This is a genomic window from Belnapia sp. AC561 (genome assembly GCF_979252845.1).
Genome location: NZ_CEEDBP010000003.1, coordinates 1 through 109,228, shown reverse-complemented (window position 1 = coordinate 109,228; position 109,228 = coordinate 1). Strand labels below are relative to the sequence as shown.

110 protein-coding genes are annotated in these 109,228 nt (G+C 72.0%); 61 read left to right on the top strand and 49 right to left on the bottom strand.

Annotated elements, in window-relative coordinates:
• Nucleotides 1-138: 138 nt before the first annotated feature.
• Nucleotides 139-1,008 carry an alpha/beta hydrolase gene (locus AC0IW9_RS03625; RefSeq protein ID WP_471646838.1) on the bottom strand — a complete coding sequence of 290 codons (870 nt, stop codon included), beginning with the start codon at nt 1,006-1,008 and terminating at the stop codon, nt 139-141.
• Between the two features lie 158 nt (nt 1,009-1,166).
• Here AC0IW9_RS03625 and AC0IW9_RS03620 point away from each other — a divergent pair, with 158 nt between their 5' ends.
• From AC0IW9_RS03620 to AC0IW9_RS03610, 3 genes are read left to right on the top strand one after another with little or no spacing between them, the layout of a single operon-like run.
• Nucleotides 1,167-1,379 (top strand): hypothetical protein, encoded by a 213-nt coding sequence (locus tag AC0IW9_RS03620; protein WP_471646837.1) that lies wholly within the window; start codon nt 1,167-1,169, stop codon nt 1,377-1,379.
• Nucleotides 1,380-1,415: 36 nt separating this feature from the next.
• Nucleotides 1,416-2,285 carry an HTD2 family dehydratase gene (locus AC0IW9_RS03615; protein WP_471646836.1) on the top strand — a complete coding sequence of 290 codons (870 nt, stop codon included), beginning with the start codon at nt 1,416-1,418 and terminating at the stop codon, nt 2,283-2,285.
• Entirely contained in the window at nt 2,282-3,478 is a 1,197-nt protein-coding gene (locus AC0IW9_RS03610; RefSeq protein ID WP_471646835.1) for a CaiB/BaiF CoA transferase family protein, read from the top strand. The genes AC0IW9_RS03615 and AC0IW9_RS03610 overlap by 4 nt, the downstream gene beginning before the upstream one ends.
• Here the strand turns inward: AC0IW9_RS03610 and AC0IW9_RS03605 are convergent.
• A complete protein-coding gene (locus AC0IW9_RS03605) occupies nt 3,475-5,355 on the bottom strand; it encodes an AsmA family protein (protein ID WP_471646834.1) in 1,881 nt (626 codons plus the stop codon). The genes AC0IW9_RS03610 and AC0IW9_RS03605 overlap by 4 nt on opposite strands.
• A gap of 363 nt (nt 5,356-5,718) precedes the next feature.
• Between AC0IW9_RS03605 and tsaA the strand changes: the two genes are divergently transcribed.
• Together tsaA and AC0IW9_RS03595 are read left to right on the top strand one after the other, a co-directional pair.
• Nucleotides 5,719-6,165 (top strand): tRNA (N6-threonylcarbamoyladenosine(37)-N6)-methyltransferase TrmO, encoded by a 447-nt coding sequence (gene tsaA, locus AC0IW9_RS03600; RefSeq protein WP_471646833.1) that lies wholly within the window; start codon nt 5,719-5,721, stop codon nt 6,163-6,165.
• A 30-nt stretch (nt 6,166-6,195) separates the two neighbouring features.
• Nucleotides 6,196-6,420 carry a hypothetical protein gene (locus tag AC0IW9_RS03595; protein ID WP_471646832.1) on the top strand — a complete coding sequence of 75 codons (225 nt, stop codon included), beginning with the start codon at nt 6,196-6,198 and terminating at the stop codon, nt 6,418-6,420.
• On the opposite strand, the gene AC0IW9_RS03590 is transcribed toward AC0IW9_RS03595, so the two are convergent.
• The gene (locus tag AC0IW9_RS03590) at nt 6,417-7,091 is read right to left on the bottom strand and encodes an RraA family protein (RefSeq protein ID WP_471646831.1); all 675 of its coding nucleotides are present in this window, start codon (nt 7,089-7,091) and stop codon (nt 6,417-6,419) included. The two genes, AC0IW9_RS03595 and AC0IW9_RS03590, sit on opposite strands and share 4 nt — an antisense overlap.
• Nucleotides 7,092-7,225: 134 nt before the next feature.
• On the opposite strand from AC0IW9_RS03590, the gene AC0IW9_RS03585 reads away from it, so the two are divergent.
• Together AC0IW9_RS03585 and AC0IW9_RS03580 are read left to right on the top strand one after the other, a co-directional pair.
• Nucleotides 7,226-7,708: a GNAT family N-acetyltransferase gene (locus AC0IW9_RS03585; protein WP_471646830.1), complete on the top strand. Its 483-nt coding sequence runs from the start codon at nt 7,226-7,228 to the stop codon at nt 7,706-7,708.
• A 341-nt stretch (nt 7,709-8,049) separates the two neighbouring features.
• The gene (locus AC0IW9_RS03580; protein ID WP_471646829.1) at nt 8,050-8,769 is read left to right on the top strand and encodes a response regulator transcription factor; all 720 of its coding nucleotides are present in this window, start codon (nt 8,050-8,052) and stop codon (nt 8,767-8,769) included.
• 58 nt (nt 8,770-8,827) lie between these two features.
• Here AC0IW9_RS03580 and AC0IW9_RS03575 read toward each other — a convergent pair whose 3' ends face one another.
• On the bottom strand, nt 8,828-9,955 hold the full coding sequence (locus tag AC0IW9_RS03575; RefSeq protein WP_471646828.1) for an ATP-grasp domain-containing protein: 1,128 nt from the start codon (nt 9,953-9,955) through the stop codon (nt 8,828-8,830).
• Nucleotides 9,956-9,967: 12 nt separating this feature from the next.
• On the opposite strand from AC0IW9_RS03575, the gene AC0IW9_RS03570 reads away from it, so the two are divergent.
• Both AC0IW9_RS03570 and AC0IW9_RS03565 read left to right on the top strand, forming a co-directional pair.
• Nucleotides 9,968-10,828 carry a succinate--CoA ligase subunit alpha gene (locus AC0IW9_RS03570; RefSeq protein WP_471646827.1) on the top strand — a complete coding sequence of 287 codons (861 nt, stop codon included), beginning with the start codon at nt 9,968-9,970 and terminating at the stop codon, nt 10,826-10,828.
• Complete coding sequence (locus AC0IW9_RS03565) at nt 10,825-11,802, top strand: hydroxymethylglutaryl-CoA lyase (protein ID WP_471646826.1); 978 nt, start codon at nt 10,825-10,827, stop codon at nt 11,800-11,802. The genes AC0IW9_RS03570 and AC0IW9_RS03565 overlap by 4 nt, the downstream gene beginning before the upstream one ends.
• Here the strand turns inward: AC0IW9_RS03565 and AC0IW9_RS03560 are convergent.
• The 3 genes from AC0IW9_RS03560 to AC0IW9_RS03550 are packed head-to-tail and all read right to left on the bottom strand — an operon-like array spanning nt 11,789 to nt 14,689.
• Nucleotides 11,789-12,745, bottom strand: coding sequence for a Bug family tripartite tricarboxylate transporter substrate binding protein (locus AC0IW9_RS03560; protein ID WP_471646825.1), 957 nt, complete (start codon nt 12,743-12,745; stop codon nt 11,789-11,791). The genes AC0IW9_RS03565 and AC0IW9_RS03560 overlap by 14 nt on opposite strands.
• 13 nt (nt 12,746-12,758) lie before the next feature.
• The gene (locus AC0IW9_RS03555) at nt 12,759-13,709 is read right to left on the bottom strand and encodes a Bug family tripartite tricarboxylate transporter substrate binding protein (protein WP_471646824.1); all 951 of its coding nucleotides are present in this window, start codon (nt 13,707-13,709) and stop codon (nt 12,759-12,761) included.
• An 11-nt stretch (nt 13,710-13,720) separates the two neighbouring features.
• Nucleotides 13,721-14,689, bottom strand: a complete 969-nt coding sequence (locus AC0IW9_RS03550) for a Bug family tripartite tricarboxylate transporter substrate binding protein (RefSeq protein WP_471646823.1) — start codon at nt 14,687-14,689, stop codon at nt 13,721-13,723.
• A 72-nt stretch (nt 14,690-14,761) separates the two neighbouring features.
• Here AC0IW9_RS03550 and AC0IW9_RS03545 point away from each other — a divergent pair, with 72 nt between their 5' ends.
• Both AC0IW9_RS03545 and AC0IW9_RS03540 read left to right on the top strand, forming a co-directional pair.
• On the top strand, nt 14,762-15,418 hold the full coding sequence (locus AC0IW9_RS03545; RefSeq protein ID WP_471646822.1) for an enoyl-CoA hydratase/isomerase family protein: 657 nt from the start codon (nt 14,762-14,764) through the stop codon (nt 15,416-15,418).
• Nucleotides 15,415-16,152, top strand: coding sequence for an enoyl-CoA hydratase/isomerase family protein (locus AC0IW9_RS03540; RefSeq protein WP_471646821.1), 738 nt, complete (start codon nt 15,415-15,417; stop codon nt 16,150-16,152). Before AC0IW9_RS03545 ends, AC0IW9_RS03540 begins: the two co-directional genes overlap by 4 nt.
• Here the strand turns inward: AC0IW9_RS03540 and AC0IW9_RS03535 are convergent, their stop codons facing one another.
• On the bottom strand, nt 16,153-17,778 hold the full coding sequence (locus tag AC0IW9_RS03535; protein ID WP_471646820.1) for a GMC family oxidoreductase: 1,626 nt from the start codon (nt 17,776-17,778) through the stop codon (nt 16,153-16,155).
• Between the two features lie 102 nt (nt 17,779-17,880).
• On the opposite strand from AC0IW9_RS03535, the gene AC0IW9_RS03530 reads away from it, so the two are divergent.
• Nucleotides 17,881-19,293, top strand: a complete 1,413-nt coding sequence (locus tag AC0IW9_RS03530; RefSeq protein ID WP_471646819.1) for an FAD-binding oxidoreductase — start codon at nt 17,881-17,883, stop codon at nt 19,291-19,293.
• Here AC0IW9_RS03530 and AC0IW9_RS03525 read toward each other — a convergent pair.
• Genes AC0IW9_RS03525 through AC0IW9_RS03510 form a run of 4 tightly spaced genes read right to left on the bottom strand, consistent with a single transcriptional unit; the run spans nt 19,290 to nt 24,557 of the window.
• Nucleotides 19,290-20,681, bottom strand: coding sequence for a dipeptidase (locus AC0IW9_RS03525; protein ID WP_471646818.1), 1,392 nt, complete (start codon nt 20,679-20,681; stop codon nt 19,290-19,292). The two genes, AC0IW9_RS03530 and AC0IW9_RS03525, sit on opposite strands and share 4 nt — an antisense overlap.
• Nucleotides 20,678-22,693: a dipeptide ABC transporter ATP-binding protein gene (locus AC0IW9_RS03520; RefSeq protein ID WP_471646817.1), complete on the bottom strand. Its 2,016-nt coding sequence runs from the start codon at nt 22,691-22,693 to the stop codon at nt 20,678-20,680. The genes AC0IW9_RS03525 and AC0IW9_RS03520 overlap by 4 nt, the downstream gene beginning before the upstream one ends.
• On the bottom strand, nt 22,690-23,550 hold the full coding sequence (locus tag AC0IW9_RS03515; RefSeq protein ID WP_471646816.1) for an ABC transporter permease: 861 nt from the start codon (nt 23,548-23,550) through the stop codon (nt 22,690-22,692). Before AC0IW9_RS03515 ends, AC0IW9_RS03520 begins: the two co-directional genes overlap by 4 nt.
• Nucleotides 23,547-24,557 (bottom strand): ABC transporter permease, encoded by a 1,011-nt coding sequence (locus AC0IW9_RS03510; RefSeq protein WP_471646815.1) that lies wholly within the window; start codon nt 24,555-24,557, stop codon nt 23,547-23,549. Before AC0IW9_RS03510 ends, AC0IW9_RS03515 begins: the two co-directional genes overlap by 4 nt.
• Nucleotides 24,558-24,619: 62 nt before the next feature.
• Between AC0IW9_RS03510 and AC0IW9_RS03505 the strand changes: the two genes are divergently transcribed.
• Entirely contained in the window at nt 24,620-25,639 is a 1,020-nt protein-coding gene (locus tag AC0IW9_RS03505) for an NAD(P)-dependent oxidoreductase (RefSeq protein WP_471646814.1), read from the top strand.
• Between the two features lie 169 nt (nt 25,640-25,808).
• Nucleotides 25,809-26,207 (top strand): BLUF domain-containing protein, encoded by a 399-nt coding sequence (locus AC0IW9_RS03500; protein WP_471646813.1) that lies wholly within the window; start codon nt 25,809-25,811, stop codon nt 26,205-26,207.
• An 8-nt stretch (nt 26,208-26,215) separates the two neighbouring features.
• Here AC0IW9_RS03500 and AC0IW9_RS03495 read toward each other — a convergent pair whose 3' ends face one another.
• Nucleotides 26,216-27,190, bottom strand: coding sequence for a TAXI family TRAP transporter solute-binding subunit (locus AC0IW9_RS03495; RefSeq protein WP_471646812.1), 975 nt, complete (start codon nt 27,188-27,190; stop codon nt 26,216-26,218).
• 143 nt (nt 27,191-27,333) lie between these two features.
• Here AC0IW9_RS03495 and AC0IW9_RS03490 point away from each other — a divergent pair, with 143 nt between their 5' ends.
• Nucleotides 27,334-27,933: a CBS domain-containing protein gene (locus AC0IW9_RS03490; RefSeq protein WP_471646811.1), complete on the top strand. Its 600-nt coding sequence runs from the start codon at nt 27,334-27,336 to the stop codon at nt 27,931-27,933.
• Entirely contained in the window at nt 27,915-28,031 is a 117-nt protein-coding gene (locus AC0IW9_RS03485; protein WP_471646810.1) for a hypothetical protein, read from the top strand. The genes AC0IW9_RS03490 and AC0IW9_RS03485 overlap by 19 nt, the downstream gene beginning before the upstream one ends.
• Here AC0IW9_RS03485 and AC0IW9_RS03480 read toward each other — a convergent pair.
• From AC0IW9_RS03480 to AC0IW9_RS03470, 3 genes are read right to left on the bottom strand one after another with little or no spacing between them, the layout of a single operon-like run.
• The gene (locus AC0IW9_RS03480) at nt 28,028-29,281 is read right to left on the bottom strand and encodes an MFS transporter (RefSeq protein WP_471646809.1); all 1,254 of its coding nucleotides are present in this window, start codon (nt 29,279-29,281) and stop codon (nt 28,028-28,030) included. The genes AC0IW9_RS03485 and AC0IW9_RS03480 overlap by 4 nt on opposite strands.
• Nucleotides 29,282-29,291: 10 nt before the next feature.
• Nucleotides 29,292-29,825 carry a mismatch-specific DNA-glycosylase gene (locus AC0IW9_RS03475; protein ID WP_471646808.1) on the bottom strand — a complete coding sequence of 178 codons (534 nt, stop codon included), beginning with the start codon at nt 29,823-29,825 and terminating at the stop codon, nt 29,292-29,294.
• Nucleotides 29,822-34,471 carry an NAD-glutamate dehydrogenase domain-containing protein gene (locus AC0IW9_RS03470; RefSeq protein WP_471646807.1) on the bottom strand — a complete coding sequence of 1,550 codons (4,650 nt, stop codon included), beginning with the start codon at nt 34,469-34,471 and terminating at the stop codon, nt 29,822-29,824. The genes AC0IW9_RS03475 and AC0IW9_RS03470 overlap by 4 nt, the downstream gene beginning before the upstream one ends.
• 233 nt (nt 34,472-34,704) lie before the next feature.
• Here AC0IW9_RS03470 and AC0IW9_RS03465 point away from each other — a divergent pair, with 233 nt between their 5' ends.
• Genes AC0IW9_RS03465 through AC0IW9_RS03455 form a run of 3 tightly spaced genes read left to right on the top strand, consistent with a single transcriptional unit; the run spans nt 34,705 to nt 36,771 of the window.
• On the top strand, nt 34,705-35,070 hold the full coding sequence (locus AC0IW9_RS03465; protein ID WP_471646806.1) for a hypothetical protein: 366 nt from the start codon (nt 34,705-34,707) through the stop codon (nt 35,068-35,070).
• A 58-nt stretch (nt 35,071-35,128) separates the two neighbouring features.
• Nucleotides 35,129-36,349 carry a cupin domain-containing protein gene (locus tag AC0IW9_RS03460; RefSeq protein ID WP_471646805.1) on the top strand — a complete coding sequence of 407 codons (1,221 nt, stop codon included), beginning with the start codon at nt 35,129-35,131 and terminating at the stop codon, nt 36,347-36,349.
• Nucleotides 36,346-36,771, top strand: coding sequence for an OmpA family protein (locus tag AC0IW9_RS03455; protein WP_471646804.1), 426 nt, complete (start codon nt 36,346-36,348; stop codon nt 36,769-36,771). The genes AC0IW9_RS03460 and AC0IW9_RS03455 overlap by 4 nt, the downstream gene beginning before the upstream one ends.
• On the opposite strand, the gene queC is transcribed toward AC0IW9_RS03455, so the two are convergent.
• Nucleotides 36,768-37,469: a 7-cyano-7-deazaguanine synthase QueC gene (gene queC, locus AC0IW9_RS03450; RefSeq protein ID WP_471646803.1), complete on the bottom strand. Its 702-nt coding sequence runs from the start codon at nt 37,467-37,469 to the stop codon at nt 36,768-36,770. The genes AC0IW9_RS03455 and queC overlap by 4 nt on opposite strands.
• A complete protein-coding gene (queG, locus tag AC0IW9_RS03445) occupies nt 37,466-38,512 on the bottom strand; it encodes a tRNA epoxyqueuosine(34) reductase QueG (protein WP_471646802.1) in 1,047 nt (348 codons plus the stop codon). Before queG ends, queC begins: the two co-directional genes overlap by 4 nt.
• A gap of 47 nt (nt 38,513-38,559) precedes the next feature.
• Between queG and ddpX the strand changes: the two genes are divergently transcribed.
• Nucleotides 38,560-39,132 carry a D-alanyl-D-alanine dipeptidase gene (ddpX, locus tag AC0IW9_RS03440; RefSeq protein WP_471646801.1) on the top strand — a complete coding sequence of 191 codons (573 nt, stop codon included), beginning with the start codon at nt 38,560-38,562 and terminating at the stop codon, nt 39,130-39,132.
• Here the strand turns inward: ddpX and queF are convergent.
• Genes queF through queA form a run of 3 tightly spaced genes read right to left on the bottom strand, consistent with a single transcriptional unit; the run spans nt 39,114 to nt 41,859 of the window.
• Nucleotides 39,114-39,587: a preQ(1) synthase gene (gene queF, locus AC0IW9_RS03435; protein ID WP_471646800.1), complete on the bottom strand. Its 474-nt coding sequence runs from the start codon at nt 39,585-39,587 to the stop codon at nt 39,114-39,116. The genes ddpX and queF overlap by 19 nt on opposite strands.
• Nucleotides 39,584-40,702, bottom strand: coding sequence for a tRNA guanosine(34) transglycosylase Tgt (gene tgt, locus AC0IW9_RS03430; protein ID WP_471646799.1), 1,119 nt, complete (start codon nt 40,700-40,702; stop codon nt 39,584-39,586). Before tgt ends, queF begins: the two co-directional genes overlap by 4 nt.
• Entirely contained in the window at nt 40,699-41,859 is a 1,161-nt protein-coding gene (gene queA, locus AC0IW9_RS03425) for a tRNA preQ1(34) S-adenosylmethionine ribosyltransferase-isomerase QueA (RefSeq protein ID WP_471646798.1), read from the bottom strand. Before queA ends, tgt begins: the two co-directional genes overlap by 4 nt.
• On the opposite strand from queA, the gene AC0IW9_RS03420 reads away from it, so the two are divergent.
• The 3 genes from AC0IW9_RS03420 (at nt 41,858) to AC0IW9_RS03410 (ending at nt 44,219) form a co-directional block, all read left to right on the top strand.
• The gene (locus AC0IW9_RS03420) at nt 41,858-42,841 is read left to right on the top strand and encodes a hypothetical protein (RefSeq protein WP_471646797.1); all 984 of its coding nucleotides are present in this window, start codon (nt 41,858-41,860) and stop codon (nt 42,839-42,841) included. The genes queA and AC0IW9_RS03420 overlap by 2 nt on opposite strands.
• 62 nt (nt 42,842-42,903) lie before the next feature.
• Nucleotides 42,904-43,686 (top strand): class II aldolase/adducin family protein, encoded by a 783-nt coding sequence (locus AC0IW9_RS03415; RefSeq protein ID WP_471646796.1) that lies wholly within the window; start codon nt 42,904-42,906, stop codon nt 43,684-43,686.
• 134 nt (nt 43,687-43,820) lie between these two features.
• Nucleotides 43,821-44,219, top strand: a complete 399-nt coding sequence (locus AC0IW9_RS03410; RefSeq protein ID WP_471646795.1) for a hypothetical protein — start codon at nt 43,821-43,823, stop codon at nt 44,217-44,219.
• Between the two features lie 25 nt (nt 44,220-44,244).
• Here the strand turns inward: AC0IW9_RS03410 and AC0IW9_RS03405 are convergent, their stop codons facing one another.
• The 3 genes from AC0IW9_RS03405 to AC0IW9_RS03395 are packed head-to-tail and all read right to left on the bottom strand — an operon-like array spanning nt 44,245 to nt 48,382.
• Nucleotides 44,245-44,604: a DUF427 domain-containing protein gene (locus tag AC0IW9_RS03405; protein ID WP_471646794.1), complete on the bottom strand. Its 360-nt coding sequence runs from the start codon at nt 44,602-44,604 to the stop codon at nt 44,245-44,247.
• Nucleotides 44,601-46,886 (bottom strand): penicillin acylase family protein, encoded by a 2,286-nt coding sequence (locus AC0IW9_RS03400; RefSeq protein ID WP_471646793.1) that lies wholly within the window; start codon nt 46,884-46,886, stop codon nt 44,601-44,603. The genes AC0IW9_RS03405 and AC0IW9_RS03400 overlap by 4 nt, the downstream gene beginning before the upstream one ends.
• A 5-nt stretch (nt 46,887-46,891) precedes the next feature.
• Entirely contained in the window at nt 46,892-48,382 is a 1,491-nt protein-coding gene (locus tag AC0IW9_RS03395) for an ABC transporter substrate-binding protein (protein WP_471646792.1), read from the bottom strand.
• A gap of 122 nt (nt 48,383-48,504) precedes the next feature.
• Between AC0IW9_RS03395 and AC0IW9_RS03390 the strand changes: the two genes are divergently transcribed.
• From AC0IW9_RS03390 to AC0IW9_RS03365, 6 genes are all read left to right on the top strand, one after another.
• Nucleotides 48,505-49,758, top strand: coding sequence for an aminotransferase class III-fold pyridoxal phosphate-dependent enzyme (locus tag AC0IW9_RS03390; RefSeq protein WP_471646791.1), 1,254 nt, complete (start codon nt 48,505-48,507; stop codon nt 49,756-49,758).
• A 53-nt stretch (nt 49,759-49,811) separates the two neighbouring features.
• On the top strand, nt 49,812-51,368 hold the full coding sequence (locus AC0IW9_RS03385) for an ABC transporter substrate-binding protein (RefSeq protein ID WP_471646790.1): 1,557 nt from the start codon (nt 49,812-49,814) through the stop codon (nt 51,366-51,368).
• A 106-nt stretch (nt 51,369-51,474) separates the two neighbouring features.
• A complete protein-coding gene (locus AC0IW9_RS03380) occupies nt 51,475-51,861 on the top strand; it encodes a hypothetical protein (protein WP_471646789.1) in 387 nt (128 codons plus the stop codon).
• A gap of 32 nt (nt 51,862-51,893) precedes the next feature.
• Entirely contained in the window at nt 51,894-52,346 is a 453-nt protein-coding gene (locus AC0IW9_RS03375) for a hypothetical protein (RefSeq protein WP_471646788.1), read from the top strand.
• Nucleotides 52,347-52,358: 12 nt separating this feature from the next.
• A complete protein-coding gene (locus tag AC0IW9_RS03370; RefSeq protein WP_471646787.1) occupies nt 52,359-53,465 on the top strand; it encodes an OpgC family protein in 1,107 nt (368 codons plus the stop codon).
• A gap of 79 nt (nt 53,466-53,544) precedes the next feature.
• Nucleotides 53,545-54,777: a mandelate racemase/muconate lactonizing enzyme family protein gene (locus AC0IW9_RS03365; protein WP_471646786.1), complete on the top strand. Its 1,233-nt coding sequence runs from the start codon at nt 53,545-53,547 to the stop codon at nt 54,775-54,777.
• A gap of 88 nt (nt 54,778-54,865) precedes the next feature.
• Here the strand turns inward: AC0IW9_RS03365 and AC0IW9_RS03360 are convergent, their stop codons facing one another.
• Nucleotides 54,866-57,436 (bottom strand): Ig-like domain-containing protein, encoded by a 2,571-nt coding sequence (locus AC0IW9_RS03360; RefSeq protein ID WP_471646785.1) that lies wholly within the window; start codon nt 57,434-57,436, stop codon nt 54,866-54,868.
• Nucleotides 57,437-57,810: 374 nt separating this feature from the next.
• Here AC0IW9_RS03360 and AC0IW9_RS03355 point away from each other — a divergent pair, with 374 nt between their 5' ends.
• Genes AC0IW9_RS03355 through AC0IW9_RS03345 form a run of 3 tightly spaced genes read left to right on the top strand, consistent with a single transcriptional unit; the run spans nt 57,811 to nt 60,621 of the window.
• Nucleotides 57,811-58,776, top strand: coding sequence for a Bug family tripartite tricarboxylate transporter substrate binding protein (locus tag AC0IW9_RS03355; RefSeq protein WP_471646784.1), 966 nt, complete (start codon nt 57,811-57,813; stop codon nt 58,774-58,776).
• Nucleotides 58,773-59,747, top strand: a complete 975-nt coding sequence (locus AC0IW9_RS03350) for an NAD(P)-dependent oxidoreductase (RefSeq protein WP_471646783.1) — start codon at nt 58,773-58,775, stop codon at nt 59,745-59,747. The genes AC0IW9_RS03355 and AC0IW9_RS03350 overlap by 4 nt, the downstream gene beginning before the upstream one ends.
• A 22-nt stretch (nt 59,748-59,769) precedes the next feature.
• Nucleotides 59,770-60,621: an isocitrate lyase/PEP mutase family protein gene (locus tag AC0IW9_RS03345; protein ID WP_471646782.1), complete on the top strand. Its 852-nt coding sequence runs from the start codon at nt 59,770-59,772 to the stop codon at nt 60,619-60,621.
• 46 nt (nt 60,622-60,667) lie between these two features.
• Here AC0IW9_RS03345 and AC0IW9_RS03340 read toward each other — a convergent pair whose 3' ends face one another.
• From AC0IW9_RS03340 to AC0IW9_RS03300, 9 genes are all read right to left on the bottom strand, one after another.
• Nucleotides 60,668-61,630 (bottom strand): Bug family tripartite tricarboxylate transporter substrate binding protein, encoded by a 963-nt coding sequence (locus AC0IW9_RS03340; protein WP_471646781.1) that lies wholly within the window; start codon nt 61,628-61,630, stop codon nt 60,668-60,670.
• Entirely contained in the window at nt 61,630-62,973 is a 1,344-nt protein-coding gene (locus tag AC0IW9_RS03335; protein ID WP_471646780.1) for an LLM class flavin-dependent oxidoreductase, read from the bottom strand. The genes AC0IW9_RS03340 and AC0IW9_RS03335 overlap by 1 nt, the downstream gene beginning before the upstream one ends.
• 64 nt (nt 62,974-63,037) lie before the next feature.
• Nucleotides 63,038-64,192 (bottom strand): glycosyltransferase WbsX family protein, encoded by a 1,155-nt coding sequence (locus AC0IW9_RS03330; protein ID WP_471646779.1) that lies wholly within the window; start codon nt 64,190-64,192, stop codon nt 63,038-63,040.
• A gap of 105 nt (nt 64,193-64,297) precedes the next feature.
• The gene (locus AC0IW9_RS03325; protein ID WP_471646778.1) at nt 64,298-64,459 is read right to left on the bottom strand and encodes a hypothetical protein; all 162 of its coding nucleotides are present in this window, start codon (nt 64,457-64,459) and stop codon (nt 64,298-64,300) included.
• Between the two features lie 65 nt (nt 64,460-64,524).
• The gene (gene hmuQ, locus AC0IW9_RS03320) at nt 64,525-64,854 is read right to left on the bottom strand and encodes a heme-degrading protein HmuQ (protein ID WP_471646777.1); all 330 of its coding nucleotides are present in this window, start codon (nt 64,852-64,854) and stop codon (nt 64,525-64,527) included.
• A gap of 11 nt (nt 64,855-64,865) precedes the next feature.
• A complete protein-coding gene (locus AC0IW9_RS03315) occupies nt 64,866-65,624 on the bottom strand; it encodes an SDR family NAD(P)-dependent oxidoreductase (protein ID WP_471646776.1) in 759 nt (252 codons plus the stop codon).
• Nucleotides 65,625-65,743: 119 nt separating this feature from the next.
• Nucleotides 65,744-67,243 (bottom strand): tripartite tricarboxylate transporter permease, encoded by a 1,500-nt coding sequence (locus AC0IW9_RS03310; protein WP_471646775.1) that lies wholly within the window; start codon nt 67,241-67,243, stop codon nt 65,744-65,746.
• A gap of 31 nt (nt 67,244-67,274) precedes the next feature.
• Complete coding sequence (locus AC0IW9_RS03305; RefSeq protein ID WP_471646774.1) at nt 67,275-67,760, bottom strand: hypothetical protein; 486 nt, start codon at nt 67,758-67,760, stop codon at nt 67,275-67,277.
• 316 nt (nt 67,761-68,076) lie between these two features.
• Nucleotides 68,077-69,072 (bottom strand): Bug family tripartite tricarboxylate transporter substrate binding protein, encoded by a 996-nt coding sequence (locus AC0IW9_RS03300; RefSeq protein ID WP_471646773.1) that lies wholly within the window; start codon nt 69,070-69,072, stop codon nt 68,077-68,079.
• A gap of 187 nt (nt 69,073-69,259) precedes the next feature.
• Here AC0IW9_RS03300 and AC0IW9_RS03295 point away from each other — a divergent pair, with 187 nt between their 5' ends.
• Genes AC0IW9_RS03295 through AC0IW9_RS03275 form a run of 5 tightly spaced genes read left to right on the top strand, consistent with a single transcriptional unit; the run spans nt 69,260 to nt 74,048 of the window.
• Nucleotides 69,260-70,456, top strand: a complete 1,197-nt coding sequence (locus AC0IW9_RS03295) for a M20 metallopeptidase family protein (RefSeq protein WP_471646772.1) — start codon at nt 69,260-69,262, stop codon at nt 70,454-70,456.
• On the top strand, nt 70,453-71,232 hold the full coding sequence (locus tag AC0IW9_RS03290; RefSeq protein WP_471646771.1) for a creatininase family protein: 780 nt from the start codon (nt 70,453-70,455) through the stop codon (nt 71,230-71,232). The genes AC0IW9_RS03295 and AC0IW9_RS03290 overlap by 4 nt, the downstream gene beginning before the upstream one ends.
• Nucleotides 71,229-72,224: a ketopantoate reductase family protein gene (locus AC0IW9_RS03285; RefSeq protein ID WP_471646770.1), complete on the top strand. Its 996-nt coding sequence runs from the start codon at nt 71,229-71,231 to the stop codon at nt 72,222-72,224. Before AC0IW9_RS03290 ends, AC0IW9_RS03285 begins: the two co-directional genes overlap by 4 nt.
• Nucleotides 72,221-73,207: a ketopantoate reductase family protein gene (locus AC0IW9_RS03280; protein ID WP_471646769.1), complete on the top strand. Its 987-nt coding sequence runs from the start codon at nt 72,221-72,223 to the stop codon at nt 73,205-73,207. Before AC0IW9_RS03285 ends, AC0IW9_RS03280 begins: the two co-directional genes overlap by 4 nt.
• Nucleotide 73,208: 1 nt before the next feature.
• Nucleotides 73,209-74,048, top strand: a complete 840-nt coding sequence (locus AC0IW9_RS03275) for a VOC family protein (RefSeq protein WP_471646768.1) — start codon at nt 73,209-73,211, stop codon at nt 74,046-74,048.
• Here the strand turns inward: AC0IW9_RS03275 and AC0IW9_RS03270 are convergent.
• A complete protein-coding gene (locus tag AC0IW9_RS03270; protein ID WP_471646767.1) occupies nt 74,038-75,015 on the bottom strand; it encodes a hypothetical protein in 978 nt (325 codons plus the stop codon). The genes AC0IW9_RS03275 and AC0IW9_RS03270 overlap by 11 nt on opposite strands.
• A 52-nt stretch (nt 75,016-75,067) precedes the next feature.
• Between AC0IW9_RS03270 and AC0IW9_RS03265 the strand changes: the two genes are divergently transcribed.
• Entirely contained in the window at nt 75,068-75,595 is a 528-nt protein-coding gene (locus tag AC0IW9_RS03265) for a cytochrome b (protein ID WP_471646766.1), read from the top strand.
• 24 nt (nt 75,596-75,619) lie between these two features.
• Here the strand turns inward: AC0IW9_RS03265 and AC0IW9_RS03260 are convergent, their stop codons facing one another.
• The gene (locus AC0IW9_RS03260; RefSeq protein WP_471646765.1) at nt 75,620-75,832 is read right to left on the bottom strand and encodes a hypothetical protein; all 213 of its coding nucleotides are present in this window, start codon (nt 75,830-75,832) and stop codon (nt 75,620-75,622) included.
• A gap of 119 nt (nt 75,833-75,951) precedes the next feature.
• On the opposite strand from AC0IW9_RS03260, the gene AC0IW9_RS03255 reads away from it, so the two are divergent.
• Both AC0IW9_RS03255 and AC0IW9_RS03250 read left to right on the top strand, forming a co-directional pair.
• On the top strand, nt 75,952-76,284 hold the full coding sequence (locus AC0IW9_RS03255) for a DUF1491 family protein (protein WP_471646764.1): 333 nt from the start codon (nt 75,952-75,954) through the stop codon (nt 76,282-76,284).
• Between the two features lie 340 nt (nt 76,285-76,624).
• Nucleotides 76,625-77,341 carry a response regulator transcription factor gene (locus tag AC0IW9_RS03250; RefSeq protein WP_471646763.1) on the top strand — a complete coding sequence of 239 codons (717 nt, stop codon included), beginning with the start codon at nt 76,625-76,627 and terminating at the stop codon, nt 77,339-77,341.
• A gap of 98 nt (nt 77,342-77,439) precedes the next feature.
• Here AC0IW9_RS03250 and AC0IW9_RS03245 read toward each other — a convergent pair whose 3' ends face one another.
• The 6 genes from AC0IW9_RS03245 to AC0IW9_RS03220 all read right to left on the bottom strand — a co-directional run bounded on the left by AC0IW9_RS03245 (nt 77,440) and on the right by AC0IW9_RS03220 (nt 83,658).
• The gene (locus AC0IW9_RS03245) at nt 77,440-79,170 is read right to left on the bottom strand and encodes a peptidoglycan -binding protein (RefSeq protein ID WP_471646762.1); all 1,731 of its coding nucleotides are present in this window, start codon (nt 79,168-79,170) and stop codon (nt 77,440-77,442) included.
• A 17-nt stretch (nt 79,171-79,187) separates the two neighbouring features.
• Complete coding sequence (locus AC0IW9_RS03240) at nt 79,188-80,333, bottom strand: flagellar motor protein MotA (protein WP_471646761.1); 1,146 nt, start codon at nt 80,331-80,333, stop codon at nt 79,188-79,190.
• A 42-nt stretch (nt 80,334-80,375) separates the two neighbouring features.
• A complete protein-coding gene (locus tag AC0IW9_RS03235; protein WP_471646760.1) occupies nt 80,376-81,023 on the bottom strand; it encodes an OmpA family protein in 648 nt (215 codons plus the stop codon).
• Nucleotides 81,024-81,095: 72 nt separating this feature from the next.
• Nucleotides 81,096-81,950 (bottom strand): inositol monophosphatase family protein, encoded by an 855-nt coding sequence (locus AC0IW9_RS03230; protein WP_471646759.1) that lies wholly within the window; start codon nt 81,948-81,950, stop codon nt 81,096-81,098.
• Between the two features lie 27 nt (nt 81,951-81,977).
• Nucleotides 81,978-82,547 (bottom strand): elongation factor P, encoded by a 570-nt coding sequence (gene efp, locus AC0IW9_RS03225; RefSeq protein WP_471646758.1) that lies wholly within the window; start codon nt 82,545-82,547, stop codon nt 81,978-81,980.
• Nucleotides 82,548-82,656: 109 nt separating this feature from the next.
• Entirely contained in the window at nt 82,657-83,658 is a 1,002-nt protein-coding gene (locus AC0IW9_RS03220) for a lysine-2,3-aminomutase-like protein (protein ID WP_471646757.1), read from the bottom strand.
• Nucleotides 83,659-83,669: 11 nt separating this feature from the next.
• On the opposite strand from AC0IW9_RS03220, the gene epmA reads away from it, so the two are divergent.
• A complete protein-coding gene (gene epmA, locus AC0IW9_RS03215) occupies nt 83,670-84,707 on the top strand; it encodes an EF-P lysine aminoacylase EpmA (RefSeq protein ID WP_471646756.1) in 1,038 nt (345 codons plus the stop codon).
• On the opposite strand, the gene AC0IW9_RS03210 is transcribed toward epmA, so the two are convergent.
• Genes AC0IW9_RS03210 through AC0IW9_RS03190 form a run of 5 tightly spaced genes read right to left on the bottom strand, consistent with a single transcriptional unit; the run spans nt 84,676 to nt 90,348 of the window.
• The gene (locus AC0IW9_RS03210) at nt 84,676-85,407 is read right to left on the bottom strand and encodes an FkbM family methyltransferase (protein ID WP_471646755.1); all 732 of its coding nucleotides are present in this window, start codon (nt 85,405-85,407) and stop codon (nt 84,676-84,678) included. The two genes, epmA and AC0IW9_RS03210, sit on opposite strands and share 32 nt — an antisense overlap.
• A complete protein-coding gene (locus AC0IW9_RS03205; protein WP_471646754.1) occupies nt 85,407-86,204 on the bottom strand; it encodes a metallophosphoesterase in 798 nt (265 codons plus the stop codon). Before AC0IW9_RS03205 ends, AC0IW9_RS03210 begins: the two co-directional genes overlap by 1 nt.
• The gene (thiE, locus tag AC0IW9_RS03200; RefSeq protein ID WP_471646753.1) at nt 86,204-86,833 is read right to left on the bottom strand and encodes a thiamine phosphate synthase; all 630 of its coding nucleotides are present in this window, start codon (nt 86,831-86,833) and stop codon (nt 86,204-86,206) included. Before thiE ends, AC0IW9_RS03205 begins: the two co-directional genes overlap by 1 nt.
• Before the next feature lie 40 nt (nt 86,834-86,873).
• Nucleotides 86,874-88,010, bottom strand: a complete 1,137-nt coding sequence (locus AC0IW9_RS03195) for a PrpF domain-containing protein (RefSeq protein WP_471646752.1) — start codon at nt 88,008-88,010, stop codon at nt 86,874-86,876.
• Nucleotides 88,011-88,032: 22 nt separating this feature from the next.
• Complete coding sequence (locus AC0IW9_RS03190) at nt 88,033-90,348, bottom strand: xanthine dehydrogenase family protein molybdopterin-binding subunit (RefSeq protein WP_471646751.1); 2,316 nt, start codon at nt 90,346-90,348, stop codon at nt 88,033-88,035.
• A gap of 311 nt (nt 90,349-90,659) precedes the next feature.
• Here AC0IW9_RS03190 and AC0IW9_RS03185 point away from each other — a divergent pair, with 311 nt between their 5' ends.
• From AC0IW9_RS03185 to AC0IW9_RS03165, 5 genes are all read left to right on the top strand, one after another.
• Nucleotides 90,660-91,031 (top strand): hypothetical protein, encoded by a 372-nt coding sequence (locus AC0IW9_RS03185; protein WP_471646750.1) that lies wholly within the window; start codon nt 90,660-90,662, stop codon nt 91,029-91,031.
• Nucleotides 91,032-91,402: 371 nt separating this feature from the next.
• Nucleotides 91,403-92,542, top strand: a complete 1,140-nt coding sequence (locus AC0IW9_RS03180) for an acyl-CoA dehydrogenase family protein (RefSeq protein ID WP_471646749.1) — start codon at nt 91,403-91,405, stop codon at nt 92,540-92,542.
• Nucleotides 92,543-92,544: 2 nt separating this feature from the next.
• Nucleotides 92,545-93,552 (top strand): acyl-CoA dehydrogenase family protein, encoded by a 1,008-nt coding sequence (locus tag AC0IW9_RS03175; protein ID WP_471646748.1) that lies wholly within the window; start codon nt 92,545-92,547, stop codon nt 93,550-93,552.
• Entirely contained in the window at nt 93,549-94,349 is an 801-nt protein-coding gene (locus AC0IW9_RS03170; RefSeq protein WP_471646747.1) for a crotonase/enoyl-CoA hydratase family protein, read from the top strand. Before AC0IW9_RS03175 ends, AC0IW9_RS03170 begins: the two co-directional genes overlap by 4 nt.
• A gap of 2 nt (nt 94,350-94,351) precedes the next feature.
• Nucleotides 94,352-95,515 carry a pyridoxal phosphate-dependent aminotransferase gene (locus tag AC0IW9_RS03165; RefSeq protein WP_471646746.1) on the top strand — a complete coding sequence of 388 codons (1,164 nt, stop codon included), beginning with the start codon at nt 94,352-94,354 and terminating at the stop codon, nt 95,513-95,515.
• On the opposite strand, the gene AC0IW9_RS03160 is transcribed toward AC0IW9_RS03165, so the two are convergent.
• Nucleotides 95,512-95,877 (bottom strand): phasin family protein, encoded by a 366-nt coding sequence (locus AC0IW9_RS03160; RefSeq protein ID WP_471646745.1) that lies wholly within the window; start codon nt 95,875-95,877, stop codon nt 95,512-95,514. The two genes, AC0IW9_RS03165 and AC0IW9_RS03160, sit on opposite strands and share 4 nt — an antisense overlap.
• 161 nt (nt 95,878-96,038) lie before the next feature.
• On the opposite strand from AC0IW9_RS03160, the gene AC0IW9_RS03155 reads away from it, so the two are divergent.
• On the top strand, nt 96,039-96,440 hold the full coding sequence (locus AC0IW9_RS03155; RefSeq protein ID WP_471646744.1) for a four-helix bundle copper-binding protein: 402 nt from the start codon (nt 96,039-96,041) through the stop codon (nt 96,438-96,440).
• Between the two features lie 28 nt (nt 96,441-96,468).
• Here the strand turns inward: AC0IW9_RS03155 and AC0IW9_RS03150 are convergent, their stop codons facing one another.
• Entirely contained in the window at nt 96,469-97,506 is a 1,038-nt protein-coding gene (locus AC0IW9_RS03150) for an aspartate-semialdehyde dehydrogenase (protein WP_471646743.1), read from the bottom strand.
• Nucleotides 97,507-97,745: 239 nt separating this feature from the next.
• On the opposite strand from AC0IW9_RS03150, the gene pqqA reads away from it, so the two are divergent.
• From pqqA to AC0IW9_RS03080, 14 genes are all read left to right on the top strand, one after another.
• Nucleotides 97,746-97,826: a pyrroloquinoline quinone precursor peptide PqqA gene (gene pqqA / locus AC0IW9_RS03145; protein WP_471646965.1), complete on the top strand. Its 81-nt coding sequence runs from the start codon at nt 97,746-97,748 to the stop codon at nt 97,824-97,826.
• 186 nt (nt 97,827-98,012) lie between these two features.
• The gene (locus AC0IW9_RS03140; RefSeq protein ID WP_471646742.1) at nt 98,013-99,428 is read left to right on the top strand and encodes a PQQ-dependent sugar dehydrogenase; all 1,416 of its coding nucleotides are present in this window, start codon (nt 98,013-98,015) and stop codon (nt 99,426-99,428) included.
• Nucleotides 99,428-99,748 carry a c-type cytochrome gene (locus AC0IW9_RS03135; RefSeq protein WP_471646741.1) on the top strand — a complete coding sequence of 107 codons (321 nt, stop codon included), beginning with the start codon at nt 99,428-99,430 and terminating at the stop codon, nt 99,746-99,748. The genes AC0IW9_RS03140 and AC0IW9_RS03135 overlap by 1 nt, the downstream gene beginning before the upstream one ends.
• Nucleotides 99,749-99,834: 86 nt before the next feature.
• A complete protein-coding gene (gene pqqB, locus AC0IW9_RS03130; RefSeq protein ID WP_471646740.1) occupies nt 99,835-100,761 on the top strand; it encodes a pyrroloquinoline quinone biosynthesis protein PqqB in 927 nt (308 codons plus the stop codon).
• Nucleotides 100,758-101,489 carry a pyrroloquinoline-quinone synthase PqqC gene (pqqC, locus tag AC0IW9_RS03125; protein ID WP_471646739.1) on the top strand — a complete coding sequence of 244 codons (732 nt, stop codon included), beginning with the start codon at nt 100,758-100,760 and terminating at the stop codon, nt 101,487-101,489. The genes pqqB and pqqC overlap by 4 nt, the downstream gene beginning before the upstream one ends.
• The gene (pqqD, locus tag AC0IW9_RS03120; RefSeq protein ID WP_471646738.1) at nt 101,486-101,755 is read left to right on the top strand and encodes a pyrroloquinoline quinone biosynthesis peptide chaperone PqqD; all 270 of its coding nucleotides are present in this window, start codon (nt 101,486-101,488) and stop codon (nt 101,753-101,755) included. Before pqqC ends, pqqD begins: the two co-directional genes overlap by 4 nt.
• Nucleotides 101,752-102,852 (top strand): pyrroloquinoline quinone biosynthesis protein PqqE, encoded by a 1,101-nt coding sequence (gene pqqE, locus AC0IW9_RS03115; RefSeq protein ID WP_471646737.1) that lies wholly within the window; start codon nt 101,752-101,754, stop codon nt 102,850-102,852. Before pqqD ends, pqqE begins: the two co-directional genes overlap by 4 nt.
• A 51-nt stretch (nt 102,853-102,903) precedes the next feature.
• Nucleotides 102,904-103,131: a hypothetical protein gene (locus AC0IW9_RS03110; protein WP_471646736.1), complete on the top strand. Its 228-nt coding sequence runs from the start codon at nt 102,904-102,906 to the stop codon at nt 103,129-103,131.
• Nucleotides 103,132-103,294: 163 nt separating this feature from the next.
• Nucleotides 103,295-104,908 (top strand): DUF2491 family protein, encoded by a 1,614-nt coding sequence (locus tag AC0IW9_RS03105; RefSeq protein WP_471646735.1) that lies wholly within the window; start codon nt 103,295-103,297, stop codon nt 104,906-104,908.
• A gap of 11 nt (nt 104,909-104,919) precedes the next feature.
• Entirely contained in the window at nt 104,920-105,333 is a 414-nt protein-coding gene (locus AC0IW9_RS03100; RefSeq protein ID WP_471646734.1) for a DUF350 domain-containing protein, read from the top strand.
• A 32-nt stretch (nt 105,334-105,365) separates the two neighbouring features.
• Nucleotides 105,366-106,178 (top strand): hypothetical protein, encoded by an 813-nt coding sequence (locus AC0IW9_RS03095; RefSeq protein WP_471646733.1) that lies wholly within the window; start codon nt 105,366-105,368, stop codon nt 106,176-106,178.
• A 67-nt stretch (nt 106,179-106,245) separates the two neighbouring features.
• A complete protein-coding gene (locus AC0IW9_RS03090) occupies nt 106,246-107,466 on the top strand; it encodes a flavin-dependent oxidoreductase (protein WP_471646732.1) in 1,221 nt (406 codons plus the stop codon).
• Nucleotides 107,466-108,254 carry an enoyl-CoA hydratase gene (locus tag AC0IW9_RS03085; protein WP_471646731.1) on the top strand — a complete coding sequence of 263 codons (789 nt, stop codon included), beginning with the start codon at nt 107,466-107,468 and terminating at the stop codon, nt 108,252-108,254. Before AC0IW9_RS03090 ends, AC0IW9_RS03085 begins: the two co-directional genes overlap by 1 nt.
• Nucleotides 108,255-108,645: 391 nt before the next feature.
• Nucleotides 108,646-109,228: hypothetical protein (locus AC0IW9_RS03080; RefSeq protein ID WP_471646730.1), on the top strand; the 583-nt coding region annotated here is incomplete at its 3' end.

Genomic DNA, 109,228 nt, shown 5'->3' with positions numbered 1-109,228 from the left:
GCCGGCCTCGACGATGGCCTTGATGGCCTCCAGCATCGCCCGTATCTGCACCGCGGCACCGCCGGGCCGATCAGGAGCCGTCGGTCGCCAGCGGTGGGGCCGGACCAGACAGGTGGATCGGCGTCTTCGGCATCGGCTTCAGGCCTGGGTCCAGCGGCGCAGGGCCGCCAGCATGGCATCCTGCACGCCGATGCCGTCTTGGGTGGCGGCTTCCGCCTGGTACCAATGGTCGGCATCAGGGATGCGCAGCAGCCGCGCCTCCGCCCCGGCGGCCCGGAAGCGGGCGATGGTCGGCGGCGCCCAGTCGGCGACGTAGTCCAGGTCGCGCTCGGCGATGAAGAGCAGCAGCGGCGGGTGCGGCCGGCCGGGCACCAGGTAATGCGCCACGTCCTCCGCCTGCATCGCGCCCGAGAGGGCGATCACCCCGGCGCAGGCGACGCCCTCGGCATAGACGGCATAGAGCGCGCAGCGCGCCCCGGCCGACCAGCCGCCCAGCACCACCCGTGCCGGATCGACGCCGAATTCCGCGGCGCGTGCCCGCACCATGGCGACGGCGGCGACCATGTCGTCGATCCCGGCCTCCATCACCCGCGCCATCTCCAGCGCGGTCGCCGGCGGCAGCCCCATGATCGCCCGCACCGCGGCGATGCGGCCGAGCGGCACGCCTTCCGGCCGGGTCAGCACCGGGGTCGGGCTCGGCGCCGGATCGTCGCCGGCCAGGCGGTAGCGGATCGAGAAGCAGGCGAAGCCCAGCGCCGCGAAGCGCCGGCAGTATTCGGCGATGGCGGTATTGCCGCCGGTCGCATTGGCGGCGGGGAAGGCGTCGTCCTCCTTGCTGCCGCGATGGAAGGCGCCGCCGAAGGCCAGCACCAGGGCGGGGCGCGGCGGGCCAGGCTCGGCCGGCAGATAGGCGTCGAGCCGCAGCACCTCCTGCCGCGGCTGGCCGCTGCTCCAGCCGATGCCGGCCTCGGCGAAGGGCAGGTCGGGCAGGCAGCGGATCGCGCTCATGGAGGCAACTCCCGTTGTTCTTCCGCAGTCGCGGCGCCGGGCGCCAGCCCTCGGTCACCCCGGGGCCTCCGCGATGGCGCAAGGCAGCATTGCCCCGAAGCCCGGCGGCGGCAAGCGGCGGCGGACGAACCGGGTGCCCGGCCCCGCGTTGCCGGACCATGCGTCCCATCCTCATCGCTTCGGTCCTGCTGCTCGCCGCCTGCGGCACCACCACCACCGGCAACCCCACGGCCACCACCCCGCCCGCGCCCAATACCGGGCTGCTCCGGCCCTCGCTGGAACTCGACCCCGGCATCCGCGCCCCGCTGCCGGGGGATGCCCCCGCCACCATGCCGGTCATCCCGCCCAATCCGCGGATCGAGGCCCGGTGAACGCCCGCCGCGATTGACCCCGGCCGCCAGCGCCCGATGATGCCGCCGAAGCGGGAGGCGGCGATGGACGGGTTGCAGGACTGGATTGGCCGCGAGGAGATCGCGGAGGACGAGGCGAGCCTGGTGCTGCTGCGGCGCCTAGCCGCGCTGTTGGACCAGGATCCCGGCGATATCCGCCGCAACGGCTGGGTGCCGCAGGGCTGGCACGTCGCCTTCTTCGGCCCGCTGACGCGGCAATCCGGCCTCGGCCCGGACGGCCATGCCGCGCTCGGCGAATTCCTGCCGCCGGTGCCGCTGCCGCGTCGCATGTTCGCCGGCCGCCGCACTTGGTTCAACGCCCCCATCCGCATCGGCGCCGAATTGCGCCGGGTCTCCCGCATCGCCGCCATCACCCCGAAGCAGGGGCGCAGCGGCGCCATGGTTTTCGTCACCATCCGCCACGGCATCGAATCCGAGGGCGTCGAATGCGTGGTGGAGGAACAGGACCTGGTCTACCGGGCGGCCGCGACGCCCGGCGCCGCCCCCGCCGCGGAAGCGCCGCCGACGCTGCCCGAGGCGGCCGCCCGCCAAAGCTTCACCCCCGATCCGCCCCTGCTCTTCCGCTATTCCGCCATCGGCAACAACGGCCACCGCATCCACTACGACGCGCCCTATGCCACCGGGACGGAGGGCTATCCCGCATTGGTGGTGAATGGCGGCATCACCACGACGAAGCTGACCGAGCTGGCGAAATCCGTGCTGCCGGCGCCGATCCGCAAGGTCGTCACCCGCGCCGGCCGGCCCTTGTTCGTCAATCGCCCGGTCACCCTGGCGAGCCACCTCGAGGCGCCGGAGCGCGTCCGCCTCTGGGCGCTGGACGATGCCGGCCGGCTGGCCTTCGAATGCGTGGCGGAGTGCACGGCATGACGGCCGGTCCGCTCAGCGGGGTGAAGGTGCTCGACCTCACCGCCGTCGTCGTCGGCCCCTCCTGCACGCTGACGCTGGCGGAGCAGGGCGCCGAGGTGATCAAGCTCGAAGCGCCGGAAGGCGACCTGCTGCGCAAGCTCGGCGGCCCGGCGCCCTCGCCGGACATGTCGCCCAAGTTCATCCACTTCAACCGCGGCAAGCGCAGCATCGCGGTGGACCTGAAGTCCGAGGCGGGGAGGGCGGTCCTCGCCCGGCTGGCGGACCAGGCCGACGTGCTCGTCACCAACATGCGCGGCGCCGCCCTGGCCCGGCTGGGCATCACCTGGGAGGCCTTGCAGCCGCGCAACCCGCGCCTGGTCTTCTGCGTCATCGCCGGCTTCGGCAGCCGCGGCCGCTACCACGACAGCCCCGCCTACGACACCATCATCCAGGGCATGTCCGGCTTCGCCGCCGCGCTCGGCAAGGTCACCGGGGAGCCGCGCTACGCCCCCTTCGTCCTGTGCGACCACATCACCGGCATCATCGCCAGCCAGGCCATCACCGCCGCGCTCTATGCCCGGGAAAGGTCCGGCGCCGGCCAGGCGATCGAGGTGCCGATGTACGAGAGCATGGCCCACTTCGTCCTGACCGAGCACATGTTCAAGCGCACCTTCGACCCCGAGGGCCAGACCGGCGACCCGCGGGTGATGAATCCCGATGCCAAGCCCATCCCGACCGCCGATGGCTATATCGCCGTCTCCGCCAATACCGATGCCCAGGCCTTCGCCTTCTTCGACTGCATCGGCCGGCCGGAGCTGAAGACCGACCCGCGCTTCAACTCGGTGGTCGCCCGCTTCCGCAACGTCGATGCCTATTTCACCCTGCGCGCCGAGGCGCTGCGCACCCGGCCCACCGCCGAATGGGCCGCACTCTTCCGGCGCGCGGAAATCCCCGCCATGCCCTTCGCCACCATCGACGGGCTGCTGGACGACCCGCATCTCTGGGAGGTCGGGCTGCTGCGGCAGGAGGTGCATCCGACCGAGGGCGCCATGACCGGCCTCGGCCGGCCGGTCAGCTTCTCGGCGGCGGGGCCGGATACGCTGCCGCTGGCGCCCCGCCTCTCGGCCGATGCCCGCGGCGTGCTGGCCGATGCCGGCTATTCCGCGGCGGAGATCGAGGCGCTGCTCGGCAGGGGCGTGCTGGCCCCCCCTTAACGCCCCGCCTGGAAGCAGGGATTGCGCTCGGCGAAGGAGCGCAGCCGCGGCGGCAGCGGTGCCACGTCATCCCGCGCCGCCAGCGTCCGCCGCCCGGCCGCCGACCATTCGGCCGGGCGGATGCTCGGGCTGGCGAAGGCGCCGCTGACCCGCACCGGGATATCCAGGGCGAAGCTGCCGGTCGTCGCCGCTAGGCTGCCGATCACCAGGTCCACCTGCTTGCGGTTCAGGTCGAAGCGGCCCAGCCCGCCGATGGTCCCGCTTGCCGCCCGGATCCGCAGCGGGGCCAGGGTGCCGATGCCGCCATGCATGTCCAGCACGCCCAGCAGGCAGCTCACCGGCGTCCGGCCCTGCGGGTCCCGGAACAGCAGCCGCAGGTCAAGCGAGGCCATCTCCACCACCTCCTGCGCGATGCTGCCCTGGCGCATCGCCACCACCGCGGAGACCCGGGCGCCGCGGGCAGCGGCGTTCAGCGTCTCGCCCTCGGCCGCCACCGAGACCTCGCCGGTCAGCCGGCCCGAGAGCGGCAGCTCGCGCAGCCCGAGGTCGCGCCGCAGCATATCGAGGTCGGCATCCAGCATGGTCACCTCCGCTCCGATGCGGGCGCCATTGCCCAGCCCCAAAGCCATCCCCGCCGCGGTGACCTGCGCGCCGGACGTCGTCAGCGCCAACTCATCCAGCGCGATGCGCCCCGGCTGCAGGCCGACCGCCAGCCGGACGTCGCTTGCCCGCATCCGCGCATAGGCCAGGGTCCCGAAGGCCAGCTTCGCGGTGATGACCGGGTCGGGCGCCGGGTCCAGGGCCAGCGGGATATCCGCATCGCCGCCCCGGCCGGGGCGCTGCGCGCCGAGCACCTTGTTCAAGTCGGCCCGGTCCAGCGCCAGGTCGACGGCGATGGCGTCCGCCCGGGCCTGGCCGGCGGCGCGGCTGCCTTCCTGCAATTCCAGCAGGGAAACCTGCAGCGGGACCCCGTCCAGCGCCCCGCCGGCCTCGGTCAACCGCCAGAGGTCGCCGTGCCGCTCGAAATGCCCGGCGAGCGTCAGGGAGGCATCCCAATCCGCCGTCGTCCCGGCGATCGCCAGCAGCGCCGAGGGATCGGGTGCCGTCAGGTCCAGCCGCCCCACCGCGCCATCGACATCGAGCGGCTCGGTCATCGTACCGGTGAACGCGAGCCTGGTCGCGCCGGAGGCGATCCGCAGCACGGTCGGATAGGGCGTGGCGGCATCGCGCAGCGTCTCGATCGTGCCGAGCCGCGCCTCCAGGGTCAGCGGCGCCTCGTTGTAGGCGCCGGCCAGATGCAGGTTCACCGGTGAGGCGGCGTCCGGCGTGGTGAACTCGCCGGCCTCGATGCGGCTGCGCAGCCGCTTGCCGCCGGTGGTGCGGAAGACGACCTCGCTGCGGCGGAACTCGGCCCGCAGCAGGGTCGGGAACCAGCTCCGATCGGCCGCTGCCGGGGGTGCTGGCGCGGGGCTGGCCGGTGGGCGCGGCGCTTCGCCGAAGCGCCAATTCGGATGCCGGTCGCCATCCCGTTCCAGCAGCAGGCGGAGCCCATCGACCGCCACCCGCCGCACCACCACGGGGCCCTGCAGCAGGGAGCGCAGCGAGACCTCCGCCTCCAGCTGCTCCAGCCCCAGCATCTCGGCCTCGCTGCCGCCGGGGATATTGGCCAGCCGCAGCCCCTCCAGCCGCAACCCGAGCCAGAGCCCGGGGGTGACATGCAGCCCGGCGATCCGCACCTCCCGGCCGAGGGCGGCACTGGCCCTGGCAGCGGCCAGCCCGCCCAGGTCGAGGCGCGGCAGCAGCAGGAAGAGCGCGAGCCCGGCCGCCAGCAGCAGGGCGCCCAGCGCCGTCAGCAGCGTCCGAAGACGGATGAACATGCGGCGGCCCCCGATCCCGAAGCCCGCCATATGGCGGCTGCGGCCGCCGCTGGATAGCCACCCGCCCTGAGCCCCGGGGGCGCACCCCTTGGAACGTTACCCGGGGAGGATCCCGCCACCTGCTGCCATTGCGGCACCTCCAGCCGCGCCGCCGCCCCGCCCGCACAGGCTCCCGCAGCAGGGCGGCATCGCCGATCGAGGGATTCTCATCCCGTGCCGGCAGCGCATCCAGAGGATGCTGCGCCCGGCGACAGGGCAGGCGGCAGCGAGGATTCCTCCCGCCCTCCGGCCGATCTGGAGCATTGGCTTTCCTCCCGTTCGGGGCAAGGCTACAGGCCACGCCGGCGCAACAGAAGGCCTGCCATGCCCGCCCTCACCATGACGCCGATCGGCCGGATCGAAACCCCCTGGGCGACGCCGGCGGATTGCCCGCGCAATGGCCGCAAGCCGGATCCGCGGCCGCTGTGCCGCGTCGTTGTGGCGCCGGAATTCCGCGCCGGGCTGGATCAGCTCGAGAGCTTCTCCCACCTCATCCTGCTGTACTGGATGCATCTCGGCGGGCCGGCGCCGCTGGTCATCACCCCGCGCTTCGCCGCCGGGCCGCGCGGCGTCTTCGCAACGCGCGCGCCGGTCCGGCCCAATCCCATCGCGCTGTCGGTCGTCGCCTTCGAGGGCTTCGCCGAGTCTGGCGTGCTGCTGGTCCGCAACCTCGATTGCGCCAGCGGCACGCCGCTGCTGGACATCAAGCCCTATCTGCCGACGGTGGATGCGGAGCCCGGGGCGACCATGGGCTGGCTGGCGCCGCGCTGAACCAAGGGCCCGGCGCCGCGCTATGGCCGCATGCCGGAGATCGCCCGCTTCCTGGCCTGCCACGCCGCCATCGGCTTCGCCCTGGCGACGGGCTTCGTCGGGGTGCTGCTGCTGGCCGATCCCGGCGGGATCGGCAGCCTGCTGCGCCACCCGGCCAGCGGCACCCTGCCGCTGGCCTTGCTCTGGGGCTTCAGCGGACTGACCTTCGGCGCGGTGCAGCTCGGCTTCGCGCTCTGGCTGGACGCCGAGGACTAGACCCCGCCGCAGCCCTTCGCCCGCAGGGCCGCCACCACCCAGTCCCGCTCCCAGGTGCCGGCGTCGATCGCCACCTGCGCCTGAACCTCCTTCGCGTTATGCGCCTCGCCCGCCGCCACCGCCGTCGCGGCATCGGCGGCCGGCAGCACCACCACGCCATCCTCGTCGGCCATGATGAGGTCGCCCGGCATCACCACCTGCCCGCCGCAGGAGACGGGGTAGCCGATCTCGCCCGGCCCGTCCTTGTAGGGGCCGGAGGGCGTGACGCCGCAGGCCCAGACCCCGAGATGCATGGCGCCGAGCTGCGCCACGTCGCGCACCGCGCCATCGACGATGACGGCGGCGATGCCGCGCCGTGCCGCCCAGCCCATCATCAGCTCCCCGGTGATGGCGATGGCGAGGTCGCCGCCGGCATCGACCACGATGACGTCGCCCGGCTCGGCCATGTCGATCGCCCGGTGCAGCATCAGGTTGTCGCCCGAGCGCGCCCGCACGGTGAAGGCCGGCCCGGCCACCTGCCGCCGGCCGCCGAAGGCGCGGAAGCCGCCGCGCATGGTCTGGATGCGGTTGACGACGTCGCCGAGATTGGCCGCCGGCACCTTGGCCGCCCGGGCGCAGAGTGCGGCATCGACCCGCGTGGTGACCGGCCGGACGCGAAAGCCGAGTGTCATGGTGTCTTCCCCCTCAGTATGCCGGGCGCATCATGCCCCTGCCACACCGCCTGTCCACGGTGCCGCGCCTTGGGCTCCGGTACGGGCCCTGCCGAGGGAGGTCGCCATGCCGATCCGACGCCTGGTCCAGACGGATGCCGCCAGCTTCCGCGCACTGCGGCTGGAGGGCCCTGCTGCGCCATCCGGAGGCCTTCGGCGACAGCCATGCCGAGGCCATCGCCCGCGCGCCGGCCGATTTCGAGCGCCTGATCGCCCAGCCACCGCCCGCCGCCATCCTCGGCGCCTTCGATGCCCGCGAGTCGCTGCGGGGCACGGCGGGGCTTGCCGTCCCTGCTCAGGCGAAGCAATGCCACAAGGGCCTGGTCTGGGGCGTCTATGTCGTGCTGGCGGCACGGGGGCGGGGCCTCGCCCAGGCGCTGCTCGCCGCGGTGGTGCAGGCCGCGCGGGCCGCGGGACTCGAGCAGCTCCAGCTCAGCGTCACCGCCGGCAATGCCGCGGCGATGGCGGTCTATGCGGCCATCGGTTTCCGCGCCTATGGGCTGGAGCGGCGGGCGCTGCGGCTCGGCCCCGGGCAGTACCGGGATGAGGCCTTGATGGCGCTCGATCTGCTGGGCTGAGCGGTCTTCGGCCTGTCGTCGGCCGCCGCCGCCTGCTTGGCCAGGCGATACGTTTCGGTGCCGCGATCCGGGCCGATCAGCGACGTGTACTGTCTTTGTCTGCACAACCGGAAGTCGTAGTCAGACAAAACGTATACCGATGAAGAATACAACTGCGAGTGGCGGGAACGAATGCCTCAGAAAACCCGTTGTTCCTTAACGGCATCGTGTCCAGCCGGCTGCGAATGAGGGATTGTGCGGCGCCAGGGACAAAGTATTGCTTACCAATAGGTTGAACACTCGCTGACTGGAAACCCTGCGAGTGGGCATCCTCAACCCGATTTCCGCCATCCGGAGGCCCCATGTCCACGCCCCGCCCAATCCTTATCGTCGAAGACGACATCAACCTGCGCGAGACGCTGGTTGAGCAAATCGCCCTTGGCGGCGACTTCGTGGCCCATGGTGCCGCAAGCGCGGGCGAGGCCGAAGCCATGCTCTCCGCCCCGGATGCGCGCTTCGACGCGATCCTGCTCGATATCGGCCTGCCCGATATCAATGGCCGCGATTTCTGCATCAAGCTCCGCCGCGATGGCCGCCGCATGCCCATCATCATGCTGACGGGCCATGGCGAGGAAAAGGATGTGGTCAGCGGGCTGGACTCCGGCGCGAATGATTACATCGCCAAGCCCTTCCGCATGCCGGAAGTACTGGCGCGCGTCCGGGCGCAACTTCGGATCTTCGATAACTCCGAAGATGCCGTCTTCACCGTCGGCCCTTATATGTTCCGCCCGAGCGTCCGTCTCCTCCAGGAAGCCGCCCGCAACCGCAAGGTGCGGCTGACCGACAAGGAATGCTCCATCCTGAAGTTCCTCTACCGCGCCGGCGGCAAGCCGGTGCCGCGGCAGATCTTGCTGAACGAGGTCTGGGGCTACAACAGCGCCGTCACCACCCATACGCTCGAAACCCATGTCTATCGCCTGCGCCAGAAGATCGAGCCGGATCCGACCAATGCCCGGCTCCTGCTGACCGAGACCGGCGGCTACAAGCTCGCCGCCCAGGCGCTCGAACCGGCTCACGCCTGAAGCAGATCAGGCCTGAAGCAGATCGGGCCGGGGAGGATGGCCCCGGCCCGGTCCTGCCTCAGCGGGCGGCGGCTGCGGCCACGGCCCGCACCAGGGCATGCGGGTTGTCATGGAGTGCGGCGACGCCGACCTCGGCCAGCGTCGCCGCCGCCTCCGCCATCGAATAGCCACGCAGCGCCGCATGGCCGGCGGCGATGCCGGCGAAGAAGGGTTTCCGTGGCGGATTGGCGCGCAGCGCCGCCGCCAATGCCTCCACCCGCGACTTGAGCCCGCGCGAGGCGAGGGTGGTGAAGAACATCACCGCCTTCACCTCCGGCCGCGCCGCGACCTCGAAGGCCAGCGCCAGACGCTCCGGCATGGTCTCCGTCGGCCCGCCATTGGCATTGTCCATGAAGCAGGCGGCGGGGCAGCCGGCATCGGCCAGCAGGTCCAGCATCAGCATCCCGAGCCCGGCGCCGGCGGTGATCATCGCCACGGTGCCGCCCTCGAGCTCCACCAGCTGGAAGCCCTGGTCGCGTGCCCGCCGCTCCAGCGGGGTCAGCGCCGCGTCCTCCAACGCGGCGGAGAGCGCGGGCGCGGCATGGCGGAAGCCGGCGCTGTCGTCCCGCACCGCCTTCACGTCGCAGGCCAGCAGCCGTCCATTGGACAGCACCGCCAGGGGATTGATCTCGAGCAGGTCGAGATCCTCCGCCCGCATCACCCGCGCCAGCCGCACCGCCAGCCGGGCCAGCCTTGCCGCCAGCTCGGCCGGGAAGCCCGGCTGGAGGATGGCATAGGCATCCTCCAGCGCGCCGGGCGCCTCCGGCTCCAGCGGCCCGCGCAGCAGCACCGCGGCATCCTCGACCTCGACGCCGCCCGCGGGGGCGCAGAGCAGCTCGATCTCCTGCGCCGTGCCGTCGATGCGCAGCGCCAGATAGACCTCCCGCGTCATGCTCACCGCCTCCTCCAGCAGCAGCGGCGCCGCCGCATCGCCGAGGATGTCCCGCATGGCCGCCGCCGCCGCCGGCGCCTCCCCGGCGGCGACCTTGCGGACCAGCCCACGCTTGCCGCGGCCGCCGGCCAGCACCTGGGCCTTGAGGATTCCCGCCGCCGCCGCCTCGGGCGGGGCGGTGATCAACGCGCCCGCCGGGGTCGCCAGGCCGTGCCGGCGCAGCAGCGTCTTGCCATCATGCTCTGCCAGCCGCACCGTGCCCTCCTCATGATGATCCCGTTCCTCCACAGCTTCCCCCGTCGCGTCGTGGTGTTCAACCCGACCGGCCGTTATGCCGCCGCCCAGGTCGCCTCGATGCGGGAGGCCGGGACGCCGCTGCTCGGCGGCATCGCCCTCGGCCGCGGCGGGGAGGTGCTGGATGGCCTGCCGCTGTTCGACGACCTGCGGTCGCTGCCGGAAGCGCCCGATGCGGCCGTCATCTATACCCCGCCGGAGGGCGTGCTGGACGCGGTCCGCGCCGCCGCCGGCATCCCGAGCATCGTCGTCGCCGCCGAATACGTGCCGGTGCACGACACGCTGCTCGCCGCCCGCGCGGCGCGGGCGGCGGGGTCCTGGATGGTCGGGCCGAATACCCTTGGCCTCTTCGTGCCGGGGCAGGGGCTGCTGGGGTCCATCGCCCCTTCCTTCTGCACGCCCGGGCGCGTCGCCGTGCTCTGCCGCAGCGGCACGCTGACCCTGACCATGGCGCGGCTGCTGACCGCCGCCGGCATCGGCCAGCGGGCGGTGATGCATATCGGCGGCGACACCATCTGCGGCCGCAACCCGCATGAATATCTGGCAGCGCTTGCCGAGGATCCGGCGACCGATGCCATCCTCTATTGCGGCGAGATCGGCGGCGACAAGGAATACGCCCTGGCCGAGGCGATCCGCGGCCGCCCCAAGCCCGTCGTCACCATGCTGGTCGGCCGCCATGCCCCGGCCGAGAAACGCATGGGCCATGCCGGCGCCCTGGTCGGCGGCACCCGCGAATCGGCCGCCGCCAAGCTCGCGGCGCTGGCCGCCGCCGGCGCCCGCACCGCGCAGGACCCCGCCGCCGCCATCGCCCTGCTGAAGGACCTTGTCCCATGAGCGACCTGCCGACCGCCGCCGACATGGAGGAGATCACCGGCACCGGCGCCCCGCCGCCGCCCGAGGTGGTGCTCTGCGAATGCTTCGCCCGCGACGGGCTGCAGCATGAGACGGCGATCATCCCCGCCGAGGCCAAGATCGCGATGATCGAGCGGATCGCCGATTGCGGCTTCCGCCGGATCGAGATCAGCAGCTTCTCCCACCCCGAGCAGGTCCCGCAATTCGCCGATGCCGAGGTGGTGCTGCGCGGCGTCCGCCGCCGCCCCGGCGTGCTGTTCAAGGCGACCTGCCCGAATCCCCAGGCGGTGCGCCGCGCCCTGGTCGGCCTCGACGGCGGCTGGGGACCGGAGGAGATCTCCCTGCTGGTCTCCGCCTCCGAGGGCCATAGCCAGCGCAACCTGCGCCGCAGCCGGGCCGAGCAATGGGCCAACGTGGCGGAGATGGCCGCACTCGGGCGCGACAATTTCACCATGGTCGGCACCATCAGCGTCGCCTTCGACTGCCCCTTCGATGGCCCGACGACGCCGGAGCGGGTGCGGGAGGATGCCGAGCGCTTCGCCGAGCTCGGCGTCACCCGCATCGCCATCGGCGATACCATCGGCAGCGCCACGCCGCCGCGGGTGCGCGACCTGATCGGCTGGCTGAACGGGTCGTTGCCGACCGCCACCTTCATCGCGCATTTCCACGACAGCCGCGGCACCGGCCTGGCCAATACCCTGGCGGCGATCGAGGCCGGGTTGACCCATGCCGATACCGCGCTCGGCGGCACCGGCGGCCACCCCGCCCGCATCGCCTATGGCGAGGGCTTCACCGGCAATACCTGCACCGAGGATCTGGCAACGGCGCTCGAGGCCATGGGCTTCGCCACCGGCCTCGACCTCGCCGCCGTGCGGGACGCGGGCCTCGCGGCGGAGGCGCTGCTCGGCCGCCCGCTGCAGAGCCGGGTGCTGCGGAGCGCCGCTACTCCGGCTTGATTCCCGCCCGCGCCAGCACCTCCTGCCAGAGCGCCGCCTCGGCCTTGATCCGCTCGGCCAGCGGCGCGGGGCCGGTCACCAGCAGCGCCCCGCCGCCCTCGGCGATGCGCGTCGCCAGGATGGAGCCGGCGCGCAGCGGCGCGATCTCCGCCACCAGCCGCTCGGCCACCTCCGGCGGCGTGCCGCGCGGGCCGCCGAGCATGTACCAGATGGACATGTCATAGCCGGGGATCACCTCGGCGACCGTGGGCGCCTCCGGCACGAGCGGCACCCGCGTCTCGGGCGTCACCGCCAGCAGGCGGAACTTGCCGTCCCGCACATGCGGCAGCAGCAGGCCGAGGTCGCCCATGTAGACATCGATCTCGCCGGTATAGAGCCCGTTCACTGCCTGCCCGGCCCCGCGATAGGGCACGTGCAGGAATTCCAGCGCGCCGCGCATTTGCAGCAGCAGCCAGGCGAGATGGGTGGTGGAGCCGTTGCCGGAGGAGCCGTAGCTGATCCCGCCCGGCTTCGCCTTGGCCCGCGCCACCATATCCGCCGCATCGCGGATCGGGCTGTCCGCCCGCACCACGATCGCCATCGGCGTATCCGCGACCAGGGAGATCGGCACGATATCCCGGAACAGGTCGAAGCCGGGATTGACCTGCAGGGCCGGCAGCACCGCGATCCCGCCGGTCATGAACAGGAAGCTATGGCCATCGGTCGCATGCGCGACCTCGCGGCAGCCGATCGCCCCGGCCGCGCCCGGCTTCAGGTCCACCACCACCGGCTGGCCGAGCCTGGGGGTGAGCTGGTCGGCGATCAGCCGCGCCGGCACCTCCACCGGCCCGCCCGGGGCGAAGGGCACGACGAAGCGGACGGGCCGGCTGGGCCAGCGCGGCTGAGCGCGTGCCGGCGTGGCCAGCAGCGGGACGGCCAGCAGGCCGCGACGGGTCAGGCGCATCTCCGGTGTCCCCCTAATCCGGCTTGATGCCGGCCTGCTGCACCACCTGGCGCCACAGCGGCACCTCCTCCGCCAACCGCCTGGCCAGCGCCTCCGGTCCGGACAGCAGCAGGGTGGCGCCATTCTCCGCCATCCGTGCCGCGAGCACGCTGCCCTGGCGCAGCGGCGCCATGGCCTCGCCCAGCCGCGCCACCGCCTCGGGCGGGGTGCTGCGGTTGCCGAGCAGGGCGAACCAGATCGGCATCGCCGTCCCCGGCACCAGCTCCGCCAGGGTGGGTACCTCGGGCAGCACGGGGCTGCGGCCGGCGCCGGTCTGCCCCAGCACCACGGCCCGACCCTCCCGCACATGCGGCAGGATGGTGGAAAGCTCGGCCGACATCAGGTCGATGTCGCCGGCGAGGAAGGCGCCCACCATCTGCCCGGCGCCGCGATAGGGCACATGGGTGAGCGAGATACCCGCCTTCAGCCCGAACAGCGCGCTGACCATATGCGTCGTGGTGCCGGTGCCGGAGGAGCCGATGGTCAGCGCGCCGGGCGCCGCCCTGGCCGTGGCGATCAGCCCGGCCAGGCTGCCCAGCCGGTTGCCCGGCCGCGCGGCGAAGCCCATCGGCGATTCGGAGACCAGCGAGACCGGCACGAAGTCCCGCAGCGGGTCGTAGCCGATCTCCGGCTGCAGCGCCGGCTGGATGGCGATGGCCCCGGTGCTGAACAGGAAGGTATGGCCATCCTGGGCGGCGATGACCGCCTGCGCGCCCAGGGCCCCGCCGGCGCCGCCGCGCGTCTCGACGATGACCGGCTGGCCCAGGCTCTGCGTCAGCTGTTCCGCCAGGAAGCGCGCGGGGATCTCCACCGGCCCGCCCGGGGCGAAGGGCACCACGAAGCGCACCGGGCGGCTGGGCCAGCGCGGCTGGGCGGATGCGGCCGCCGGCAGGGCGAGGCTGGCGAGAAGCGCGCGTCGGAGCATCCGGGGATTCCTCATTCGGCGCGGATATTGGCAGCCGCGGCCACTCGTTTCCACTGCGGCACTTCCCGTGCCAGCCGCGCCGCCAGCGGCCCCGGCCCATCCAGCAGCAGCGCGATCCCCGAGGCGGCCATGCGCTCCGCCAGGGCGCTGCCGTCCCGCAGCGGCGCCACCGCCTCGGCGATCCGCGCCACCACCTCGGGCGGCGTCCCGCGCGGCCCGAGCATCGCGTACCAGATGGTGATGGCATAGCCCGGCACCCGCTCCGCCGCCGCCGGAACCTCGGCCAGCAGCGGCACCCGCGCGGCGGAGGTCACCGCCAGCGCCCGCAGCCTTCGGTCCCTGAGATGCGGCACCGCCTCGCCCAGGCCGGTCACCATCAGCTCGGTATCGCCGGCATAGAGCGCGTTCACCGCCTGCGCCGCGCCGCGATAGGGCACGTGCAGCAGTTCGATCCCCGCCATGCTGCACAACAAGGCGCCGCCGAGATGGGTGGTGGAGCCGGCGCCGGAGGAACCGTAGCTGATCCGCCCCGGCGCCGCCTTCGCCCGGGCCAGCAGGTCGTCGAGGTCGCGGATCGGCGTATCCGGCCGCGCCAGGATCACCATCGCCCCGTCGGTCACCAGGGTGATCGGCACCAGGTCCCGCAGCGGGTCGTAGCCCGCATCGCGCATCAGCGCCGGCAGCACGGCGACGGCGCTGGTGGTGACCAGCAGGGTATGCGGGTCGTTCGCCTGCACCACGGACTGGATGCCGAGCGCCCCGCCGGCCCCCGGCTTCGCCTCGACGATGACGGCCTGGCCCAGCTTCGGCGCCAGCTGCTCGGCGATGAAGCGGGCCGGGATCTCGACCGGCCCGCCCGGGGCGAAGGGCACGATGAAGCGGATGGTGCGGCTGGGCCAAGGGGCTTGAGCAGAGCCGGGCTGCGCCAGGGCAGGGGCGGCGAGCGGCGTGGCGAGCAGGGCCCTTCGTGTGGCCTTCATGGGCATTCCCCCGGTTGCGTTGACAGCATCCCCCCTGGGGCTAGCTTCGGGAAGACCGGAAGGAACCGCCACTTGCCCCTGCTCACCGAGACCCGCGGCCGGATCCGCATCCTCACGCTCAACCGGCCGGAGAAGCGCAATGCGCTGAACAATGCCCTGGTCGGCGCCATCGTCGCGGCGCTGCGCGCCGCCGATGCCGAGCCGGATGTCGCCGCCGTGGTCATCGCCGCCGCCGGCCCCGGCTTCTCCGCCGGCGCCGACCTCGGCGAACGCGCCATCCTGATCGCCGACCCGGAAGCGCGCGTCGCCCGTGGCCTGCTTTCGGATGCGATGCTCGCGGCGCCCGGGCTGATGGGCAAGCCGGTGGTCGCGGCCATCCATGGCGCGACGGTCGGGGCAGGGGCCTCGCTGGCGCTGTCCTGCGACCTCGTGCTCGGCGCCGAGGACCTGCGCTTCGCTTGGCCGGAGGCGAAGCACGACATCTACCCCACGCTCGTGCTGCCGATGCTGCTGCGCCACCTTGGGCCGAAGGACGCCTTCGAGCTGGTCGCCACCGGCCGCCCGGTGCTGGCGGCGGAAGCGCTGGCGCTGCGGCTGGTCAACCGCGTGGTGCCGCGCGCGGCGCTGCTGGAGGAGGCCTGCGCCCTGGCGGAATCCGCCGCGCAATACGGCACGGATTCGCTCCGCCGCATCAAGGCGGTGATCAATGCCTCCGGCGTCGCGCCATGAACGAGACCATCCTCTACGCCGCCACCGAAGGCGTCGTTACCCTGACCCTGAACCGGCCGCAGGCGCGCAACGCGCTGAACCTGGCACTGGCCGAGGCGATCTCCGCCGCCTGCCGCCGCGCCGTGGCCGAGGCGGCCCGGCTGGTGGTGATCCGCGCCAGCGGCCCGGTCTTCTGCGCCGGCGCCGACCTCAAGGAACGCCAGGGCATGACCGACGACCAGGTCCGCGCCCGCCGCGTGAAGGGCTTCGCCGCCTACAACGCGATCGAGACCCTGCCCATGCCCGCCATCGCCGTGGTGGAGGGCCCCGCCGTCGGCTCCGGCTGCGAGATCGCCGGCGCCTGCGACTTCATCCTCGCCACGCCCGCCGCCAGCTTCCGCACCCCGGAGGCGCTCTGGGGCACCGTCGGCGCCACCCAGCGGCTGCCCCGCGTGCTAGGCAAGCGGCTGGCCAAGGACATGATGTTCACCGGCCGGACGCTCGGCGCCGAGGAGGCGCTGGCGCATGGCTTCGTCACCCGGCTGCTGGCGCCGGAGGCGCTGGAGGCGACGCTTGCCGGGATCAGCGCCACCATCGCCAAGGCGCCCCCTGCGGCGCTGCGCATGGCCAAGCGCTGCATCGAGGAGGGCCTCGACCGCGACCCGCGCGGGGCGCTGGCGACGGAGCTGCTGGCGATCGAGGAAAGCCTCGCCGCCGCCGAGTGGAAGCAGGCGATGGCCGGCTTCGGCGGCTGATCAGGCCGCCAACTTCTGCTTCGCGCTGGCCTTGATCATGTCGGCGCATTTCTCCCCGATCATGATCGCCGGCGCATTGGTATTGCCGGAGACGACCGTCGGCATGATCGAGGCATCGGCGACCCGCAGCCCCTCGATCCCGCGCACCCGCAGCTCCGGGTCCACCACGCTGGCCGGGTCGCCGCCCATGCGGCAGGTGCCGCTCGGGTGGTAGATCGTGTTGCCGGTGCGGCGGATGAAGCCGAGAATCTCCTCGTCGCTTGCCGCGGCCTCGCCGGGGACGATCTCCTCCTCGACCCAGGCGCCCAGCGCCCGGGTCTGCGCCAGGCGGCGGCCGAGCTTGATCCCTTCCACCATGCAGCGCCGGTCGGTCTCGGTGCTGAGGTAATTGGCGTGGATCAGCGCCTTGGCATGCGGGTCGGCGCTGGCCAGGGTTATGCTGCCGCGGCTTTCCGGCCGGAGCTGGCAGGCGCTGATGGTTATGCCGGGGAAGGGGTGCAGCTTCTCCATGGTCTTGTCCGTGGAGAAGGGCAGGAAATGGTACTGCACGTCCGGCGTCTCGCTGGTCGGCAGCACCCGGGCGAACAGGCCCGAGGTCCCGGCGCTGACCGTCAGCGGCCCGGTGCGCCGCAGGGCGAATTCGGCGCCCATCAGGAATTGGCCGAACAAGCTGTTGGTGCGGGAATTCATGCTGACCGGCTTGTTCACCCGGAACTGCAGCCGCGCCTGGAAATGGTCCTGCAGGTTGCCGCCCACCGCCGGCAGGTCATGCGCCACCGGCACGCCCATGGCCTGCAGATGCTCGGCCGGGCCGATGCCCGAGAGCAGCAGCAGATGCGGCGAGGCGATGGCGCCGCCGCAGAGGATCACCTCCCGCGTCGCCCGTACCACCAGGTTGGCACCGTGTCGCTTGAACTTCACCCCGGCGGCGCGGCGGCCTTCCATCAGCAGCCCGGTCGAATGCGCATCCGCCACGACGATGAGGTTGGCCCGGCCCCGCGCCGGCTTCAGGTAGGCGGTCGCCGAGCTGCAGCGCCAACCCTTCCGCGAGGTGGTCTGGTAGAAGCCGGCGCCCTCCTGGCTCTCCCCGTTGAAATCGTCGTTGCGCGGGAAGCCCAGCTCGGCGGCGGCCTCGACGAAGGCGACGGCCAGCGGGTTGCGGTCGCGGATGTCGCTGACCGCCAGCGGCCCGCCGGCGCCATGCAGCGCGCTCGCCCCGCGTTCCTGGTCCTCGGAGCGGCGGAAATAGGGCAGCACATCCTCGAAGGACCAGCCGGTACACCCGAGCTGGCGCCAGTGGTCGTAGTCGGCATGCTGGCCGCGGACGTAGAGCAACCCGTTGATGGCGGAGGAGCCGCCCAAGGTCCGCCCGCGCGGCCAGGGCACCTGGCGGCCCTCCAGCTCGGGCTCCGGCTGGGTCATCAGGTTCCAGGACAGGGTCGGGTGGTACATGGTCTTGGCATAGCCGATCGGCACGTGCAGCCAGGGGTTCCGGTCCTTCGACCCCGCCTCCAGCAGCACCACCCGGACGGAGGGATCCTCCGAGAGCCGCGCCGCCACGGCGCAGCCCGCCGAGCCGGCGCCCACCACGACATAATCCGCGCTCACCGGCACCATATCGCTCATCGGCGTGAATTCCCCTGGGTTTCCCGGGCGCTATCAAGCCCGTGTTGCACCCGCGCGCCAAGGGGGTTGCTGCGCGGCAGGGGCGGCGGGAAACTGCGGCGCATGACCAGCCTCGACGCCCTGGCCGAAGCCATCGGCCCAAGAAACATCCTGACCACCCCGGAGGACATGGCGCCCTATGCCGTGGACTGGCGCGGCAGCTACCGCGGCACGCCGCAGGCGGTGCTGCGCCCCGGCACGGCGGAGGAGGTCGCCGCCGCCCTGCGGATCGCCACCCAGGCCGGGCTGGCCGTGGTCGCCGCCGGCGGCCGCACGGGTCTTGCCGGCGGCGCCGTGGTGCGGGATAGCGGCCCGCCCGCCGTGGTGCTCAGCCTCGAGCGGCTGAACCGCATCCGCGACGTCGATGCCCGGGACTTCTCGGTGGTGGCCGAAGCCGGCTGCATCGTCCAGCAGGTGCAGCAGGCCGCCGTCGCGGTGGACCGGCTGTTCCCCATCGCCTGGGGCGCCCAGGGCTCGGCGCAGATCGGCGGGATGCTCTCGACCAATGCCGGCGGCATCCGCACCATCCGCTGGGGCAATGCGCGGGACCTGGTGCTGGGGCTGGAGGTGGCGCTGCCCGATGGCCGCGTGCTGCACGACCTCCGCCGGGTCCGCAAGGACAACAGCGGCTATGCGCTGCGGCATTTGTTCATCGGCGCCGAGGGCACGCTCGGCATTATCACCGCAGCGGCGCTGCGGCTGGTCCCACCCCTGCGGGCGGTGGAGACCGCCTTCGTCGCGGTGCCCTCGCCGAATGCGGCACTCGCCCTGCTGTCGCGCATCTACGGTGCCGGGGCCGATGTCGTCGCCTTCGAGCTGATCAGCCGGTCCTGCATGGCGATCGTCGAGCGCCATGCGCCGCAGATCCGCCTGCCGCTGCCGGTGACCAGCCCCTGGTTCGTCATGCTGGAGCTCGCCGCCTCCCACCCCGCCGTCCCGGTGCGGGAGATGCTGGAGGCGGCGCTCTTCGCCGCCGACGAGGCCGGGGAGATCACCGATGGCGTGCTGGCCGAGAACGAGGCGCAGCGCCTGGCCTTCTGGCGCATCCGCGAGGACTACCCGGAATTCGCCCGCGCCGCCGGCCCGGCCATCGCCACCGATACCGCCGTGCCGGTCTCGGCGGTGCCGGAATTCCTCGCCCGCGCCGAAGCGGCCCTCGCCGAACGCTGGCCGGAAGGCCGCATGCTGGCACTCGGCCATGCCGGGGACGGTAATATCCACCTCAGCCTGAGGGCGCCCGAGGGCATGTCGCGCGAGGACTGGGTCGCCCGCGCCGGTGCCGCCGACATGGTGGTGAACGAGATCGCCGTGGCGCTCGGCGGCAGCTTCAGCGCGGAGCATGGCATCGGCAGCCTGAAGCTGCATGTCATGCAGGCGCTGAAGGACCCGCTGGCGCTGGAGCTGATGCGCGGGATCAAGGCGGTGCTCGACCCGCGCGGGCTGATGAATCCGGGGAAGGTTCTGCCCGGCAACTAGCCTTTGGCGAATTCCGCCAGCATCCTGGCATGGCTGCGGGCGCCCTGGTGCAGGCAGCGGAATTCGAATTTCTCGTTCGGGCTATGCACCTGGTCGTCGTTCAGCCCGAAGCCGACCAGCAGGCTGTCGAGGCCGAGCAGCCGCCGCATGCTCTCGACCACCGGGATGGAACCGCCGCTGCCGATCAGCACGGCGGGGCGGCCGTATTCCTCGGCCAGTGCGCGGCGGGCGGCGCCGACCCAGCGGCTGTCGGCCGGCACCTCGATGCCCGGCGTGGTGGTGAAGACCGTCACCTCCACCTTGGCATCGGCAGGCCGTCGTTCCTCGATGAAGGCGCGGATGCCCTCGGCCACCTTGGCCGGGTCCTGGCCCGGGACCAGCCGGCAGGAGAGCTTGGCATGGGCTTCCGCCGCGATGACGGTCTTGCTGCCGTCGCCGGTATAGCCGCCCCAGATGCCGTTGAGATCGGCGGTCGGCCGCGCCCACAAGCGTTCCAGTCCGCTGCGGCCGCGCTCGCCCGAGGGCGTGGTCAGGCCGATGTCGCCGAGGAAGCCGGCCTCGTCGAAGCCGAGGCTGTCCCATTCGACCCGCTGCGAATTGCTGATCTCGGCGACGCCCTCGTAGAAGCCCGGGATCTGCACCCGGCCGTTCTCGTCGTGCAGCGTGCCCAGGATGCGCGACAGCGCATTCACCGGGTTCAGCGCGGCACCGCCGTAGATGCCGGAATGCAGGTCGCGCGAGGCGGCCTTCAGGTCGATCTGCGCATAGACCATGCCGCGCAGCCGCGTCGTGATGGCCGGCGTGTCGATGTCCCACATGCCGGTATCGCTGATGACCGCGACATCGGCCGCGAGCTCCGCCTTGTTGGCGGCGAGGAAGGCATCGAGGCTCGGCGAGCCAACCTCCTCCTCGCCCTCGATCAGCACCGAGACACGGCAGGGCGGGCCGCCGGCGACCGCGTGCCAGGCGCGCAGCGCCTCCAGCCACATCGCGCACTGGCCCTTGTCGTCCACCGCGCCGCGGGCGACGACGCGCCTGCCATGCGGGCCATCCGCCACCACCGGGTCGAAGGGCGGCGAGGTCCAGAGGTCGAGCGGATCGGCCGGTTGCACGTCGTAATGGCCGTAGAACAGCAGGTGTGGCGCGTCCGTGCCCGGGCCGGGGTGGTGGGCCACGACCACGGGGTGGCCGGCGGTCGGCCGGATCTCGGCGGTGAAGCCGAGGCCGGCCAGCTCGTTCCGCACCCATTCGGCGGCACGCAGGCAATCCCCGGCATGGGCGGGCTGGGCACTGATGCTGGGGATGCGGAGCCAGTCGATCAGCCGCGCTTCGGCGGCCGCCGTCCCGGCATCGAGATGGGCGAGGATGGCATCGAGGGGAGGGGTCATGCCCCCATTTCACCATGCGCGAACTCGCCCGGGAAGTGGCAGGCCGCCCAACGCCCGGGGGCGTGTTCGGCCAGCGGCGGTGCCGTTTCGCAGACGGGACGGGCAATCGGGCAGCGGGCGTGGAAGACGCAGCCGGTGGGCAGGACCAGGGTGCTCGGCGGCTCCCCCTGCAGCACCACGCGGGTGCGGCCGGGCACGGGCACGGCGGAGATCAGCACGCCGGTATAGGGATGCAGCGGCCGGGCAAACAGCGCGCCCGCCGGCGCGCTCTCCATCACTTGGCCGAGGTAGAGCACCGCGACACGGTCGCAGAGATGGCGCACCACCGCCAGGTCATGCGCGATGAAGAGATAGGTCAGCCCCATCCGCTGCTGTAGGTCCAGCATCAGGTTGAGGATCTGCGCCTGGATATTCACGTCGAGCGCGCTGATCGGCTCATCCGCCACGATGAACTCCGGCTCCAGCGCCAGGGCCCGGGCGATGGAGATGCGCTGGCGCTGCCCGCCGCTGAACTCATGCGGATAGCGCGCTTCCCAGGCCGGGTTCAGCCCCACGGTCGAAAGCAAGTCCCGCACCCGGTCCCGCGCCGCGGCGCCGCGGCCGACCACGCCATGCGCGACCAAAGGCTCGGCGAGCGTGTCGCCGATGGTCATGCGCGGGTTGAGCGAGGCATAGGGATCCTGGAAGACCATCTGCATCCGCCGCCGCAGCGGCCGGATCGCGGCCGGGCTGGCGGTCGCGATCTCCTGCCCGGCGAAGCGGATGCTGCCGGCGGTCGGCGCGTGGATGCGGGTGACCAGCCGCGCCAGGGTCGACTTGCCGCAGCCGCTCTCGCCGACGATGCCCAGCGTCTCGCCGCGGGCCACGTCGAGGTCGATGCCGTTCACCGCATGCACCACGCGGCGCGCACCGAAGAGGCTCTCGCGCGGCAGCGGGAAATGCTTCACCAGGCCGCGCACCGCCAGCAGCGGCTCGGTCGCGGTGCTGGCGGCGCGGGTGCCGCCGAAGCCGGTGCCGCCGGCCCTGGGCAGGACCTGCCCGGCCTGGGTCACCCAGCAGCGCGCCAGCCGCCCCGGCGCCACTTCCGCCAACGGCGGATGCTCCGTCTCGCAGCGCGCCACCTTGAAGGGGCAGCGCGGCGCGAAGCGGCAGCCTGCCGGCAGTGCCAGCGCATCGGGCGGCGCACCCTCGATGCTGACCAGGCGGCGGTCCTCGCCGAGCGGCTGGTCGATCCGCGGCACCGCATTCACCAGCGCCCAGGCATAGGGATGGCGCGGGTCGGCCAGGACTTCGGCGGTCGCCGCCTCCTCCACCACCTCGCCGGCATACATCACCGCGACCCGCTGGCAGACCGCGCCGATGACGCCGAGGTCGTGGCTGATCAGCACGATCGCCGTGCCGAATTCCGCGTTGAGCTGCCGCAGCAGATCCAGGATCTGCGCCTGGATGGTGACGTCGAGCGCGGTCGTCGGCTCGTCCGCGATCAGCAGCGCCGGGTCGTTGGCGAAGCCCATCGCCAGCATCACCCGCTGGCGCATCCCGCCCGAGAATTCATGCGGGAAGCGGGAGACGGTCCGCTCCGGCGCAGTGATGCCCATGCGGCCGAGCAGGCCGACCGCGCGCTGCTTCGCCTCCGGCGCATCGAAGCGGCCATGCGCCACCATCGGCTCGGTCAACTGGCGGAGGATCCGGATGACGGGGTTGAGACCGGTCATCGGGTCCTGGAAGACCATGGCCATGCGGTCGCCGCGTAGCGCCCGTAGCTCCTCCGGCCGCATCGCCAGCAGGTCGCGACCCTGGAAATGCATCGAGCCGCCGACGATCCGCGCCGGCTCCTCCAGCAGCCGCATCAGCGACAGCGCCGTCACGCTCTTCCCACTGCCGCTCTCGCCGACGATGCCGAGCGTTTCGCCGGCGCCGACCGAGAAGGAGACGCCATCCACGGCGCGCACCGGTCCCGCATCGGTGAGGAAGACGGTGCGGAGGTCCTTGACCTCGAGCGTAGGCGTCACCGGCTGCGCGCCTTCGGATCCAGCCAATCCCTGACCCCGTCGCCTAAGAAGTTGAAGCCCAGCACGATGGTGAGGATGGCGAGGCCGGGGAAGGTCGCCACCCACCATTGCTCCACCAGCTCCCGCCCCTCGGCGACCATCGCGCCCCATTCGGCGGTCGGCGGCACCACGCCGAGGCCGAGGAAGGAGAGCCCGGCGAAGGTGATGATGGCATTGCCGATATCGAGCGTGACCAGCACCACCAGCGGCCCGATGGCATTCGGCACGATATGCCGGCCGAGGATGCGCGCCGGCTTCAGCCCCAGCACCACGGCCGCTTCCACGTATTCCTGGCTGCGCTGCACCAGCGCCAGGGCCCGCGCCAGCCGGGCGAATTTCGGCCACCAGACCACCAGCATGGCGATGATCGTATTGGTCGTGCCGATGCCGAGCGCCGCGGCGATGGCCAACGCCAGGATGATCGGCGGGAAGCACAGCACCAGATCGGTCAGCCGCATCAGCGCAGCATCGGCTAGGCCCCGCGCATAGGCCGCAACCATGCCGACCAAGGTGCCGAAGGCGGCGCCGATCGCCACCACCGAGATCCCCGCCAGCAGCGAGATCCGCGCCCCGTAGATCAGGCGGGAGAAGCAGTCCCGCCCCAGCGCATCCGTCCCCAGCCAATGCGCGGCGGAGGGTGGCCGAAGCCGGTTGGTGACATCGACGAAGTCGGGCGGATAGGGCGCGACCCAGGGCGCGAAAGCGGCGACCAGCACCCAGGTCAGCACGATACCCGCGCCGACGCCCGCAAGCCCGTAGCGCCGCCACAGCCGCCCGCGCCGCGACCGCACCGCCGGCAGCGCGACGGTCGCGCTCACCGCCGCACCCGCGGGTCCAGCAGCGCATAGGAGAGGTCGACCGCGAGGTTCACCAGCAGATAGGTGACCGAGACGACCAGCGTGATCCCCATGATCGCCGGGAAATCCAGCGCCGCCGCGCTGCGGAAGGTGTAGCGGCCGAGCCCCGGCCAGGAGAAGACCGTCTCCGTCATCACCGCCCCCGCCAGCAGGTTGGCATAGGCGAGGCCGCCCAGGGTCACCACCGGGATCAGCGCGTTCGGCAGCACGTGGCGCAGGATGGTGTAGCTCTCCCGCATGCCCTTGGCGCGCGAGACGCGGACATAGTCCTGGCCCATCGCCTCCAGCATCGCCGCCCGCGTGGTGCGGGTGATCAGGCCGATGGTCGCCGCCGCCAGCACGATGCTCGGCAGCACCAGATGCGCCGCGGCATCGTGGAAGGCCTCCCAATCCCCGGCGAGGAGGCTGTCGACCAGGAACAGCCCGGTCACCTCCTCCGGCGGGAAGGCGATCGGGTCCAGCCGCCCCGGGCCCGGGGCGATCTGCAGCCCGCCATAGAAGATCGCCAGCATGACGAAGGCCAGCCAGAAGGTGGGGGAGGAGACGCCGATCAGCGAGATCACCCGCGCCGCCGCATCCACCCAGCCGTCCCGCCAGACCGCGGCGGCGATGCCGAGCGGGATGCCGGTGCCGAGCGCCAGGACGAAGGCGATGCTCGCCAGCTCCACCGTCGCCGGGGCATATTGCGCGATATCCTCGAGTACCGGCCGCTGCGAGGCGATGGAGGTGCCGAGGTCGCCCTGCGCCAGCCCCTGCAGGAAGATCCAGTATCGTTCCCAGAGCGGCAGATCGAGCCCCCATTTCGCCCGCCATTCCAGCACCGTCGCCGGATTGCTGGCGGCGATGTCGCCGAGCTGCGCCAGTACCGGATCGCCCGGCACGGTGTTGGTGATGAGGAAGATCACCAGCGTCGCCAGCACCGCCATGATGGCGGCGCCTGCCAGTCGCGTCACCAGGGTCCGCAGCATCCGGACTGTGTCTCCCCCACCCCTTTTGCCCTAGCCTAGCCCGGATGCAGGGAGAGAATGCAATGCAAGCGCCGAGGAACCGGCTGCGGGTCTATCTGACCCATACCGAGGATACGCTGGCCAATTACTACGGCCCCCGCGCCCTGGCCGCCCTCCGCGCGGTGGCGGAGGTCCGGCTGAATGAGACCGGCCGCCACCTCGCCGGAGCCGAGCTCGCCGCGGCCGCCGCCGGCTGCCAGGCCATCATCTGCTACCGCCAGTCCCCCGGCGAGGCCGCGACCTTCGAGGCGGCGCCCGACCTCGTCGCCTTCCTCCGCTGCGCCGTCGATATCCGCAACATCGACGTCGCCGCGGCCAGCGCCCAGGGCGTGCTGGTGACCCAGGCGACCCCCGGCTTCATCCCCTCCGTCGCCGAACTGGTCATCGGCCAGATGATCGACCTCGCGCGGGGGATCGGCGCCGCGACCACGGCCTATCACGCCGGCATCATCCCCGCCGCCCGGATGGGCCGCCAGCTCAGCGGCAGCACGCTCGGGATCATCGGCTATGGCGCCATCGGCCGCTACCTGGCCCCGCTCGGCCTGGCGCTCGGCATGCGGGTCCTGGTCGCCGATCCCTTCGCCGCCATCGAGGATCCGCGCCTGCAGCACTGCCCGCTCGAGACGCTGCTGGCCGAGGCGGATTTCACCGTCTGCCTCGCCATTGCCAACGAGGCGACGGAGAACCTGCTGGATGCCGCCGCCTTCGCCCGCATGAAGCCCGGCACCTTCTTCCTCAACCCCTCCCGCGGCAACCTGGTGGACGAGGCGGCCCTGCAGGCCGCGCTGGACTCCGGCCATCTCGCCGGCGCCGCCCTCGACGTCGGCCGCGCGCCGGACCAGATGCCGAGCCCGTCGCTCGCCGCGCATCCCAGGGTCATCGCCACCCCGCATACCGGCGGCCTCACCCCGGCCGCCATCGAGCATCAGGCCTTCGATACGGTCCGCCAGCTTACCGCCCTGGCCGAGGGCCGGCTGCCCGACCATGCGGTGAATGCCGCCGCGGCGCACCGCCTGGCGCGCCTCGGCATCGGGAGCGCCTGAACGGCCAATGGGTCGGCAGGATCCGTGACGGTGTGGCTTCTGCCGCAATGATTTGCCGTATGGGCTTATTATGTAACGATTGAGTCACCTGTCGATGGTCATCTGATCGCGGACGTCAAAAGGAGGTCCTGATGCCGGTAATGCCGGTCGCAGCCCAAGAGATGAGCCGATGTCAGGAAGCCTGCGCCGCCTCTGCTACTTCAGCCGGAGCCTGATCCAGGGCTCCGCTGCCGCGAAGGCTGCGGAGGTCGACAGGCTTCTCTCGGTGGCGCGGATCGTCAACACGCGCTTCGGCATCACCGGCATGCTGCTGTCGAGCGAGGACTGCTTCGCCCAGATCCTGGAGGGCACGCCCGATGCGGTCGGCGAGATCTTCGGCCGCATCGAACGGGACTGGCGCCATACCGGCGTCACGCTGCTGCATGACAAGGCGGTTGCGAGCCGCGCCTTCGCCAATTGGGCAATGGTCGCCGTCAGCAACGTCGCATCACCGCATCCCGGCGGCAGCAGTCCCGGCCCGCTCTATGAAAGGCTGGCCGGGATCCTGTCGCAGGATGCGATGAACTGACGCGCAGATCAGGCCAGCGTCGCGCCCTGCGCCTTCCAGAATGCCTCCGCTGCCGGGTGCCAGGGTACGCCCGCCGCGGCGGTCTTCTGCCGGTCCAGGGTGAAGCCGCGACCTTCCGCATGCACCTGCGCCAGCTCGGCCCGCCCCGCCCAGGTGCTTTCCAGGATCTTCGTCACCAGCGCATCCGGCATGGTGTCCAGCACGGCCAGGATATTCGCCACCGACATCTGGTGGTTGTCCGTGGTCTGGCCGGGATAGGTGCCGGCCGCGATCACCTCGGGGAAATAGACCGGGCCGTATTTCTCGACGATCTTCGGCACGTATTCGGCATGGTCCACCAGCCGGGCGGTGATCCCCGGCGAGGCCGCGAGATCCGTCACCGCGCTGGTCGGCACGCCGGAGACGAAGAAGTAGGCGTCCAGCTTGCCGTCCTTGATCGCATTGGTGCTCTCGGCCGGCGACAGCCGCTCCCGCGCGCGGAAGTCCTTGTCGCGGTCCAGGCCGGCCGCCTCGATCAGCCGGAAGGCCATGACCTCGGTGGCGGAGCCGGGCGCGCCGGTCGAGATCCGCTTGCCCTTCATGTCCGTCAGGCTCTTGATGCCGGTCGCCGCCGTCGTGACCACCTGCATGCGGTTGGTATAGAGCACCGCGAGGGCACGCACCTTCACCGGCCGGCCGCGGAAGCGGTCCTCGCCGCGCACGGCATCCACGCTGGCATCGACCTGGGTGAAGACCAGCCCGACCCGGCCGGCACCCAGCAATTGGTTGTTGGCGACCGAGCCGCCGGTCACCTCCACCGTCGCGCTCATGCCCGGGATGGTCCGCGACAGGATATTCGCCAGACCGCCGCCCAGCGGATAATAGACGCCACCGGTGGTCCCGGTGGCGATGGCGAGCTGGCTGGCCTGGGCGCCGGCCAGCCGTGGCATCGCCAGCGTGGCGGCACCGGCGGCAAGCAGGCTGCGGCGGTTGAAGCCGTTCATTCGGTCGATCCTCCCGGGGATATTTGGCCCCGCAGACATAGCCAGGACCGGGCTGCGGCGAAAGCCCGGGGACTTGCGCCTGATCAAGGTGTGCGACCGCTCCGAAGCGCATCCTCCGGCCACCGCTTGAGGAGGAGATCGCCGTGAGCAACCTCACCGCCCGTGACCTGATGACCCCGGATGTCGTGACCGTGCCGCCCGAAACGCCGGTCCTCGCCGTCGCCCGGCTGCTGTCCGAGCGCGGCATCTCCGCCGTGCCCGTGCTGGATGCGCAGGGCCAGCTGCGCGGCATCGTGACCGAGGCCGACCTGATCCGCCGCCTGGCGGGGGAGGCGGATCGTCCCGCCGGCTGGCTCCGCGCCATCTTCGCCGATCCGGTCGCCCAGGCGGATCGCTATGCCCGTACCCATGGCGTCACCGCCGCCGATGTCATGACCGAAAGCGTGGTGACGGTGGCGGAAGCGGCGACCGCCGCCGAGATCGCGCATCTGATGGAGGACAAGGGCATCCGCCGCGTGCTGGTGGTGCAGGGGGGCCGGCTGCGCGGGCTGGTCAGCCGGGCGGACCTGCTGCGGGCCCTGGTGGCGCCGCCGCAGGCCGCCAGCGGCCTCTCCGACGAGCGTATCCGTGTCGCGGTGCTGGCGGCGATGCGCCGGAACCCTGGGCCGATACCTTCTACACCATGGTCGAGGTGGCCGAGGGCGTCGTCACCTTCCATGGCTTCATGCGCACCGAGGCGGTGAAGCGCGGGCTCCGCGTCCTCGCCGAGAACATCCCCGGCGTCACCCGGGTGGTCGACGAGACGCAGCCGATGCCGAACTACCTCTATATCGCGGCTTAGGCCCGCGGCGGCGGCTGCCGCAGCCCCACGAGGATCACCGCCCCGAGCGCCAGGAAGACCACCACCGTGGCCATCCCGGCCCGCTGGCTGCCGGTCACCGCCGTGACCGCGGCCAGCACCGCCGGGCCGAGGAAGCCGGTGACCCGGCCGCTCAGCGCGAAAAGCCCGAAATGCGCCGCCACCTCGTCCGGCGGCGCCAGCCGGGCCATCAGGGTCCGGCTGGCCGCCTGGGCCGGGCCGATGAAGATGCCCAAGGCCAGCGCCAGCGCCCAGAAGGCCGTCTTGCCCTCCGCCACCAGCAGCCCGCTGCTCAGCAGGATGAGCGCCACCAGCGCGACCATCACCACCCGCTTGGAGCCGACCCGGTCCTCGACCAGGCCGAAACCCGCGGCGCCCAGCCCCGCCGTCAGGTTCAGCGCGATGCCGAAGAGCAGGATCTCCTCGAAGCCCATGCCGAAGACGCCGGCGGCATAGATCGCGCCGAAGGCGAACAGCGTGTTCAGCCCATCGGTATAGAACAGCCGCGCCAGCAGGAAGCGCCCCATCACCGGGTTGCGCGGCAGCCGCCGCAGCACGCCGAGGATCTCGGCCAGCCCCGCCCGCGCCGCGGCGATCCAGCCCGGCTTCGCCCCGCCGGCATCGGGCAGGAACAGCAGCACCGGCCAGGCAAATACCGCGACCCAGAGCGCGGTCAGCAGCGCCGTCGCCCGCACATGCTCGGCGCTGCCGCGATCGAGGCCGAAGGGGGAGGGGTCCGGCTGCACCAGCAGCACCAGCGCCACCACCAGGCAGACCAGCCCCCCGGCATAGCCGAGGCCCCAGGCCAGGCCCGAGACCCGGCCGATCTCGGCCGGCGAGGCCACCTGCGGCAGCAGCGAATTGTAGAAGACGGTGCCCAGCTCGAAGGCGACGGTGGCGATCCCGACGCAGGTCAGGGCGTAAAGGGTGAAGGACGGGTCGGGCCGGGCGAACCAGATCCCGGCGGTCGCCAGCACCATGATGCCGGTGCAGGTGCCGAGCATCAGCCGCCGCCGCCCGCCGGCATCCGCCACGGCCCCCAGCAGCGGCGAGAGCAGGGCGATCGCCAGCCCCGCCGCCGTCTGCATCCAGCCCCATTGCGCCTGGCCCGTGGCGGCATCAGGGGCGATGCCCTTGCTGAAATAGGCGGCGATGACGAAGGTCGAGACCACCGTGGGGAAGGCGCTATTCGCCCAGTCGTACAGGGCCCAGGCCCAGGCCTTGCGGGTCATTCCTTGCGGCTCATGCGGCGATCGCCGGCGGCGGAAAATCGAGGGCCATGGCTGTCTCGTCCCAATGATGCCGCAGCTTCGCCCAATGCCCATTCGCCCCGGAGGGGCTCGGCAGGACAAAGATGCGGGCGAAATCCAAACCCGGCGCAGGCCGGTCCTGCGCGCCGAAGCCGAGGCCGAGCTTCGGCAGGCCGAGCGCCGCCGCCGCGGCCTCCTTGCTGGTGAAGGCGATCGCCCCTGGCCGCCAGCGGGCCATGGCCGCGCGGAAGCCTGCCGCATCGAAATCCTCGGGCAGCAGGTCGCGGTCCATGCCGCTCGCCGTCTTGCAGAGGTCGGTCAGGCCGATGCCGCCGCGCGCCAGGGCACGGTACTCGGCCGGCCGCAGCAGGCAGCGGGTGAAGCCCGCCGCATAGAGCGCCGCCCAGAAGCGATTGCCCCGGCCGGCGTAATAGGCGCCGATCCGCCGCGATTCATGGCTCGCCGCGGTGCCGCAGAAGACCAGGCGCAGGCCGGGCCGCAGCAGGTCCGGCAGGACGGGCGTCACGCCAGCGCCGCCAGCGCATGGGTGGCGACGCTGACGGCGGACAGGTCGCCGGCCATCGCCGCCTCCCGCGCCAGCGCCGCGACCGCCGCATCGGCCGGGGCACCGCCGTGCAGCCGGGCCGCCGCCAGCCGCGCCTGGATGGCGCCGAGCTCGCCCAGCAGGGCGGCCCTTGCCCTGGGACCGAAGGCGCCCGGGGCCGGGGCCATCGCCGCCGCCTGCCGCAGCGCCTCGATCTGGAACTCGGCCCCGACCGCCTTCCAGCCCGCCGCCGCCACATCCGGCGCGGCGCCGGCCTCGGCGGCCAGCCGCAGGATCATCGGCGCCGCCGCCAGGCCCGGCGCCGCGGCGGCCAGGGCGATGGCCGCCTCCGGCAGCCCGGCCGCCCGCCAGGGTGCGGCATCCAGGCCCGGCTCGGTCGCCGCGACCAGCGCGGCGATGCCCGGCCGCAGCGCCGCCAGCGCCGCCTCCAGCGGCCGCGGCGCCGCCAGCAGCCCGGGCGCCAGCTCCTCCTGCAGCCGCCGCAGCACCGCCAGCAGGTCGAGCCGCATCGCCGCCGGTGCCGCCGCCGCATCGGTCGCATCCGCCAGCGCCGGCAGGTCGAAGAGCGCCCCGGCCAGCCAGGCGGCCCGGGCCGCATCCGCCGGCGCCGCCTCCGCCACCAGCCGGCCGAGCCCGGCGCAGCCGAGCCGGTTGGCGACCTCGTTGGCGATGGCCGTCGCCACCAGCTCCCGCCGCAGCCGATGCCGGGCGATCAGCGTGGGGAAGCGCTCGCCCAGCGCGGCCGGGAAATAGGCGGTCAGCAGGGGCGCGAAGCCCGGGTCGTCCGGCAGGTCGCTCGCCTCGATGGCCTCGGTCAGCCAGAGCTTGGCAAGCGGCAGCAGGGCGCAGAGGGCAGGGCGGCTCAACGCCTCCCCGGCGGCGATCCGGCCGGCGAGGGTCGCGGCATCCGGCAGCCCGGCCACCGACCGGTCCAGCACCCCGGCCGCCTCCAGCTTCAGCATCAGCGCCGCCTGGGCCGGCAGGGCCGCGGCACCGGCCCGCTCCTCCAGGCTGATCGCCAGGGCCTGCTGCGCATTGTCGCGCAGGACCAGATGGCCGACCTCCTCGGTCATCGCCCCCAGCAGCGCATCCCGCTGGCTCCGGGTCAGCAGACCGGAGGCCTCGGCATCGGCCAGCAGGATCTTGATGTTCACCTCATGGTCGCTGGTGGAGACACCGGCCGAATTGTCCAGCGCATCGGTATTGAGCCGCCCGCCCGCCGCGGCGATCTCGACCCGCCCGGCCTGGGTCACCGCGAGGTTGGCGCCTTCGCCGACCACCTTCGCCCGCACCTCTCGGCCATCGACCCGCAGCGCGTCATTGGCCCGGTCGCCGGCCTCGGCCTGGCTCTCGCCGCTGGCCTTCACATAAGTGCCGATGCCGCCGAAGTAGAGCAGGTCCACCGGCGCCCGCAGGATGGCCTGCATCAGCTCCGCCGGCGTCACCCGCTCCGCCTCCAGCCCCAGCAGCGCCCGCACCTCGGGCGAGACCGGGATGGTCTTCAGGCTGCGGGCGAAGACCCCACCGCCGGGCGAGATCAGCGCCGCGTCGTAATCCGCCCAGGAGGAGCGGGGCAGGGCGAAAAGCCGTGTCCGCTCGGCGAAGCCCGCGGCCGGATCCGGCGCGGGGTCGAGGAAGATGTGCCGGTGGTCGAAGGCGGCGACCAGCTTGGTATGCCGGCTGATCAGCAGCCCATTGCCGAAGACGTCGCCCGACATGTCGCCGACGCCGGCGCAGGTGAAATCCTCGGCGAGGATGTCGTGCCCCAGCTCGGCGAAATGCCGCGCCACCATCACCCAGGCGCCGCGCGCGGTGATGCCCATGCCCTTGTGGTCGTAGCCGGCCGAGCCGCCGCTGGCGAAGGCATCGCCCAGCCAGAAGCCATAGTCCGCCGCCAGCCCATTGGCGATGTCGGAAAAGGTGGCGGTCCCCTTGTCGGCGGCGACGACCATGTAGGGGTCGTCCGCATCGCGCCGCACCACGCGCGGCGGCGGCACCACGCCGGCCTCGTTCAGGTTGTCGGTGATGTCGAGCAGCCCGCTGACCAGGATGCGGTAGCAGGCGACGCCTTCGGCCTGGAAGGCCTCCCGCTCCGTTGGGATCCGCTTCAGCACGAAGCCGCCCTTCGCCCCGGTCGGCACGATGACCACGTTCTTCACCCGCTGGGCCTTCATCAGCCCGAGGATCTCGGTGCGGAAATCCTCCCGCCGGTCGGACCAGCGGATGCCGCCGCGCGCCACCGGCCCGGCGCGCAGATGCACGCCTTCCATGCGCGGCGAATGCACGAAGACCTCCCGCCAGGGGCGCGGCGCCGGCATCTCGCCGGCCGCGGCGCTGTCGATCTTCAGCGAGAGATAGGGCTTGCCCTGGAAGTAATTGGTCCGCAGCAGCGCGCCCAGCACCTGATGCAGGCGCGACAGGATGCGGTCCTCGTCCGGGCTTTCCACCGCCGCCAGCCGCGTCGTCCAGGCCGCATCCAGCGCGGCCTCGTCCCCGCGCGGCCGGTCCGGGTCGAAGCGGGCCTGGAAGAGGTCGACCAGCAGCCGCGCCGCCGCCGGATGCGCCGCCAGCGCCGCCTCCACGCTCCCCTGCGCGAAGCCGAAGCCCACCTGCTTCAGCCAGCGGTACATCGCCCGCAGCAGCCAGCATTCCCGCCAGTCCAGCCCGGCGCGCAGCACCAGCCGGTTGAAGCCATCCGCCTCCGCCCGGCCGTCCAGCAGCGCCGCCAGGGCCTCGAGCAAGGCCGGGAAGCGCGCCTCCTCCGCCGCGGCGCCCGGCGCCAGGGTGAAGACATGCAGCACCACCGGCGTATCGCCGGTGGGCGAGAGCCGATGCGGGATCTCCTCGATCGCCCGCAGGTCGAGGCTCTCGAACAGCGGCAGCGCATCCGCGAGCGGCAGGGGCCCGCCGGGATTGGCCAGCCGCAGGACCAGCTCCGTCGTGCCGGGCTGGCGCAGCAGGGCCGCGGCGGGGCGTCCCTCGGCCAGCGCCCGCTCGGCCAGGGCCAGGTCGGCGGCGCCCTCGGCCCCGGTGGTCGCCTCCCGATAGGCGGCGGGGAAGGCATCGCGCCAGCGGGCCAGGCTGGCCGCCGCCGCGGCCTCGCCCCGTTCGGCCACCAGCGCTTCGGCCAGCCGGTCCTGGAAGCCGCGGGCGGCCTGGGCGATCGCCGCCTCCAGCGCCGCCGCATCCACAGACCGGGGCTGATCGGGGTCGGTGCCGATGATGTAGTGGACCCGCGCCAGCGGCGCGTCGCCGAGGGCGATGTACCAGGCGCTCAGCCTTCCGCCGAAGGCCCGCGCCAGCATCGCCCCGACCCGTTCGCGCAGCCGCGTGTCGAAGGTATCCCGCGGCAGCCAGGCGATGGCCGAGACGAAGCGGCGGAAGGGATCGTGCCGCAGCACCAGCGCCGGGCGCGGGCGGATCTGCAGGTCCAGCGCCCGCCGTGCCGCGGCCAGGATCTCCGCCTCCGGCGCCTGGAACAGCTCGTCGCGCGGCCAGGTATCGAGGATGTTGCGCAGCGCCCGGCCGTCATGCGCCTCCGGGTCGTAGCCGGCGGCGGCCAGGATGCGCGCCACCTTCTCGGCCAGCAGCGGGATGCTGCGCGGGTTGCGGTTGTAGGCGCTGGCGGCAAACAGCCCGAGGAAGAGCCGCAGCCCCGCGACCTGCCCATCCGGCCCGGGGATCTGCGTCACCACCACATCGGCATGCTGCGGCCGATGCACCGTGCTCCGCATGTTGGCCTTGGCGACGGTCACCGCGGCGGCCGCGGCCAGGGCCTCCCGCAGCGGTGGCGGCAGGCTTCCGGGGTCGCGCAGCACGTCGAAGACCGGCAGCGTCGTGTCCCGCAGCAGGCCGAGGTTCTCGGCATCCACCGGGGCGAGGCCGCCCGCCGCCGTCAGCGCCAGGCGGCGATGCCCGAGCAGGACGTAATTCTCCTCCGCCAGCCAGCGCAGGAAGCCGATGGCCCCCGGTTCGGCACGCGGCGCCACCTCGGCCTCGGCCCCGCGCAGCAGGCCGGCCATGGCGGGGAAATCGGCGACCGCGATGCGGGTATCCGCCAGTGCCTTGGCCAGCGCCGCCTGCAGGGCCGGCCAGTCATCCGCGGCCGCCGCCGGCTGGCCGGGCAGCATGGTGGCGGGGGCGGCGCCGAGGGTGATACGCATCATGCTTTCGGCTGCGGTCCCGGCGGGCGCACTGCCCGGGCCTTCCTCCAGCGCCAGCAGCGCCCCCGCCGCATCGCGCCGCACCGCCAGCACCGGATGCAGCAATTGCCGCACCACCCGGCCCTGCCGCGCCAGGGCCCCCAGCACGCTGTCCACCAGGAAGGGCATGTCGTCGGTGACGACCTCGGCGACGGCATGGGCGCCCTGGCCGGGTGCGGGGGGCAGGACGCGCAGCCGGGTTATGCCCGGCGGCCGGTCCTGCGCCAGGGCAAACAGGCTGGCGGCGGCGGCGGCCATGCCCTCGGGCGCGGCCAGCTCGGCGCTCGGCACCTCGGCATGCAGGCGGCGCAGCAGCACCGCCGCATCGGCCGGCAGCCCGGGCGCGAGCCGATGCAGGGCTTCCTCCGCCAGGTGCAGCAACTCCAGCCGGCCGGGCTCGTTCATTACGCAATTCCTCCTTCGCCAGCGGCATCCTTCGCGGGATCGGCCGGCGGCGGCAAGCGTCCTCTCCGGGAGGGGCCGGGTCCGCCGATGAGGCACCGACCCGCGAAATGAGACCGAGGTTGAATTTAGTGAGAGTGTGCCACCAGGAGTTGCATTTGATCCGGCCATGAGTAATATGCTGAGGACGATACAACTCAGGGTTCGAAAACCGAGGCCTAGCTCTGGAGACCCCCATGCCCGGCCCGCATCGCAGATCCAGTGCCCCCTCCGCCGCTGCCGAGGCGGAGCGCCGCAACCACCGATGGCAGGGGCCTTCCCTGGACCTGCTTGATTCCCCCACCTGGCTGCAGCGGGAGGCCCGGGTCCGCGGCTTCGGCGCAGGCGCGGCCCCCCCGATCCCGATCGACACCATCGCCCTGGCCCTGGCCGCCGATACGCGCCATGCCCGCCGCGAGGCCTGGCTCGGCGTCCTGCTCGGCCTTGGTGCCGTGGCCCTGATGGTCCAGGGCTGGTTCCTGCCCCTCCTGGCGGCCGCCTTCGTCGCCGCGCCGGTGGTCGGGGTGACCCTCGCCATGCTGGATGGCCGCGTGGAGCGCTGAGGCGCTTGCCCTCTCGGCCGTCCCCTTGCGGCACGGCATCTGCTACATGGGGCAGGCCATGACCCTGACCCTCGCCGACCTGCTCGCCCCCGTCACGCCCGAGCAATTCTTCGCCGAATACCACGACCGCAAGCCGCTGCATGTCCGCGGGGGGCTGGCGAAATTCGCCCAGGTGCTGTCCTGGCGCCAGATCAACCGGCTGCTCGACATGACGCATATCTGGTCCGGCCATTCGCTGCAGCTGGTCATGGATGGCACGCCCGTCCCGCCCGAGCAGTATTGCGGCCGCGCCACCAGCCGCGACAATGCCCAGGTGCTGCAGCCCGAGGCCGCCAAGGTGCGGGACTGGGTCAGGCGCGGCGCCTCCGTCGTCATGAACGACGTCGACAGCCTCACCCCCGGCCTCGCCGCCGTCTCCGCTGCGCTGGAGGACGCCGGGCTCGGGAAGGCCCAAGGCAACGTCTATATCTCCTGGAAGAGCCACAAGGCCTTCCCCGCCCATTACGACACGCATGAGGTCTGGGCGGTGCAGGTGGAGGGCGAGAAGACCTGGAACCTCTGGGAAGGCCGCGCCGACTGGCCGATCGCCCATCCGGTCTTCCGCAGCCAGTCCCAGGCGCAGCACGAACAGGCCAAGGGCCGCATCCGGGAACGGGTGCTGATGCTGCCCGGCGACCTGCTGTATCTGCCGCGCGGCTGGTATCACGATGCCCTGGCCGAGGCACCGGCCTCCGTCCATATCGCCTATGGCGTCCATGCGCCGCTCGGGATGGACCTGCTGAACATCCTGCTGGAGCGGGCGCTGTATGACACCGAATTCCGCAAGCCGCTGCCACGTCAGGACGGCAGCGCCGCCGCCCGATTCGCCCTCACCAGCCGGGCCGGCGCGCTCGGCCAAAGGCTTGCCGAACTCTGCCGGGAGCCGAAGGTGATGGAGGTGCTGGAGCGCTTCGTGGCGGACTACCGCTTCTCCCGTGGCGGCAACGACCTGCTGGCCGCGCGCGGCATCGCCCCGGCCGCCGGGGCGGCGACCGATGCCGAGGCACCCAGCTGGAAGGTGCTGGCCGTGGGCACCAGGCCGGTGCGGCGCGGTGCCGATTGGCTGCTGAAGACCGGCCAGGGAACCATGCCCCTGCAGGGGGCGGAGGTCGAGGCGGCCGGCTGGGTCCTGGCTCGGCCCGAGGTGGCGGAGGCCGAGCTGCGCGCCGCCCATCCGGGCATCGATGCTGCGGCCCTGCTGGGGCGGCTGCGCGACGCCGGCCTGCTGGTGGCGGCGTGATCCACCTCCTGCTGGCGGTCCCGCTCGCCCTGATGGTGCTGCCCGGCCGCGCCACCGCCCAGGTGCGGCCCTTCACCTGCGTCGGCGCCGAGCAATTGGAGGATGACGTCTTCGCCATCCCCTTCGCCCGCGGGGCCGCCGCCCCGAGCGATGCCGCCCGCGCCAACCTGGCCGCGGTGGTCGAGCGGGCGAAGCAGGCCCCGGACCGGATGCTTTGCGTCCTCGGCCATGCCGGCCCGCAGGAGGGTGGCGCCCAGGCCGGCATCGCGCTGGCCGCCAAGCGGGCCGGGGCGGTGGCGACGGCGCTGGCGCAGCAGGGGGTGGAACGCGACCGGATCCGCGCCGAGGCCCGCCGCGCCGCCTTCGCCCGCGGCGTGGTCCCGGCCGAGCGCAGCGTGACGGTCGTGCTGCTGCCGCCCTAAGGCTTGGCGGCCTCCCAGGCCTCCCAGCCGCGGCGACGCAACTCGCAGGCGGGGCAGTTGCCGCAGCCATAGCCCCAGGGGTGCCGCTGGCTGCGGTCGCCGAGGTAGCAGCTATGGGTATCCTCCAGCACCGCTTCCACCAGCGCGGTGCCGCCCAGCGCCTCGGCCAGCGCCCAGGTCGCCGCCTTGTCCCGCCACATCAGCGGCGTATGGATGACGAAGCGGCGCTCCATGCCGAGGTTCAGCGCCACCTGCAGCGCCTTCATCGTATCGTCGCGGCAATCGGGGTAGCCGGAGTAGTCCGTCTCGCAGACCCCCGTCACCAGGTGCCGGTGCCCGCGCCGATAGGCCAGCGCCGCGGCGAAGCTCATGAAGATCAGGTTCCGCCCTGGCACGAAGCTGGTGGGCAGGCCATGCGCGCCCATCTCGATCGCGGTATCCCGGGTGAGGGCGGTATCGGAGACCGCCCGCAGCGCCTCCAGCGGCAGGCTGTGGTCTTCCGCCAGCTTCGCCGCCCAGGCGGGGAAGGCGGCCGCGATCCGGTCGCGGAAGACCGCGCGGCATTCCAGCTCCACCTTGTGCCGCTGGCCGTAGTCGAAGCCCAGCGTCTCCACCCGGTCGAAGCGGTCCAGCGCCCAGGCGAGGCAGGTGGCGGAATCCTGGCCGCCGCTGAACAGGACCAATGCGCTCTCGCTCATGCCGCCTCCAATCGTCCGGCCGCCCAGCGGGCGGCTTCCGCCACCACCGGGTCGGCATCCTCCGCCAGGGCCTGGGCCGTGGCCCGCAGCGCCGGGGAGGCCGAATTGCCGATCGCCACCAGCACGTTGCGCACGAAGCGGTCGCGGCCGATGCGCTTGACCGGGCTGGCGGTGAACAACGCCCGGAAGCCCGCATCGTCCAGCATCGCCAGCTCCGCCAGCCGCGGCGCCGTCAGGCTGGCGCGCGGGGCGAAGGCGGGCTCGCTGTGCGCCGCGGCGAATTTGTTCCAGGGGCAGACCGCGAGGCAATCGTCGCAGCCATAGATGCGGTTGCCCATGGCCACCCGGTGCTCCTCCGGGATCGGCCCGCGGTGCTCGATGGTCAAATAGCTGATGCAGCGTCGCGCATCCAGCCGGTAGGGGGCCGGGAAGGCCGCGGTCGGGCAGCTGTCGAGGCAGGCGCGGCAGCGGCCGCAATGGTCGGTCTCGGGCAGGGCGGGCGGCAGCGCCAGGGTGGTGTAGATCTCGCCCAGGAACAGCCAGGAGCCGAATTCGCGGCTGACCAGGTTGGTGTGCTTGCCCTGCCAGCCGAGGCCCGCCTGCTGCGCCAGCGGCTTCTCCAGCACCGGCGCGGTATCGACGAAGACCTTGAGCTCGCCGCCCTGCTGCGCGATCAGCCAGCGGGCGAGCGCCTTCAGCCGCGACTTCACCAGCTCATGGTAGTCCCGGTTGCGGGCATAGACGCTGATGCTGCCGCGCTCCCGCTGCGCCAGCACGGCCAGCGGGTCCTCCTCCGGCCCGTAGTTCAGCCCGAGCGAGATCACGCTCACCGCCTCCGGCCAGAGCGCCTTCGGCTGCGCCCGCTGTGCCGCGCGGTCCGCCAGCCAGCCCATCTCCCCCTGCATCCCGGCGGCGAGGAAGGCATCCAGCCGTGCCCGGGCCTCGGGCGGCAGCCGCGCCTCGGTGAAGCCGATGCTGCTGAAGCCGAGGCGGAGCGCCTCGGCCCGGATGCTGGCGATGATGTCCACGGGGGCTTCTACCATTCTTGCCGGCGGATGCGGACCCGTCCGATCCGCGCTAGACCCGTGCCATGCTCCTGCCCGTGACCGGGGACCATGGCGTCCTGCTCGATCTCCGCTACGCGACGGCCGACAACCTCACCGGCCGGCCGATCTATCACCGGCCGGTGGCGCTGCTGCGGCCGGCGGCGCATGCGGCGCTGCTGCTGGCGGTGGCCCGGGCGCGGGCGCTCGGGCTGGTGCTGATCATATTCGACGCCTTCCGCCCGCTCGACGCGCAATGGGCGCTGTGGCGGGCGCTGCCCGACCCGGTCTTCGTCGCCGACCCGCGCGACGGCTCGGGGATGCATCCGCGTGGCGTGGCGGTGGACCTGACCCTGGCCGACGCCGCCAGCGGCGCAGCGCTCGACATGGGCACCGGCTTCGACAGCATGCTGCCGCAATCGGCGCAGACGGCGCTGGATCTGCCGGCCGAGGCGATCCGGCATCGGGCGCTGCTGCTCGGCATCATGGCGGCCAGCGGCTGGGCCCATATCGAGTCCGAGTGGTGGCATTACGAGCTGCCCGGCCAGGACCAGGTCCCGCAACTCTGGGCCGCGGATGCGCCCGAAGGACCGATGGACCCTCAGCCGCGCCCGCGGTAGGGCGGCACGCCCTGCTCCGGCACCCAGACACCCTCGGGTGCCGCACCGGATTGCCAGAAGACGTCGATGGGAATGCCGCCGCGCGGGTACCAGTAGCCACCGATCCGCAGCCAGACCGGCGAGAGCTCCTCCACCAGCCGCCGGGCGATCGCCACGGTGCAGGCCTCGTGGAAGGCGCCATGGTTGCGGAAGGCGCCGAGGTAGAGCTTCAGCGACTTGCTCTCCACCAGCCAATCCGCCGGCACGTAGTCGATCACCAGATGGGCGAAATCCGGCTGCCCCGTCATGGGGCAGAGGCTGGTGAATTCCGGCGCGGTGAAGCGCACGCAGTATCGGTAGCCCGGATGCGGGTTCGGCACCCGCTCCAGCCGTGCCGCCTCCGGGCTGGCCGGCAGGCTGGCGCCATGCCCGAGCAGGGTGAGGCCGCTGGTATCGGTCGTCGCTTCGCCGGTCATTCCGTCGCCTCCGGTGCCCAGGCCGCCTGCAGGGCCGCCGCATGCGCCGCGAAGCGCCCGGCCAATATGGCCTCCCGAACCCCGCGCATCAGGTCCTGATAATATTGAATATTGTGCCAGGTCAGCAGCATCGGCCCGAGCATCTCCTCCGCCTTCAGCAGGTGATGCACATAGGCCCGGGAATGCCGGGCGCAGGCCGGGCAGCCGCAAGCGGGATCGATCGGCCCGCCGTCGTCGGCATGCCGGGCATTGCGCATGTTCAGCACGCCCCGGCTGGTATAGGCGCGGCCGGTGCGGCCGGATCGCGTCGGGATGACGCAGTCGAACATGTCGATCCCCCGCGCGACGGCGCCGACCAGGTCGGCCGGCGTACCCACCCCCATCAGGTAGCGCGGCGCCTCCCGCGGCAGCAGCGGCGTGGTCACGTCGAGCGTGGCGAACATCGCCGCCTGGCCCTCGCCGACCGCGAGCCCGCCCACCGCATAGCCCTCGAAGCCCACCGCGGTCAGCGCCGCGACGCTCTCGGCCCGAAGCGCGGCGAAGGTGCTGCCCTGGACGATGCCGAAGAGCCCATGCCCCTCCCGCGGGACGAAGGCTTCGCGGGACCGCGCCGCCCAGCGCATGGACAGCCGCATCGAGGTCGCCGCCTGCTCCTCCGTCGCCGGGAAGGGCGTGCATTCGTCGAAGCACATGGTCACATCGGCGCCCAGCAGGTGCTGGATCTCTATGCTGCGTTCCGGCGTCAGCCGGTGCTTGCTGCCATCGAGATGGCTGCGGAAGGTGACGCCATCGGCATCCATGGTCCGCAGCTCGGACAGGCTCATCACCTGGTAGCCGCCACTGTCGGTCAGGATCGGCCCCTGCCAGTCCATGAACCGGTGCAGCCCGCCGAGCCGGGCGATGCGCTCCGCCCCCGGCCGCAGCATCAGGTGGTAGGTATTGCCCAGTACCATGCGCGCCCGGGTCGCCCGCACCGCATCGGCGGTCATCGCCTTGACGGTGCCGGCGGTGCCGACCGGCATGAAGACCGGCGTCGGCACCTCGCCATGGGCGGTATGCAGCACCCCGGCGCGGGCGGCGCCATCCTCGGCCGAACGGGTCCAGTGCAGGGTCACGCCATATCCTCGCGGTGCAGCAGACTGCCGTCACCATAGCTGTAGAAGCGGTAGCCGGCGGCGATGGCGTGTTCATAGGCCGCGCGCATCCGCGCCGTGCCGGCGAAGGCCGAGACCAGCATGAACAGCGTGCTGCGCGGCAGGTGGAAATTGGTCAGCAGCAGGTCGGCGCTGCGGAAGCGATGCCCCGGCAGCAGGAAGATATCGGTCAGCCCGCGGAAGGGGGCCACTACGCCATCCGCCCCGACCGCCGCTTCCAGCAGCCGCAGCGCGGTGGTGCCGAGCGCCACAACCCGCCCGCCGGCCGCCCGCGCCGCGGCGATGGCGGCGGCCGCCTCCGCCGTCACCTCGCCCCATTCCGGGTGCAGCTTGTGGCTGCGCGGGTCTTCCGCCCGCATCGGGAGGAAGGTTCCGGCGCCGACATGCAGCGTGACGGTCGCCCGGCCCACGCCGCGCGCTTCGAGCGCCGCGACCAAGTCCGGGGTGAAATGCAGGCTGGCGGTCGGGGCCGCCACCGCGCCGGGCCGGGCGGCGAAGACCGCCTGGTAATCCGCCTTGTCTTCGGGCCGTGGCCCATCCGGACGGGCGATATAGGGGGGCAGCGGGATCTCCCCCGCCTGCTCCAGCGCCTCGGCCAGTCGCGTCGGGTCGGGCCCGAAGTCCAGCCGCACCGTGCCGCCTTCCAGCCGCTCCAGCACCCGGGCGGAAAGCCCGGCGCCCTCGATCGCCACGTCGTCGCCCGGCCGCAGCCGCCGGGCATTGCGCACCAGGGCTTCCCAGATCCCGCCGCCCTCGTTGCGGTTCAGCATGATCTCGACCGCGGCCTCGCCCCGGCGGCCGCGCAGCCGGGCCGGTATCACCTTGGTATCGTTCACCACCAGGATGTCGCCGGGCCGCAGCAACCCCGGCAGGTCGCGCATGACCCGGTCCTCGGGCGCCGTGCCGCCGACCACCAGCAGCCGCGCCGCGTCGCGCGGCCGGGCCGGGGCCTGGGCGATCAGCGCCTCGGGCAGGGCGAAGTCGAAGTCATCGGTGCGGAGCGGCGGGGGAGGGGACACGCGGGGGCCGGTAGCGCGGCAGCGGCCATAAGGCAACAGCGGGGCCGAACCGGTATCGTCACTGGTCCGGCCGGGCGGCGGGGCATAGGCTTCCCGCATGCGCGCACTTCTCCTCCTGCTGCTTCTCGCCCTGCCCGCCACGGCCGGCGCCCAGCCCTTCCGCTTCGTCGCCTTCGGCGACATGCCCTATTGCAACGGCCGGGACGAGGCGGCCTGCGCCGGCGAACTCGCGCGGGTCGAGGCGCTGACCGGCACGATCAATGCCGCATCGCCCGCCTTCAGCATCTTCCTCGGCGATACCAAGGGCGGCGCCGAGGCCTGCACCGATGCCATCATCATCGACCGCACCGCCGCCTGGATGAGCCGCCTCGCCGCGCCCCTGGTCTATACGCCGGGCGACAACGAATGGACGGATTGCTGGCAATCCCGCGCCGGTGGCTGGGACCCGCTGGACCGGCTCCGCCTGCTGCGCGGGCACTTCTTCGCCCAGCCGCGCAGCCTGGGCCAGGCGACCATGCCGCTGATCCGCCAGGCCGATGCCGACCCGGCCCATCGGCTCTATGTCGAGAATGCCCGCTGGGACCGCGGCGGCGTCACCTTCCTCACGGTGCATGTCCCCGGCTCCGACAACAACCGGCCGCTCGACCGCGACCCGGCGCTGCCGCCCGGCGCCGCGGCGGAATACCCGGCACGGGATGCCGCCAACCGTGCCTGGATCGAGGCCGGCTTCGCCGCCGCCACCGCCTCCGGCAGCCGGGCCGTCGTCGTCGCCCTGCAATCGGACATGTACTACCGGGACCGCTGCGGCCGCGGCCTCTTCGAGGGCCATCTGGTCACCCGCACCGCCCTGGCCCAGGCCGCCCGTGCCTTCGGCAAGCCGGTGCTGCTGCTGAACGGCGACAGCCATTTCTGGCTGCAGGACCACCCGGCCCCCGAGGCCCCCAACCTGATGCGCGTCATGGTCCCCGGCGACGGTGATACCCGCGCCGTGGTCGTCACCGTCGACCCCGCCGCCGCCGAGCCCTTCGGCTTCGCCCTCATCGGTCCGGACGACCGCGCGGCGCAGCCGGGCTGCGGTTAAATCCTTGCCCCTGCCGGGGATCGGCCTAGCATCCTCGCCACGCAAATCCGTGGAGCCACCTCATGCCGTTGGAATCGCTTGCCCCCCAGGACCTGGCCCTTGCCGACGAACGCTGGCAGGCCCGGGTCGATCTCGCCGCCGCGCATCGCCTGGCGGTGATGCACGGCTTCCATGAGGGCATCTTCAACCACCTGACGCTGCGCGTGCCCGGCGCCAACGACCGCTACTACCAGATCCCCTTCGGCACCCATTGGTCCGAGGTGACGGCGAGCTGCTTCATGGAAGTCGGCTACGACGGCACCCTGCTGGCCGGCGAGGGCGAGATCGAGCGTTCCGCCTATTGCATCCACGCGCCGATGCACAAGGCGCTCCCCACCGCCGCCGCGGTCTTCCACACCCACATGCCCTTCACCAGCGCCCTGTCGCGCCTCGAGGACCCGTCCATCCTGCCGATCGGCCAGACCGAGCTCGGCACCATGATGAACACCGCCTATGACCTGACCTATACCGGCCTCGCCTTCGAGCCCTCCGAGGGCGAGCGCCTGGCCGGCGTCATCGGCGACAAGACCATTCTCATCATGGCCAACCACGGCGTCGCCACCGTCGGCCGCACCGTCGCCGAGGCCTATGACCGGCTCTATTACATCGAGCGCGTGGCCCAGGTGCAGCTCTATGCCATGTGGACCGGCAAGCCGCTGCGCCACCTGCCGCAGGAGGTCATCGACGGCACCATCGCCAGCTTCAAGGCCTCCGGCCAGAAGTACGGCGGCCGGTCCAATGCGGACTGGCACTTCGCCGCGCTGAAGCGGATCCTCGACCGCAAGGAGCCCGACTACAAGGAGTAGCCCCCATACTGGCTGCCGCATGGCGGCCGTATGGACAAGACTAAACCTGCCTCACATCGATATGCGTCCCGAACGGGCCGCCGGAGCGCAATATCTCCGGCGGCGGCATCCCGCCGCAGATGAGGCAGACGACCATGCCGACAGCATCCGTCGGACATCCCTATCTCGATATCTTCAGCGCCAGCCTGGTGCCCCTCATGCCGCAAGGGCCCGGCCATACCCAGGACCCGCCGAGCCCCAGCCTGCTTCCCTTGCCGGCCGGCTCGGAGGAAGCCCGGCACCTGCTGGAACTGCTGCTCGGCGCCGATCATGCCCTGCGCGACGACCATGCCCGGGTGGCGGCCATCAACCTCGCCCTGGCCGAGACGCAGCTCCGGCTGCTGATCACCCACGAAGGCCTGACGCCGGCGCGGGAGACCGTGCTCTCGGGCCTGCATCTGGCGCAGGAGGAAGTGGCGGCAGGCCAGCCACGCCGGGCCATGGCGGCCCTGGGCAGCGCCGTCCGCGCCGCCCAGGCCGAGCGTCCCGCCTGAGGCCAGGGCTGAGGCCGGGCCGGCCTCAGCCGAGCTCGATCGCGTCCACTCGGTCCGGGTAGAAGGCGAGGTAGCCCTCGATCCCGGCCATGGCGGGGAAGGGGGCCTCGTAGCTCCAGACCGCATTCTCGGCCCGCTTCCCGCCGGCGGCGATGCTGTAGTAGCTCGCATCGCCCTTGTAGGGGCAATGGGTGCTGCGTGCGGTCTTCTTCAGCAGTGCCATGTTGGCATCGGCGCGGGGGATGTACTGCACCAGCGGGTAGCTCGCTTCCCGCAGGGTCACCGCCCGCGTCGTCTCGGCGACGACCTGGCCGCCGAGCAGGACCCGGACCTGCTGCGGCGTGGGCGTGATGCTGATGGGATGGTCGGGGCCTGGCAGCTTCATGCGGGCTCTCCTGGATCGAGGGTCTGGGTCGCGGTCGCCTCCTCGGCGATCAGCGCCCAGGAATAGCGCATCGGCGCCATCCGGCAGCCGGACCAGAGGCCGTTCTGATCGGCGTAATGCGGGCTGCCGGGCCGGCCCGAGACGCCGTGGAACACCGCCCAGAGGCTGTTGTCCCAATCCCCGACGTCGAAGGCATAGCGCGCCAGCGCGCCATAGGTGGCCGCCGGCCCGGCTGAGGGCAAGAGCCCGATGGCCTGCACCGTATCGCCATCCCCCGGCACCGGCAGCGAAGCCGGGTCCAGCCCGGCCCCGGGGAAGAGTGCCGAGAGCGGATGGCTGAACCGCGGCTGATGCACCCGGCCCCAGAGCTGCCGCGGCCCCGCGGCGCGGTCCAGCGCCTCGCCCAGGGCCTCGTCCCAGCTCCAGCCGCCCAGCAGCGCGGCGTCGTCGTTCCGCAACAGGGTCGGCAGGCACCACCAGAGCTGGTTCTGCGGCACGATCCCCGGCGCGACCGAGAGGTAGGGGTGCCCCGCCAGCGCCGCCAGCCCGCTCCGCTCGGCGAGCACCGCGGTCAGCGCCCGGCGCAGCGCGTTGTAGCCCTCGGCCGCCGTGCTGCCCTCCGCCATCTGCCCGTCCCAGGCGAGCAGCATGTCCCGCAGCGCCGCTGCCGGCCCCGCCGGCTCGGGCAGCGCCGCCAGCCTGTCCCGTAGCAGCGCCGCATGCGGGGAAAGCACGTCGGCATGGATCACCGCCGCCCCGGCCGCGGTGCCGGAAGCCCCGAGTTCGATCAGCGCGGCGATGCGCTGCGCCCGGTAGGGCGGATGGCAATCGGTGCAGAGGTAGTCCGGATGATCATCCGCCACGACCCGGTTGTTGGCGGTGACGATGACGCCGCCCGGCGGGTCGATCACCCGCGGCATGGCCTCGAAGGGGATCCAGCCTTCCCATTCGTGTTCCCCGGTCCAGCCCGGTACCGGCAGCCAGCCATTGGCCCGCGGCCGCCGCGGCATGGTCGCCCGCACGAGCTGGCCGATATGCCCGGCGGTATCCGCCGCGACCAGGTTGTGGTCGATCAGCCCCCAGCCGCGCGTCGCCTCGTACAGTTCCTGGACCGATCCGGCGCGGAGCAGCCGCGGCAGGCAGTCGAAGGAGAAATCCGTTTCCGCCGTCTGCACGGTGCGCAGCGTCAGTGCGGTACCCCTGGCCGGATCGCCGGCGATGACGGCGCCATGATGCGTCTCGATCACCGCGATCCGCCGCGGCGCCTCGCCGCGCACCGCGATCTCCTCCTCCCGCCGCGTCGTCGGATGCCAGGCGCCACGGAAGCGGTAGTGCGCCGCCCCGGCGTCGAAGCGCTCCACAAACAGGTCGAAGAGATCCATGAAGGCATGGGTGACGCACCAGGCGACCTTGCCGTTATGGGCGAAATGCGGAAAGGCCGGCACGCCGGGCACGGTCAGGCCGATGGCATCGAAGGCGTCGCAGGCGATGTGGTGCTGCGCATACATGTTGGGGATCTCGAAGACCCGGTGCGGGTCGCCCGCCAGGACCGGCCGGCCGGTATCGCTGCGCCCCGGCCCCAGCACCCAGTTGTTGCTGCCACCGCCCGCCGCATCGGGCGCCGCCGCTTCCAGCAGCGCCGCGACGCTCGGCGCCAGCTCGGCCAGCGTCGCCTCCCAGCGCTTCGCCTCGACGCCGGGCGGGATGATCAGCGCATCGAGGCCGCCGTCGTCGTAGCGCAGCTTGCCAACCTGCTCGGCGCCCACCACCGGCAGCGCCGCCGCCCGCCACAGCTTGAACCAGACCGAGCCCATCAGCAGCCCGAGGCGGCGCATCACCGCGATGCTCTGCCAGCCCTCCCAGCGCTCCGGCACCGCGTCCAGCAGCGCGTATTCCACCGGCAGCGGCGTGGCGCTGACGATCAGCGCATTCACCCCCGCCGCATAGCGGTCGAGCATCGCCCGCGTCTCCGGTGCCGCGGCCTCGTAGTCGCGGCGCGAGGCCCGCTCGACGCCGAGCCGGCGGGAGAGCGCATCCTGCTCGAAGGCGGCGGCGCCGAGGAATTCGGCCGCCCGCCCGGTCGCCCGCCGCCGGGTCAGGTCCATCTGGAAGAGCCGGTCCTGCGCATGGACGAAGCCCAGGGCGAACCAGGCATCCTGCGCGGTTTCGGCGCGGAGATGCGGCACCCCCTGGGCATCCCGCTGCACCGTCACCGGCGCCGCCAGCCCCGGCACGGTGAGAGTCCCATCCAATTCCGGCAGATGCGCCGCGAGATCGATCATAACCCTCACTCCACCCTGATGCCCTGCGGCCGGATCAAGCCATCCGGCACCAGGGCAAGCCCCCGCAGCTTCGCCGCCGTGCCAAAGAACCACACGGGGTGCCACAGATAGATATACGGCCGGTCCGCCAGCAGCAGCCGCATGGCCTCCGCATAGGCCGCCTGCCGCGCCGCCGGCGCCACCTGGGAGCGGCCCGCCCGCAGCGCCGCATCCACCGCCGGGCTGCAGTACTTGCCGCCGTTCAGTGCCTCGCCGCAGGCATTGAAGCCCCAGAGGTTCTGGTCGATGTCGGTTCGCCCGGACCAGGCGATGATCAGGCTCTCGAATTCCCCCGCCGTCCATTGCCGCAGCAGGGTCGCCACCTCGATCACCTGCAGCTGGAGGTCGATCCCGGCCTCCGCCGCCATGGCCTGGATGACCTCGGCCGCCTGGACGTATTCGGTGGTATTGGGCACCGACATCCGCACCCGCGGCCGGCCGCCGATCGCTTGCACCAAGGTTTTGGCCCGCGCCAGGTCCCGGCCCGGTGACGGCAGCGCCGCGACATGCTGCGGATGCCCGGGCGGTACCGACTGGTTGCCCGGCAGGTAGAGACCCTCGAAGGCCACCCGGTTCAGCACGTCGCGGTCGATCGCCAACTCCAGCGCCTCCCGCAGCCGCGGATCGCGGCCGATCGGGCTTTCCGCCGCCGGGCCATTGGCCATGTTCACCGCGACATAGACGCTGGCGAGGCTCGCCACCTGCCGCACCGCCACCCGCCGGTCCCGCCGCAGCTCGTCGACGTCGCTCGGCAGCACCCGCTCGATGATGTCGAGCTGCCCGGCGCGGAGGTTGGCCGCCCGCACGGTGGTATCCGAAATCGGTCGGAAGACCACCCGGTCGACATGGATGCGCGCCGCGTCCCAGTAGCCGTCGAAGCGCTCCAGCTCGATCCGGTCCTGCGCCACCCGCCGGACGAAGCGGAACGGCCCGGCGCAGGCCGGCGCCCGGGCGAATTCCGCCCCCGTCACCGCCGCCCGGCGCGGCGAGACGATCATCCCCGCCCGGTCCGACAGCGCCGCCAGCAAGGGCGCGAAGGGCTCGCTGAGCGCGATCCGCACCGTCAGCGGCCCGGTCGCCACCACCTCCCGCACCGGCCCCAGCTCGCCGCGGCGGGTCGAGCCCGGGGTCCTCAGGTGCCGCTCCAGCGAGGCGACCACCGCCGCCGCATCCATCTCCGCGCCGTCGTGGAAGCGCACGCCGGGGCGCAGCTCCAGCACCAGCGCCAGCCCATCGGCCTCCCAGCGCCAGGCGGTGGCGAGCTGCGGCACGATGGCCAACTTCTCATCGATGTCGAGCAGCTTGTCGCAGAGACTCGCAAAAACCTGCCGCCCGGCGACGCTGCGCGACAGGGTCGGGTCCAGCACGTCGGGATCGCTGGCGATGCCGATCCGCAGCACCGTCTCCGCCGAGGCCGGCGCGGCGAGCAGCATCAGGGCAAGCAGCAGGCGGCGCATGGCGATCCCCCCTCGGGCAGGGGTGCAGCCTCGCGGCATCGCGGGCGGGCGGCAAGGGGGGGGCGGCTCCCCCGCCCGGCGGAACTGCGCCATCATGCGGCATCCTCCGGAGAGCATCGACCATGGACCAGCTGCCCAACTCGCGGGATGCCGCGCTCCGCCGCCGCGCCGGCGCCGTCATCCCCGGCGGCCTCTGGGGCCATCTCGACGCCGGCCGGCTGCCCGCCGGCTATCCGCAATACTACCAGCGCGCCGAGGGCTGCCGGCTGACCGATGTCGACGGCCATACCGTCATCGACTTCATGTGCAGCTGGGGCCCCATCGTGCTCGGCCACCAAAACCCCGCAGTGGAGCAAGCCGCCGCCCGCCAGGCGGCGCAGGGCGATGCCATGAACGGCCCGGCCGCGGTGCTGGTCGAGCTGGCCGAGACCATGGTGGCGCAGATCCCCGCCGCCGACTGGTGCCTCTTCGAGAAGAACGGGACGGATGCCACCACCGCCTGCGTCACCATCGCCCGGGCCGGCACCGGCCGGCGCAAGATCCTCGCCGCCCGCGGCAGCTACCACGGCGCCGCCCCCTGGTGCTCGCCCTCGCTGGTCGGCGTCACCGCCGAGGACCGCGCCCATGTGCTGCACTACGACTACAACGACATCGCCTCGCTGGAGAATGCGGTGGATCAGGCGGACGGGGACCTCGCCGGCATCCTGGTCGCCGCCTTTCGCCACGACCTCGGCCGCGACCAGGAGATGCCCGACCTCGCCTTCGCCCGCCGCCTCCGGGAGCTGGCCGACCAGACCGGCGCGGCGTTGATCCTCGACGACGTCCGGGCCGGCAACCGCCTCGACCTCGGCGGCTCCTGGGAGCCGCTCGGCATCCGGCCGGACCTTTCGGCCTGGAGCAAGGCGATCGCCAATGGCCATGCCCTCTCGGCGGTCACCGGCGCCGAGCGCTTCCGCGCGGCGGCGGCCAGCATCTTCACCACGGGGTCTTTCTGGTGCGCCGCCGTGCCCATGGCCGCCGCCCTGGCGACGCTGACGGAACTTCGCCGCCTCGATGGCCCGGCTCATATGCAGGCGATGGGGGAACGGCTGCGGGCCGGCTTCGCCGCCGGCGCCGCCCGGCATGGCCTGACCATCCGCCAGTCCGGCCCGGCGCAGATGCCGCTGATGCTCTTCGAGGGCGATGCCGATTTCACCCGGGGCAATGCCTTCTGCGCCGCGGCGCTGCGGGCCGGCGCCTATTTCCACCCCAAGCACAACATGTTCCTGAGCTGCGCCCATACCGCCGCCGACATCGACCTGGCCTTGCAGGCGGCGGAGGCCGGCTTCGCCGCGGCCGCGGCCTCGGCTGACGCCGCGGCGGCGGCCATCGGGTGACGCCGCCGCACGAGCATGCCTAAGCTCCCCCCGGTCCACCGGGGAGAGAAGCCATGCCGCCGACAACGAGGCGCACCATCCTGCTGGCCGGGGCCCTGGCGGCACCGGCGCTGAGCCGCAGCGCCAAGGCGGCGACGGTGCTGAACGCGGTGCTGGAATCGGAGGCGGTGATCCTCGATCCTTATTTCACCACCGCCGCCATCACCCGCAGCTTCGGCTACCACGTCTTCGATACGCTGTTCGCCATGGACAGCGCCGGCGCCATCCGGCCGCAGATGGTCGATACCTTCACCGCCGCCGAGGATGGCCTGGTCTGGCGCTTCACCCTGCGCGATGGTCTGCGCTTCCACGATGGCGCCGCCGTCACCGCCCGCGACTGCGCCCTCTCGCTGCAGCGCTGGGCGCCGCGCGATGCCATGGGCCGGCTGCTGCTCGCCGCCGGGGCGCAATTCGAGGCCGCCGATGCGCGGACCCTGGTGCTGCGCCTGCGCGAACAATTCCCGCTGGTGCTCGAGGTTCTCGGCAAGCCCAATGCCCCGGTGCCCTTCATCCTGCCGGAGCGCTTGGCCCGCACCCCCGGCGAGACCCGCATCACCGAGATCGTCGGCAGCGGCCCCTTTACCTTCCGCGCCGATCTCTGGCGCCCCGGCAACAGCATGGTGCTGGAGAAATTCGCCGGCTATGTCCCGCGCCCCGAGCCGGCGGATTTCCTCGCCGGCGGCAAGGTGGTGAAGATCGACCAGCTCAGCCTGCGCGTCATGCCCGACCAGGCGACGGCCTCCACCGCGCTGATGGCCGGCGAGGTCGACTACCAGCAATACGTCCCCTTCGACCTGCTGCCGCGGCTGGAACGCGCGCGCGGCATCACCCTGATGGGCCTCGGCGGGCTGCACATGTTCCAGGGCAATTTCCGCCTGAACCACATGGCGCCACCCTTCGACGACCCGAAGATCCGCCAGGTGCTCTGGCACCTCGTGGACCAGCCGGCCGTCATGCAGGCCATCGGCGTGCCGTCCCGCTATGCCGTGGATCGCTGCGGCAGCTTCTGGATGTGCGACAGCCCCTATGAAAGCACGGCGGGCGCCGCGGCCTTCGACTTCTCCATCGAGAAGGCCAAGGCTGCCCTGGCGGCGACCAGCTATGCCGGCCAGCCGGTGGTGATGCTGGAGGTGCAGGGCAGCATCAGCCAGACGGCATCGATGCTGCTGGCGCAGAACCTGAAGCAGGCCGGCTTCACCGTGGACCAGCAGGTGATGGACTGGGGCACCGTGCTCGCCCGCCGCGCCCGCAAGGAAGGCTGGGGCATCTTCTCGGTCTATGCCAATGGCATCGACATGATCTCGCCGCTGACGCATTTCTACGTCGCCAGCAGCTGCGCGGATTACCCGGGCTGGAGCTGCGACCAGCGCATCCCGCCGCTGCTCGCCGCCTTCGCCCGCGCCCCGGACCTCGCCGCGCGAAAGCGGCTGGCCGACGAAATCCAGGCCATCGCCTATAACCTGACCCCGGCGGTGAGCTGGGGCCAGTTCACCATCCCCGCCGCCTATCGCAGCGGCCTGAAGGGGCTGGTGCAATCGAGCTTCCCGATGTTCTGGAACGTCGAGAAGTAGCCGCACCACTGCGCCGACCGAGGCGGGATCATCGATGCGGCGCCGCGTAACCATGCGGCGGATGCCGGCGAAACATCCCGCAGACCCCCTCGGTTGGAGACATCCCATGCTGCAGACCCGCTTCCTCGCCGCCGCCCTCGCGCTCTCGGCCTTCGCCGGCATGCCGCTGGCCAAGGCCCAGACCGCGGCCCCTTCCGCCCTGCAGGGCGCGCCGATGCAGCCCGGCCAGCGCATGCAGCTCGGTCCCATCGCCGGGGAGCGCGTCCTGCGGATGGTGATGATCAACGACAATGCGTCCGTCACCCTGGTCTATGACATGGCGCCGGGGCTGCCGCAGTCGCAGCGCGTCCTGCGGCTCGAGAATGTCAACGGCATGCTCGAGGTCGTCTACGACACCGCCGCGCCCACCGCCCGCGTCGGCAACGACGGCGCCGTGCCGCGGCTGACCGTCGGCACCGGCGGCATGATCGAAGTCCAGTACGACAAGCGCTGACGCCGGCGCGGCAGCTGGAAGGACCATCCGTCATGAACAGGGACACGGTGCAGCGGCTGGTCGTCTGGGCCGCCGCGATCTGGATCGCCTACGAGTTCCTTTGGTACGAGCAGTACAAGCTCACCGGCAACCAGGGCTCCATCGACGGCGTCTTCCAGCCGCTGGCCAACTGGTTCGGCATCCCGGCGCATGAGAAGCCGATCCGCCTGACCGTCGCCATCCTGGAGATCATCGCCGCCATCCTCGTTCTCATCCCCCGCAGCCGCATTTTCGGCGCGGCCCTGGCGTTGGGGCTGATGAGCGGGGCGATCTTCTTCCATACCATCGGCCCGATCGGGATCGATCCCTACGGCGACGGTGGGGGATTGTTCAAGGAAGCCTGCTTCACCTGGGTCATGGCGGCACTGGTGCTGGTTCTCCGACGCGAGGAGGTGCTGGCCCTGCTGGCCCGCGTCGGGGTGCTGCCCCGCCCGCACGCCGTGTAAGGAAGATCGTTCATGCTGCTGCAACGCCCGCCTCGGGACACCCGGCTCGACCTGCTCCGCGGCTGGCTGCAGCTGCAGATCTTCGCGTCCCATGCGCATGGCTCCTTCATCGGCGCCTGGCTGATCTCCGCTGCCTGGGGCTTGTCCGACAGTTCGGAGCAGTTCCTGTTTCTCTCGGGCTTCGCGCTCGGCTCCGTCTTCGTCCTGAAGGAACACCGCTTCGGCTTCCGGGCCGCGCTGCGCGACCTGCTGCCCCGCATCGCCCGGCTGCAGATGACGCATCTCATTGTCTTCTGCGGCTTCGGCGCCATGGTCATCGCCACCGAGATGGCGCTGCGTACGCCGGGGCAGGCCAATGCCATGGGCTGGGGCTGGCTGCTGACCGCGCCCTGGCTCGCCCTGCCCGGTGCCGCGACCTTGCTGTATCAGCCGGAATACATGGGCATCCTGCCGGTCTTCATCTGGTGCATGCTGATCCTGCCGGTGCTGATCCGCGGCATGGACCGCTTCGGCGCCTGGGCCCTGCTGCCCTTCGCGCTGCTCTATGCCGCCGTCCAGCTTTGGGGCTGGCACCTGCCCGGGCTCGGCGGGACGGAGGTGGAGTTCAACCCGCTCGCCTGGCAGATCCTCTTCGTCCTCGGCGCCTGGTTCGGCCGCCGCGCCCTGCTGCAGGGCCGCGCCATCCGCCGCCATCCGGGCCTGCTGCTGCTGGCCTTCGCCACCTTGGCCATCGGCCTCTGGGTGCGGCTGGTGGAACACGGGCTGATCGGCGGTCCGGCGCTCGACCTCCAGGCCATCATGGGCAAGCAGGATCTCGCGCTGCCCCGCGTGCTGCATTCGCTGGCCCTGGCCTATGTCGTGGTCGCCCTGGTGCCGCCGCGGGCGCTGGCGCTGCAGGGCCGGCTGCTGCCCGCCCTGGCGGCCACCGGGCGCAACAGCCTCAACGTCTTCTGCGTCGGGCTGTTCTTCTCCTATGCCGTCGTCTCGCTCTTCCGGGCCTTTCCCGCCGCCGCGCCCTGGCTGGACCTGCCGCTGATCGCGGGTGGCGCCCTCGGCCTCATGGGCCTCGCGGCCATGGCGGAGCGCTGGCGGCCGAAGCCGGTGCAGGCGACGCGCTGACGCGCGACGGGGTGGCAAGACCCGGCGTCTCGCGTATGGCAGATGGGCGAACCAATGCCAGCCGTGCGGAGCCGCGCCCATGTCCCGGATCACCTGCCTCAGGACCATCCGCATCGCCGAACGCCCCAACCTCATCTGGGTCGAGCTGGAGACCGATGAGGGCCTGACCGGCCTCGGCGAATCCTTCCGCGGCGCCGAGGCGGTGGAGGCGGTGCTGCACGAGCAGGTCGCCCCCTGGCTGGTCGGCCGCGACAGCCGGCGGATCGAGGCGGTCTCCCGCCACCTGATGACCCCCTACCTCGGCTTCCAGAGCACCGGCGCCGAGGTGCGGGCCGCCAGCGCCATCGACCTCGCCCTCTGGGACCTCGCCGGGCAGCGCCACGGCATCCCGGTGCATGAGGCGCTCGGCGGCGCCATGCGGAGCGAGATCCGCACCTACAACACCTGCGCCGGCTATGCCTACAACAGCGGCACCGCCCGCGGTGCCGCCGCCGCCGGCCGCCGCGACATCGGCGCCGGGGACAAGCCCATCGGTCCCTACGACGATCAGGTCGCCTTCATGCGCGACGCCGGGGCGCTGGCCGAGAGCCTGCTGGCGGAAGGCTTCACCGCCATGAAGATCTGGCCGCTCGACGTGCAGGCCACGGCCTCCGGCGGCCAGATGATCACCCTGGCGGAGCTGAAGGCCGGGCTCGAGCCCTTCCGCCGCATCCGCGCCGCGGTCGGCGAACGGATCGAGGTGATGGCCGAACTCCACAGCCTCTGGTCGGCCGAGGCCGCCGCCCGGATCTGCCACGCGCTGGAGGACCTCGGCATCTTCTGGGTCGAGGACCCGATCGCCAAGATGGGCGACTTCAAGGCCCTTGCCGACCTCCGCCGCCGCAGCCGGGTGCCGATCTGCGGCAGCGAGACGCTCGGCGGCGCCGTCAGCTTCCGCCAGATGCTGGAAGCCGAGGCCGTCGATTTCGTCATGCTCGACCTCGCTTGGTGCGGCGGGCTGACCGAGGGCCGCAAGATCGCCGCGCTCGCCGAGGCCTTCGCCAAGCCGCTGGCCCCGCATGACTGCACCGGGCCGGTGACCCTGATGGCCGGGCTCCAGCTCGCCATCCATGCCCCGACCGCCATCTTCCAAGAGGTGGTGCGGGCGACGCTGGCCACCTGGTACCGCGACCTGGTCAACGAGCTGCCGCTGATCGTGAATGGCATGGCCCAGGCGCCGACCCGCCCGGGGCTCGGCACCGCGCTGCTGCCGGATGTGCGGCGGCGGGACGATGCCAGGGTGCGGGAATACGGCACGCCGAAGGCGGTTTGAGGCGGGGAGGCAACCATGCCTCGCCGCCACGGGCCGCCCACCGGTGCCGCGCTCGGGTCCCTGTCGCGGCCGGTCCTGGCTGCCGCCGCTATGGCAGGACCGCCCACTCGCTGCCGAAGACCGTCGTCTGCTGCGCGCCATAGGTGAAGATGAACTCGTCCGTGACGGAGAGGAGGCCGTCGCCGACCGTCAGGAGCAGGCTGATGGCGCCATCGCCGGCCGCATCCGCCGCGACCGAAAGCACCCGCTTCGCGGCATCGAAGGTCAGCCAGCCGGGCAGGGCGCCCGCACCGGCGGCCGTCAGGGCATAATCGAGCTTCTGGCCGGCATCCTGGTCGGTAAAGTGGTTCTCTCCGAGCTGCAGGCCGATCTTGCCCAGCCCGAGCTGGATCGACAGGTTGGCGATCGGGCTGGCCTCCCGCGGGGCATGGTCCACCAGGAAGGTGACCAGGGCCTTGTCGCTGCTGCCGAAGTCATCCGTCACCTTGATGGTGGCGCTGTCGCGCCCGACGAAACCGGTTGGCGCGGCATAGCTGAAGGAACCATCCGCGGCGACGGTCAGTGCCCCCCCCGCCTTCGTCGTGATGGGGGCATTCAGCAGCGTCGGAGCCACCGCCAGGCCCGTCCCGGCAGCCGTGTCATTCGCCAGCAGGCCGGCCTGGCCATTTTTGCTGATAGTCGTCCCGGGCAGCACGACATAGACATCCTCGACCGCATCCAACGCCGGCCTGACCCGCACCGTGAGAGGTTTCATCGTGGCCTCGCCACCCAACCCATCGCTGGCCCCGAGCAGGATCGTGGCGCTGGTCTCACCAGCGTTGTAGTCGAGGCTGGCGCCCGCCTTCAAGGCCAGCTTGCCGTCCCGCACCTCGAACCGCGCCGCGAGCGAGTCGCCGCCGATGACGGACAGGGTATAGCCGGGGCTCGTGGTAACGGCGCCCAAGGCGCTTCCCACGGCGTCGTCGTCCACGACCATGTCGCCCGCTATGGATTTCAGACCAAGGCCGTGTACGACCGTGTCGAGGACGGTGCTCGTGCCCCATTGGTCCGTGGCGGTGATGGTGACGCCGACATCATCCGCGTCCACCAGCCGGTGTCCCGGCATGAGCGCCAGGTGATACCCGTTGTCCCAGACCACCTGGAAATCGACCGCGGCCGAATTATCGGTCACGTTGAAATGCACGGCGTCGCCATCGGCATCGTCGACGTTCAGTAGCCCGACTTCGGCACCGTTCGTACGGGTGGTGAAAAGCCGGTCCGTGAGCGTGACGGTGGGGGCGTGATTGGTGAAGACGTTGAAGAAGACGCTGGCATCCCCGGTCATCCCGATCGCGTCGCGCATGGCATAGGTGAAGCTGTCGGTACCGACGAAGCCTTCGGCCGGCACGTAATTCGCGTAGCCTTCCATGCTGATCGTGATGGTGCCGCCGGCTTCCGTGGTGAAGGTCCCGATGCTGCCGGGCGCGATCCGCACGCTGGCCTCCTGCAGCTGCTCGTTGGCGAGCAGGAAGGTGCCGCTGCTGAAATTCGCATTGGGGACGCGGCCGCCGAATTCGCTCTGGGCGGACCAGGGCTCGACCACGTTGCCCAGGTCCACCGCCACGGCGAGGTTGCGGACAAGCCCGTCCTGATCGCTGACGCGCAGCCACAGCGGATAGGAATGCAGGCTCGTGACATTCTCGTAGTCGGGCATCACGGCGCCCTCGACCAGATAGAGCGCATTCCCCTGGACCCTGAAGGACGGGTCGAGGCTGCTGATGCTATGGGTATCGCCGGCATCGGGATCCGCCACCGTGAGCGTGCCGAGGTAGATCAGGCCGGGCGTATTCTCCGGGCTGGGGGCGCCGGAGAGGGTGACGCCGGTCGGCGCGAAATTGTCGGGCAGGATGAAGTCGCTCGCCGACAGCTTCTCGAGTGCGACGGTCGGCAGGCGCAGGAGCTGCCGCTGCCCCTCCCAATTGGTGCCGAAGTCGAGATGGGTGCCGCCACCCACGCGGACCTGCGCATGCGCCAGCACATCGGCGAAGCTATGGAGGTCGAGATCCACCAGCTTGATCTTGTCGATGCCCGAGGAGAAATCGACGATGGTATCGATGCCGCCGCCGCCGGTGAAGACGAAGGTATCGCGGCCGGCACCGCCGATCAGCCTGTCGGTGCCCTCGCCGCCGTCGAGGAGATCCGCCCCATCCCCGCCCTCAAGACGGTCGTCGCCGCCACCGCCGGACAGCGTGTCGTCACCGGCCTGGCCCCGGAGCGTGTCGTTGAGGTCGAAGCCGGTTATCGAATCCCCGAGCTCCGAGCCGGAGATCAGGTCATTGCCCGCGAGGATGGCCGAGAGCAGGCCTCGGCTGTCATCGGCGGCGGCATAGGCGAAGACCTCGGTCAGGGGCAGGGAAAATTCGCTCAGCTCCGCCAGGAGTGCGCCATTCTGGTAGCTGGCCCAACCGGTGACTTGCCCCCCGGTTGCCCTGCCCGCCTCGTCGACGGTGAAGCCGGTGCCGGTGAGAATCGTCCGCCCGGTCATTCCGAGGTCTGGCCAGACGAAATCGAGGACGATGCGCGTCCCGGACAATGAATAGCCCTCGGCGTTCAGCCATTCGCCGATGTCGAGATCACCGAAGACAAGTGCCAGGTCACGATTACCCACCAGCTTTGCCATATCCACATCCCTTCGGGGCTAGGCCGCCGCACATCGCGTAAATCGTAATATTGCAAATTCATAATCAACCAACAATGTTCAAAAATGTATCATTTCCGCGACGTTTTTCGAATTATGGTCGGGTTGGAGGATGCGCCGCGGCCTGACGAGGCTGTCGCCGGGAGTGATTCCGGACCATGACCTCGGAGGTCCGGCACCTTCGTCGGCCGCACAGGCCATCAGCCGGGGCTGGCTGGATGCCCCGGGGTCACGGAAACGTCCCAGCGGCTGGGGATGTCTGCGGGCGGAAAGATGCTAGGCTTTCCGCATGCGAGAAGCCGCGCCGCCGGCCCATGCCGCCCAGGCGGATGCCGTTTGATCCGGGAGAGATATCCATGCACCGCCGCACCATCCTCGCCGCCTCCGGCCTGCTCGCCGCGCCCGGCATCCTGCATGCCCAGGAGATCACCCAGACCATCCGCCTGGTCGTCCCCAATGCCCCCGGCGGCACCAGCGACATCCTCGCGCGCCTCATCGCCGCGCCGCTGGCCAAGGCGCTTGGGCAATCCGTGGTGGTCGAGAACCGCACCGGCGCCGGCGGCAACATCGGCGCCGACTACGTCGCCAAAAGCCGGCCCGACGGCAGCACCATGTTGCTGCTCGATGTCTCGGTGCTGGCGACCAATCCGGCGCTGTTCCCGAAGCTGCCCTTCGATACCCAGCGCGACCTGGCGCCGGTCAGCATGCTGATCTACGCGCCCTATATCCTGGCGGTCAGCAATGCCCTGCCGGTGCAGGATGCCGCCGGCCTGGTCGCCTATGCCAAGGCCAATCCGGGCAAGCTCAACGCCGCCAATTCCGGCACCGGCACGCTGAGCCATATCGTCGCCCTCTCGCTCGCCAATGCCTGGGGCACGGAGATGACCTCGGTGCCCTATCGCGGCGGCGCCCCGGCGCTGCTGGCCCTGGTCTCCGGCGAGGCCGGGCTGACCATGGCCGGCGCCACCCAGTCCCAGGCCTATGTCGTGAACGGCCAGATGCGCGGCATCGCCGTCTCCGGCACGCATCGCCTGCCGGCCGTGCCCAACCTGCCGACCTTCGCCGAGCTCGGCTGGCCCGAGCCCGATGCCGGCACCTGGCAGGGGCTGCTGGTCCAGGGCGCGACGCCCCCGGCGCTGGTCGCCCGGATCGAGCGCGAGCTGCAGGCGGTGCTGGCCGAGCCCGCGGTGAAGGCCCGCATCGCCGAGCTCGGCGGCGAGGTCCGCACCGAGGGCGCGGCGGCCTTCCGCGACCGGCTGGCGCAGCAGACCGAATCCTACGGCCGCATCATCCGCACCAACAACATCCAGGTCGACCAGTGACGCGGCTGCATGTGCAGGTGAACCCGGCCTCCATGCTGGCCGGGGAGATCACGGAGGACCGGGTGCGGGCAGGGGCCGCCGCCTTCGGCGATGGCCTCGCCCTCAGCTTCGGCACCAGCCCGGCCGCGCTGGAAGCGGCCCTGGCCGAGGCGGAGGTGCTGCTGCTGACCGGCAAGGCGCCGCTCGAGGAGCTCGGCCGCCGCGCCCCGCATCTTCGCTGGCTGAGCTATACCAGCGCCGGGGTGGAATGGCTGATCGACACGCAATTCCCGCCGCAGCTCCGGCTCACCAATGCCAGCGGCACGCATGAGCCCAAGGCGGCGGAATTCACCCTCACCGCCGTGCTGATGCTGAACAACTTCATGCCGCAGCTGCTGACGGCGGCACGGGAGAAGCGCTGGGCGCCGCGTTCCGGCGGCACCGTCGCCGGCAAGACCGCGCTGGTCCTCGGCATGGGCGCGCTGGGCGGCGCTGCGGCGACCGTGCTGCGGCAGCAGGGGATGCGCGTCATCGGCAATAGCCACGGCGGCCGGCCGCATCCCGCCGTCGCGGTGATGACGCAAGGCGAGGGCTTCCGCGCGCATCTGCCCGAGGCCGATGTCCTCGTCATCGCCCTGCCGCTGACGGCCGCCACCCGCGACCTCATCGGCCGCGCCGAGCTGGACCTGCTGCCGCGCCACGCCGGGGTGGTGAACATCGGCCGCGGCGAGATCCTCGACCATGCCGCGCTGGCCGCGAAGCTGCGCGACGGCAGCCTGGGCGGCGCCGTGCTGGATGCCCTGCCGCAGGAACCGCTGCCGCCGGACTCGCCGCTCTGGGACACGCCCAACCTCGTCATCACCCCGCATTGCGGGCTGTACGACCCGACCGCCTATGGCCCGCGCTGCCTCGACGGCTTCTTCGCCAACCTCCGCCGCTTCCAGGCGGGCGAACCCCTGCTGCATCAGGTCTTCCCCGACCGCGGCTACTGACCCTCGACAAAGGATACCCACCATGACCCCGCCCGACCGCATGCGCGCCCTGCTCGCCCAACCCGGCTTCGTCACCATGCCCGCCGTCTGGGACGGGCTCAGCGCCAAGCTCACCGCCGCCGCCGGTTTCCAGTCCGCCTTCCTCTCCGGCTCCTGCTGCGCCGCCAGCCGGCTCTGCGGCCCCGACCTCGACCTCATCTCCTTCGGCGAGATGTTCGACAGCTTCACCATGGTCCATCGCGCCGCACCGGATCTGCTGGTGCTGGCCGATGGCGACCACGGCTACGGCAATGCGATGAACGTGCAGCGCACCGTCCGCGCCTATGGCCAGGCCGGTGCCGCCGCCATCCTGATCGAGGACAAGATCACCCCCCGCGCGCTCACCGCCGCCGGCAAGCCCTGCCTGCCGCGCGAGGAGGCGCGAATGAAGCTGCGCGCCGCGGTGCAGGCCGCAAGGGACAGCGGCATCCTCATCCTCGCCCGCACCGATTGCCGCCCGACCCAGGGCATCGACGAGGCGGTGGCGCGGATCGAGATGTTCGCCGCCGAGGGCGCCGACATCCTCTTCCTCGACAGCCCCGCGGATGACGAGGAGATCCGCCGCGCCGTCGCCGCGGCCGGCGGCAAGCCCTCCTTCGCGGTGCTGACGCCGACGCCGGTGACGCCCTCCCGCAGCCAGGCGGAAGCCCTCGGCCTGAAGATCGGCACCTATCCGACCGGCATGCTCTCCCCCGCCATCGCCGGCATCCAGGCCGGGCTGAAGGCGCTGCTGGCCGGCGAGGCCGCGGCCCCCTCCGCGCTGCCGCCGGCGGAACTGCGCGCGACGCTGGGCTATGGCGACTACGACGTGGCGGCCAAGCCCTTCATCGGCTGAGGCCCCAGCAGAGGCCCCAGCTGAGGCCCTGGGGCGGGGCGGGCGGTCATTCCCGCTCGATCCCCGCCTGCCGCACCACCGCGCTCCAGCGGGCCCGCTCGGCCGCCAGCATGCGGTCCATGGTTTCGGGCGGGCCGCCCACCGGCTCGGCGCCCCAGGCGGCCAGCCGGTCCCGCACCTCGGGCAGCGTCAGCAGCCCATCGATCTCCCGCGCCAGCCGGGTGCGGATCTCGGGCGGCGTGCCCGCCGGGGTGGCATAGCCCAGCCAGGCGGCGGCCTCGTAGCCGGCGATCCCGGCCTCCTGCAGGGTCGGCACCTCCGGCAGCAGGGAGAAGCGCTGCGCCCCGCCCACCGCCAGCGGCACCAGCGTCCCCGCCCTGAAATCCTCGAGGAAGGAAGGCGCCTGCTCGATCACCAGCTGGATGCGCCCGGCGAGCAGGTCGGTCCGCGCCGGGGCGCCGCCGCGGTACTGCACCATCTCGAGCTCCAGCCCGCCGGCCAGCGCGCGGAACATCTCGACCGTCAGGCGGGAGGCCATGCCGGAGGTGGCGAAATTCACCTGCCCCGGCTTCGCCCGCGCCAGCGCCAGGAACTCCGCCACGCTGCGCACGCCGAGCGAGGCCGGCACCACCATCACATAGGGGATCGTCGCCACCATCGAGACCCCGACGAGGTCCCGCGCCGGATCATAGGGCAGGGTCTTGTAGACGAGGGGATTGACCGCCATCGGCCCCGGGCTGCCGGCCAGCAGGGTGTAGCCATCCGGCGCCGCCTTCGCGACCGCATCGGCGCCGAGGATGCCGAAGGCCCCGGCCCGGTTCTCCACCGCCACCGGCTGGCCCAGCGGCTTGGCCAGGTTGTCGGCGATCAGCCGGGCGATCAGGTCGGTCGCCCCGCCCGGCGCGAAGGGCACCACCACCCGCAGCGGCCGCGTGGGCCAGGATTGCGCCAAGGCGGGTAGGGCAGGGGTGGCCAGAGCCCCCAGCAGCGCCCGCCGCGGAAGCCGCATCAGGCCGCACCCGTGGCGAAGAAGCAGTTCGCCGGCCGTGCCAATCCCAGATTCTCTCGCAAGGTCGTCCCCTCATACTCGCGCCGGAAGAGGCCTCGCCTCTGCAATTCCGGGACCACCAGCCGGATGAAGCGCTCGAGACCCGTGGGCACCACCGGCGCGGCGATCATGAAGCCGTCGCAGGCCTGGCCGCGGTACCATTCCTCCATTACGTCGGCGACCTGCATGGCATCGCCCTTGAAGAGATTGCCCGCCATCTGCGGCAGGATGCGCTTGTAGGTCTGCCGCACCGTCAGCCCCTCGGCCCGGGCCATGGCGACGATCGCGCGGCCGATCCCGGTCGGGCCGACATGCTCCTGCTCCAGGTCCGGCATCGGCCCGTCCAGCGGGAAGCGCGCCATCGGCGTGCCGACCATCTTCGAGAGGTAGTCGAGCCCGACGGCCGGCGAGACCAGATCCTCCAGCTGCTGGAACAGCGCCTCCGCCTCGGCCGCCGTCTCCCCGGTGAAGATGGTCACGCCGCTCAGCACCTTCAGGCTCTCCGGCGCGCGGCCGTATTTCGGCAGCCTTCCCTTGAGGTCGGCATAGAGCTGCTGCGCCCGGCCGATCGTGCCCTCGATGGCGAAGACGCAATCGGCCGTCGCCGCCGAGAGCTCCTTGCCCGTCTCCGATTGCCCCGCCGAGAAGATCACCGGATGCCCCTGCACCGGCCGCGGCGCATTCAGCGGTCCGGCGACCTGGAAATGCGTCCCGCGATGACCCAGCGCATGCACCTTGGCGGGGTCGAGGAATTGCCCCGTCGCCTTGTCCTGCGGGAAGGCATCGTCGGCCCAGGAATCCCAGAGTCCCTTGACCACCTCGGCGAACTCGCCGGCCCGCGCATAGCGGTCGTCGCGCGGCACATGCGCCTCATGGCTGAAGTTCAGCGCATCGCCGGGATTGGAGGTGGTGACGAGATTCCACCCCGCGCGGCCGCCGCTGATGTGGTCGAGCGAGGCGAAGCGCCGCGCCACCGCATAGGGCTCGTCATAGGTCGTGGTCGTGGTGGCGACGAGGCCGATCCGCTCCGTCACCATCGCCAGCGCGGAAAGCAGGGTCACCGGCTCGAACACCGCCGGCCGGTCGGAGGGGCTGGTCGCCGCGAAGAGGTCCGGCTTGTCGAGGTTCCGCACCCCGTTGCCGTCGGCCAGGAACAGCAGGTCGAATTTCCCCGCCTCGGCGATCCGCGCCAGCCGCACCGCATTGGCCAGGTTGCTCGCCGGCCGGTCCCAGGCATCCGGATGCCGCCATTCGCCGACATGGCTGCCCTGGGCATTGGCATTGGCGGCGAGGATCATCGGCATGGCGGCACTCCGGCGCTGGCGCCGGAAGTCTCGCCCGCCGGGTGCGGGTCGCCAAGTCCCGCGCCTAGTCCAGCAGCTCGGCCCGGATGGCATCGAGGAAGCCATGGCCCCAGCGGGCATCGGGCTCCAGGTAATTGCCCTCGGCCCATTCGTTCCAGGCCTTGAGGAAGACGATCCGCTCCGCCGGCGGATGCGCCGCCACCCGCCGCACCGCCTTGCGCAGCAGCAGCCCGACCCTCGCCGGCGTGCTGCCCTCATAGACCACGCCGCGCGGGCCGGAGCGCGGCGTATTGTCCCAGCCCGAGAGCACGCAGGGCAGGAAGCGCCGCTCCTCCGGCATGCCGGCGAAGGCCTGGGCCACCACCTCGCGGAAGTCGAAGCGCCGCGGCTGGCCGCGCCGCCGCTGCACCAGCTTGCGGACGAAATAGCCGATCGCCTCCGGCCGCAGCACCCGCCTGGCGCGGTCCAGCTTGCCCGCCGGTAGGCTGTCGATGAAATCCTGCGGGGCGAGCTGCGTCACCGCATCGAAGGGTGCCAGCAGCGGGTTGCGATAGGGGTCGATCCCCGGCGCGTAGCGGTTGCTGATCGCCACGAAATAGAGGCCCGGCAGCCCCGCCTGCTCCGCCAGCTGCCGCCAGTGCCGGATGAAGCCCGCCGCATCCGGCAGGTCATGCGGCGCGAAGACGGCGAAGAGCGGCCTGCCCTCCACCCGCACATGCCGCGGGTCGCGGAAGGCCGGCAGGCACCAGTCGAAATGCGCCTTCTCGTCCTCCGGCCCCGGATAGGCCTGCTCCATCAGCACGGATTTCGGATTGCCGTGCCAGATCCCGGTCCAGGACTGGTTGGCCCAGGCGAGGCAGAAGGGGAAATCCGGCTGGCCGGAGGCCATCACCTCGGCGAAGGGCCGTTCCAGGATGCGGCGGCCATGGCCGAACCAGTAGTGCCAGTAGCAGAAGCCCTCGATCCCCGCCGCACGGGCCAGGGCGGCCTGTTGCTGCCGCACCTCCGGCACCCGCAGGTCATAGAAGCCGAGGTCGGCCGGCAGCTTCGGCTGCTCATGCCCGGGGAACAGCGGCTTCGCCTTGGCGACATTGGTCCATTCGGTGAAGCCGGGCTCCCACCAGGCATCGTTCTCCGGGATGGGATGGAACTGCGGCAGGTAGAAGGCCAGCACCCGAGCCTTGGGTGTCGGCACGACAGCGGTCTGGGCAGAAGCCAAGGCGCGATATCCCCGAAAGCCCGGCTGTCCGGCGGCCGGTGGGGGAAAAAAGCCGCAGCGGCCCGGGCCGCCGCAAGAAAACTCGCCGTGTAGCGGCAGGCCCGTTCAGCGCCGCTGCAGCAGCGCCATGCCGACCACGATGGCGGCGATGATCGCCACCCCGAGCAGGCCGGCGACGACCAGGAAGATCGGCGCATCCCGGCTGACCAGCAGGGCGGCGATCGCGCCTGCCGCCACCAAAACCACCCGCACCAGCATGACGGCCACCTCCCATCCGGACCCTGCCGTCCTAGGCCCGGATGCGTCAGGCCGCCTTGCGCCAGCGCAATCCGCTAGCCGGCGTTATGCCTGGGCCCCAGGGTCTGGATCGGCTCGAACCCCTCGAATTCCGGATGCCCGAGGTAGAGCGGCCGGCTCCCGCCGGCATTCCGGTGCGCCTGGCGGAAGGCCTCGGACCGGGTCCAGCCCTCGAAGGCTGCCTTGTCCGCCCAGATGGTATGGGAGGCATAGAGGGTGTGGTCCTCCTTCGCCGGGCCCCGCAGCAGCTGGAACTCGACGAAGCCCGGCACCGTATGGAGTTGCGAATCGCGGGATTTCCAGAGCTGCTCGAATTCCTCCTCGGCGCCGGGCATGACCCGGAAGCGGTTCATCGCAATGAACATGGGCTTTTCCCTCAATGGCTGAAGCGGCGGGTCCCGCCATCCACATGGATGACCTGGCCGGTGATGTAGCGCGCCCGCGGCGAGGCCAGAAGCACGGCCAGCACCGCGAGATCCTCCGGCTCGCCGATATAGCCCGCCGGGACTTCCTTCTCCGCCCAGGCCCGGCGGCTTTCCTCGGTCGGCATGACCCGGAGGTCGATCTGCTCGGAATGGATGCGCCCCGGCGGGATGGAATTCACCGTGATGCCGTCGCGGCCGACCTGCCGGGACAGCGCCTTGGCCCAGATATGGGTGGCGCCATTCGGCGCATTGGCCGGGTTCACGTTATGCGGCTCGTCCTGTCCGGTCAGGTTGATGATGCGGCCATAGCCCGCCGCCTGCATCGCCGGGACCAGCGCATGGGTGATCCGCCGGGCGGCGTGGAAGTTGAGGTTCATCGCCTCCTCCCAGACTGCATCCTCGCCCAGGGACCCGGCCGGCTGCGGCCGGCTGCCCCCCGCATTGTTGACCAGGATGTCGCAGCGCCCGAAGCGGCCCAGCACCGCGTCCCGGATTCGCGCCGCCGCCGCCGGATCGGTGATATCCTCGACGATGATCAGCGGCTCGGCGCCCGCCGGCAGCTCGGCCGCCAGGCTTTCCAGCAGCGGCCGCCGCCGGGCGAGGATCGCCAGCCGGCAGCCTTCCGCCGCCAGCATCGCCGCGATGGTCCGCCCCAGCCCGGCCGAAGCCCCGGTGACGAGCGCGACCTTGCCGGCCAATTGCATGTCCATGTCCGGAATCCCCCTGCTGCCGGCCGCAGCCTGGGACGCGCCCGGCCAAAAGAAAAGCCGCCCCGGTTTCCCGGGGCGGCTTCGTCTGGTGGTTCCGTCTGGGGGCAGGGGCGGGTGGCTCAGCCGCTGAGCGCGGCTTCCTTCCCCTTGCGCAGGTTCGGCAGCAGCATCGCGGCGAGGGCGATGAAGCCGATGGCCAGCATGGTCGCGCTGATCGGGCGCTGGACGAAGACCATCACGTCGCCGCGCGAGAGCAGCATGGCCCGCCGCAGGTGCTCCTCCATCATCGGGCCGAGCACGAAGCCGATCAGCATCGGCGCCGGCTCCAGCTTCATCTTGTTGCACATGTAGCCGAACACCGCGAAGAGCACGGTCATGTACACGTCGAAGACGTTGTTGTTGATGGAGTAGGAGCCGATGCAGCAGAAGACCAGGATGGCGGGATAGAGGAACTTGTAGGGGACCTGCAGCAGCTTCACCCACATGCCGATCATCGGCAGGTTGATGACCAGCAGCATGACATTGCCGATCCACATGGAGGCGATCAGGCCCCAGAACAGGTCCGGCTGGGCTTCCACCATGCGGGGCCCGGGCTGGATGCCCTGGATGATCAGCGCGCCGACCATCAGCGCCATGACGGCGTTGGCCGGGATGCCGAGCGTCAGCAGCGGGATGAAGCTGGTCTGCGCCGCGGCGTTGTTGGCCGCCTCGGGCCCGGCCACGCCCTCGATCGCGCCCTGGCCGAACAGGTGGCGGCCCTTAGAGACCTTCCGCTCCATCATGTAGGAGCCGAAAGAGGCGAGCGCCGCGCCACCGCCCGGCAGGATGCCGAGGAGCGAGCCGACCACGGTGCCGCGCAGCACCGAAGGCGTCGCCCGCTTCCATTCCTCCTTGGTCAGCCAGAGGCTGCCGACCTCGGTCTTGAGGACGCTGCGCATCTCCGGCCGCTCGAGGTTCAGGATGATCTCGGCGATGCCGAACATGCCCATGGCGAGCGCCACGAAGCCGATGCCGTCGGACAGCTCCGGGATGCCGAAGGTGAAGCGCTGCTGGCCGGTCTGCACGTCGGTGCCGACGAGGCCGAGGCCGACGCCGAAGATCACCATGCCGATCGACTTCACCACCGAGCCCTGCGCGAGCACGGCGGAGATGATGAGGCCGAGCAGCATCAGCGAGAAGTAGTCGGCGGGACCGAAGGAGAGCGCGACCGAGGTGAGCAGCGGCCCGGAGCCCGCGACCACGATGGTGGCGACGGTGCCGGCGAAGAAGGAGCCGAGCGCCGAGGTGGCCAGGGCGGCGCCGGCGCGGCCGTTGCGGGCCATCTTGTAGCCCTCCAGCGTCGTCACCACCGAGCTGATCTCGCCCGGCAGGTTCAGCAGGATGGCCGTCGTGGAGCCGCCGTACTGCGCGCCGTAATAGATGCCGGCGAGCATGATGATGGCGGTGGTGGCCGGCTGGCCGAAGGTGATCGGCAGCAGCAGCGAGATGGTGGCGACCGGGCCGATGCCCGGCAGCACGCCGATGGCGGTCCCGATCAAGGCGCCGATCAGCGCGAAAATGAGGTTCTGGAAGCTGAGCGCGACGGCGAAGCCGTGCGCCAGATTGCCTATGATATCCATGGCCGTTGCGATTCCCTATCCCGGCGTCTGGTCAGTACTGCAGCGGCCAGACGGCCACGCGGATGTCGAGCTGCTTGATGAAGATCCACCAGCACATCGCCAGCAGGAAGATCGTCAGCCCCAGGACGCCGAGCGGCCGGGCGCGGTGTTCGGGCTCCGCCAGGGCGGAGATGCCGATGGTCGCCACCAGGGCCAGCATCAGCCCGCCCTTCTCCAGCAGCAGGGAGAAGATGCACATCGCCGCGCAGATGAAGCCGACGAGGCGCCAGCCCTTCGAGTAGCAGATCACCAGGAAGCCGACGAGCATGCCGAGGCCGAGCGCATTGTAGGTGCTCTCGAAGAAGCTGCCGAAGACCGGGGCGATGTACCAGGCGAGGGTGCCGGCGATGATCGAGACCGGCAGCATCGACACATCGGCCTTGGTCCACTTCTCCATCGGGTCGGGCCCGTTGAAGAAGGCCATGGCCAGCACGATGATACCGAGGCCGAGCTGGGCATAGAACACCAGCATCGGCATGTAGCCCGGACCCATCCGCCGGGCGCTGCCGAGGTTGTGGTCCTGGTTCAGTCACAATCCGATGGCGGCGATCAGGATGAGCAATGCGCCTGAGGCGACATCCTTGGCGTTGATTTTCATGCGGCGACCTTTCCCGGCTCCCAGCTCACCGAGGTTGGTACCCCGGCCTCTCGCAACGACAACCCTACGGCGCGCTCCCGGTCAAGCCGGGGCGCCCCCACTTTCCTAGCATCCAATCCGCGCCCTACCTGCGCCGCAGGCCGGGTTACGGCTAGTCCCGCCGATCCGCAACCTGCCAAGGCCGTGATCCGCAGTATCAATCCACTTGTGCACCGGAAGCCAGCACGATCGGCTTCCACTTCACCACCTCCGCGGCGATGAAATCCGTATAGCCCGTGGGCGACATGTCGCCCACCGTCGCGCCGATCTCGGCGAAGCGGGCGCGGACCGAGGGATCGGCCAGCACCGCGCCGATATCGCGGCTCAGCCGATCCACCACCGCGGCCGGCAGGCCGGCCGGACCGGAGATGCCGAACCAGGAATTGCTGACGGCATCGAAGCCCTGTTCGCGGAAGGTCGCGATCTCGGGGAAGGCGGGATGCCGCTCGGCCGTTGCCATGGCGACGCCGCGCACCGAGCCGGACCGCAGGTGCCCGGCGGCGGAGGGCAGGCTGTCCGACATCATCGGCACGACATCGGCGATTACATCCGTCATCGCCGGCCCGGCGCCGCGATACGGCACATGATTGACGCGCGCGCCCGTGATCTGGCCGAACTGCACGATCAGGAGATGATTGGTCGAGCCGGAGCCGGAGGAGGCGATGTCGAGCCCGCGCGGCGTCTCCCGCGCATAGCGCACCACCTCCGCCAGGGTCTGCGGGGCGAAGCGCGGATTGGCCACGAAGACCACCGGGTTCTGCACCACCAGCGCCACATGGGTGAAGTCGCGCACCGCATCGTAGCGCAGGTTGCGGTAGAGCGAGGGCGCCACGCCCTGGCTGGCGATGTTCGACATCAGCAGGGTCAGCCCGTCGGGCGCCGCCTGCGCCACCATGGCGCTGCCGAGCGTCGCACCCGCGCCGGGCCGGTTCTCGATGATGACGGGCTGGCCGAGCCGGGCGGTCAGCCCTTGGGTGAGGATCCGCGCGACGAGATCCGTCGTGCCGCCCGGTGCGAAAGGCACGATGAGGCGGATCGGCTGGGTCGGCCAGTTCGGGGATGTTGCGGTCGATTGTGCCCGTGCTGCGGCGGGCAGCGCCGCCAATGCAGCGCCACCGGCGAGCAGGGCTCGGCGCGGCAGCAGACCGGACATTTTCCTCCCCCCAATGGGTGGCGTTGCGTATGACACGCACCATGGATGCGGGGCAAGCCGCCGCGTCCCTTGCTGCGCTGCCGCAAAAAACCGGGCGCGATGCTTGCCAGTACGACGGGTTTGCCGCGATCCTCCATCCCGACGATCCCGCCTTTCCCGATCCCCCCCGATCCCAACAGGATAGCCGATGCCGCCGAGCACCGCCGACCGCCGTCACAACGATCCGGAAACCCATATCCGTGAGGCCGCGACGGCATTGCAGCCGCGGCTGGTCGAGATCCGGCGCGACATCCACGCGCATCCCGAACTCGCCTTCGAGGAAGTCCGCACCGCCGGCATCGTCGCCGCCGAGCTGGCCCGCATGGGCATCACCCACCGCACCGGCATCGGCCGCACCGGCGTCGTCGGCGTCATCGAGGGCGGCCGCCCCGGCCCGACGCTGGCGATCCGCGCCGACATGGACGCATTGCCCATCCACGAGGCGACCGGCCTCGACTTCGCCAGCACCGTGGACGGCAAGATGCACGCCTGCGGCCATGACATCCACACGACCACCCTGCTCGGCGTCGCGGAAGTGTTGCGCGACCTCGCGCCGCAGCTCGCCGGCCGCGTCGTGCTGGTCTTCCAGCCGGCCGAGGAATCGCTCGGCGGCGCCGCCGCCATGGTCGCCGACGGCGTGCTGGACGGCGTCGACATGGCGCTCGGCTTCCACAACCAGCCGGACATGCCGGTCGGCCGCTTCGGCTATTGCCGCGGCTCGACGCTCGCCGCCGCCGACCGCTTCGACCTCCTCATCCGCGGCAAGTCCGGCCATGCCGCCCACCCGGAGGATGCGATCGATCCCATCGTCGCCGCCGGCGCCTTTATCGGCCAGGCGCAGACGGTCGTCAGCCGGGAGATCGATCCGCTGATGCCCGCCGTCGTCACCATCGGCATGCTGCACGGCGGCAGCGCGCCGAACATCATCCCCGAGACCGTCGAGCTGCGCGGCACCGTCCGCACCCTGCACCACAGCGCCCGCGATACCGCGGAGGCCGCGCTGAAGCGCCTCGTCGCCGGGCTCGAGGCGATGCATCGCGTTACATGCACACTCACCTATCGCCGCGGCGTGCCGCCGCTGATCAATGCCGACAGCGTGCTCGACCCCGCCATCGCCGCCGTCCGCGCCCAGCTGGGCGAGGTGGTCGAGTCCGGCCGCCCCAGCATGGGCGCCGAGGATTTCGCCGAGTTCGCCGAGCGCGTCCCGGCCTTCCAGCTGCGGATCGGCAGCGGCGCACCGGGGCGGCGCGACCACCTGCACAACGACCACTACCAGCCGGACGAGCGCTGCATCGGCCTCGGCGTGCAGGCGCTCAGCCGGATTGCATTGGATATGCTGGCGTGACCCATCGCATTGCCGAGCTGACCGCGCCCGAGGTTGCAGCACGGCTGGCGGCGGGGGCCTGCGTCATCCTGCCGATGGGCAGCCTGGAAACCCATGGGCCCCAGGCGCCGATGGGTGATTTCCTGCTCGCCGAGGCCATCGCCGATCGCATCGCCGCCGCCGCCAGCGTCGATGCGTTGGTGCTGCCGGCCATCCCCTTCGGCGGCGAGGACTACTTCGGCTTCACCCCCGGCGGCGTGGTCCTCACCCCGGCCTTGCTGCAGGCCGTCATCGAGGAAGTCTGCAGCAACCTGCTGCGCACCGGCGCAGGCCGCATCCTCATCATCAACGGCCATGCCGGCTCCATCGGCCCGGTCGATGCCGCCGCGCGGATGCTGCGCCGCAGGCACGACGTGCTGATCCCGGCGATGCATCTCTGGCGCGTCGCCGGCGCGCTGCATGCCGAACTCGGCGGCGCGCCCGAAAGCTTCGGCCATGGCGGCGACCCGGTCTGGTCCGTCGCGCTGCATCTCCGCCCCGATCTCTGCCACCCCGACCGCGCCCGCGCGAAGCAGCCGGTCGGCCCGGTCCTCGGCCTGCCCGTCGCCGATTTCGGCACCGTCCGCGTCGCCGGCGTCAGCCTCTCGGTGCCGATGGAAGTCGAGGAGGTTGCCCCCGGCGGCGTCGCCTGCGCCGATAGCCGCCCCGGCAATGCCGAGCACGGCGCCCGCATCACCGCCCGCCTCGTCGAGGCCGGCGCCGAAATGCTCTCCCACCTGAAGGCGGCCACCCCATGAGGATCTGTGTCTATGGCGCCGGCGCCATCGGCGGCCATATCGCCGCCCGTCTCGCCAAGGGCGGCGCCGAGGTGTCGATCGTTGCCCGCGGCCCGCATCTCGCCGCCATCCAGGCCAATGGCCTGACCGTGCATGCCCGCGACGGCGTGCTCCATTCGCGCCCCAGGGCCAGCGCCGACCCCGCCGAGCTCGGCCCGCAGGATTTCGTCATCGTCACCACCAAGGCGCCGGCGCTGCCCTCCGTCGCCGCCGGCATCGCCCCGCTGCTGGGTCCGGAGACGCCGGTCGCCTTCGTCATGAACGGCATCCCCTGGTGGTACAACGACGCGACGGCACGCGACGGCCAGCATCTCGATTCCCTCGACCCCGGCGGCGCCCTGCGCCAGGCCATCGGCATCCGCCGCACCATCGGCGGCGTGGTCTACTCGGCGACCACCGTCACCGAGCCCGGCGTGGTGATGGTCGAGACCGGCGATGCCCGCGTCATCCTCGGCGAAGTGGATGGGCGCATCACCCCGCGGGCCGAGGCGCTCGCCGCCGCCATCGCCGCCGGCGGCCTGCCGTCCCCGGTGGTGCCGGATATCCGCCAGGCGGTCTGGCAGAAGCTGCTCGGCAACCTCATGACCGGCCCGCTCTGCATCCTCGCCCGGTCCTGCATGCAGGACATCTACACCAGCGAGGCGGTGCGGGAGACCGCGGTGCGCATGGCCGGCGAGATCCTCGCCATCGCCGCCGCCGAGGGCATCACCATCCCCGGCGATGCGCCCGCCGCCCGCGTCGCCCGCTCCGCCAAGCTGCGGCACAAGCCCTCCATCCTGCAGGACCTCGAGGCCGGCCGCTCGATGGAGATCGAGGCCATGTTCCAGGCCCCGCTGCGCCTCGCCCGGGATGCCGGCGTCGCCACGCCCATGCTGTCGCTGATGGTGGCACTCGCCACCCGCAGCGCCATCGCCGCCGGCCTCTACACCCCGCCTGCGGAGACCGCGGCATGAAGATCTGCATCTACGGCCCCGGCGCCATCGGCGGCCACCTCGCCGGCCGGCTCGCCAAGGGCGGCGCCGAGGTCTCGGTCATCGCCCGCGGCGCCCAGCTCGCCGCCATCCGCGCCCGCGGCCTGACGGTCCGCACCGGCGAGGGCGACATCCACTGCCGGCCCCAGGCCGCCGAGCACCCGGCGGAGCTCGGCCCGCAGGATGCCGTGGTGGTCTGCACCAAGGTGCCGGCGCTGCCCGCCGTCGCCCGCGCCATCGGTCCGCTGCTCGGCCCGGAAACGCCCGTCGCCTTCGTCACCAACGGCATCCCCTGGTGGTACTTCGCCAGCCATGGCGGGCCGCAGGATGCCGCGCGGGTGCCGGAGGTCGATCCCGGCGACGTGGTCTGGAATGCCATCGGCCCGGCGCGGGCCATCGGCGGCGTCATCTATTCCGCCTGCTCGGTGCCCGAGCCCGGCATCGTCGAGGTCACCAGCAAGACCAGCAAGCTGATCCTGGGCGAGCCCGACGGCAGCCGCTCCGACCGCGCCCTCGCCTTGGCGAAGGCCTTCAAGCTCGGCGGCATCGCCTGCTCGGTCTCGGAGGACATACGCACCGATGTCTGGGGCAAGCTGCTGAACAACCTCTCCAACGGCCCGATCTGCACCCTGACGCGCCGCAACATGCGCGACACCTTCCGCGATGCCACCATCCGGGAGGCCGCGGTGCAGGTGGTGCGCGAGGGCCTCGCCATCGCCGCCGCCATGGGCCGCCCGGTCGCCGGCGCGGCGGAGGACCGGATCAACCTCTCGGTCGATATCCCGCACAAGCCCTCCATCCTGCAGGATCTCGAGGCCGGCCGGCCGATGGAGGTGGATGCGCTCTTCCAGGTGCCGCTGCGCCTTGCCCGCGAGCAGGGCGTCCCGGCGCCGACCCTGGCCCTGGTCGTGGCGCTCGCCGCCCAGGCCGCCGAGGCCGCCGGCCTGTACCGCAAGGAGGCATAGGATGGACTGCCTGATCGACCACATCGTCGTCGATGTCCGCGACCGCATCGCCGAGGGCGCCGCCGTCTTCCGCAAGCTCGGCTTCCAGCTCACGCCCATGGGCAAGCACAGCCTCGGCTCCGCCAATCACCTGGCCATCTTCGGACGGGACTATCTGGAGCTGCTCGGCACCGATGTCCCCGGCGGCGCCCTGCGGCCGGACCTCGCACCCTTCCCGGTCGGGCTCAACGGCCTGGTCTTCCTCGGCCACGAGTCCGAGGCGCTGAGCACCGACCAGCAAGCCCGCGGCGTCCCCGCCCAGCCGGCTCTCAGCTTCTTCCGCCCCGCCGACCTGCCCGACGGCAGCATGGCCGATGCGAAGTTCAAGGTGGTCCGGCTCGACCGCGCGGCGGCCTTCGACGGCCGGGTCTACTGGTGCGAGCACCTGACGCCGGAGCACGTCTGGCGTCCCGAATGGCAGTCGCATGCCAATGGCGCGACCGGCGTCGCCCGCATCCTGCTGAGCGTCCGCGACCCGGAGCGCCAGGCGTCGCTCTTCCGCCGGATGTTCGGCGAGGCGGCAGTCACCACCGGCACCGATGGCCGCGTCATCCTGCAGGCCGGGGAGGCGGTGGTCGAGGCCGCCCCGCATGCCGCCGTCGCCGCCGAGCTCGGCGCCGCGGCACCGGAGGCCGCCGGGCGCGGCGACCACATGGCGGTGCTCGGGCTGAAGGTCGCCAGCCTGGCGGCGACGGCCGCGGCGCTCTCGGCCAATGGCGTCACCCTGCTGGCCCCGATGCCCGGCCTGCTGCGGGTGCCGGCGGCGCAGGCCATGAACACCACCATCGACTTCATGGCGTAGCGGGCGGGGGCCGGGGGAGGGCGGTGGTGGGCAGGGCGGTCGTGGGCAGGGCGGTCTGGCCCAGCACCCAGCCCTCCCAGCGCCGGATCCAGGGATCCTCCGGCACGAAATCCGGCCGCAGCCCCTCCAGCACGCCGATCAGACCGAGCAGCCCGACCACGGAATCGAAGCGGTCCTCCCCGGCCGCATCGGTGCCGAAGCCATCCGCCACGGCCGCCGCCAGCGCCGCATCCGGCACCACCCGCCGGGCCGCCATCGCCGCCAGCAGCCCGGGTGCCACCGCCCGCCGCGCCGCCTGCACCCGCTTGCTGCCGGGCAGCTTCATGCCGCAATGGCGCAGCGCCTCGGCCGGATAGACCTCCGCCAGCACCGCCACGCCCGGCGCCAGCAGCGCCCGCAACCCGCCCTCGAAGGGCCAGAGCCGGATCGGCATGCCGGCCCCCAGCGCCGGTACCAGCCAGTCCCGCCAGGCGCTGATCGCCGCCTTGCCGGACTGGTTGGCCCCGAGCGTCCAGAACAGCGGCGCCCCGGCCGGCCGCTCCGCCGTCGCCCGGTCGCACCAGCGGGACAGCCCCTCGGGCCCGGCGAAGCCGAGCGCCGCGGCATGGGCGGCGCGGGTCATCCCCCGCACCCCGCGGGCCGGGTAGAAGGGCCGCGCCGGGCCCACCGTCTCCAGCCCCGCGCTCACCTCGAAGAAGCCGGGGGAGGCCGCCAGCCCACGCAGGAAATCCGGGAAGCCGGCTTCCGCCCGGCCCGCCGCATAGGCGCGCGGCAGCCCCAGCGGCAGGTCGAGGCCGAGCGCCACCGGCCGCCCCGGCGCCAGCAGCCCGGCGAGCAGCGCGCCCAGATCGCCCACCGGCCGCGGCGCCGCCGCCCGCCATCCGCCCGCATGCCGCCGCGCCACGGTGATCCAGCGCTTGCGTGGATCGAGGCTCCAGTCGGCATGGGCCGCAATCAGCTCATCCATGCGCCGCCCCGCCTGTGCCAGGATGCCGGGGCATATTGGGAAGGGGAATGCGATGGGCTCCTACAACAGCCTGGCCAAGTGGTTCCACTGGATCACCGTGGTGCTCCTCGGCATCGCCATCCCCTTCGGCTTCGTCATCGAGCACATCAAGGACGAGGCGAAGATGCCCTTCTACATGGTGCATGAATCGGCCGGGCTGACGATCCTCGCCGTCGCCCTGGCGCGGCTGGCCTGGCGGCTGCTGAACCCGCCGCCACCGCTGCCGGACAGCATCCCGCTGCCGCTGCAAAGGACCGCCGCCGCGGTCCACCATACGCTCTATGCGCTGCTCATCCTGCAGCCGATCCTCGGCTTCGTCGCCACCAATGCCTGGGGCTTTCCCCTGCGCGGAGAGACCGCCTACCTCGGCCTCATCGACCTGCCGAAATTCATGGAGACGAACGAGGGCCTGGCCGGGGTGGTCAGCACCGCGCATACGATCGGCGGCTGGGCCATCGTCACCCTGCTGGTGCTGCATATCGGCGGGGTGATCTTCCACCAGGCCATCCGCCGCGACGGCACCCTGCTGCGGATGGTCTGAACCGGCTGGCCTGCCCGGCGGCGGCTACAGCGGCTTCTGCGCCCGTTCCAGCAGCCGGCCGAAGAAGCCCGGCTTTTTCGCCGGGGCCGCGACCTCGGCCGCCTTGGCCGCCTCGGCCCGCTCCGCCTCGGCTTCCTTGGCCTTCAGCGCCAGCCACTTCTCCAGGCTGAGCCCCGCCTTGGCCGCCCGCTTCGCCTCGTAGGCGCGCTGGCCTTCGGTCATCTTCCGCAGATCCATGAACCCAATCCCCGCGCCGGCCCCACGGCAGGCCTCACTGGCGCCAGATGTGGCGGACCGGCCGCCACTCGGCAAGCGGGGGCTTGCCGGATCGGTGCATCTTGGTCCCTATGCCGCCCATGGAACCTCGCGTGAAGGCCAGCATCTGGGTCTCGATGGCGCTGCGGCTGGCGGATATCGCCGGGCGGAGCGGCGCGGTCATCCGCAAGGGTGACCCCGATTCGGGCGGCATCCTCTGCATCCTGCGCGGCCGCGACGGCCTGGTGGTGCTCAGCCAGGTGCGAGATGCGGGGGGCCAGTCCGCCTGGATGCGCGGCAGCGGCGCCACCCCGGTGGACGATGCCGCCGCTGACGCTTATGTCGCACGGCAAGTGAAACGCGACCCGGACTTGTGGGTTGTGGAGTTCGAGGCACCGGACCTGCAGCCCCCCTTCGAGGGCCGGATCCTGTGACCGATGGCGCACCGATATCCCTCGGGAGCCTCAACCAGGGATAGTCACGCCACCCCGTCACATTGTCGGCTTGCCTCAAGCCCCGACCCCGGGCATGACCTGAACGTGAGGTCCCGACGCGGCCTCAAGGCAAGCCTGCCATCCCGTATTCAAAGATCTGCCACAACTCGGTGCGTAGTTCCCGCCCTGCTTCTCATGAGGTCGGCTCTGGGTCGCAATAAGTTGTACCGTGCTTGACGCCCCCGTGTGGTGCGTTTTCTCGCGCGATGGTTTCAATCGTTGCCGTTCGGGTACTGTAGCGTCCCGCTCGGATTCGTTTCTCATCTGCCCCGGAGGTCCAATGGCGACGCCCCGCCCGATCCTGATCGTCGATGACGATGACGCGCTGCGCTCAACCCTGGTGGAGCACTTGGCCCTGGACGGCGACTTCTCCGCCGATGAGGCGGGGACGGCGCGCGAGGCGGAGGCGAAGCTGGCTGCGGCCGATGCGCGCTACGACGCGATCCTGCTCGACATCGGCCTGCCCGATGCCGATGGCCGCGACTTCTGCGCCAAGCTGCGGCGCGAGGGCCGCCGCATGCCCATCATCATGCTGACCGGCCATGGCGCCGAATCCGATATCGTGCGCGGCCTGGACGCCGGGGCGAACGACTATATCGCCAAGCCCTTCCGCGTGCCGGAGGTGCTCGCCCGGGTCCGCGCCCAGCTCCGCGTCTTCGACAATTCGGAAGACGCCGTCTTCACCATCGGGCCCTACATGTTCCGCCCCAGCGCCAAGCTGCTGCTGGAGCCGGTGCGCAACCGCAAGGTGCGGCTGACCGACAAGGAAAGCGCGATCCTGAAATTCCTCTACCGCGCCGGCGGCAAGCCGGTGCCGCGGCAGATCCTGCTGAACGAGGTCTGGGGCTACAACAGCGCCGTCACCACCCATACGCTGGAGACGCATATCTACCGGCTGCGGCAGAAGATCGAGCCCGATCCCTCCAATACCCGCCTGCTGCTGACCGAGGGCGGCGGCTACAAGCTGGACCCGGTCGCCACCATGCCCGTGGCCTAGGCCATGACGGGGCGCTGATGGCAGCGCCCCGTCATCACCCGGATTACTGTGTCGGGTGATTCACGCCTTTCGGCGGCCCCACCTCGGGCGACCACGCGTCAGCGGTCGGTCAGTCGCAGCTCGATCCGCCGGTTGCGTGCCAGCGCCTCCGGCGTGTCGCCGGTGTCCAGCGGCTGGTTGTCGCCGAAGGCCGTGGCCGCCACCCGGTTCGGCGGCAACCCTTCGGCCATCAGCAGCTGCGCCACGGCGATGGCCCGGGCGGCGGACAGCTCCCAGTTCGTGGCGAAGCGGGCGCTGCGGATCGGCAACCGGTCGGCATGCCCATCCACCCGCAGCAGCCAGTTCACATCCGCCGGGATCCGCCGGCCGATGTCCTGCAGCACCCGGGCGATCTCCCGGATCTGCTGCTGCCCGCGCTCCGAGAGATCGGCGCTGGCCGGCGGGAAGAGCACCTCGGACTGGAAGACGAAGCGGTCGCCGACGATCCGCACATCCGCCCGGTCGCCCAGCACGTCCCGCAGCCGGCCGAAGAAGTCGCTGCGGTAGCGCTGCAGCTCCTCCACGCGGGCGGCGAGGGCCGCATTCAGCCGGGTGCCGAGCGCGCTGATCTGCGCATCCTTGTCGCGGCCGGAGGTCTCGGCGGCATCAAGCGCCGCGGCGATCCGCGCGAGCTGCGCCCGCAGATCCTCCAACTGGCGGCCCAGCAGCGCCACCTGGGCGCGGGCGCTCTCGGCCAGCCGGGTCTGCTCCGTCGCCACGCGGGCCTGCTCGGCGGCGGCGCGCTCCAGCGCCTGGCGCCGCTGCGCTTCCTCCCCGGCGATGGTCTCGGCGGCCCGGCGGCGCTCCGTCTCGGTCGCCACCGCCCGTTCGGCGGCGATCCGCCGTTCCGCCTCGCTGCCGGCCGCCGCCTCGGCCGTGGTGCGCCGCTGCGCCTCCTCGCCGGCACGCCGCGCCGCCTCCTGCGCCTGGCGCTCCATCTGGTCGCGCATGGCCGACAGCGCCCGGATCTGCTCGGACAGCCGGGTCACATCGGCCAGCCGCGCCTCGATGGTGGCGCGATCCGCCTTCACCTGCTGGTCGAGCGCCGCCATCTCCGTCCGCATCGCGGCGAGCTGCCGCTGGGTCTCGGCCAGCTGCGCCTGGGCTTCCTGCAATTGCCGGGTCAGCCCGGCCAGCTCCCGCCGCGCCGTCTCCACCGCGCCGCGGGATTCGCCCAATTGCCGGTCCAGCTCGGCGGTCCGCGCCTCGAGTTGCTGCCGGGCCGTGCGTTCGGCGGTCAGGCTGCGGCCGGTCTCGGTCAGCCGGCGCACCGTCTGCGCCGCATCGCCGCCGGCCGCCTCGGCCCGGCCCAGCGCCTCGGCCAGCTGCGCCTCCAGCGCCGCGATCCGCTCCGGCCCGCCGCGGCTGGTCAGCTCCAGGTCGGTCAGCCGGGCGGTCAGCCGGTCCCGCTCGCCGCGCACCGCGTCGCGCTCACCCGAGAGCCGGTCCCGCTCGTCGCGCATCTCCCGCAACTGGGCGAAGAGGGAATCCCGCGCCGTGGCGGCCGCCCGCAGCTCCTCGGCCGTCCGGGCCAGGGCGCTGCGCAGCTCCCCGGCCTGGCCGCGCTCCAGCGCCAGCAGCTCGGCCAGCTCGGCCACCTGCTGGTTCAGCCGGTCCAGCGCCCGGTCGCGCGACGAAAGCGCGACGCTCAGGAAGCCCTGCGCCAGCACGAAGACCATCAGCACGAAGATGATGACCATCAGCAGGGTGGAGAGCGCATCCACATAGCCGGGCCAGGCATCCAGCCCGCCGCCGCCGCGCTGCCGCCGGCGGTTGTTGGACAGGGCCATCGCCTAGCGCAGCGCCGTCATCGCGGCGATTCCTCGGCCAGGGCGGCAATGGTGCGCGCCACCAGCTTGATCTCGCTGCGGATCTCCGCCGTGCTCTGGACCCGGCCCTGCGCCACCTCGTCCACCAGCCGGCCGAGGTAGATCTCCGCATTGCGCAGATGGCTGCGCACCGTCTCGTCGATCGCCGGCGAAGCCTGCACCTCCGCCAGCCGCGCCAGCACCGGGCCGAGCTGCGCCTGCTGCTCGGCGACGCGCAGCATCAGCGTCTGGCTCGCCCGCATCTGGTCGGTGAGCGCCGAGAGCCGCTCGGTCAGGGTCAGCATGGCCTGGCCGGTCTGCGCCCGGCCTTCCTCGCCCCGCACCAGGATGCGCTGCAGGCCTTCGAGGTTCTCCGCCGTCTGCTCCAGCAGCGCCTGGACATAGGCCGGGACATTGCCGCCCTCGCCGGGATTGTCGCCCAGCACGCCGGAGGAGAGCCGGGTCAGCCCGGCCAGCCATTCCTCCAGCTCGTTGTAAAAGCGGTTCTGCGCCTGCCCCGCCGTCAGGTCGAGGAAGCCCAGCACCAGCGCCCCGGCGAGCCCCAGCATGGAGGAGCTGAAGGCCGTCCCCATGCCCTTCAGCGGCTGGGCGAGGCCGGTCTTCAGCTGGTTGAACAGCTGGTTCAGGTCGCCCGAGCCGACCGACATGCCGCCGATCACCTCCGACACGGAGCCGATGGTCAGCAGCAGCCCCCAGAAGGTGCCGAGCAGGCCGAGGAAGATCAGCAGCCCCGTCATGTAGCGCGACAGCTCGCGCGATTCGTCGAGCCGGGAGGCGATGCTGTCCAGCACGCTGCGCATCGCCGGGGCCGAGAGCGAGAGCCGGTCCGACCGCCGGGCCGAGAACATGCTGGCCATCGGCCCCAGCAGCTTCGGCGCCGCCTGGGCCGGGGCGCCAAGCTTCGGCGCGCGGAAATGCTCGAGCCAGGCGACTTCCGGCCGCAGGGTCAGCACCTGCCGCAGGTTCCAGACCACGCCGATCAGCAGCACGCCGAGGATCAGCCCGTTGAGCAGCGGGTTGGAGCCGAAGGCCCCCGCCAGCTCCGTCGCCAGCAGCACCGCGACCGCGCAGACCACGGCCAGGAAGCCGACCATGCGCCAGAGAAAGCCGAGCGGCGGGGTCATCCAGCTGTCCTCATCGCCTGGGCCATCGAATCATCGGGCACGTCATTTCGCCGCCTCCGGCTGGGGCGGCTGCACATCCACCGCATCCGCGGCATCGGCGGTCCGGCCCATCGGCCGCAGGTCGATCCGGGTCGGCGCCAGCCCTCCGGCGACCAGCGCCTGCTTCACCGCCAGGCTCCGCGCCAGGCTTAGCCGCCGCGCCACGGAGACATCCGCCGTCGGCCCCGAGGCCTGGCCGGTCAGCACGATCCGCCCGTCCGGCCCGGCGGCGAGACGCCGTCCCAGCTCGGCCAGGGTTCCGGCGGCGGCCGGCGGCAGCACCCCCGCCCCGGTGGCGAAGCGCAGCCGGAAGCCGCCCTGCGGCAGGGCCTCCATCCCCGGGGGGAGGGCCAGCGGCGGCATGGACTGGGCCGCGGGCGGCGCCTGCGCCGGGCGAGGAGTGGGGGACAGGCTGGGCGGGTTCGGTGGTGCCAGGGCCGGGGCGGCGGGCAGGGGCTCCGTTGCCGCATCGGCGGCGGCAGCGCTCCCCGGCAGCGCGGGTCCGCTGGCCGCGACCTGCCGCGGCTGCAGCGCCGCCGGCCGCGTCCGCACCCCCGGATCGCCACCGGGCGCCGGCTGGGCCAGGGGTGCGGAGGCCGGCACCAGCGCGGCGCCCAGCACCAGGCCGAGGAATCTTGCGTAAGGGGTCACGCCCGGCAAACTAGGCCAGCGCGGCGGGCCGCGTCCATGGCGGCAGCCCCGGTTTCGCGGGCCGTTGCGCGATCAGCCCGCCTGGCGTGACCGTCCGGCCTCAGCGGCGGCGATCCCCTCGACGACGATGTCCCGAAGCTTGCCGTGCAACGCCTGATTGCCGGCCACCACATTGCCCTGGGCATAGGGATCGCCGCCCTCGGGATCGGTCACGAAGCCACCGGCCTCCTTCACCATCACCAGCCCGGCGGCCATGTCCCACTTGTTCAGGTTCAGCTCCCAGTAGCCGTCGTAGCGGCCGGCGGCCACCCAGGCCAGGTCGAGCGCCGCTGCGCCGAAGCGCCGCACCCCCGCCACCTGCGGCATCAGCCGCGCCAGGGTATGGCTGAACTCGGCCCGCTTCGGCGCCGCGGCGAAGGGGATGCCGGTGGCGAACAGCGCCTCCTTCATCTCGCGCCGGCCGGAGACCCGCAGCCGCTTGTCGTTGAGGAAGGCACCCATGCCCTTCTCGGCCCAGAACAGCTCGTTCGCCGCCGGGTTGTAGATCACCCCGGCGACGATCTCGGACTTCTCGGCGCTGATCCGCTTCTCGATCCCGACGCTGATCGCCCAATGCGGGATGCCGTGCAGGAAATTGGTGGTGCCATCGAGCGGGTCGACCACCCAGCGCCATTCCCAGTCCTCGGCCCCATGCACGCCGCTCTCCTCCATGAGGAAGGCGAAGTTCGGCCGCGCCCGGCCGAGATCGGCGCGGAGGGATTCCTCCGCCCGGATATCGGCCTGGGAGACGAAGTCCCCCGGGCCTTTCGCCGAGACCTGCAGCTGCTCGACCTCGGCGAAGTCGCGCAGCAGGCGCCGGCCGGCCTTCTGCACCGCCGAGACGACGACATTGAGGGCGGGCGAAAGCCGGGGGGAGGAGGGGGCCAAGATACTGTCCTTATCTGCCGCGGTGGATCAGCCCTTGGCCCGTTCCACGTAGGAGGCGTCCTCGGTCTTGACCACGACCTTCTCGCCGGTGGTGACGAAGGGGGGCACCATGGTCTTGATGCCGTTCGAGAGCATCGCCGGCTTGTAGGAGGAGGTTGCGGTCTGCCCCTTCACCACCGGATCGGCCTCGACCACCTCGAGCGTCACCTGCTCCGGCAGGGTCATCGCCACCGGCTCGCTCTCGATGAGGCGGACGTTGACGGTCATGTTCTCGACCAGGAAGGGCAGGCGGTCGCCGAGGATGTCCTTCGGCACCGACGTCTGCTCATAGGTCTCCGGATCCATCAGGATCAGCGTGTCGCCCTCGGCATAGGAATAGGTGAATTCCTTGTCCTCGGTCATCAACCGCTCGACCACATCCGCGGTGCGCCAACGCTGGTCCTTCTTCGACCCCGTCTTGATGTTGCGCATGTCCACCTGGATGATCGCGTTGCCCTTGCCCGGGATCATGATGTTCTGCTTGAGGATGGTGTAGCGCTGGCCTTCGAACTCGATGACCATGCCGGCACGCATCTGGTTGGCTTGCATCTTTGCCATGGGGCGGGACCTGCCGTGTGGGGTTGAATGAGCGACGGCGCCCCGGCGGAGCCGGCGCGTTGGGTGGCCGGGTGTAATAGCGAAGGAAGCAAGTGGCAACCGTCCGCTGTCAGGCCTCGAAGACCGGCCCCAGCGGGACCTTGCCGCCGCCGCCCGGCGTTTCCTGCACATAGGTCGGCCAGGCCAGGCCGGTCACCCGCCGCCGCAGCCCCCGCAGCAGCGCCCGGCCTTCCTCGACCGGCACCGCGAAGCGCGCCGTCCCCGGCGCCGCATCCAGCTGGTGCAGGTAGTAGGGCTTCACCCGGGCCCGCAGCATGGCCCGGAACAGCGCCTCCAGCGCCGCCTCGCTGTCGTTCACCCCGCGCAGCAGCACGCTCTGGCCGAGCAGCACCACCCCCGCCCGCTGCAGCCGCCCCAGCGCCGCGATGGCCTCGGCCGAGAATTCCCGCGCATGGTTGGCATGGACACACAGGTACAGCGGCTTGCCCAGGTCGAGGGCCGCCGCCATGGCCGCCGTCACCAGCCCCGGCGCGGCGACCGGCACCCGGCTGTGGATCCGCAGCAGCTCGATATGCGGGATCGCCGCCAGCCGCCGCAGGATCTCCCCCAGCCGCCGGGCCGAAAGCATCAGCGGGTCGCCGCCGGTCAGGATCGCCTCCCGCACCGCCGGCGTCGCCTCGAACCAGCCGAGCGCCGCCTCCAGCTCGGCCTCGCCCAGCACCCCGCCATCCGGCCCCACCGCCTCCCGCCGGAAGCAGAAGCGGCAATAGACCGGGCAGGCCAGCAGCGGCTTCAGCAGCGCCCGGTCGGGGTAGCGATGCACCACCCCGGGCAGCGGGGTGAAGGGCGCATCCGCGGTCGGGTCGGCGTTCTCGTGCGCCGCCGTCACCAGCTCCGCCGCATCCGGGACGTATTGCCGGGCGATCGGGTCGGCCGGGTCCGCCCGGTCGATCAGCCCGGCGACGGCCGGCGTCACCGCGATGCTGTAGCGGGCGCCGACCCGCGCGGCCCCGGCCAGCGCCGTCTCGGGGATCAGCCCGGCGGCAAGGAGATCGGTGGCGGAGCGGAGCGTTCGGGGTGCCATGGTGCGGCCAGGGCTAATCCCTGGCATGATCGGCTGCAATGGCCTCCCTCCCGACCCGACTGCCCCTTTGGCATCCCGAAGCCCTGGCGAACCGGCTGCCCTTCCTCCGCCGCCGCGCCACCCTGACCGCCGCGACCCGCGCCTTCTTCACCGAACGCGGCTTCACCGAGGTGGAGACCCCGAGCCTGGTCCCGGTCCCCGGCATGGAGGTCCATCTCCACGCCTTCCGCAGCGAATACGTCCCCCATCTCGGCGTCGGCGAGCAGCGCACCCTCTGGCTCCGCACCTCGCCGGAACTGGCACTGAAGCGCCTGCTGGTCGCCGGCGCCGGCCCGGTCTTCGAGCTGGCCCGGGTCTGGCGCAACGGCGAGGCCAGCCCGCGCCACGCCCCCGAATTCACCATGCTGGAATGGTATGCCCCCGGCCTCGGCCTCGCCGGGCTGATGGACCAGGCGGAGGCCTTCATCCGCGCCGTCTGCCCCAGCCATGTCACCCATCTCGATACCACCACCAACCTGCGGCTGCCCTTCGAGCGGCTGACCATGGCCGAGGCCTTCCACCGCTGGTGCAACGGCCTCGACATCCTGGCCACCGAAGGGGATGCCGCCGCCCTCGGCGCCGCCGCGGCGGCCATCGGCATCCCCCCGCGTGAGGGCGAGGGCTGGGAGGACCTGTTCTTCCGCCTGCTGCTGGAACGGGTGGAGCCCAACCTCGGCCGCGACCGCGCCACCTTCCTCACCCATTGGCCGGCGCCCCAGGCGGCGCTCGCCCGGCGCGACCCCGCCGACCCCCGCGCCGCCCTGCGCTTCGAGCTCTTCGCCGCCGGGCTCGAGCTGGCCAATGCCTTCGACGAGCTGACCGATGCCGCCGAGCAGCGCGCCCGCTTCGCAGCCGACGTCGCCGCCCGCCGGGCGCTGCACCCCGGCGAGGGCTGGGACGTGGACGAGGATTTCCTCGCCGCGCTGGAACACGGCATGCCCGCCGGCAGCGGCATCGCCCTCGGCTTCGACCGGCTGGCCATGCTGGCCAGCGGCGCGCGGTCGATCAGCGACGTGCTGTGGCTGCCCCAGTTCTGAGCGCCGCCAGCATCCCGTCGCGGCTCTCCCGCGGCAGGAAGTAGAAAACGAAGACATAGGGGTCGGAAGCCGCGAAGACCGTCGGATCGGCGCTCGCCACCTGCATGGTCGCCCGGTCGAAGCCGGCCATCGGCCGCCAGTCGTCCCAATGCTCCCAGAAGCCGTCGTAGCCCAGCGCATCGAGATAGGCCGGCACCGCCCAGGTCGCCCCCGGCCGGTGCCGCTCCTCGATCTCGACCGAGAGCACCGGGCGGCAGCGCAGCAGCGTCTCCCGCCCGCCGCGCAGCACCTCGTACTCGGCGCCCTCGGCATCCAGCTTCACCGCCGTCAGGTCATCGAGGCCGAATTCATCGAGCCGCCGCAGCGGCACGGTGACGCGCTGCTCGGCGACGCGCGACCCATGCCCGGCGTAGTCCTTGGCCATGCTGGCCCATTGCTCGTTCGGCACGCCATCCACCACCGGCAGACGCAGCACCGCCTCGCCGACCGCATCCCCCAGCGCCTCCTCGCGGATGGTGACGTTGCCGAGGCCGGCGACGGCCGCCCGTAGCCTGGCGAAGCTCGCCGGCAACGGCTCGAAGGCCAGCACGCGGGCGCCGGGGAGGGCGGCCAGCGGCAGGGTGAAGCCGCCATCATGCGCGCCGACGTCCAGCAGGGTGCCGGGCCGGTGCAGGCAGCGATGGAAGCCGATCTCGTCCACTAGGCGGTCGCCCGCAGCACCCTGTACCGCCCCGTCTCGAGCTGCGCACCGGCGACCACGCCCGTGACGGCGCTGCCGCCATCGAGGTTCAGCCGCCCCTCCGCCAGCACATGCGGATCCTCCATCCCGGTGAAGGGCTTCTGCTTGGCCGGCGGGGTATGCCCATGCACCACCACCGTGCCGCCGAAGCCGCCGTGCCAATCGAGGAAGCCGCCGGTGATCCAGGCCCAGTGCTTCGGCCGCCGCGCGATGTCGTCCCAGGGCAGCGCCAGGAAGGCGTCCCGGTCCTGCGCCGGGTCCAGCCCGGCATGCACCAGCAGCAGGTTGCCGATCGCCACATGCGAGACCGCCCGGCCCAGCGCCGCCTCCGTCCGCTGGCCCAGTGCCGACCGCAGCATCGCCGCATCCGGCACCTGCCCCAGCTGCCCGCTGGCCGCCTGCAGCTCGCCCAGCATCGTCTCGCCGTTCAGCGAGAGCCAGAGGTCGCGCGCCGCGGCATCCCCGCGCGCCGCCAGCAGCATCATCTGCTCATGGTTGCCCAGCAGCCGGTCCACCCGGGCAATCCCCGGCACCGGCTCGGCCTTGGCCCAGCGCCGCAGGCAGCCGATGCCATCCGGCCCGCGATCGATCATGTCGCCGAGGAAGACCAGCCGCGGCGCCGCCACCGGCAGCAGCCCGGCGATCCCGGCCAGCATCGTCTCGAACAGATCCGTGCAGCCATGCACGTCGCCCACCGCGAAGACCGTCTCGCCGGCGGTCTCGATGGGCGCCGCGATCCAGTCCCCCGCCGTGAACATCAGCCGGCCGCCTCCAGGATCGCCCGGTTCATCGCCTTGACTCCCGCCGCCGACCCGTCCGGATGGTTCCAGACCGCGCCCACCACCGCCAGGAAATTCGCCCCCGCCTGGACCAGCGGCGCGCAATTCGCCGCGGTGATCCCGCCGATGGCCACCGAGGGCACCTCGAAGACCTCCGACCACCACTCCAGCACCTCCAGCTCGGCGGCCTCGGTGACGTCCTTGGTGGTGGTGGGGAAGAAGGCGCCGAAGGCGACGTAGTCGGCGCCCTGCTCGCCCGCCCGCATCGCCAGGTGGCGGCTGCCGTGGCAGGTGACGCCGAGGATGCGGCCGTCCAGCAGCTTGCGGGCCGCGACGTGATCGCCATCGGATTGCCCGAGATGCGCCCCGTCGCAGCCCATCTCCACCGCCAGCGCCGCATCGTCGTTCAGCAGGAAGGCCACGTCCCGCGCCTGGGCGATGGGCATCAGCTCCTCGATCGCCCGCCGCACCTCGTCCGGCGCGGCATCCTTCAGCCGGAGCTGCAGGCTGGCGACATCCCCGGCATCCAGCGCCTGCGCGAGGGTCCAGGCAAAGCCCGGCGGCAGTACGGGCGGGGTGATCAGATAGAGGCGGCAATCGGGTTCCATGCCCCCTCTTTGGCGCGCCGCGCCCGCTTTGGGAAGCGTCTCAGCCCGGGACCGCCACCGCCCCCTGCATCAGCCGCCGCTGGGTGCGGAAGACCACCGCGCTTTCGGCCTGCCAGCCGTCGTTCCCCAGCCGCACCTCCGCCCCCACCGTCAGCATGCCGGAGGGATGCGCCACCCGGATCTCCTCCGGCCGCACCCCGCGCCGCGCCAGCGCATGCGGGATGCTGCCCTCGATCCGGCAGGCGACGGCGAGGCCCATCGCCCCGGTCATCGGCACCGCCCGGTGCGGCCGCTCCATCGAGAGCATCCGCACCGTGACGTCATGCCCCGCCGGGTCCAGCACCTGGCCGTCCAAGGTCCGGGCCGCGGTCGGCCCGGCGACGAAGGCGATGCGCGGGCTGGCCAGCCCCACCGCCTCCGGCGTCGCGCCCAGCCCCATCGCCACGCCGGCGATCCGCCGGATGCGGTCGAGCAGCGCCATCAGGTCCGGCCGCGCCTCGATCTCCTCCGGGCTCTCGGCCCCGGTCAGCCCCAAATCCCGCGCATCGACGAAGGCCGCTGGGTTCGCCGCATCCACCAGCGTCGCCCGCAGCGGCCCGAAGCCCGGTACCTCCAGCACATCGACCACATTGCCGCTCGGCAGCAGGGCAGGGGTCTGCGACCCGCCCGGCGAGAGGAAATCGAGCCGGATGCGCGCCCCGGTCCCGGCGACGCCGGCGATGGCGAAGTCGCCCCGCACCTCCGCCTTGCCGTCCCGCACCGGGAAACGCGCCTCGATGATCTTCCGGGTGTTCACCTGATGGATGCGCACCAGCGCCTCCCCATCCGCCACCCGCACCAGCCCCTCATCCACCGCGAAGGGGCCGACGGCTGAGGACAGGTTGCCGCAATTCCCCTTCCAGTCGACCACCGGCCTATCCACCGCCACCTGGGCGAAGGTGTAGTCGACATCCGCCTCCGGATGCGTCGGCGGCCCGATGATGACGCCCTTCGACAGCGAGGAAATCCCGCCCCCCATCCCATCGAGCTGCCGCCCATAGGGATCCGGGCTGCCCAGCACGCCGAGCAGGATCGGGTCGATCGCCGCGCGGTCGCCCGGCAGGTCCCGCGCATGGAAGAACACGCCCTTCGACGACCCGCCGCGGATGAAGGCCGCCGGGATGAAGTCCTGGGTCATGGCTTGCCTCCGGCAAGACGGCTCACGCCGCCACCTTGCCGCTCAGCACCCGCCACACCTTCTCCGGCGTCACCGGCATGTCGATATGCCCGACCTCCAGCGCCTCGCAGATCGCCGAGACGATCGCCGGCGGCGCGCCGCAGGCCCCGCCCTCGCCGGCGCCCTTCACCCCGAGGTCGTTGTTCGGGCATGGCACGATGTTGAAGCCGAGGTCGAAGTCCGGCGCATCGGCCGCCCGCGGCATGCAGTAGTCCTGGAAGGTCGCGGTCAGGAACTGCCCGCTTTCCTTGTCGTACAAGGCATGCTCCAGCAGCGCCTGGCCGATGCCGGACATGATGCCGCCATGGCTCTGCCCATGCACGAGCATCGGGTTGATGACATTGCCCACGTCGTCCACCGCCGCATAGCGCACGATGGCGACCTGCCCGGTATCCTCGTCGATCTCCACCTCGGCCACGTGGCAGCCATTGGGGAAATTGCATTCCGTGTTGCGGGTGTACAGCAAGGCCTCGTCCAGCCCCGGCGCCTCGCCCTCCGGCGGGCTCTGCGCCGCCTCGTAGACGCGGTCCCAGCCGACGCTCAGGTCGGTCCCCGCCACCCGGAAGGTACCGCGGTCGAATTCCACGTCATCGACGCCGGCCTCCAGCAGCTGCGCCGCCAGCCGCCGCCCCTTGGCGACCACCAGCTCCGAGGCCCGGCTGATCGCCACGCCGCCCATCTGCGAGGAGCGCGAGCCGCCGGTGCCATTGCCCTGCTCGACCACGTCGGTATCGCCCTGCACCAGCCGCACCTTCTCGAAGGGCACGCCGAGCTTGTCGTGCAGCACCTGGGCATAGGCGGTCTCATGCCCCTGGCCATGGCTGAAGGTGCCGACCGTCACCGAGACCATCCCATCCGGCTCGAACCGCACCCGCGCCCATTCGCTCGGCTGGCCGCCCGAGGCCTCGATGAAATAGCCGATGCCGATCCCGCGCCGCTTGCCCTGCGCGGCGGCGGCCGCCTTCCGCGCCGGGAAGCCGTCCCAGTCCGCCAGCTTCAGCGCCATCGCCTGGGTCTCGGCGAACAACCCGCTGTCGATCGCATTGCCGACGACGTTGGTATAGGGGATCTGCTCCGGCCGGATGTAGTTGCGCCGCCGGATCTCGTCCCGCCCGATGCCGAGCGCCGCCGCACCCTTGTCCAGCAGCCGCTCCAGCACATAGGCCTGCTCCGGCCGCCCGGCGCCGCGATAGGCGTCCGTCGGCGTGGTATTGGTGAAGACGCAGCTCACCTGGCAGTTCAGCGCCTGGATGTCGTAGACCGTGCCCATGATCCGCCCGCCGGCGACCGTCGGCACCCGCGGCCCGAAATCCTGCAGATAGGCGCCCATCGCCGCCAAGGTGCGGATCTTTACCCCCAGCACCTTGCCATCCGCACCCAAGGCCATCTCGGCCTTCGTCACATGGTCCCGGCCATGCGGGTCGCACTGGAAGGTCTCGGTCCTGCCGCTGATCCACTTCACCGGCCGCCCGAGCCTCTTCGCCGCCCAGAGCACCATCCCGGACTCCGGAAAGATCTTCCCCCGCAGCCCGAAGCCGCCGCCGACATCCGGCGAGATCACCCGCAGCTTGTCCTTTGGCACCTTCAGGATCAGCTTCGCCAGCCCATCCTGCACCCGCATCACGCCCTGGGTCGGCGAGTGCAAGGTGTAGCTCCCCGTCGCCGCATCGTATTCGCCGAGCGCGACGCGCGGCTCCATCGGGTTGCCGACCAGCCGGTTCTGCACCAGTTCGACCGAGACGGTATGCGCCGCCTTGGCGAAGCCCGCTTCGGCCTCCGCCTCCCGCCCGCTGTCCCAGAGCACGCAGAGGTTGCTGCCATGCTCCTCCCAGATCACCGGCGCCTCCGGCTCCAGCGCGCCGCCGGTATCGGTGACGCTCGGCAGGATCTCGTACTCCACCTCGATCAGCTCGGCGGCGTCCTGCGCCTCCGCCCGGCTCTCGGCCACGACCAACGCCACCGGGTCGCCGACGAAGCGCACCTTGCTGGTCTGCAGGATCTCCCGCGGCGTCGGGAAGAGCTTGGCCCCGCCCTTGCCCGGCACGTCCACCATGACCGGGAAATGCCCGATCCCGTCGGCCGCCGCATCCCGCCCCGTCAGCACCGCCACCACCCCCGGCGCCGCCCGGGCCGCCGCGACGTCGATCGAGACGATCCGCGCATGCGCATGCGGGCTGCGCAGCACGTAGGCATGCGCCTGGCCCGGGGCGCTGATGTCGTCGGTATAGGTGCCACGCCCGGTCAGCAGCCGGACGTCTTCCTTGCGCCGCACCGGTTGGCCAATGCCGAATTTATCCACGTTGCCACCCCATTCGCTTCGGGTGGGAGGAAAGCCTTGTGGAGGGAGGAAGGCAAGGCTTGGGCGTTGCTGCAGGCTTTAACCTGAGCGCCACCAGCAGGTTACGTGAGGCAATACAGAGTGCTGAACATCTCTGCATAACGGGATGGCCCCTCATCCAATGTTTATAAGGGCCTCATTCAGCATCCAGGAAAATAAATATTTGCAGATGCCGTTCCAAATTGGGGTGTTTCAGGCGCGGTTATTTTGTGGCAACTTGGCGGTGTCAGGGGGCGTTGTCTGAGCCATCACGTTTACACCAAGGATGACTTATGGCTAAGCACGACGACATGCCGCGGCACGATGACCCAACCGAGCTTGAGCCGCGGCCGCAACCCCTGCCTGACAGCGGGCCTACGGCGACGCTTGCCCAGTTACGCCAGGACATCGTGAGTGGGTCGACGGGCGACAAGGTTGCTGTCCTAGACCCGTCGATGGCCTCTCTCGGGACTGACGATGAAGCCGCTGGCGAGCCTCCGTCGCCGGAGATGATCGCGGCGGTCCGCGAAGCCGAACGTTCGGAGAAGCACTCACCTCTGGTGCCAACCGATGCCCCAGGTGATCCAAGGCGCTTGAAGATGGTCGGAGCCATTGCCCTGGCGGTGGTTCTGGCAGCAGTCATGCTGTGGGGTTCGTTCGCCTGACACGCTGCTGACATGACGCCGCGGACATGATGTGCTTCGGTTTGACGGCTGGTATCCGGCGCGATGGCCCAGCTGCCGCAGCCCGCTACCCCGGGGCTGCTTAGGGGCTCCGCCGCCTCGCCTTTACCATCCTGAAGTCCAACCGCCGACGCTTACTCTCACGGGACCGCTTCCGCGCCGTCATCGGCGCCCTCGTTCGCCGCCTCAACCCTCCGCGTTCCGGAGGGTTGAACAGCCCAGGGTCAGGGCCGGGCTTCGGCTCCGGCGGGGGCCTGGGGGCTGGTCCCCAACCTTCCCTGGCCTTCCCCCCCTGGCGCCCCGCGCCGATCTGCGCCACCAAGGCCCCCAAGACCAACCTCGGGAGAGACGGCATGGCGGGCCTCCGCTTCGACCTACGGGACACCCCACCGGGCGCCCCCGCCCTCCGCGCCAGCCTCCGCGCCTTCCTGGCCGAGGCCGGGCGCGACTGGCCGCCCATCGTCCCGGCCTATTCCTGGATGGGCTTCGACCGCGAATTCTCCCGCGAGGTCGGCAAGCGCGGCTGGATCGGCATGACCTGGCCCGCGGCCTATGGTGGCGGCGAGCGCAGCGCCATGGAGCGCTACGTCGTGCTGGAGGAGATGCTGGCCGTCGGCGCCCCGGTCGGCGCCCACTGGATCGGCGATAGGCAATCCGGCCCCCTCATCCTCCGCCTCGGCACCGAGGAGCAGCGCCGCGAATTCCTCCCCCGCATCATCCGCGGCGAGTTGGCCTTCGCCATCGGCCTGTCCGAGCCCGACAGCGGCTCCGACCTCGCCAGCCTGCGGACGCGCGCCGAGAAGGTCCCCGGCGGCTGGCGCATCAACGGCCGCAAGGTCTGGACCACCAACGCCCACCGCTGCGACTTCATGATCGCCCTGCTGCGGACCGGCCCCGCCCAGGACCCCAAGGCCCGCCATCAGGGCCTCAGCCAGTTCCTGGTCGACTGCCGCCTGTCGGGCATCTCCATCCGCCCCATCCTCGACCTGGTGGGGGAGGAGGGCTTCAACGAGATCACCTTCGACGACGTCTTCGTCCCCGATTCCATGCTGGTCGGCACCGAGGGCCAGGGCTGGGAACAGGCGACCGCCGAACTCGCCTTCGAGCGCGCCGGTCCCGAGCGCTACCTCTCCTCCCTCCCGCTGCTGACCGAGGCGCTCGACGACCTCCGCGCCGAGCCCGCCGCGCCAGAGGCGGTCGGCCGCCTGCTCGCCCGCGCCGGCACCCTGCGGCAGATGTCGCTCGCCGTCGCCGGCATGCTGCAGGACGGCAAGACGCCCGCGCGGGAGGCCGCGCTGGTGAAGGACGCCGGCAACGACTACGAGCAATCCCTGCCCGAGAAGATCCGCGCCCTGGTGGACCCCGCCCGCACCCCGCCGCAGGTGCAGGAGATGCTGGGCCTGATGACCATGGTCGCCCGCAGCTACAGCCTGCGCGGCGGCACCCGCGAAATCCTGCGCGGCATCATCGCCCGCCAGCTGGGGCTCCGCTGAGCATGAGCGAGATCCGCGACATCCTGGTCGAGCAGGTCGAGCGCCTGCTGGCCGACCGCTCCAGCCCCGCGCTGCTGCGCGCCGCCGAGACCGGCACCTGGCCGGAGGCCCTCTGGGCCGAGGTCGAGTCGCTCGGCCTGCCGCTGGCCATGCTGCCGGAGGACCAGGGCGGCGCCGGCCTCGGCTGGGGCGATGCGACCGCCGTCTGGCACGTGCTCGGCCGCCACGGCGCGCCGGTGCCGCTGGCCGAGAGCATGGCCGCCGGCGGCCTCCTCGCCGCGGCCGGCATCGCCGCCCCCGCCGGGATGCTGGCCCTGGTGGTGCCGCGGGAGCCCGGCCTGCCCTGGGGCCGCAAGGCCGACCACCTGGTCGGCATCGTCGACGGCAGCCTGGTCCTGCATCCGGCGACCGCGCATAAGCATGCCCGCCAGCCCATCTCGCGGCTGCCCTACGACAGCCGCGTGCCCGGCCCCCGCACCGCCGCCGCCGCCCTGCCGCCGGCGCTGGGCCCCGATGCCGCCCTGCTCGCCGGCGCGCTGCTCCATGCGGCGCTCATCGCCGGGGCGCTGGAGGCGGTGCTCGACATGACGGTGGACTACGCCAATACCCGCAAGCAATTCGGCCGCGCCATCGGCGGCTTCCAGGCGGTGCAGCAGCTGCTCGCCCGCTGCGCCGGGGAGGTCGCCGCCACCGCCGTCGCCGTCGCCAATGCCGGCCGCGCCGCCGACCGCCGCGGCCTGGCGGGGGCCGAATTCGAGATCGCCAGCGCCAAGGTCGTGGCCGGGGAGGCCGCCGGCATCGCCGCCGACATCGTCCACCAGGTGCATGCCGCCATCGGCTTCACGGATGAACACCCGCTGCACCTCTTCACCCGCCGCCTCTGGGCCTGGCGCGATGCCTGCGGCCCGGAGCGCCTCTGGGCCGGCCGCATCGGCACCGCCGCGCTCGCCCGCGGCGGCAGCAATCTTTGGGCCGACCTGACCAGCCGAGACGAGGAAACCGCCGCATGACCGACTACGTGAAATACGAGCAGGACGGCCCGATCGTCACGCTCACCCTGAACGCGCCGGAGAAGCGCAACGCCATCTCCACCTTCCAGGATTGCGACGACGTCGTCGCCGCCGTCCACCGGGTGAACCGCGACCGCTCGGTGCGCTGCGTCATCCTCACCGGCGCCGGCACCGCCTTCTGCGCCGGCGGCGACCTCAAGGCCATGCGCGACCGCCGCGGCATCCTCGAGGGCAGCCATGCCGACGTGCGGGAGAACTACCGCCGCGGCGTCCAGGCCATGGCCAATGCGCTGTATGACTGCGACGCGCCCACCATCGCCGCGGTGAACGGCCCGGCCATCGGCCTCGGCCTCGACGTCGCCTGCATGTGCGACATGCGCATCGCCTCCGACAAGGCCGCCTTCGCCGAGAGCTTCGTCAAGGTCGGCATCGTCCCCGGCGATGGCGGCGCCTGGCTGCTGCCGCGCGTCGTCGGCATGTCCGTCGCCGCCGAGATGAGCTTCACGGGTGACCTCCTCTCCCCGCAGGAAGCCAAGGACGTCCGCCTGGTCTCCAAGGTCGTCCCGCATGAGGAGCTGATGGCCGCCGCCCTGGCGCTCGCCGGCCGCATCGCCGCCAACCCGCCGGAGATGGTCCGCATGACCAAGAAGCTGCTGCGCGAGGGCCAGCACACCCGCCTCTCGACGCTGCTCGAGATGTCCGCCGCCTTCCAGGCCCTGGCGCATACGACGGAAGACCACAAGGAAGCCGTCAACGCCATGCTCGAGAAGCGCAAGCCCACCTTCACCGGACGCTGACCATGTCGCCTTTCACCGGCCCGCGCGGCACCATCGCCGCGCTGGAATCCTCCAAGATCCGGGAAGTCTTCAACGCGGGCCAGGGCATCCCCGGCCTCATCCCGCTCTGGGTCGGTGAGGGCGACATCGCCACGCCCGATTTCATCCGCCGCGCCGCCGCCGACTCGCTCGCGGCCGGGGAGACCTTCTATTCCTCGAACCTCGGCATCGAGGAGCTGCGCGCCGCGATCTCCCGCTACCAGCGGCGCCGCGGCCGCAGCATCGGGACCGACCGCATCTGCGCCACCAGCAGCGGCGTGAATGCCATCATGCTCGCCTGCCAGGCGGTGCTCGACCCCGGCGACCAGGCGGTGACGCTGGCGCCGCACTGGCCCAACATCGGCGCCATCCCGCAGATCCTCGGCGCCGACCTCCGCACCGTGCCGCTGCACCTCTCGCAAGGCCTCTGGCGCGTCGATGTCGAACAACTCCTCGCCGCCATCACGCCGGCGACGAAGCTCGCCCTGCTGAACTCCCCCGGCAACCCCACCGGCTTCGCCTTCACCGCGGCGGAACAGCGCGCCATCCTCGACCACTGCCGCCGCACCGGCACCTGGATCCTGGCCGACGAGGTCTACGACCGGATCTACTTCGAAGGCGCTTCGGCGCCCTCCTTCCTCGACATCGCCACGCCCGAGGACCGGGTCATCAGCGTCAACAGCTTCTCCAAGTCCTGGGCCATGACCGGCTGGCGCCTCGGCTGGCTGGTGGCGCCGCCGGCGCTGCTCGATGGCCTCGCCAAGATCGTCGAGTACAATACCTCCTGCGCCCCGGTCTTCGTGCAGCGCGCCGGCGTCGCCGCGCTGGATGAGGGCGACGACTTCGTCGCCGAGCTGGCCGGGCGCTTCCACCGGCTGCGGGACATGACCGCCGCCGCGCTGGCCACCATCCCCGGCATCACCGCCCCGGTCGCCTCCGGCGGGCTCTACAGCTTCTTCCGGGTGGCGGGCCTGACCGACAGCCTGGCCGCCGCCAAGCGCATGGCGCATGAGGCCAAGGTCGGCCTCGCCCCCGGTTCGGCCTTCGGCCCGGGCGGGGAGGGGCATTTCCGGCTCTGCTACGCCCAGCAGGACGCGACCCTGGCGGAGGCGCTGGACCGCCTCACCGGATACCTGCGGAAGGGCTAGGCCTCACCCTCGGGCGGCCGCATCGCCTGGTCGAGCAGCGCCACCGCCTCGCCCTGCATCCGGGTCATCAGCGCGGCGATCTCCTCCGCCGTCTGCAGGCTCAGCGCCCGCGCATCCGCCAGCATGGCGACCACCGCCTGCGCCTGTTCCGGCGGCGCCTCGGCCGTGGCCACCCGCCGCGCCGTCTCGGTCATCTGCGCAAAAGTCCGGCGGGTCAGCGCCGCATGCTGCGCCGCCGCCTGCTGCATCCAGCCCAGCGCCAGCCGGTTGGCGGCCGTCACCATCTCCAGCCCATGCCGGTGCATCGCCAGCAGGTCCGGTGCCTGCGGCGGCACCAGCGGCCGATACCTGTCACCATCCATCGAAACCATGCCCGTCATTGCCGATCGGGGACGAAGCATGCCGGGGCCGCGCCGCCCGCGCCAGCGGGATCTGCGCGGCCGCCCGGCGGCCGGAACGAGCGGGAGCCAAGCCCCCCGGCCGGGCGTTCCCTGGTGCGCAACCCGCCCGAGGAGTTCCCACGATGGACCATCTGCAGGACATGCTCCGGACCCACCCGCACCAGCCGTCGGCGATGGAGACGATCCGCGCCTGCATCGAGGCCTGCTTCGACTGCGCCCAGACCTGCACCAATTGCGCCGATGCCTGCCTGGCCGAGCCGCACCTGCCGGAGCTGGTGCATTGCATCCGCCTCAACCTCGATTGCGCCGACCTCTGCGGCGCCGCCGGCCGCATTGTCGCCCGGCTGACCAAGCCGAACCGGGCGATGACCGAGGCGGCGCTCCAGGCCTGCCTCACGGCCTGCGGCGCCTGCGGCGACGAATGCCGGCGCCATGCCGGCATGCATGCGCATTGCCGCATCTGCGCCGAGGCCTGCGACGCCTGCGCCAAGGCCTGCCGGGCGCTGCTGGACGAGATGGCCTAGCCCGCCGCCACCATCCGGCGGGCGCCGGTCAGGCCAGCGCCCGCCGCCCGCCGATCATGCCCTGCTGGTCCAGTACCTCGGCGATCTGCACCGCGTTCAGCGCCGAGCCCTTGCGCAGGTTGTCCGCCACGCACCAGAAGGCCAGCCCATGCGGCACGGTCGGGTCCGCCCGCATCCGGCTGACGAAGACCGCATCCTCGCCGACCGATTCCAGCGGCGTCACGTAGCCGCCGTCCTCCCGCTTATCGACCAGCTGGATACCCGGCGCGTCCCGCAGCGCCTCCCAGGCCGCCTCCACCCCGATCGCGTCGTGGAACTCGGCCAGCACGGAGACGCCATGGCCGATGAAGACCGGCACCCGCACGCAGGTCGCCACCAGCAGCACGTCGGGGTCGAGGATCTTGCGGATCTCCATCGCCATCGCCCATTCCTCCCGCGTCGCCCCGTCCTCCTGCACCGCATCGACCTGTGGGATGCAGTTGAAGGCGATCGGCTTGGGGAAATGCTCGACCGTGGGCTGGTCGTTCACGAAGCTGCCCTTGGTCTGGTTGAACAGCTCGTCCATCCCCTCCTTGCCCACGCCGCTGACCGCCTGGTAGGTCGAGGCGACCACCCGCTTCACCCGCGCGATGTCGTGCAGCGGCTTCAGCGCCACCGCGAGCGGGATGGTCGGCCCGGTCGGGCTGGCGACGATCCGCCGCTTCGCCGCCCGCTTCAGCGCCTGGGGGTTCACCTCCGGCACCACCAGCGGCACGTCGAATTCCATCCGGAACCGCCCGCTGTCGTCGATCACCATGCAGCCCGCCGCCGCCGCCCGCTGGGCATGGGCCGCGGCGATCGCCTGGCCGGCGGCGAACAGCACAAGGTCGGTGCCCTTGAAGTCGAAGGTCTCGACGTTGCGCATCTTCAGCACCGTCTTCTCGCCGAAGGAGACCTCGGCCCCCACCGCGCGCGGCGGCGCCAGCCCCACCGCCTCGCCGACCGGGAAGCCCCGCTCGGCCAGGGTCTTCAGCATCTCCCGCCCCACCGCCCCGGTGGCGCCGACGACCGCGACCCTGTAGCTCATGTTGCGCTCCTGTCCTGATTGCGGCCCTGGCATATGGGCATGGCCGCTGCTTAGAGCACGCCTGGGCCCAGGGTAAGCGGCTCGGCCGCTTTGCCGCGCCGCCGCGGAACCCGCGGCCGGGACGGTGGTTTCCGCCCCGACGGTACCGCCCGTCGCGCGTGCCGCTTGATGTGGCCGCGCCGTGCCACCACAATGACGGCGGCAGCTTGCCGCAACGATAATCTCCGCAGGAGGACCTCATGGCCTGGACCAAGCCCCGCGTGACCGAAGTCTCGCTCGCCCTCGAAATCAACAGCTACGCCTGCGCCGACGTCGGCTAAGGCTGGCCGGCCACCGCCGGCCCTGGGAAAGCCCCGCACCGGCCTGGCCCGGTGCGGGGTTTTTTCTTGGCCGTATCCCGCTCCCCTGCTGCCGCTCACACGACTGTCATCGCTGCAATCGCATCGGTTTGCGCATGCTGTCCCCCGAGACCGCCGGGCCACGGCGGCAGGATGGGGGAGGCGACCATGAAGCGATCCATGTTGCTGCTCGGCGCGGGCCTGGCCCTGGCGGCACTGCCCGCCCTGGCCCAGCCGCAGGCCCAGAATTCGGCCCAGAACCAGGCCCAGAATCAGGCCCAACCCGGGCGCGCCCAGACCAATACCGGCGGCGCCGTCCCCGGCGAGACCGGCCCCAATGTCCGCCCGCCGCCCACCGGGCCGCTGCCCACGCCCGGCCAGGGCAACCTCGACCGGCTGCAGCAATTCCGCACCACCGGCACCTCCATGGCGATCGAGACGGTGCCGCAGGAAGGCCGCCGCGCCGATGCGCTGCGCCGCAACCTGGAACAGATCCGCCTGCCGGAAGGCTTCAGGATCGAGCTCTTCGCGGTGGTGCCGGATGCCCGGCACATCGCCGTCGGCCCTTCCTCCGGAGTCATCTTCGTCGGCACCCGCAAGCAGCGGGTCTGGGCGGTCACCGACCGGGACCGCGACCGCGTCGCCGACGAGGTGAAGGTCTTCGCCCCCTCGGTGCAGTTCAGCGTCCCCAACGGGGTCTGCTTCTCGCCCGACGGCATCCTCTACATCGTCGAGCACAACCGGGTCATCGCATTCCCCGCCGCCGAATTCTTCTACGAGACGCCGGATGTCGCGGCCGAGATGGTGGTCCCCCAGGGCCAGCTCATCCCCGCCGCCGAGGAGAGCTTCAACCACGGCGCCCGGGTCTGCCGCATCGGCCCGGACAACAAGCTCTACGTCTCGCTCGGCCAGCCCTTCAACGTGCCGAGCCCGGCCAAGCAGGAGATCTTCAGCCGCGTCGGCATGGGCGGCATCATCCGCATGGAACGCAACGGCCAGGGCCGCGAGATCTATGCCCGCGGCATCCGCAACAGCGTCGGCATCGCCTTCCGCCCGAATACCCCCGCGGGGCGGCCCGAGCTCTGGTTCACCGACAACCAGGTCGACGGCATGGGCGACGACACGCCGCCCGGCGAGCTCAACCGCATCACCGCGGCCAACCAGAATTTCGGCTTCCCCTGGTTCGGCGGCGGCAGCGTCCGCACCCAGGAATACCGCAGCGCCCAGCCGCCGGCCGAGACGGTGCCGCCGATGGTCGAGACCGCAGCCCATGCCGCCGACCTCGGCCTGACCTTCTACGACGGCCGCATGTTCCCCGAGGAATACCGCGGCGCGATCTTCAATGCCCAGCATGGCTCCTGGAACCGCACCCAGCCGGTCGGCGCCCGCATCATGGTCACCTTCCTCAATGCCGATGGCACGGTGAAGGAACACAAGCCCTTCGCCGAAGGCTGGCTCGATGCCGAGACCAACGAGTACCTCGGCCGGCCGGTGGACGTGGCGCTGCTGCGGGACGGCTCGATGCTGGTCTCGGACGACATGGCCGGCGCCCTCTACCGGATCTCCTACGACCGGCGGCGCTGATGCGGCTGCTGCTGGGCCTCCTGCTCGCCTGCGCCATCCTGCCGGCGCAGGCGGCCGACCCGCGCGCCGGCCGCCGCCTGGCCGGCGCTCGCTGCGCCGTCTGCCACGGCAACGACGGGATCGCGGTGCAGCCGGACGCGCCCAACCTCGCCGGGCAGAACCCGGCCTACCTGGCTGCCCAGCTGGAGGCCTTCCGCAGCGGCGCCCGCCAGCAGGAACAGATGAGCCTGATGGCGCGAGAGCTGACCGACGCCCAGATCGCCGACCTCGCCGCCTGGTACGCCGCCATCGAGGTCACCGCCACGGTGCCCGGCCGCTGAGGCCGGCCCGGAATCGACCCGCCGGCCTGGCGGTGCGATAGAGGGCACCGCAGGAGGGTGTGCAGGACCATGGCCAGGGCGTTCCGATGAGTCTGCGTGCCATCGTCCTCGGCGCCGGCGCCGGTGGCGGCTTCCCGCAATGGAATTCGGCCGGCCCCGGCTGCCGCCGCGCCCGCGCCGGCGACCCCGCCGCCCTGCCGCGCACCCAGGCCTCGCTCGCCGTCACCGCCGATGGCGACCGCTGGGTGCTGCTGAATGCCGCCCCGGACCTCCGCGCCCAGCTCGAGGCGACCCCGGCGCTGCACCCGCGCCCGGCGCCGCTGCGCAACTCGCCCATCGCCGCCGTGGTCCTGACCGGGGCCGAGGTCGATACCATCGCCGGCCTGCTGACCCTGCGGGAGGGCCACCCCTTCGCCCTCTATGCCGCCCCGGCGGCGCTGGAGACCCTGGCGGCCAATCCCATCTTCCTCGCGGTAAACCCCGCGACGGTCCCCCGCCGCAGCCTGCTGCTGGACGCACCGCTCGCCCTGGCCGATGCCGCTGGCACCCCGCTCGGCCTGACGCTCGAGGCCTTCGCCGTCCCCGGCAAGGTGCCGCTGTTTCAGGAACAGGGGCAGGACCCCGGCCGGGCCGACGACGGCGAGACCATCGGCCTCCGCCTCTCGGCGGCCGGCCGCTCCCTGGTCTTCATCCCCGGCTGTGCCGCCATGACCCCGGCGCTCGCCGCCCGGATCGACGGCGCCGACTGCCTGTTCTTCGACGGCACCCTCTGGCGCGACGACGAGATGATCCGCGCCGGCGCCGGCCCCAAGACCGGCGCCCGCATGGGCCACATGAGCATCGACGGGGAGGGGGGCACGATCGCCGCCCTGGCGGGCTTGCGGATCGGCCGCCGCATCCTCATCCATCTGAACAACACCAACCCCGTCCTGCTCGCCGACAGCCCCGAACGCGCCGCGGTCACCGCCGCCGGCTGGGAGGTCGCGGCGGACGGCATGGAGATCGCGCCGTGAGCGACACCGCTTTGCTCCCGCCGGAGGAGCTCGAGGCCCGGCTCCGCGCCATCGGCGCCGAGCGCTACCACATCCTCCACCCCTTCCATCACCTGCTGCATGGCGGCAAGCTCAGCAAGGCACAGGTCCAGGCCTGGGCGCTGAACCGCTACTACTACCAGGCCAGCATCCCGGCGAAGGACGCCTCCCTCGTCGCCCGGCTGCCGACGCCGGAGCTGCGCCGCGAATGGCGCCGCCGGCTGGTGGACCACGACGGCGACGGCACCCATCCCGGCGGTGTCGAGCGCTGGCTGCGCCTCACCGACGGCCTCGGCCTCGACCGCGACTACGTCGTCTCGCTGGAAGGCCTGCTGCCGGGCACCCGCTACGCCGTCGATGCCTATGTGAACTTCGTGAAGTACCGCAGCGTGCTGGAAGCCGTCGCCTCCTCGCTGACCGAGATGTTCTCGCCCGACATCATCTCGCAGCGCGTCTCCGGCATGCTCCGCAACTACGATTTCGTCTCGGCCGAGACGCTGGCCTATTTCACCCCGCGCCTGACCCAGGCGCCGCAGGACGTGGCCTTCGCCATGGACTACGTGAAGCGGGTGCCGACCACCCGCGCCGAGCAGGAGCAGGTGATGGCCGCGCTGCGCTTCAAATGCGACCTGCTCTGGGCCCAGCTCGACGCCCTGCACTTCGCCTATGTCGAGCCGGCCCTGCCGCCGCCCGGTGCCTTCCGGCCGTGACGCCGGAGGACACCCCCCGCCTCGCCCGCGGCATGAAGCTGCGCGAGGACAAGGCCCGCGGCCAATGGGTGGTGCTCGGCCCCGAGCGCATGTTCGTCCCCGACCCCATTGCCCTCGAGATCCTCCGCCTCGTCGACGGCGCCCGCAGCATCGATGCCATGGCCGATGACCTCGCCGCCCGCTTCGCCGCCCCGCGCGCCGAGATCCTGACCGATGTCCTCGCCATGCTCGACGACCTCGCCGCCAAGGGCGTCGTCGCCGCATGACCGACGCCCCCCTGGCCCTGCTCGCCGAGCTCACCCACCGCTGCCCGCTGCGCTGCCCCTATTGCTCCAACCCCACCGCGCTGACCGGCGTCGCCGAGGAGCTGGACACCGCCACCTGGGCCCGGGTCTTCGCCGAGGCCGCCGAGCTCGGCTGCCTGCAGCTCCACCTCTCCGGCGGCGAGCCGACCGCCCGCCGCGACATCCTCGACCTGGTCCGTGCCGCCGGCGCCGCCGGGCTCTATACCAACCTCATCACCGCCGGCGTTCTGCTGGACGCCGGCCGCCTGGCGGCCCTCGCCGAGGCCGGGCTCGACCACCTCCAGCTCTCGGTGCAGGACGCCGAGGCCGGCTCCGCCGACCGCATCGGCGGCTATGCCGGGGGGCATGCGAAGAAGCTCGCCATCGGCCGCCTCGTCACCGCCGCCGGCCTGCCGCTGACCCTCAACGCCGTCGTCCACCGGCAGAACCTGGACCGGCTGCCGGCGCTGATCGACATGGCGTTGGACCTCGGCGCCGGCCGGCTCGAGGTCGCCCATGTCCAGTACTACGGCTGGGCCTTGCGCAACCGCGACGCCCTGCTGCCGACCCGCGCCCAGCTCGAGGCCGCGACCGCGACCGTCGAGGCCGCCCGCGCCGCCCATCGCGGCCGGCTGGTCATCGACTACGTGGTGCCGGACTATTATGCGAAGCGTCCCAAGGCCTGCATGGGCGGCTGGGGCCGCCGCTTCCTCGCGGTCTCCCCGGCCGGCCGCATCCTGCCCTGCCATGCGGCGGAAAGCCTGCCCGGCTTCGACTTCCCCAATGTCCGCACCTCCTCGCTCCGCGCCGCCTGGGAAACCTCCGAGGCCTTCGCCCGCTACCGCGGCACCGGCTGGATGCCCGAGCCCTGCCGCTCCTGCGACCGCGCCGAGATCGACTGGGGCGGCTGCCGCTGCCAGGCCTTCGCCCTGACCGGCGATGCCGCCGCCACCGACCCGGCCTGCGCCCTCTCGCCCGATCACGGCCTGCTGGCCCTCGCGGTCGAGGAGGCGGCCGGGGCAGGGGAGGGCTTCACCTACCGCGAGCCAAGGCCGGAACCTCGCCGCGCGCCCGGTTGACCCATGCCTGGCACCGCCCACCTCTAGCGGCATCATCCGAAGGATACCCCCATGTTCATGCGTGCCGCCACCACCGCCACCGCTGCCGCCGGCATGGCCGCCGCCGGCCTCGCCTTCGCCGCCGGGCTCGGCACCGGCGCTGCCCTGGTCGGCGGCGCCTGCCTCGCCCGCCGCATGATGAAGCAGCGCAATTCCTGGAAGGACGACCACGACAGCGTCTCCGCCAGCGATACCCTGGCCGACGACATCGGCCCGGCACCGGGCGCCAACCCGATCTGAGCTCCGGACCGGGCGCGGCGGGGGCCCAAGCCTCGCCGCGGCTTTCGGCTTCCTGACCGCCGCTGCCGGTTCCGACGGAACATTCTGCCGCGACCGCCGTTGAGCCCCGGGATCACCGCGGCCCCGGCATCTCGCCAGCCTGCCCGTCGCCATGGAATACCGAATGCCGGCGCGCCTGCGTGCTTGTCTCCTCACCCTGCCGCTGCTGCTGCAGCCGCCGCTTGCCGTCCCCCTGGGCGTCCTGCTCGCCGGCGGTGCCGCGACCGAGGCGGCCGCCCAGGCGCGCTCCAGCGGCGGCTATTCCCGGCCCCGCTCCGGCGGCTATTCCCGCACCCCGTCCTTCGGCGGCGCGCGCGTGTCGCCGCGCACCCCCTCCACCCGCGGCAGCTACGGCGGCAGCGGCGGCTATTCGCTGCCGTCGCCCAGCGCCCGCCGCCCCTCCATCCTGCCGCCCGGCAGCAGCTCCGGCTGGGACCGCGGCTATTCCCAGGAACGCTCCTCCGAGGCGCTGAACCGGATGCGCCGGCAGCAGCAGGAGGCCACGCGCCCGCAACTGCCCCCCGCCACCTCGCAGCCCGGCGGCGGCTATGCCGGCAATCCCGCCACCCGCAACGGTGGCTGGTTCCGCGACCGCGGCTTCTCGCCCGGTGGCTTCCCCGGGCTGGGCCAGGGCGGCTGGGGCCAGGGCCGCTTCGGCCTCTGGAGCGGCGTCTTCCTCGGCTACCTGCTGAGCAACCTCGGCCGCGCCGGCTCCACCGATTTCTTCCACAACCACCAGGACGACCCCGGCTACCGCGAATGGCGCGCCGAGGCCGAGCGCCAGGCGCAGGACAATGGCGAGATCCGCCGGCAGCTCGACGAGCTCGACCGCCGCCTGGCCGAGCGCCGCGATCAACCGCGCGACCCGAACTACCTGCCGCCCGACGTCCCGCCCGAGGTCGCCATGGCGCCGCAGGACGATGTCCGCACCCCCACCACCGCGGCGCCCGCGGAGGCGGCCGGCACGCCCTCGCTGCTCTGGCTGCTGATCCTCGGCGGCGGCGGCGCCTTCGCGCTGCTGGCCTATCGCCGGATGCGCACCGGCGCCGGCACCGCGCCTGCGACCGGAGGCCGCGACATGCGCCCTGCTGCTCCACGCCCCGGCACTCCAAGACCCGGCGGCGATTTCAGCGCCGCGCCGCGCTTCCGCCTCGGCATGACCCTGACCTGCGACCCGACGCCCTTCCTGCTCGGCGGCGCCGCGCTGAAGGTGCCGCCGCCCTCCTTTACTCAGGGCAGCCCGCAGGTCAGCGTCCAGGCGATCGGCCGCATCCGGGAGGGCTCGGAGGAGTTGACCCGGCTCTACCTGCCGAATGGCCAGGGCTATTTCCAGATCCACCTGGATGCCCAGGGCCAGATGGACGAATGCCGCTACTTCGCCGTCATCGACGAGGTGACCCCGGCCGATGCCAATGAATGGTCCGCCTGGCTCGACCCGCAGCAGGGCATGATCGGCTGGCCGGAATTCCAGACCAAGGACGGCAAGACCTATGCCCGCGCCTGGGCGCCCGGCGACAACCCGGTGCCGCCGCGCGACATGGTCGAGACCATCGAGACCCTGGAGGGTACCCGCGAGCTGCGGATCCAGGCCATGCTCTATGCCGCCCCGACCGGCGCCGCGCCCCCGGCGCCCCAGGCCGAATACCTCCTGGTCTCCGCGCTGGAGGCGGGGGACCGCGCCGGGGTCGAGATCCGCGCCGGCATCGACATCAACCCCGCCTCCCTTTCCCTCACCTGAGGATCCCCGCCTTGGACAGCATCCTGGACACCCTGCGGCTCGGCCTTCCCGTCCTGGTCCTGCAGATGGCGATCACCCTGGCGCTGCTCGGGGCCGGGATCGCCGCCTACATGGCGGTGACCCCCTTCCACGAGATGCGGCTGGTCCGCGCCGGCAACGCCGCCGCCGGCATCGTGCTGATGGGCGCCATCGTGGCGCTCGCCATCCCGCTCGCCGCGACGCTCGGCAGCAGCCTGGTCACGCTCGACATCCTGCTCTGGGGCATCGTCGCGGTGGTGCTGCAGCTGCTGGCCTTCCTGCTGACCACCGCCCTGTTCCGCGGCCTGCGCGGCATGATCGAGGCCGGCAACATCGCCGCCGCCTGCGTCGTCATCGGCATCCAGCTCGCCGTGGCGCTGATCAACGCCGGGGCCATGGCCGGCTGACCGACCCCGCAATTCATTCGAGGAACCCCGCCATGATCTCATTCATCCGCAACCTGGTTGGCGTGAAGACCGACCAGGCCGTCCAGGGCGCCGTCGAGGCCCTGGTCCGCTGGGACCCCAAGGCCGCCACCGAGGCCGAGCTGCGCACCATGGAGCAGCACCTCGACCAGCTCGGCCGCCAGGTGGCGGAGGCGCGCCAGGCCTATGACCGCGAGCGCCGCGAGGCCGAGACCATCACCCAGCTCTCCCGCCAGCGGATGGCCGCCGCCGAGCAGCTGCAGCAGCGCATGACCGCCGAGTCCGACCCCGCCCGCAAGTCCGAGCTGGAGCGCAGCCTCGGCACCCTGGTCGGCATGCTCGAGCAGATGGCGCCCGAGGTGGACCGCGAGACCCAGGATGCCGAGGATGCCGGCCAGTTCCTGAAGATGCTCGAGGACACCTATGCCCAGGCCGGGGCCAAGCTGAAATCCGCCCGCGACGCGCTGAACCGCGCCCAGCGCGACATGACCCGCGCCGAGCAGCAGCGCGAGGTCGCCGAGCGCCGCGCCGAAGGCGCCCGCCAGGCCGCCGGCCTTTCCAGCGCCACCAGCGGCCTCTCGGTCGCGCTGAAGGCCATGCAGGACAATGCCGCCCGCAACCTGGCGGTGGCCGAGGCGGCCAATGCCAAGGCCAAGCTGCTGGCGCCGAGCAAGCCGGAGCAGGACGACCCGAACATCGCCGCCGCCATGGCCGCGGCCTCGGGCAAGGCGCTGCCGCCGACCAATATCTCGGACCGGCTGGCCGCCCTGCAGCAGCGCCTGCCGGCCGGCCTGCCGCGGCAGATCGCCGGCCCCGGCCAGGGCTGACACCCCCCGGCTTTCCACCACCCGACCCGGGCGGCTAGCATCCGCCGCCCAGGGGAGGGGCCGGTCCATGATTCTCATCGCAGGCGGCGGCGTGGGTGGCCTCACCCTCGCGCTGATGCTCCAGCAGCGCGGGCTGGCCTGCACCGTCCTCGAAGCGGCCTCGGAAGTCCGCGAGCTTGGCGTCGGCATCAATACCCTGCCGCATGGCATCGCCGAGCTGGCGGCGCTCGGCTTGCTGCCGGCGCTCGATGCGGCGGCCATCCGCACGCGGGAACTCCGCTACCTCAACCACCTCGGCCAGACCCTGTGGTCGGAGCCGCGCGGCCTGCACGCCGGCCATCCCATGCCGCAATTCTCCATCCACCGCGGCCGGCTGCACGGCATCCTCTGGCGCGCGGCGGCCGAGCGGCTGCCGCCCGGCGCCCTCCGCTGCGGCCTGCGCCTCGCGGGCTATACCCAGGACGGGGAGGGCGTCACCGCCCGCTTCGCCGTCGCCGATGGGGCCGAAACCACGCTGCGCGGCAGCGCCCTGGTCGGCGCCGACGGCATCCATTCCGCGCTGCGCGCCCTGCTGCACCCGGCCGATGGCGGCATCCGCTGGCAGGGCATCCAGATGTGGCGCGGCGCCGTCGACTGGCCGGCCTTCGAGACCGGCGACGTCATGCTCATCGCCGGCGACCGCCGCGCCAAGCTGGTCTTCTACCCCATCGGCCCCGGCAGCACGCCGGACCACCGCCTGACCAACTGGGTCATCTATGCCCGCACGGGTTCGGGCGAGACGCCGCCGCCCCGCCGCGAGGACTGGTCCCGCCGCGGCCGCCTCGCGGACGTCCTGCCGCTCGCCCGCCGCCTCAAGCTGCCCTTCCTGCCGGTGGAGGCGATGATCCGCGCCTCCCCCGACCGGCTGGAATACCCGATGTGCGACCGCGACCCGCTGCCCTGGTGGACCGAAGGGCGCGTCACCCTGCTCGGCGACGCGGCGCATCCGATGTACCCCGTGGGCTCCAACGGCGCCTCCCAGGCCATCCTGGACGCCCGGGTCCTCGCGGACCTGCTCGCCGCCGGCCCCGCCCCCGCCGCGCTGGCCGCCTACGAGGCCGACCGCCTGCCGAAGACCGCCGCGCTCGTCGCCAGCAACCGCCAGGGCGGCCCCGAACGGGTCGTCGACGTCGTGCACGACCGCGCGCCCCGCGGCTTCACCCGAATCGAGGATGTCATCGCCATGGAAGACCTCGCCGCCATCGCCCGCGGCTATGCCCAGACCGCTGGCTTCGGGACCCCCCGCTGATGCCCGGCCGGATCCTCACCGAATTCCGCGAGAGCCCCACCACCGGCCGCGTCGCCTGGGTCACCATCGACAACCAGGCCAAGCTCAACACCCTCAACCCCGCGCTGATGCAGGAATTCGCCGCCGCCATGGCCGCCCTCTCGGCCGATGACGCGCTGCATGCCGTGGTGCTGACCGGCGCCGGCCCCAAGGCCTTCGTCGGCGGCGCCGACATCGGCACCATGGCCGCCATCGAGGATGCCGCCGGCGCCGAGGCCTTCATAACCCTGGTGCATGGCTGCTGCCGCGCGGTGCGGGACTGCCCGGCCCCGGTCATCGGCCGCATCAACGGCTGGACCCTGGGCGCCGGCCTGGAACTCGCCGCCGCCTGCGACCTGCGCCTCGCGGCCGACCACGCCATGTTCGGCATGCCGGAGGTCCGCGTCGGCATCCCCTCCGTGGTCGAGGCGGCGCTGCTGCCCGGGCTGATCGGCTGGGGCCGCACCCGCCGCCTGCTGCTGCTGGGCGAGACCATCGGCGCCGCCGCGGCGCTGGACTGGGGCTTCGTCGAGCGCATCGCCCCCGCCACCGGCCTGGACGCCGCCGTCGAGCACTGGCTCGCCCATCTCGGCGCCGCCGGCCGTCAGGCGCTGCGCATCCAGAAGGCGCTGATCCGCCAGTGGGAGGGGCTGCCCACCGGCCAGGCCGTCGCCGCCGGCATCCCCGCCTTCGCCAGCGCCTGGGCGACCGAGGAGCCCCGCCGGATGATGCAGGCCTTCCTGCAGCGGCCGCGCGCCGGGAAGGGCTGACCCGGCGCCGCCCGTCACCGGCGGTAACACGGATCGCAGCACTGTGAGTACCTGGGGATGCGACCGGCCCCCATCGTAAGGCATTGCAATTCTGTCACCAGGACGGACCGCCCCCTCGGTCGCGCCCGTCGTGCAGGAGCACATGTCACCCGTCGTTCACCCCCCCAGGTCGGCAACCCCACCCTTCCAGGGCTGGGACTCCCAGGCGCGCCAGGCAACCGCACGTGTCACCGCCGCACCGGCCGGTGGCAGCGAGGGGACTGCGGCCGATCGCCGCCCACCCGCGGCAGAACCGGCCGCGGCAGCACCGGCAGCGGCCAGGGCGCCGGCTGCGCCGCGTCCCGCCGCGCCGCCATCCCAGGGCCCGTGGCTGCGGCTGCACGGCTGCCGCGTGGGCGGCCATGTCCTGCCCCTGGTCCTGCTGCACCCCCGTCACGGCATCGCCATCGCCGGCGGTCCGGTCGAGTCCGTGGCGCTGGTTCGCCAGCGGCTGGAGCGTGCCCGGTTCCCGGCCATCTTTCCCGGCGTCCTGCCGATCCTGCGCCTGTCGGGTCCCGACAGCCCGGTCGAGCGCGCCTTCGCCGGCGGGCCGACCGTCAACCTGCCGGGCGGCGACGCCTGGGTCGCCATGGCCCGCCAGGCGCTCGAGACCGAGGCCTCGCCGGCCCTGCCGGCCCGGGTCGGCATCCGCGCCCGGCGGCGGCAGCAGCGGCACCGGCTGCTGCTGGCCGGCAGCCTGGCGTTCCTGCTGCTGGGCGGCAGCGGCCTCGGCCTCCTGTTGCTCACCCAGAAGACCGGCCCGGGCGGCGACCCGGCACCCGTCCTGGCGACCCGGACCGATCCCGCGCCCGCCGCCCCGATCGCCGTTCCGGCCCCGCCGGCCGCCGCCACCGTGGGTCCGCCGGCTGCCCTGCCGGGCCGGTCGGTGGATCGCCCCGGCCTCTCGCCCGCCCTCCCCGCCCCGCCCGCCCCCC

Bases quoted from the DNA above. Each gene is read 5' to 3' on its own strand.
- AC0IW9_RS03255 (WP_471646764.1), top strand. From the start codon at position 75,952: ATGGAACCTCGCGTGAAGGCCAGCATCTGGGTCTCGATGGCGCTGCGG.
- AC0IW9_RS03195 (WP_471646752.1), bottom strand. From the start codon at position 88,010: ATGACCCAGGACTTCATCCCGGCGGCCTTCATCCGCGGCGGGTCGTCG.
- AC0IW9_RS03570 (WP_471646827.1), top strand. From the start codon at position 9,968: ATGATGATCCCGTTCCTCCACAGCTTCCCCCGTCGCGTCGTGGTGTTC.
- AC0IW9_RS03380 (WP_471646789.1), top strand. From the start codon at position 51,475: ATGCTGCAGACCCGCTTCCTCGCCGCCGCCCTCGCGCTCTCGGCCTTC.
- AC0IW9_RS03585 (WP_471646830.1), top strand. From the start codon at position 7,226: ATGCCGCCAGCTTCCGCGCACTGCGGCTGGAGGGCCCTGCTGCGCCAT.
- AC0IW9_RS03170 (WP_471646747.1), top strand. From the start codon at position 93,549: ATGACCGACTACGTGAAATACGAGCAGGACGGCCCGATCGTCACGCTC.
- AC0IW9_RS03525 (WP_471646818.1), bottom strand. From the start codon at position 20,681: ATGACCCCTCCCCTCGATGCCATCCTCGCCCATCTCGATGCCGGGACG.
- pqqA (WP_471646965.1), top strand. From the start codon at position 97,746: ATGGCCTGGACCAAGCCCCGCGTGACCGAAGTCTCGCTCGCCCTCGAA.
- AC0IW9_RS03315 (WP_471646776.1), bottom strand. From the start codon at position 65,624: ATGGACATGCAATTGGCCGGCAAGGTCGCGCTCGTCACCGGGGCTTCG.
- AC0IW9_RS03240 (WP_471646761.1), bottom strand. From the start codon at position 80,333: ATGACCCCGCCGCTCGGCTTTCTCTGGCGCATGGTCGGCTTCCTGGCC.
- AC0IW9_RS03400 (WP_471646793.1), bottom strand. From the start codon at position 46,886: ATGATCGATCTCGCGGCGCATCTGCCGGAATTGGATGGGACTCTCACC.
- AC0IW9_RS03415 (WP_471646796.1), top strand. From the start codon at position 42,904: ATGCCGTTGGAATCGCTTGCCCCCCAGGACCTGGCCCTTGCCGACGAA.
- hmuQ (WP_471646777.1), bottom strand. From the start codon at position 64,854: ATGTTCATTGCGATGAACCGCTTCCGGGTCATGCCCGGCGCCGAGGAG.
- AC0IW9_RS03580 (WP_471646829.1), top strand. From the start codon at position 8,050: ATGTCCACGCCCCGCCCAATCCTTATCGTCGAAGACGACATCAACCTG.
- queF (WP_471646800.1), bottom strand. From the start codon at position 39,587: ATGACCGGCGAAGCGACGACCGATACCAGCGGCCTCACCCTGCTCGGG.
- AC0IW9_RS03470 (WP_471646807.1), bottom strand. From the start codon at position 34,471: ATGAACGAGCCCGGCCGGCTGGAGTTGCTGCACCTGGCGGAGGAAGCC.
- AC0IW9_RS03365 (WP_471646786.1), top strand. From the start codon at position 53,545: ATGTCCCGGATCACCTGCCTCAGGACCATCCGCATCGCCGAACGCCCC.
- AC0IW9_RS03535 (WP_471646820.1), bottom strand. From the start codon at position 17,778: ATGAGCGATATGGTGCCGGTGAGCGCGGATTATGTCGTGGTGGGCGCC.
- AC0IW9_RS03160 (WP_471646745.1), bottom strand. From the start codon at position 95,877: ATGGATGGTGACAGGTATCGGCCGCTGGTGCCGCCGCAGGCACCGGAC.
- AC0IW9_RS03460 (WP_471646805.1), top strand. From the start codon at position 35,129: ATGACCCTGACCCTCGCCGACCTGCTCGCCCCCGTCACGCCCGAGCAA.
- AC0IW9_RS03175 (WP_471646748.1), top strand. From the start codon at position 92,545: ATGAGCGAGATCCGCGACATCCTGGTCGAGCAGGTCGAGCGCCTGCTG.
- AC0IW9_RS03260 (WP_471646765.1), bottom strand. From the start codon at position 75,832: ATGGATCTGCGGAAGATGACCGAAGGCCAGCGCGCCTACGAGGCGAAG.
- AC0IW9_RS03485 (WP_471646810.1), top strand. From the start codon at position 27,915: ATGCGCACCGAGGCGGTGAAGCGCGGGCTCCGCGTCCTCGCCGAGAAC.
- AC0IW9_RS03625 (WP_471646838.1), bottom strand. From the start codon at position 1,008: ATGAGCGCGATCCGCTGCCTGCCCGACCTGCCCTTCGCCGAGGCCGGC.
- AC0IW9_RS03420 (WP_471646797.1), top strand. From the start codon at position 41,858: ATGCGCGCACTTCTCCTCCTGCTGCTTCTCGCCCTGCCCGCCACGGCC.
- AC0IW9_RS03110 (WP_471646736.1), top strand. From the start codon at position 102,904: ATGTTCATGCGTGCCGCCACCACCGCCACCGCTGCCGCCGGCATGGCC.
- pqqE (WP_471646737.1), top strand. From the start codon at position 101,752: ATGACCGACGCCCCCCTGGCCCTGCTCGCCGAGCTCACCCACCGCTGC.
- AC0IW9_RS03550 (WP_471646823.1), bottom strand. From the start codon at position 14,689: ATGAAGGCCACACGAAGGGCCCTGCTCGCCACGCCGCTCGCCGCCCCT.
- AC0IW9_RS03155 (WP_471646744.1), top strand. From the start codon at position 96,039: ATGGACCATCTGCAGGACATGCTCCGGACCCACCCGCACCAGCCGTCG.
- AC0IW9_RS03370 (WP_471646787.1), top strand. From the start codon at position 52,359: ATGCTGCTGCAACGCCCGCCTCGGGACACCCGGCTCGACCTGCTCCGC.
- AC0IW9_RS03565 (WP_471646826.1), top strand. From the start codon at position 10,825: ATGAGCGACCTGCCGACCGCCGCCGACATGGAGGAGATCACCGGCACC.
- AC0IW9_RS03300 (WP_471646773.1), bottom strand. From the start codon at position 69,072: ATGTCCGGTCTGCTGCCGCGCCGAGCCCTGCTCGCCGGTGGCGCTGCA.
- AC0IW9_RS03495 (WP_471646812.1), bottom strand. From the start codon at position 27,190: ATGAACGGCTTCAACCGCCGCAGCCTGCTTGCCGCCGGTGCCGCCACG.
- AC0IW9_RS03090 (WP_471646732.1), top strand. From the start codon at position 106,246: ATGATTCTCATCGCAGGCGGCGGCGTGGGTGGCCTCACCCTCGCGCTG.
- AC0IW9_RS03180 (WP_471646749.1), top strand. From the start codon at position 91,403: ATGGCGGGCCTCCGCTTCGACCTACGGGACACCCCACCGGGCGCCCCC.
- AC0IW9_RS03605 (WP_471646834.1), bottom strand. From the start codon at position 5,355: ATGTTCATCCGTCTTCGGACGCTGCTGACGGCGCTGGGCGCCCTGCTG.
- AC0IW9_RS03480 (WP_471646809.1), bottom strand. From the start codon at position 29,281: ATGACCCGCAAGGCCTGGGCCTGGGCCCTGTACGACTGGGCGAATAGC.
- AC0IW9_RS03540 (WP_471646821.1), top strand. From the start codon at position 15,415: ATGAACGAGACCATCCTCTACGCCGCCACCGAAGGCGTCGTTACCCTG.
- thiE (WP_471646753.1), bottom strand. From the start codon at position 86,833: ATGGAACCCGATTGCCGCCTCTATCTGATCACCCCGCCCGTACTGCCG.
- AC0IW9_RS03335 (WP_471646780.1), bottom strand. From the start codon at position 62,973: ATGCCGATGATCCTCGCCGCCAATGCCAATGCCCAGGGCAGCCATGTC.
- AC0IW9_RS03615 (WP_471646836.1), top strand. From the start codon at position 1,416: ATGATGCCGCCGAAGCGGGAGGCGGCGATGGACGGGTTGCAGGACTGG.
- AC0IW9_RS03530 (WP_471646819.1), top strand. From the start codon at position 17,881: ATGACCAGCCTCGACGCCCTGGCCGAAGCCATCGGCCCAAGAAACATC.
- AC0IW9_RS03500 (WP_471646813.1), top strand. From the start codon at position 25,809: ATGTCAGGAAGCCTGCGCCGCCTCTGCTACTTCAGCCGGAGCCTGATC.
- AC0IW9_RS03395 (WP_471646792.1), bottom strand. From the start codon at position 48,382: ATGCGCCGCCTGCTGCTTGCCCTGATGCTGCTCGCCGCGCCGGCCTCG.
- AC0IW9_RS03165 (WP_471646746.1), top strand. From the start codon at position 94,352: ATGTCGCCTTTCACCGGCCCGCGCGGCACCATCGCCGCGCTGGAATCC.
- AC0IW9_RS03085 (WP_471646731.1), top strand. From the start codon at position 107,466: ATGCCCGGCCGGATCCTCACCGAATTCCGCGAGAGCCCCACCACCGGC.
- queA (WP_471646798.1), bottom strand. From the start codon at position 41,859: ATGCGGGAAGCCTATGCCCCGCCGCCCGGCCGGACCAGTGACGATACC.
- AC0IW9_RS03610 (WP_471646835.1), top strand. From the start codon at position 2,282: ATGACGGCCGGTCCGCTCAGCGGGGTGAAGGTGCTCGACCTCACCGCC.
- AC0IW9_RS03405 (WP_471646794.1), bottom strand. From the start codon at position 44,604: ATGAAGCTGCCAGGCCCCGACCATCCCATCAGCATCACGCCCACGCCG.
- AC0IW9_RS03345 (WP_471646782.1), top strand. From the start codon at position 59,770: ATGACCCCGCCCGACCGCATGCGCGCCCTGCTCGCCCAACCCGGCTTC.
- efp (WP_471646758.1), bottom strand. From the start codon at position 82,547: ATGGCAAAGATGCAAGCCAACCAGATGCGTGCCGGCATGGTCATCGAG.
- AC0IW9_RS03360 (WP_471646785.1), bottom strand. From the start codon at position 57,436: ATGGCAAAGCTGGTGGGTAATCGTGACCTGGCACTTGTCTTCGGTGAT.
- pqqB (WP_471646740.1), top strand. From the start codon at position 99,835: ATGAGTCTGCGTGCCATCGTCCTCGGCGCCGGCGCCGGTGGCGGCTTC.
- tsaA (WP_471646833.1), top strand. From the start codon at position 5,719: ATGCCCGCCCTCACCATGACGCCGATCGGCCGGATCGAAACCCCCTGG.
- AC0IW9_RS03390 (WP_471646791.1), top strand. From the start codon at position 48,505: ATGGACCAGCTGCCCAACTCGCGGGATGCCGCGCTCCGCCGCCGCGCC.
- AC0IW9_RS03310 (WP_471646775.1), bottom strand. From the start codon at position 67,243: ATGGATATCATAGGCAATCTGGCGCACGGCTTCGCCGTCGCGCTCAGC.
- AC0IW9_RS03280 (WP_471646769.1), top strand. From the start codon at position 72,221: ATGAAGATCTGCATCTACGGCCCCGGCGCCATCGGCGGCCACCTCGCC.
- AC0IW9_RS03560 (WP_471646825.1), bottom strand. From the start codon at position 12,745: ATGCGCCTGACCCGTCGCGGCCTGCTGGCCGTCCCGCTGCTGGCCACG.
- AC0IW9_RS03355 (WP_471646784.1), top strand. From the start codon at position 57,811: ATGCACCGCCGCACCATCCTCGCCGCCTCCGGCCTGCTCGCCGCGCCC.
- AC0IW9_RS03135 (WP_471646741.1), top strand. From the start codon at position 99,428: ATGCGGCTGCTGCTGGGCCTCCTGCTCGCCTGCGCCATCCTGCCGGCG.
- AC0IW9_RS03245 (WP_471646762.1), bottom strand. From the start codon at position 79,170: ATGGCCCTGTCCAACAACCGCCGGCGGCAGCGCGGCGGCGGCGGGCTG.
- queC (WP_471646803.1), bottom strand. From the start codon at position 37,469: ATGAGCGAGAGCGCATTGGTCCTGTTCAGCGGCGGCCAGGATTCCGCC.
- AC0IW9_RS03275 (WP_471646768.1), top strand. From the start codon at position 73,209: ATGGACTGCCTGATCGACCACATCGTCGTCGATGTCCGCGACCGCATC.
- queG (WP_471646802.1), bottom strand. From the start codon at position 38,512: ATGGTAGAAGCCCCCGTGGACATCATCGCCAGCATCCGGGCCGAGGCG.
- ddpX (WP_471646801.1), top strand. From the start codon at position 38,560: ATGCTCCTGCCCGTGACCGGGGACCATGGCGTCCTGCTCGATCTCCGC.
- AC0IW9_RS03205 (WP_471646754.1), bottom strand. From the start codon at position 86,204: ATGTTCACGGCGGGGGACTGGATCGCGGCGCCCATCGAGACCGCCGGC.
- AC0IW9_RS03590 (WP_471646831.1), bottom strand. From the start codon at position 7,091: ATGACACTCGGCTTTCGCGTCCGGCCGGTCACCACGCGGGTCGATGCC.
- AC0IW9_RS03465 (WP_471646806.1), top strand. From the start codon at position 34,705: ATGCCCGGCCCGCATCGCAGATCCAGTGCCCCCTCCGCCGCTGCCGAG.
- AC0IW9_RS03595 (WP_471646832.1), top strand. From the start codon at position 6,196: ATGCCGGAGATCGCCCGCTTCCTGGCCTGCCACGCCGCCATCGGCTTC.
- AC0IW9_RS03375 (WP_471646788.1), top strand. From the start codon at position 51,894: ATGAACAGGGACACGGTGCAGCGGCTGGTCGTCTGGGCCGCCGCGATC.
- AC0IW9_RS03385 (WP_471646790.1), top strand. From the start codon at position 49,812: ATGCCGCCGACAACGAGGCGCACCATCCTGCTGGCCGGGGCCCTGGCG.
- AC0IW9_RS03305 (WP_471646774.1), bottom strand. From the start codon at position 67,760: ATGCCGATGCTGGTGTTCTATGCCCAGCTCGGCCTCGGTATCATCGTG.
- epmA (WP_471646756.1), top strand. From the start codon at position 83,670: ATGGCCTCCCTCCCGACCCGACTGCCCCTTTGGCATCCCGAAGCCCTG.
- AC0IW9_RS03095 (WP_471646733.1), top strand. From the start codon at position 105,366: ATGATCTCATTCATCCGCAACCTGGTTGGCGTGAAGACCGACCAGGCC.
- AC0IW9_RS03410 (WP_471646795.1), top strand. From the start codon at position 43,821: ATGCCGACAGCATCCGTCGGACATCCCTATCTCGATATCTTCAGCGCC.
- AC0IW9_RS03555 (WP_471646824.1), bottom strand. From the start codon at position 13,709: ATGCTCCGACGCGCGCTTCTCGCCAGCCTCGCCCTGCCGGCGGCCGCA.
- AC0IW9_RS03510 (WP_471646815.1), bottom strand. From the start codon at position 24,557: ATGCTGCGGACCCTGGTGACGCGACTGGCAGGCGCCGCCATCATGGCG.
- AC0IW9_RS03220 (WP_471646757.1), bottom strand. From the start codon at position 83,658: ATGCCAGGGATTAGCCCTGGCCGCACCATGGCACCCCGAACGCTCCGC.
- AC0IW9_RS03295 (WP_471646772.1), top strand. From the start codon at position 69,260: ATGCCGCCGAGCACCGCCGACCGCCGTCACAACGATCCGGAAACCCAT.
- AC0IW9_RS03250 (WP_471646763.1), top strand. From the start codon at position 76,625: ATGGCGACGCCCCGCCCGATCCTGATCGTCGATGACGATGACGCGCTG.
- AC0IW9_RS03265 (WP_471646766.1), top strand. From the start codon at position 75,068: ATGGGCTCCTACAACAGCCTGGCCAAGTGGTTCCACTGGATCACCGTG.
- AC0IW9_RS03140 (WP_471646742.1), top strand. From the start codon at position 98,013: ATGAAGCGATCCATGTTGCTGCTCGGCGCGGGCCTGGCCCTGGCGGCA.
- AC0IW9_RS03185 (WP_471646750.1), top strand. From the start codon at position 90,660: ATGGCTAAGCACGACGACATGCCGCGGCACGATGACCCAACCGAGCTT.
- AC0IW9_RS03340 (WP_471646781.1), bottom strand. From the start codon at position 61,630: ATGCGGCTTCCGCGGCGGGCGCTGCTGGGGGCTCTGGCCACCCCTGCC.
- AC0IW9_RS03270 (WP_471646767.1), bottom strand. From the start codon at position 75,015: ATGGATGAGCTGATTGCGGCCCATGCCGACTGGAGCCTCGATCCACGC.
- AC0IW9_RS03285 (WP_471646770.1), top strand. From the start codon at position 71,229: ATGAGGATCTGTGTCTATGGCGCCGGCGCCATCGGCGGCCATATCGCC.
- AC0IW9_RS03620 (WP_471646837.1), top strand. From the start codon at position 1,167: ATGCGTCCCATCCTCATCGCTTCGGTCCTGCTGCTCGCCGCCTGCGGC.
- AC0IW9_RS03105 (WP_471646735.1), top strand. From the start codon at position 103,295: ATGCCGGCGCGCCTGCGTGCTTGTCTCCTCACCCTGCCGCTGCTGCTG.
- AC0IW9_RS03150 (WP_471646743.1), bottom strand. From the start codon at position 97,506: ATGAGCTACAGGGTCGCGGTCGTCGGCGCCACCGGGGCGGTGGGGCGG.
- AC0IW9_RS03505 (WP_471646814.1), top strand. From the start codon at position 24,620: ATGCAAGCGCCGAGGAACCGGCTGCGGGTCTATCTGACCCATACCGAG.